Origin of the sequence: Flexithrix dorotheae DSM 6795 (genome assembly GCF_000379765.1) — a bacterium.
GTDB classification, from domain to species: domain Bacteria; phylum Bacteroidota; class Bacteroidia; order Cytophagales; family Flammeovirgaceae; genus Flexithrix; species Flexithrix dorotheae.
On sequence record NZ_KB903498.1, the window covers coordinates 1 to 115343 of the forward strand.

Below are 115343 nucleotides of genomic sequence, written 5' to 3' on the forward strand. Positions count from 1 at the left end.
GGAATCATTAATTTTAGCACCCTCGTCTGAAATGGAGAACTGCACATCATCCCCTTTGAGGGTAGTTGCTACCAACCCATCACTTAGGCTTGAAGNGTAGGTTTTTCCCCCCAGTACATGGTAAAGTAAAATATCAGNGACTTGTTCTTTGGTCAGATCATCCAGACTGGAAACACCTTCCGTAGCTTCAAGAAGTGCCACAAAAGCATCATTAGTTGGGGCGAACACGGTTAAGTCATCATCACCGGAAAGGGCATCTACCAAATCGGCTTTCACCACAGCTTCTACCAAAATGCTGAAGTCAGGATTTCCAGAAGCAATTTCTACAATGTTCATTGGTGGAATTAACACCATATCGATCACGTGAATCACACCGTTTGAGGCAATGATATCCGGAGTAATTACATTACTTTCGTTTACCATCACTCCGGTATCAGTAACTCCAATTTTGACATCATTCCCATTAACGGTGGTAGCGATTTGTCCGTCTGTTAAATCTGTAGAAAGCACTGTGCCTCCCACTACGTGATACAATAAAATTGGTGTTAAAGCTTCTTTGGAAAGGTCTTCAATCCCATTTACACCAAGGCTGGCAAAAAGAGAATCGAAAGCTGCATTATTTGGGGCGAATACAGTAAACGGACCATCACCAGATAAGGTTTCCACCAGCTCTGCTTTCACTACAGCTTCAACTAATGTACTAAAATCATCATTTTCGCTGGCTATTTCAACGATGGTTTTGTCCTGTGCAAGGGATGTCTGGGCAAAAAGGAGCGGAATTGTGAGTGCAAATAAAATTTGCCTCAAAGTTTCAGATAGAGTTTTCTTCATGATAATAAGCGTTAATTTGATCAATGATATTAAACTATCTATCGAACTCCCTTTAAAATAAATTGATGAGACTTTACATAGTGAACTGTTTGAATAAAGGTGTGAATCGTAGGAAAAAAGGAATGGATTGCATCTATCCAGTTGAATTATATGGTTTTTAGTTTCCTTATTTCAATTCTGGCACCACCAGGGAGTAGGAATTTTCTCCCTTTTTAAAAACTGGTAATTAAATAACCACAATTCCCGATTTAGCACATAACCTAAAAAACTTATTTCAAGCCTAAAAAAACTTGTTTCAAGGTATTCTGACTTGATTGAAGCCAACAGAGTAATTAATTTGGAGTCAGACAAAATAATTGATTTGGGTTTTCAATATTTAGTCAACGATTTGTAAAAATTTATCTATTTTTAAAGAGCTTAAGTTTTACTTAAGCTTTCTTTTTTTGAGCATTTCTGATCTTTTGGTTGTATATTCAACTTTAAACAGGCTTTTGGAGCACATGTGAAATTTATAGCTTTCCCTGAAAAGTTAAATTCCAGGCATGCTCAAGGCATATTTTTAAACATCAAATAATGAATTATTCCTAATTCTTATTTTTAAACTAAACATAATGGAATTATCTAGACGATCATTTATTAAGAAAACTGCTGTGGCTGGCTCAGTGGCTGTGGCAGCTCCTACAATTATTCCTTCAAAAGTTTTTGGCGCCAATGACCGGATAAATGCTGCGGTTTTAGGTGTAAATGGAAGGGGAAAAAGTCATATCAAAAGCCTAATGGCTCAGGATAATGTAAACCTGGCTATCTTGTGTGACCCTGATATGAACCTTTTGAAGGAACGCCAAAAGAGCTTTAAAGAAACTTACAATAAGGATGTAGCCCTTGAACAGGATTTAAGAAGGGTTATGGACAACAAAGATATTGATGTAGTCAGTATTGCTTCTCCAAACCACTGGCATGCACTTTCAGTAATTTGGGCCTGCCAGGCAGGAAAGGATGTTTATGTGGAGAAACCCGGATCTCATAATATTTGGGAAGGAAGAAAAATGGTAGAAGCGGCCCAAAAATATGACAGGATTGTGCAACATGGTGTACAATTGAGAAGTTCTCCGGCAGTTCGGGAAGCTATTGGCTTGATAAGAGATGGCTATATTGGAAATGTATATATGGCTCGTGGGCTGGTTTTCAGATGGAGAGGAGATATTGGTGACCAGGGATTTTCACCAGTACCAGATGGTATTGATTATGATTTATGGACAGGACCAGCTCCCAAACGTCCATTTACCAAAAACCTGGTGCATTACAACTGGCACTGGCACTGGGATTATGGGAATGGTGATGTTGGAAACCAGGGTATACATGAAACTGATTTGTGTATGTGGGGACTGGATGTAGGGCTTCCTTCTAAAATTACTTCTATGGGAGGAAAATTTCTTTGGGATGACTGTAAAGAAGTGCCAGAAGTATTGACTTCAGTGTATAAATACCCTGATGAAGGGAAAATCATTCAATTTGAAGTTCGTCCGTGGTGTACCAATACAGAGGATGATGTGACAGTAGGAAATATTTTCTATGGAGATAAGGGAATTTTAGTGGTAGATGGATATGATAAATATAAAACGTATTTAGGCAAAGACAGAACACCAGGAAAATCCGGATCGGATGGGGGAGAGTCAGGAACTGGTATGGACAGAGGAGCAGGAGGAACTGATGGTCACTTTGCCAATTTTATTGAGGCAGTAAGAAAGCATGATAAAACCATATTGAATGGGCCGGTGGAAACAGCTCATTTATCCTCTGGTTTGGCTCACCTTGGCAATATTGCCTACAGGCTTGACAGGGTGTTGACTTTTAATCCAAAATCCGAAACTTTCGTGAACGATCCTGAGGCTGATGCGATGTTAACCAGAAATTATCGCGAGGGATATGAAGTGCCTGAAATAGTTTAAATATAGCATTACCGCTCAGCACTAAAACACTGATTAGATTTAACAATCTGGTCAGTGTTTTTTTATTTATAAATAACCAATCTCAAAAATTCTGGCTTCACATCTTATAATTCCCTATCTTGACAAGAAAATTTTCTCCAATCTAGTTTATGTCTAGTTGGTTTTTTAGGTTATCCTTTCCGCTAAATACTATAATTGTGCTATGACTATCAATTACGAGGTTGAGAGGTAATTCCCTGTGTTCAGTTTTTCGGCAATTACTTCTGTCCCATTTCATCCAGGATTCAGTCAGTGAAAACTGGACATTAACTAAAACATAATATCAATTATTAGTATGAGAAAGATGAAAAAGAATTTAATTTATTGGTTAATTATTTTAGTGGCAGCCGGGTGTAATGCTCCTACACCAAACAAAGGACAAACCAATGAATCGGTGGAAAGTACTTCGGTAGATATTTCGGATGAAAAGCTGGATAAACTGGGCATTACCAACAGGGAATACCTGAGTGCGGCTTCAAAAAGGGCACTGGCCTGGCCGGATATTGGAAATGAATGGTTTATAGAATTTGGGGCTGTACAGCCGCTTAAGGGAGACTTGAAATATGAAGAAGGAGTGGTCAGGAGAGATCCCAGTGCCATGATAAAGGTAAATGGAAAATATTATGTCTGGTACAGCAAAAGTACCGGGCCAACTCAGGGTTTTGGAGGTGATATAGAAACTGAAAAAGTTTTCCCATGGGATAGATGTGATATCTGGTATGCTACTTCTGAAGACGGCTGGACATGGAAAGAAGAAGGAATGGCGGTTCCCCGTGGTGAAAAAGGTGCTTATGATGACAGGTCAGTTTTCACGGTAGAAATCATGGAGCATGAAGGGACTTACTATTTGTGTTACCAAACCGTAAAATCTCCATATAATGTAAGGGTAAAAAATCAGGTTGGGCTGGCCTGGTCCGATTCTCCCGATGGCCCGTGGACTAAAAGTGAGGAGCCTATTCTGAGCCCTGCGGATAATGGAATCTGGAAAGGAGAAGAACAAAACAGGTTTTTAGTCGAAAAGAAAGGGGACTTTGACAGTCATAAAGTTCACGATCCATGTATTATACCTTATAAGGGGAAATTTTACCTTTACTATAAAGGGGAGCAAATGGGCGAAGAAATTACTTTCGGTGGAAGGCAAATCAGACATGGTGTGGCTATTGCCGACAACCCTAAAGGTCCTTACGTGAAATCTCCTTACAATCCTATAAGCAACAGTGGCCATGAAATCTGTGTTTGGCCTTACAATGGAGGGATTGCCTCTTTAATAACCACAGACGGACCGGAGAAAAACACCATTCAATGGGCTCCGGATGGAATCAATTTTGAAATCATGGCGTCTATTAAAGATGCTCCACATGCCATTGGACTGAACAGGGCCAGTGATAATGAAAAAGAACCTACTGAAATCTTAAGATGGGGGCTTACACACATCTATAATAATGGAGATTACCAGAGTATAATGAGGTTTTCCTCCAGGAGAAAAACCGTTCATTTAGCCAAAGGGGTGAAGGTGAAATAAAAGTTTTTGTGGGGATTATTTAATTGGCAATGTATGTAACTGGATTATTCCAGTTCCTGCATTGCCAGTTCTTTTGAAATGGTAAAGTAAAAGGTACTCCCTTTTCCCGTATGGCTTTCCGCCCAAATTTTCCCGCCATGTAGCTCAACAATTTTTTTGCAATAGGCCAGGCCAACCCCTATACCTTCACCTGCAAATTGTTTCCGCGTATTTAATTGTTGGTAAATCAGAAAAATTCGATTTAAATGTTTTTCTGAAATGCCTATACCGTTATCCCTGATCTGAAATTCCCAAAAGTCTTGATTTTGTCTGGTGCTCAGTTCAATTTGTGGAGGTAGATCCGGGTTTCTGAATTTTAGGGCATTAGTGATTAAATGAAGAAATAGTTGCTTAAGTGCGTCATACTGCCCCATCAACTGTGGAAGTTCGTTTGCCTTTATCCTGGCCTTTGTATAGCTGATTTGGGTAGAAAGTTCATCTCTGATTTCGCTTAGGATGGAATTACAATCTACAGTTTTTATTTCCATTCCCGATCCAATTCTACTATATTCCATCAATCCTCTAATCAGAGTACTCATGCGACTGGAAGCTTTATGAATATACAGAAGACTTTTTTGGGTCAATTCATCCAAATGTTGGTTGTTTTTCTTTTGTAGTAATTGAGAAAAATTAGTAATGGTAAGCAGTGGCTCCTGTAGATCGTGTGAGGCAATAAAGGCAAATTGTTCCAGTTCGCTGTTTTTTTGTTCCAGCCTTTTTACGTACTGAGAAGAAAGCATCTCTTCTGCCTTTTTCCGTTCAGTGATATCCTGCCTGATGGCTATAAATTGCTGAATTTCTTCCTTTTCATCCTTCAAAGGAATAATGGCAGTATCCACCCAGTAATAGGAACCTGTCTTGGTTTTGTTTTTTATTTCCCCAACCCAGATTTCCCCCGATTTTATGGTCTGCCACATGGCTTTAAAGAATTCTCTGGAATGAAAACCTGAATTAATAATGGCATGAGTTTTTCCAATGAGCTCCTCCCGTGAATATTTTGAAACTTCACAAAAGTGGTCATTTACTTCCTCAATGACGCCATTTTTATCGGTGATGGCAGTAATTGCGATTTGATCTAACCCATACTTATACTGGAGGAGTTCTTTATTTTTTGCCAACAGGGATTGCTCCAATTCTAGTTTTTTGATTTCAGCTATATTCAATTTTTGGGCTATTATTGAAATATAAATAACACTTAATAAAATAAAAGAAATAGTAAATAAGAGGACTCCGAAATCTGTGGCTACCAGTTTGCGATTGATGGCTAAAAGCAAAAGAAAACCAAGAGCCAGAGAAAGAATGAGGATAAAAGGCAATAATCGTCTCATCATTTTGCTTCCCGGAGATTTCCCCCAAAGCAGTCTGGTGATTTCTGAGTCTGGGCCTTTCTTTAAGGTGAGATAAGTAAGTATTAAAAATAAAAAAGCCGTATGAATAGCCATTGTTTGAAAGAATGGGCTCTTATTTTCTGAAGGAATAAGGAGGATATAGGTAATCGCGGATATAAATGCAATGACTACAATCGCTAAAAAAGATATCGGAAACAGGCTTCTGATCATTTGCTTATCGGAAAAGCTACCCCACAAGCCAATACTGAATAAAGCAAAACAAAAAGCTGTCGCCATGGACATTCTCCCGTGATTAATGCTAGAATAATTATCGGTGACAAACATGTTATCGATATTTTTATCCAGTACATTAAAATACTCGGAGAAGGTGAGCAGGGAAATTAATAATATAATGCCTGCAAAAACCAGGTTGAGTGCCTTAAAAAAGGATTGATTTTTCCCAAGTAAAACCACGCATAATCCCGATAAAAAGAAGAGAAGTGCAGTATTAAATTTCATGGTAGCACTATTGGGAATAATACTCAGGACGGCCTTAAATTGAAATAACCATCCACCCATTACCAATATACTGACCAGTAAAACAATACCCGTTAATATTTCACTTCCCTTAATTGCTAAAAATTTTTTCATTCATTAGCCTTTTACAATTTGTCAGGGAAATAAGTATGGATAATTTCCTTAAGAATTTCCTCAGTTAATGGTTTCTTTTTATAGCCGTGAATCAAATCATATTTTTTGGCTTTTATTTCATCATCAGGGTTTAGAGAAGTGGTGAGCATCATTACAACCACACTTACTTTTTGCTTTTCTTCCAAATGCTGATATGCCTCTAAAAATTCCCATCCGTTCATCCCAGGCATATTGATATCCAGAAAAATCAGGTCTGGTTTGTCCTTGTGGCTAGATTTTAAATATTCCAATGCTTCATTTCCATCCTGCACAGATACTATTTTTTCGGTACAATCAAAATCGGAAATCACCATCTCATGGAGGAAATTAGTAGGTTCGTCATCATCCACTAATAAAATACAGTTTAGTTTTTTTTTCATCGTCCTCAGTTTTAAGTTGTGTTCATTTACAGTCGTTTTTTTTTTCTTGAATTAAGGTTTTTTTTAAAGGTTTAAGGTGAAGAAAAATGAGCTTCCTTCATTCGGAGTAGATTCCAGCCAGATTTTCCCCTTGTGGTGGTTTACAATTTTCCTGCAATGGGCTAACCCGATACCCGATCCTTCATACTTATTTCGGTGGTTTAATCGCTGAAAAATATCAAAAACTTTATCCAGATTTTCCTTTTGAATCCCAATACCATTGTCTTTTATACAAAACTTGTAATGCCCGTTACCATCCATTTTACCTGCGTTTATGGAAATTAAAGGGGCTACATCGGGTTTTTTAAATTTTAAGGCATTGCTGATCAGATTTTGAAAAAGCATTCTTAGCTCGGTTTCATATCCCTCCACTACTGGCAACTTTTCTATTTGAATTTTTGCACCCGATTCCTTAATTCTAATTTCCAGGTCATCGAGTATATTGTTACAGATAATGTTACAATCCACTTTTTTGGTTATGTTTTCCTGGCCTGCTCGGGAATAATCAAGTAAAATTTTGATCAGGTTTTTCATCCTGTCAGCTGCCGCAATTATGAAATTCAGACTTCGTTTTCCTTTTTCATCTAACTGATCCTTGTAATTCTTACCAAGTATGGCAGCAAAACTGCTGATCGTTCTGAGGGGCTCCTGTAGATCGTGAGAAGTGATATAAGCAAATTGTTCCAGTTCTTTATTCTTTTCCTCCAGGGCTTTGTTCTTTAAGATTAATTCTTCCTGCGTTTTTCGGAGTTTGGATACATTTTCTGTCAGCAGAATAACAGTTTTTTTATCAACTGGGATGACTTTAAGGTTAAACACCTGGGTGGCGATTTTGTCATCTCCATAGGTCACATCTCCAATAATTATGATTTCCTGCTTGTCTATGGCTTCCAGATATTTGTCGGGTAAGCCATGTTTATAGGCATCCGGAAAAGATTCTCGAAGTGTCTTTCCTACAAAAGGTTTAAAATCTATACCTACAATTTTTGAATTGGCATCATTGATAAACAGGTTCCGGAATTCTTTGGTTTCCCTCGATTCCAAACCAAGTACATATATTCCAACATTCAGGCTGTTAAGCACTGAATATGGGTTAAGGCTGGATTCCATTTTCATATACAGTCAGGTAAATAGGTGATTTCAGGAGAGCTTTGTTTTAATACCAGGAAAATTGAATAATCAGAAGAAAAACAGCTTAAATTTTAAAGAGTGGAAAAATTCTTTTTTCTAACTCACAAATATCAAAACAAACGCTAAGATAAAATTCAAGTTTTTAACCAAAAACCCTTTCCCTGTGCAATCCTGAGGGAATTTAAACTAATAAATTCTATTATAGTTTGCAATTTTTTTTTAATATTTCGTTCCTGAAAATAAGTCTATAGAGGATTTATTTTTTGTATTCAAATTTCTAATGAGACTTGGATTGAAAACAATCTAAAATTACCAGCAAACCACCGCACTTTTTTTTGAAGTGCAAAAATTATTTCAACCTGCCTGTTTTCAGCTAATCCTTAAGTGCTTAGCCTGAAGCCTTACTTTAATTTTAAAGAAGGTTATTTTTAAGACTGTATTAAACGCTATTTTAAGATGATTTTTCAATCGAAAACAATTATGTTATTCATGTGTATAAGCCTTACATATGTAATCATATTGTGTTTGTTCTACATGTTTTTCACCGGTAAAAAAAATTGGGTATTTTCCACCTTTGTATTATCCAAAATATTCTACTCTCTGGGTTTACTTGCACTGGCTTTTCGTTTTACTATTCCTGAATTCATTTCCCAAAATATTGGGGGAATTCTTTTGTTTTTGGGAATTTCTCTGGAGGTCTTTTGTTTTATTTCCTCCGACAACCAATTTCGAAAAAGGGAATTGAAGGCACTTGCCATCCCTTTTGCCATTTTCTTTATGTTTAATTTAATTCCGCAACAAACCCCTGATTATGTGAAGGGCATTTTTTCGGCTGTGTTGGGTACCTATACTTTAGGATTTGGAGGTATCGTCCTGTTGTTAGCCAAAAACAATTCTAAATTCAGGGCAGTATTTGGTTTTATTTTCTTGCTCTTTGCTTTGGGATGGGCCATTCATGGTATTCACCTTTTTTACCTTCAGGAAGAATTCAGGTTTATGGTAAATGAGTATTTTACCCTGAACATCATTTTTGTGCTTGGGGAAATGGATATTATAGTAGGAAGTTTTGGCTTTTTACTTATCCTCAAAGAAGTGGATGAATTGAAAATTGCAAAGGATAAATTGGAATTAAAAAAGTTAATTCACCAGAAAAATAAATTCTTTTCCATCATTGCGCACGATCTGAGAGGACCTATTGGCACCCTCACCCAATTGGGACAAAATTTACTTAAAAAACACGAAAAAATTTCTCCTAAATTCAGGGAAGAAATAATCAGTTCTATTTACCTGTCTGCTCAAAAAACTTTTACCCTACTGGACAACTTGTTGCAATGGGCCAGGTCTGAATCCGGAACCATTGAAATAAAACCCGTTTTATTTCAGCTAAGGGATTTGATTGAACAAAGTGTGGACTTATTCAAAGATAAAATTGAGGAGAAAAATCTGGAAGTTAAAATTGATATGGAGTATAACCTGAAATGTTTTGCAGATTATAAAATGATGAGTGTGGTATTCAATAACCTGATTTCTAACGCGATTAAATATACGCCTGATGGTGGGTTTATTGGGATTTCAGGTGTAGATCAGGACAGCCAAATTCAAATAGCTATTAAAGATTCGGGTATCGGAATTGATACCAAGGTCCAACAAACCATTTTTGAGATTGATTCAGATTATCTGATGAAAGGGACTAATAATGAAGGTGGATCAGGCCTAGGACTTAAGCTTTGCAAAGGATTTGTAACCAAGAATTCCGGGAAAATTTCCCTTGAAAGCGAACTGAATAATGGAAGTATTTTTTATGTTTCTTTACCCAAAAAACAGGAGAAAAAGACTTTAATAGATGCCTGAAAAGATATTTTTTGATAGATAAAAAAAAGGCTGTCCGCCTCGGACAGCCTTTTCTTAAGCATAAATATTACTGCATTTCCTCAAAAACAGGTTTTATGACAATATCAATCCTTCTGTTTTGGGCTCTGCCTTTGTTGGTTTCATTACTGGCAAGTGGTTTGGTTTCCCCATATCCTTTCGAATGGATGTTTTCTTTCGTTAATCCGGAGTTGTTCACCATATATTCCATCACAGCTTTAGCTCTCCTTTCAGATAAAGTCTGATTTAAGGCATCTCCACCCTTGGAATCGGTATGGCCTTCAATTACGATTTTTACATTGTTAAATTCATCAATTGCTGAAATGGCTTTGTTGAGCAGGGCATAACTTTCCTCGGGAATATAAGATTTTCCTACTTCAAAATTAACCCCTGATAATCGCATTATGATGTCATCTCCTTGTCTGAATACTTTAGCTTCAGTGTTGTCAAAAATTTGCTCTACTTTTTTGTAGGAAGCATCTATCATTTCTCTTCTTTCCATTCTGTTCTTAAGCAGATCCTGCTTTTCCTGAATGACAGCTACTTCACTTTTTAGGTTCTGGACTTTCTCTTCCTCGATAGCTTCTTTTTGCTTCAGCTTCAATTCATAGAACATTTTCTGCTCGGTAATGAACTGTTCAAGGTCAAAAATTTCCTGCTGGCTGGCATATAAATCATAGCTTAAGTTGCCTATTTTTTCCTGGTTTTCGGCAATTTTATTAAGGATATCACTCACAATTACATCATACCCACTATCCAGACTAATATCAGTACCCAGTACATAGCTAATTTTCATCAGGGGTTCTTCCGACATGAGCAGCACATTCTCCATAGTGTAATCCTTATCCTCAAACTCTTTTATATTTTTTGCAAGATAAATGGCATGCCTGGCTTCGAATTCCGATTGTTTGGCCAGTTGCCTGGCATAATCGGTATCTTCTCTATTCGCTTCAATTTCTTTTTCAGCATTTTTATATAATTGTTTAGCCCGGTTGAAAGTAATTGGAGCGTATTTATCAGCTTTCATATCATCAGCTTTTTCAATTAAAGCAGATGCATTATTCAAAAATGTAGTTTTTATAGCAGCCAGCTCGGCTTCACGATAAAGTGCTACTGCTCTCTCTCCTTCTTTTTTGGCAGATTCAAGGTCACCGTTTTCCAGTTCTTCCGCAGCATTTTTAAAACATTCTTCAGCTTCCTCCCATTTTTCCGAAACAGCGCTTGGGGCCATTGTTTCCATAGCATCATTTCTGGCAGCCATAACATTGGAAAATGTGGGTTCTGCAATGTCTACATGATCGATAGCTCTTTTAAAATGCTGTGTGGCTTTTTGGAGTTCTTCCTTTATTTCTTTTAAATCATCTTCATCCTGAAAGTCTTCCTCAGCTTCTTTGTAATGTTCTACTCCTTTTGCATAAGCCTCAGGAGCAAGTAGGTGAGCATCCGCTTTTATTGCTTTATCATAAATTTTATCGGTCAAGTGGAATAATTCCGTTTTTAAATTATCTTTCTTTTGTGCATTTGCTGAAAAAGAAAAGCATATGATAGACAGAAAAGAAAGTATAATTCCTGTTCTGATTTTAAATTTTTTAGGTTGAATTTTGTGTTGTTTTCGCATGATTATAAATATTTAGTCAAAAAAGAATTTCTATTTCAGTACCATTTGGAGTCTGGCATAGAAAAGTTTAAATAGAATTTGGGCTTGGATTTGAAAGGGTATAAAATGCGTAAACTACGCCTGGAAGCCATCCAATAAGCGTAAGTAAAAGGCATAGCCAAAATGCTCCCCCTAATCCCTTATGTAAGGCTACAGGTAGAGGGGGTAATAATATTGTCAGAATAATACTTAGGATTGACATGGTTCTAAAATTTTAGTTTAATGGTTAGTTTTTATACATGGTAAAAAAATGAAGCCATATTCCTAAATGTGGCTTATTTGCTCATTAAGGACGATATTTTGGAAAAAATTTCCCAGCATGTTGTTTCATCACCACAGTATTTGTATATAAAATTTCACACCCTTTTCTGATGAATTTCACTATAAATTAAGAGGCTTTTGCTAACCGCTTCAATATATTTCGCGGGAAATCCATTTTCCTGTTCAGTTTAAATTTTCTTAACTGATCCATTGTGGTGTGGTATCCAATATCGAATACTTCCCTGGCCTTAGCATTATTTAGAAAGCTGTAATCCACCAATTCTCCTGGTTCAATAAGCACATCGCATAATCTTTTCCCTTCTACATTGGACCTGGATACAATCTGAAAAGTTCGGGAAACAATATCCATGATATTATCTACTTTATCAGTTTCATTAACTGGGTTTACATTTACTCCGATCAGATTCTGGCAGTTATTTAACAAGGGAGTGACTGGCATATTATCTACAATTCCTCCGTCAATAAAGCTTTGGCCATCAATAGTAACCGGATTGTAAAGAATGGGAATACTTGCCGAAGCCACCAATGGTTCTAAAAGTTCCCCACTTTTAAAATAATGGATTTGGCCTGTATTTAGATTGGTTGCTCCTATAAAAAGGGGAATTTGAAGAGATTCGAAAGTGGACAGGCAATGGTTTTTCAGGTCTTTCCTCAAACCTGTCATTTCCATGAATCCTTTGAAACCAAAGCTTAAATTTGAGCAATTATAAAATTCCTTTTTGCAAAGCAGGTCATAAATTTCCTCAGGTGATACACCACTGGAATATAGTGCGCCTACCAATGCCCCTGCGCTTACTCCTGAAATTACATCTGGTTTTATTCCGAGTTCTTCTAATGCTTTAAGTGCTCCAATATGGGCAATTCCCCGAGTTCCTCCACCACTTAAAACCAGGCCTGTATTATACTTTTCCATTTTTTTATTGAAATAACTGATTGATTATTTTCTTGATTTTACCAATTGTTGTGATTCAATTTCTGTACAAAACCAGCAATGATCCTCTGGGAACAAATAGGGACTGATTTTGGTGAAAAATGGGTGTGGTTTTGGGGAAAATGATCAACATAAAATGTAGGGAACTTTCCTCTGGTGGTTTATTAGAAGGCACTGGAGGACAATAAAAACAGGTATTGAAAATAAAAAAAGGAAGATAGAACTAATTGAAATTAAATCTATCTTCCTCTGATGAGGGAAATTAAGCACCCGTGCTCCACACCGGGAACTATTATTTCCGAGAAACAATAATCTCTATATCAGACTTTTATGGCAAAATAATACACGATTAATTCTGAATTCTACTTAAGATCAAAAAAAGGGAAAGTTCGTTAATCTCTAGAAATTGGCTATATTATCCTTGCTAAAGAGTTGATCCAGATCTTCTTCTACGTTTTTGAGCGTGTTATTGATATCTTTTCGGAGTTCTTCCCAGTTTTCATCGGTTCGGTTCTGAAACCTTTTAAGATCATATTCTATTTTTTCCTTTTTTCTTTCCAGTTCGGCAATTCGCTCTTTAGTTTCTCTTGAAATTTCTTCTCCTTCCTTTTCCAGGTTGTTATTAAGTTTTTCAATTTCTTGCTCAATGATATTAATTCTCAATTCTGCGGCATCTTCCAAATCCTCCAATTCCTGTTCCACATAATTACCTGTAGCTTTTGGAATATCCCCTAATTCCTTCCCAATATCCTCACTGGTGTATTGGTCATTTACATCATCTATATCAATAAAGACTTCATAAAAAATAAATCCACCAATCAGTATCAATATCACCAACATAAAAGTTTTAAAAAATCCGTTTTTTTTCTTTTTGTGCTTCCTTTTCATGGCTTAGGTTTTTTGGTTTGATAACTATTGGTCAGAAGATTATGCCAGTCTATAAAATAGGTCCTGATTACGTATTATAGCCCTTTTACATTAATTCCATTGGGGAATTTTTCTACATCCTGAAGTGTAAATTGTGAAAAAAATTCCTCCAACAAGGCTGTCCTTCCTCAAAATTATAATGAATTTGAAATCAACAGGTAAAAACCATTTGGGCAAAACCTGCGGGCATATCTTCACTAATGTTTTCAGGAATCTGAATCCGTCAGGGGTACATCAGGGAATTGATTGAGGAAGTTGGAAAAGAGGAGTAATCTTATCGTTTTTTGGAAAGGGAAGGATGTTTTATATTTTTACATAACAGTGCAGAACAGTTTAATTTCATCAATCCGAAAAAATTTGAATTATGGCCTCTAAAATGCAGATTGCCTCCTTATCCTTTGTAGAAAAAAATCATCCGAATGCACAAAAGGTTGCAGTACTTAATGATCCATTTAATATTTCCATGAATTATGCTGAAATCCCTGAACCAGGTGAAGAAGAAATTCGGATTAAGATAAAATATGTAGGTATCTGTGGATCGGATATCGAAACTTACAGAGGCATAAGAAAACCGGAATTTATGACATTTCCTGCCAGACTTGGCCATGAAGTATCTGGCATAATCGATAAAGTTGGCAAAAATGTACACACTTTAAAAAAGGGCATGAAAGTGTCGTGCCGGTATGTATGGGGTGCTTTTGCCGAATATATCGTTTGCTCGCCATTTAATGTGAAAGTAGTGCCCAATGACTTTCCTGATGAAGAAATCAGTTCATTGGAAGTACTTCCGGGAATTTTACATGCAGCCGAATTGTCTGAAGTTCAGGCGAATACTTCTGTGCTAATTACTGGGCAGGGTGTAAGCGGTTTGGTGATGACTCAGGTTATGGCTCTGTTTAGCCCAAAGCATTTGGTGGTTACGGATTTGCATGAAAAAAACCTGGAACTAGCGAAAAAATATGGTGCTACCCATACTTATCTGATACCCACGGAAGAAACTCCCACCATGGAGGTAGTAGGGAAAGATTTTCCCGATGGTTTCGATGTGGTAATTCCCTGTTTGCTGGAGGGCAATGGGATGATCGATGCCCTAAATGCGGTCGCTTTTGGAGGAAAAATTGTGATGTATGGCTGTATTGGTCCTTGTACCGGGGAATTTGATTTCTTTAAAATGCATAAAAAAAGAGTAGATATATTCTCTACAGAGCCCAAAAGAGATATTGATATGCGCAGGTTTTGGCAGGAAGGCCTGCAGCTGGTACAGGACGGATTGGTGAATACGGTGGAAATGGTGACGCATAGATACGACCTGGAAGAAGTGGCAGAGGCTTTCAAATTGAGGGATGATAAAAACAGAGAAAGCGCCATCCATGTGTTGATTGATTGTAGCAAGTAAAAATGATATTGGAGTCCCATTTCCAAGTTGGCGGATAGAATTAAGCACCTGTGCTATTATTTCCGAGGAATAATAATCTCTATATCAGTCTTTTATGGCAAAATAATCCACGATTAATTTTGAATTACTACTTAAGATCCGCATTTGTAATGTAATCATACAAGTTAATTTACATTACAAATGCGGAATTGATTTTCAGGCAAAATTCAACGACTTATTCCCAATCATCGGTTCTGAAGGAAGAAGCTGGAAGTCCATCTGTATTGTATAAATCCCCAACCACAAAATCATCGAAAGCATAGCGAACGGCTACCGGTTTTCCTACCGGGGAAATCAGGGTAATTCCTTCTCTGGTAATAATCGCCTTGGCCGGATAGAATCTTTTATTCTCTCCTGCTACTTTGAAATGACTCAGTTCTTTTCCATATGAAGTCAGTCCGTATTTGGCATGATCAAAAGTCAATTTAATGATATTGCCTTCAATGTTCATGTCCTTCAAAACAGGTCCTGAAAATTCTATTCCCTTTTGTTCATAGGTCTTAGCTAAAGCTAAAAAGGCAAGCCTTTCTCCAGCTGCTTTTTTATTAGCAGGATGAATACAGTCTTTTTCCCCGGCATCCATCACGCAGGCCATTCCTATATTGGGGATAGCTGTGGAAGCTTTCAATTGGGCTTCTCTAAGATAGGCAGAATTCTGTCCATTCATGCCGTAATCGTAAGGAGCAATTTGCACATAATAAAATGGAAATTCCCCAATGCCCCATTCTTTTCTCCAGTTTTCCACTAACCCGGGCATTAGTTTTTCATATCTGCCTGGTTCGTTTCTATTGGCTTCTCCCTGATACCACAAGGCCCCCCTTATGCCATAGCCCACCATGGGGTTGATCATGGCATTGAATAAAACGGTAGGTGTTTGTTGGGAAAATTCTTCTAAATCTTTTTCGGGTAAATCCACCCAGTCGAATTTTTCAAAACCATTTTCACTGATCCAGGGTTCAATTCTGGTCCCCCCCCAGCTCGAACAGATTAAACCTACCGGAACGTCTAGCGCATCCTGAATCATTCTACCGAAAAAATAGGCTGTTGCACTAAATTGAGCCACATTTTCCGGATTGCATTCCTTCCATTCTCCTTTAAAATTGGGCTGTTCTTCCAGCGTTTTTTCCCTTTCTACCGTCATTAGCCGAATGGATGCATTTGATGAGGTGGCAATCGCTTCATTTGCTCCAAGAATTGGCTGATTGAAATAGCCTTTCATAATCATTTGCATATTGGATTGCCCGGAACAAACCCAGACTTCTCCTATCAGCACATCATTTAATTTTAATTCAGTACCATCAGAAATGGTAATGTCATAAGGTCCTCCAGCTTCCGGGGTACTTACTTTGAGTTTCCACTTCCCGTTTTTATCCGAGGAAGTAGTATAACTTTTACCATCCCAGGAAGTGGTGATTTTTACTTCTTTTTTGGGGGAGGCCTTTCCCCAAATGGCAACTTCGGTTTGTTGTTGCAAAACCATGTGATCTCCAAAAATGACCGGAAGTTCGATTTGAGCCCGGGAGATGCCGGATATAAATAATAAGATAAGTAGAATGCTTGTTTGTTTGAATCTTTTCATTTCAGTTTTTTATTTAGGGTATTTGAACCCAAAATGTTAGTGATTTCCTGATTCTAAATCAAACAACTTTCTATAATAATTGAAATAATATGGATGAAAAAGTCCTGAGTGTTTCCAAAATAGAATGGGCTCTTTTCGCATTAGCCTTTTTTGATGAATTTTTTGATTTGAAGTTTCCGGGAAAACCCGTATCTTGTAAAAAGAAGGAATTTAAGGTCTTCTTTAGAAGATACCTTCTGAAATGACTAACACAACCAGTGATTATTTTATTAGATGGAGCTTAATCAGGTTTTTTAACCTATTGAATAACTATTATCCTAAAGTAATTTTTAATCCATTCTAACCAAATGTAATCATGAAAAAAATTCAAAATGAACTAGTCTGCATTTTTTCAATCCTGGCATTTTTTGTATTTGGGTCCATCCTTTTCTCAAGTTGCAATTCTGCTAAGGAATCCTCCACAAAGGAAATGGAGGAACCTGCCGAAGAAATTGTAGATGTAGTGGTGGAAGAAGATATCTGGATCATTGAAGAACATCATTATGACCAGATTCCACTTTCCGCAGAAGCAAAAATGGAAACTCCTGCTATGGAAGAATCCGCCTCTGATGAAACTGTTGTAGAAGAAGCCGGTGTAGAATCTCCACTTGGCAATACAGAAGCTGAAGAACAAATGACTTCAGGCATCGAAATGGAAACCATGAAGGCTTTGGAAGCCAATCTTATGGAAAAAGATTTTGAAATGCTGGAAACTGTGGAGGTCACAGAAATGGCTATTCCTTTAGAAGAAACCCAAACAGTGGTGGCTTACGGGAAAAAAGGGGAAACTCAGGCTACAATACAGGTAATAACCAATCTTCAGACGAATGAAATTGAACAAATTATTTTTGCAGATGACAAACACCAGGATATTTATAATGTGAAAGCCGGGATGAGCGGGAAGGAGGTAAAAAAACTTCGAAAGGAAATAAAACATATGGTCCATAAAGGCCAGGTTTTTTTGTATGATGATCAGTCAAATGTCATGTACCTTATGAGTGCCAGTGATATGGAGGGAAATGAAATCACGGAAGCTGAATTAGAAACTATGGAAGTTCAGTCTATCATTTGGAAAGATAAAAAGCATCACAAAAAAGAAATGGAAGAATAATTTTTCCATTAAAAATTTGAAGCCACAATTGTCAGGAAAAGACAATTGTGGCCAATATAAATAAGTGATTTTTTCAACTTCTTTTTAATAGAACCACCCAGTCTTGCTTTTCATGTGCATCCTCAATTTCCGGAGGATTTCCTATTTGAACAGTTTTTCCTCCTTCAATTGTTTTTAAAGATCCGGTACTTAAATCACCACCTTTTAGCGGATTGAACCAATGCACCTGAAACTCCCCTGAAGTTTCACTGAGGTCGATGGAATAATTTCCCTCTTCAGGTAAATAAATTGCATAGATTTCATCTGTTTTGCGGAAACAAAATGCTCCTTTGGGTTTTACCAGTTCAGGAGCCGGCCACATTTCCCAATAAGGCAGATGAGTATTGAAAAAAGTGACAGCAATATTGGTCAGTTCCCAGAGCCGGTCTCTTCTGCGCCAGTCCTCCGAATTAAGGTCGGTATGTAAATTTCTTGCTCCAAAATACCATTCTACACCAGCCCCACCAGACATCAAAGTTCCCCACAAAACATTTCCTCTTAAAGTCTCATGCTGAGGATCGAGAGAATCGGATTGCGCACCGGTATGCCACATGCCTATTTCGTCCATGGTAATCAGCCATTCATGTCCTGAATTTCGGGCTTTCTCTTTCCATTCCTGAACTACTTCAAATACTTTTTCCCTTTTATCTTGTTGTAAAGAAAGGCCATCTAAATCCTTAAATCCAATGATGGAATCCAGAATTACACTTCGAACCGGATCATGAGAATGAGTGTGTAGTAACACAGGATGCTGGTAAGGATCAGATTCTTTGATAAAACTGGTCATAGCCTTTCGCTGAGCGTCATTTTGCCCAATGGGTGAGAAGGGAGCAGGACCATTTTCCTCTCCTAAATTCCAGACTAAAGCCAGGTGATGGCCGAAACGGGCAATCATTTCCTGTAAATACAATTTTCGAATGGTTCCGGTATCACCATTATCCAGCATGGTTTCGTTTTCAGTTTCCTGTAATACCACATGCATCAAAATACCCTTTTCCTGCATGTGATTAAAAACTATTTCCCATTGGGCCAATTTACTGACATCAAACCGGGTAAAATCATCCGGAGTGTGATAAGGCCAGACATCTTTTCCATCCCCATTGATATTCAGCGTTAAAAAATAAATGGAGTTCATGCCTTTCGAGGCCAAATAATTAATTCCACCGATTAAGGCCTTCCCTTTTCCATTTTGCCAGGTTGGATCTCCATCGTTCCAGTCTTTTAAATGAGGTTTGTATTCATGGATTTCCTTGGGAGCCGCAGCTTCTCCCTTTCTTGCTTCGGCCAGCATGCGGTAAGTGTCGTCAAAATCCTTGAAGGCCAACAGGTTTTCCGGGCTATTGGTACCCCCTTTGAGCCAGTAGTTATTAGAGTCTTTGAATTTGAAAAAACCGTTAGAAGCCTCTATTCTACCGTGTCCTCTAAAATCTTTTCCAGAAATTTCTGAGGAAATAACTTTAAATTTTCCTTCAGCATTTTCCAGTTTTATTGTTTCTTCCTGTTTCAGATTGTCACTCAGGGCTACCTTTTCTCCATGATAAAAGAAAGCTTTATAATTCCAGTTCCCTAGTTGGTCCGGAGTGAATCTCACTTTCCATACTTTTCCTGCTTTTGCGCTGGTTTCAGCAGCATTTCCATCTGCAGCATAAAATCCCCTGACATCGTATTCGGTTCCATCCTGATGTTGGAAAGTTACCTGTAATCTGTAATTCAAAAATGGATTGTCAGGTGCATTTTCAGCAGTTTCAGGTCCATCAAAAGGCAGGGTAATTGTGTGCCATTGCTGATAGGCTTTTACCACTTCTTCCTGTTCAGGAGAACAGCTTACAATTAGAAAAAATATGCCTGAAATGAAAATTAATAATTTCATGGTTAATGTTTTATGGTGAACTTATTTTTTTCTTTGAATCAAAACTACCCAGTCCTTTTCCTGATCATTTGGTGCAGTCCCCACTTCTTTCCAGTCACCACCTTTTAATGATTTTACTGAGCCATCCTGTAATTCTCCTCCGGTTCTTGGATTGTACCATTTCACTTCAAAACTGGATTTCACATCGCTTAGATTTACCCTGGTAGTTCCGCCATTCCGGAGAAAAATAGTATAAACTTCCCCTGCTTTGGCAAAACAGTAATCAGTTGGAGAAGCAATTAATTCATCGGCAGAAACCATTTCCCAAAAAGGGATATATTGGTGAAAAAAATCCAGTGCATACCTAGTTTGTTCCCACATGTGCTCTCTGTTTCGCCAGTCTTCATTGGCCAAATCGGAGGTGGATCCATCGTTTTGCCAGCCAAAATACCATTCTACTCCGGCAGCTCCTGCCATATAACTGGCCCATAAAATATCTTTTCGCTCGTGGTCGTGCCAGTAATCTTCCTGGTCGGTAAGGGTACCTCTGTCTGCAGGTCCAAATTCATCCAGACAAACCATCCAGGGGTGACCCGTTTTGGCAGATTCTTCCCTCCAGATTTTAATCTGATCGTGTGTTCTAATCCAGGGCATCACCTGAAGAGAGGGACCGTGAAAAGTCTGATGGCCGAGCAATGGCCTGAATTTTACTTCCTCCTTATAAATGCCGTTGTGGACTACAATTGGGTGATGATAAGGGTCATATCCAGCGATGTAATCGGAAAATGCCTTAATACTTTCAGCAGAATTATTATTTTCTTCTCCTAAATTCCAGGTGATGGCCAAATGGTGTCCAAACCGGGCAATCAGTTCCCGGAAATATAATTTTCGGGTATCACCTAATTTCCCACCGTCCAGTATATTATCATTTTCAGTTTCTTGAGTAACTATGTGTAACATAATTCCCATTCGCTCCATATGCGAAAAAACGATTTCCCATTGGTCGAGTTTGCTGACATCAAATACATAGTGAGTCCAGGGATCAATCCATGGCCAAACATCATTTCCATCCCCATTTACATTCATGGTAAGGAAATAAACAGAGTTCATTCCTTTTGAACTCAAATAATTGATGGCTCCGATCAAACCTTTTCCTTTGCCATTTTTCCAGGTTGGGTCACCTTCCCGCCAATCATTGATATGAGGTTTATAATAATGCAATCCATTTTCAAGGGCAGGAAGGGGAATTCCTCCCTTATCCCGGGTTCCGTCAAATTCCCCATAGGCTAAAAGTGTTTCAGGGCTGTCTGCTCCGCCCTTAAGAAAATATTTTTGCGAACCAGCAAATTTCAAATAATGCTCACCTACATACTGCAACATGCCCTGAGTCCTGAAGTCAGGAGCCTGTTTATCGCTCGCAGAAATGGTAAATGAGCCGGAAGCTCCATCGAATGCCATAGGTTCTCCAGCCATGGGAAAATCATTTATGGCCACTTTAAATCCTTCCCGAAATGAGGCGGCCCATTTCCATTCGCCAGTTGAGAAAGGGACAAAATGGCATCTCCATTTGTGGCCGGAAGTAGCCCCGGAATGGGCAGCATTTCCATCAGCCGCAAAATAACCTGGCACTGATAAAGTTTGTTTTCCATTAGAAAAAGTAACTATAAGCCGGTAATTTAAAAATGGGCTGAAAGCATCGTCTTCACCGGTTTCCGGGCCATCAAAAGTGAGTGTCACCTTATGCCATTGTTTCAGTTCTCCGGTGATGGCTACTCCTTTTCCGGTTTGAGCACGACCGCTAAAAGCCAAAACCAATAAACTTAAAATGGAAGGAATGAACAGTTTCTTAAATAGTTTAGTTTTTTTCATTTTCTTGAGTTTAATCCTGAATCTTTTTGATGATAAGTTCTCTGGAAAGATTGAGGTGATTTCTGGTATGTATAACCGCTTGATTGGCATCTTTTTTTTCAATTGCTGAAATGATATCCATGTGTTCTGGTAAGGTTTCTTCAGGTGGTCTGATCAGACCAATAATATCAATCAGAAACAGCAAATTTCCTTTCTGAAAAAGCCTGTACAGAAAACTATTTCCACAATTTTGCAGGATGGAATCGTGAAATTCCATGTCAGCCTTTTTATAGGCAGTCACCTCAATTTTTGGAGTTTGGGTTAAAAATGGTTGGAATAGTTTTCGGATTTTTGCTACCTGAGTATGGGAAGCATTTTCTGTAAATAACTTCACAGCGGCTTCTTCCAATGCCATTCTGCAATCGTATATTTCAATCACTTCCTTATCACTATACTTTTTTACCATCATTCCCCGCCTTGGGACCGACTCCACCAGATATTCTGCTTCCAGCATTTGAAGGGCCGACCTCAAAGGCGTACGGCTGATTCCCAGGGATTCTGCAAGTTTGTCCTGAACGATTTTTTGGCCAGGTTGCAGTTTTTTGGACATAATCATGGCTTTAACCTTTTTGTAAGCTTGCTGACTTAATTCATCACTGGATATCTTAGACATTTTTAGACCTTATTTTCGTATACCGTATACGAAATTACTTAAAAAAATCCATTCCTCTATAAAAACATTTTAAAGCGGCATAAACCCTTACCGAAAAGGGAATACAAAATGAAGAATTTGAAGAAATTCTAGGGCCTGGGAAAGTAAAATAAGGATGAGTTTTGAGGAATGAATTTGTTAAAAACCAACTTATTCCAGGGGTTTCTTCAGGTTAAGCCCACTTATTGCTTTAATCTAGGCAACAAGATTTTTTCAACCAAACTGAAAACTATTTTTTAACATGACCAGATTAGCTTATTTTTTCTCGTTTTTAATTATAACATCATGCACAGATGTTTTTATAGAAGATGAAGGTTCGATTAATCCAGACTATCCCAATGTAGAAAAATGGGATGTACTAGAACTCTCTTTTCAGGCTGAGGAACTGGAAGATACCTATTCTACCCCACCGTTGAGTGGAATTTTTACACACAATGGGGAAAGTAGGGAAATAGATGGATTTTACGATGGAAATGGAAATTACAAGCTCAGATTTATGCCTTCTGATAATGGTTTATGGACCTATAAAATAACCAGTGAAATTGATTCCTTAAATGGCAAAGAAGGAGGAATTAATTGTATTGCACCTTCATCGGAAAATCACGGTAAGGTAGAAGTGCAGGATTCGTATCATTTTGTCTACAGCGATGGGGAAAATTATTTCCCGTTTGGTACTACCCTTTATGCCTGGTTTTGGCAGGGGGAGGATTTGGAAGAACAGACTCTGCAAACGCTGTCTGAAAATGCTTTTAATAAAGTGAGAATGTGTGTTTTTCCTAAAAACTATAAATATTGCCAGAATGAACCGCCCATGTATCCTTTTTTAAGAGGTTCGGATGGCCAGTTCGATTATAATAAAATCAATTATGAATATTTCCAGCATTATGACAGAAGAATAGCGCAACTCCTAGAGATGGGCATTGAAGCAGATGTGATTTTATTCCATCCTTACGATTACGTAGGATGGGGTTTTAGTAGAATGGGTGAAGAGGCCAATAAAAAATATCTGAGGTATATAATGGCCAGGTTGGGGGCATATAGAAATATTTGGTGGTCAATGGCAAATGAATACCAGCTAATGGATGATTTTTCTGAGGAAGATTGGGAAGAACTCGGACAGTTTGTAAAAAATAATGATCCTTATCATCATCTGATTTCTATTCATAATGCCAATAGTGGATTTTATGACTTTACCAGACCCTGGATTACGCATGCAAGTATTCAGGTAAAAGATGTGGAACCATTGAATGAATGGCGGGAGGATTATGGAAAACCCATAGTTGCGGATGAGGTTGGTTATGAGGGAAATATTCCGGATGTCTGGGGCAATCTTTCAGCGGAAGAATTAATGTATAAGTTTTGGGTGGCTACAGTAAGAGGTGGATATGTTAGTCATGGGGAAACCTTCCAGCATCCTGAGGATATTCTCTGGTGGGCAAAAGGCGGGACTTTGTATGGAGAAACTCCGGAGAGAATAGCATTTTTAAAAGGTATAGTGGAAGAAATTGGTGCAGGGTTGGAGAGTAAAGATGAGGAGGAGTTTATTGGAGAAAATGGCAGTTATATATTGCATTATCTGGGAGAAGAAAACAATGAGGTATACAATTATAAATTACCCGACAATGCCGCTTATCAGGTGGATCTTATTGATACCTGGAATATGGAAATCCAATCCATAGGGGAATTTACCAATGAGGTAAAAATGGATTTGCCCAGCAAAAAATATTTGGCGGTTCGGATGAGGAGGAAGTAGCCTGACATTGGGAAAATGATAAATTGGGGTAGGTCTGTTCACAGACTTACCCTTTTTTAATTTGTTATTATGCCTGATTTTCGTTAATTCACTTATTGTTTAAAAACAGGATTCCAGAAAATGAAAAAGTTTATTAACGTCTCGCTTGTATTAATTACAAATTTATGCCTCTTATTAAGTGCGTGCAATGCCCCAAAATCTGAGGAAAGTACAAAGGAAATTTCCAAAGTAGTAGATCAATCCACCGTTGACCGAATAGATTCTACGCTGAAAAGCTTTGTGGATGCTGGTCAGCTTGCCGGAGTGTCGGCTTTGGTTTATGAGAAAGGGGAAGAGGTTTACTTTAATACCTTTGGTTATTCCGATCGTGAAGCCGGAACACCCATGTCCAGAAATACAATTGTGCTGATCTACTCCATGACCAAACCGCTCACCGGTACGGCATTGATGACACTTTATGAAGATGGAGCTTTTCAATTGGATGATCCTGTGTCTAAATATCTTCCCGAATTTTCCGATATGCAGGTATATTCAGGGGTGGATTCTTCCGGAAATATAATGGTGGAGCCACTTGATCGCCCGATTACGGTTAGAGATTTGACCCGCCACACTACCGGGATCATCAATAGAACTGATGTTCCCGGGCTTGGCGAAAAGTATGGAAAATTGGACATTTATAATAGAGAAGGAAATCTGACCGAAATGGCGGAAAAACTTTCCAGTATTCCACTTTGGTTTCAACCGGGCACACAATGGGAATATGGAACCAGTGTAGATATGCAGGCACTGATTGTAGAAAGGATTTCTGGAAAACCATTCCATGAATATTTAAAGGAAAATGTTTTAGATCCCCTTGGTATGAAGGAAACCAGGTATTTTGTTCCTGAAATGGATAGAGACAGGCTGGCGGCTAATTACAGGCTGGGAAATGACACATTGAATAGGATACCCGATGAACAGGCTCTTTCATTTAATACCAAACAATGGCCGTTGAAACTTGGTGGATGGGGATTAACTTCCACGCTGGATGATTATATGCAATTTGCCCAAATGCTGGTGAATGAAGGCCAACATGGAGAAACAAAAATCCTTGAACCTGAAACCGTGAAATTAATGGCTACAGACCACCTGACAGATAGTGTAAAAATACGGTCATTTTTGGAAAATAAAGGACAAGTTGGATTTGGAATAGACTTCGCAGTGCGCTTAAGCCCCCCGGCAAGCCCTGAAGAAAATAATGGGGAAGTAGGAGAATTTTTTTGGGATGGGGCTGCAAGTACTTTGTTTTGGGTAGATCCGAAAAATGAATTAACAGCAGTTTTGTTTGTACAGTTGTTTCCTTACGATCAGATTGGTTTACACAAGAATTTTCGGGATGCAGTTTATGGACATTATCCATTTCCCAATTAGACACCAAATTTTTTCTAATTCTGGTTTGAGGCTTCATGTCATAATTTAATATAATCACCATTATTAGCTATAATTTTTTGGCTATTGATAGGGATTGATTTTCCTGTAGAGGAAACGTAATTTTGAAATTAATTATAATTAGTCTAAATAAAAATAAAATTAATTATCCATTAATTTCATCCCAAATTATGAACAATTGTAACCCAAGAATATTGGTAGAGGAAAAATATCTGACTGTTTTACAATGTAAATCATGCAAAAGGGTAGGCCTTAGTTTCCATAATATTTTGATAGGTTTTAGCCCAAGAGGTTTTAATACTTTCTCCAAATCGGTCATTGCGCTGGACTTTGATAAGGTTTGTATCAGAGAGGGAAGTCTTACCCCTTTTGTTATCCTAAATTCTTGTCATGAAGACATTCAGTTCAATTTTTCCAGAGAGGAGTTTCTACAATTAAAATCAGGCCTTGCAAAAGCTCAATTGCTATTAGAGGCAGTCAATATTCTTAACCAGTAAAAATCCAATCCACATGGAGAAGAGCAAAAATTACATTTACCACCAGAACGAATTTTGTTTTACAGCAAAAGGCCCTTCCAAAGATCATGTCCATATAGTTTTCGGAAATGTAGCACTTTATTTATCAATAGATTCCTTCGTTTTATTTTCCAGGGAAATATCCGAAACCAATGAGTCTCTGGCAATGAGATGTTGTAAAGCCAATAAGGATTTTGTGGTTAAGACTTCCTTCAACAATATGGCTTTTGTATTTTCCAACTCGGAACTGGAGCAACTTAAAGAAGCGGTAGATCAGACATTTTTAATGATAGAGATACAAAACCTTATTTGCAGGGAGTAAATTAATCTATTTTTAATTTGATGGTTAATTTTCTCTTAAGGGCAGTTACAATTACATTTTGGGCTACATACAATTCTATCTTTTAATGAGGTTTGTTAATATTGTATATTATCTTGATTTTTAGATAATCTTCCCTGCTCATGGGAATGACAACAAACTAAATTGAAAATGAAAAAAGAATTGATACTGGTGAACCTGGTTCTCATGTTGTTCACCATTAGTGCCTACCCTAAACCTGATCTTGAAATTGTCCGCCAGCGTGTGATTGAAGTAGCTATGGATGCTGGAGTCAAGGATGAAATAATTAAACAAAGACTTAATGATATTACTTCTGATGGCAGCTGGGATTATATTAATTATGAAGATGTTTCCCGCACCGGATTTGAGAATAGAAATCATTTAAGCAATATGGTTTTAATGGCCAGAGCTTATAAAAGTAAAAAATCATCATATTATAAAAGTAAAAAACTAAAAGCAGCGATTGAATCGGCCCTGAATTTCTGGGTAAAAAAAGATTTTATATGTGACAATTGGTGGCATAATCAGATTGGTACACCTACTAATCTGGTCACCTTACTCTTGATTATGGATGGCGATTTACCAGGGGATTTGGTGGAAAAAACCCAGCCAATTATTGGAAGAGCACATCTCAATGCTTCCGGGGCAAGACCAAGTGGTGACAGGATTAAAATAGCTGGAATTTTGGCTAAAAACCTTTTGTATAATAAGGATGGGGACGGGTTTGATGAAGTAATTGAAGTGATTGAAGGCGAAATAAAATTTGCAACTGGCAGAGGAATGCAATATGATTACAGTTTTCACCACCGGAAGGACAGAGTTAACAATACCCTTTCCTATGGCTTGGGATATGCCTATGCTTTTGCCGAATGGGCCGCCTATGTAGCCGGAACCAAATATGCTTTTTCCAATGAGAAAATAAACCAGTTGACAGATTATTATCTGGATGGCATCTGCAAACATATGGTTTACGCAAAATTTCCGGATCCTGCTGCTAAAAACAGAAGCATCACAAGGGAAGGAACACTAAAACCCCAAAATGCAAGCACTGCAATAAAATTACTAAAGGCTTCTACTTACAGAAAAAATGAGATAGAAGAGATAATCGCCATTTGTTTGGAAGGGGAAAAAGCGACTACCTCACACGCTACCTTTTTCTGGCAATCCGAACATTTTACATTCCAGCGACCTGATTTTTTTACTTCAGTAAGAATGTATTCCACCAGAAATAATAACATGGAAGTACCTTACAATGGGGAGGGTCTGTATAATCATTATCGGGGAGATGGTGTAAATCATATTTCCATTACCGGAAGAGAATTATATGACATTTGGCCGGTTTATGACTGGCAGAAAATTCCAGGAGCCACTATTCTTCAAAAACCATCGCTTATCCCCGAGGAGGGTATTCAAAAAGATGGGTTAACCGATTTTGTAGGGGCCATAACTAATGGAAATTATGGTGCAGCTGCTTTTGATTTTATAAGTCCGCACGATCTGGTTAAAGCCAGGAAGTCCTGGTTCTTTTTTGATGATATTTATGTTTGCCTTGGGGCCGGGATTTCTTCCAGATCGGAATATCCGGTGGCCACTACCTTAAATCAATGTTTACTAAATGGAGAAGTTTCTGTTTGGGAAAATGGGGAAAAGAAATTATTGGAGAAAGGAGAACGAGAATTGAAAGAGGTAACAAAAATTTATCATGATGGAGTAGGCTATATTTTTCCCGAACCTACCATTGTAAATTTACAAAATGATCAGGTTTCAGGTAGTTGGTTTAAAATTAACCGACAATCAGACTCTCCAAAAGAGGAAGTAAAACTGGATGCTTTTAAATTATGGCTGGATCATGGAAGTCACCCAAATGAGTCTGCCTATGAATATTATGTAGTGCCTGCTACTTCAGCAGAGGGGATGGAAAACCATCCTGAAAATAGGGTGGAAGTTTTAGAAAATTCGAAAAATCTTCAGGCAGTAACACATAAAGGATTGAATTTATATCAAATTGTGTTTTATAAAAGTGGAGAAATTCAATTGAATGATGACCTGATCTTATCTGCTGAGAGTCCGGGCCTGGTGATGATCAGGACGGATGGAAATGAGGTAAAGGAAATTTCGGTTTCAGATCCTGGTAGAAAATTGTCAAATCTCTATTTTTCAATTACTTCAAAGCTGAAATCCGGAGCTGAAAATATACAAATCAGGTGGAATGAAAAAAGTGGAAAAAGTGAAATAAGTGTACTTTTACCCGAAGGTGTAATGGCTGGTAAAAGTATGACATTCCTTTTCTAGAAAATGTACTTTTGAAATTGAATGGAATGGCCAGCCATCGAATATACCAATTCAGCGAATGAAAGGCGCAAAATATCGGTAAAATTCTTGGAAATCTGGCAAAACTCAATTTACTTCAAGAGCTAAAATTACCTATTAAATCACTTAGAACCAGAATACTGCCGTTGGATAAAATTGATAAATATACTAGTGGAAAGCCGCTCATTATTGGTGCGATAGTTTTTTCGTGTCTCTTAATAGCACTGGCTTTTATACCTTTAAGTGAGGAGGACGTGCATTGGGCACTGGCATTTTTAGGCCAGTTTCATCCCCTTTTGGTTCATTTGCCCATCGGAATTTTATTAGGGCTATTTGCCTTAGAAGTTTTTAGTTTTGTCCGCCCTTCTTTACAGCTCCAGCCTGCATGTGGAGCTTTATTGTGGCTGGCTGTTTTCTCTGCCATTCCTACTGTAATAGCAGGGACACTGCTGGCGGCCTCTGGAGAATATGGAAGTAATGTTTTTCAACTTCACAAGTGGTTGGGGCTGGCTACTGCTGTTTTGAGTATTTGGCTAATTGTCATCAGACAAAATGTGTCAAAATCGGAAAACAAAAAGTTTAACTCCTATCATTTTGCCCTGTTTGTAAATGTCATTATCCTGAGTATAACTGGTCATTATGGAGGCTCACTTACACACGGATCTAATTTCTTAACTAAGAATTTACCAGAAGAAGTAAGGGCATTCTTTGGAGATGATCCCTACGCAGTAGATGGATTGGCTGCCATGGAGTCCAGCCTGATTGATGAAACGCTGGAAAATATTGAATATGTAAAAGACATCAGTCCAATTACCCAAAAATATTGTATCGAGTGCCATGGGGAAGATGAACAAAAAGGGGGCTTAAGATTAGATAAAATAGACCCTGATTTGGTGCATGGGCAGGATGCAGAAACCTGGCGCCATATGCTGAATATGGTGAATAGTGGCGAAATGCCACCAGAGGATGAGAAACAATTAAATGATGATGAAAGAAGGGTTTTAGTAGACTGGATTACAGCCTCAATTCACTATGCAGTAGAAATCAGGAAATCGGAGCAAAAAGCAGTTATCAGACGACTTACCAAAAATCAGTATACCAATTCCCTGAATAAGTTATTGAATGTTCCCGTAAAGTTTGGTGAAGTTTTACCTGACGATGCCAAATCGGAAATGGGATTTAGCAATAACGGCCAGGTATTGCAGGTTTCGCCACTGCATATTGATTATTACAAACAAATAGCCAGAGAAGCTCTGGACAAAGCCATTGCTCCTGCAGAGAAACCACCAGTTACACATTATAAGGTTACTTTTGGAAAGGGCATAGGTAAAGATTTGCCTGCTGGAAGAATAGGAGGCTATCAAAGTGCACCTATTAATCCTGATGATTTTGTGGTGGAGATATTAGATGAAAACGGTAAGCCTAAAAAAGGACTGAATAGTGAAGAAGAGGCTCAACTTACCGAAATAAAGAAAAATATTGGTGTAGGTATGAGGGGTTCCGATGCTGATCGGTATGAAGTGGTGGATGAGGGTATTATTTTATATTCTGCACTTCCACACAAAGAAGTTACTCCAAAATCATGGCAGGGCCCATCCCCTAATTTGAAATTACTTTTCAGAAATTATTTCCCAATGAAAGGTGATTTTGAATTTAGGGTAAAAGCATCCAAAGGCTATCAGTGGTATTCTCAAAAAGAAGGATTTATCAGTTTGAGGGACAAGAAAATTGCTGAAGGAATTGAGGGAGCCATTTATCTTACTCCAAAAGAGGCCAAGGAAAAAGCTAATCTGGTATTAAAAAATAACCAGCTTATTCCCAAAGAGGTAACAGAAGAAAGCCGGGCTGTTTTTAAATTTAATGCCCCAAAAGAAGGTTATTATCAAATTGATTTTGGCCATCCTTTTGTACCAGCTGATGCCATGCCTTCCATGCAGTTGAAAGTGGATAATCATAAGCTGCAGGAAAGACTTCATCTGGATCAGGCAATGGAAAATGAAGCGGAGATCAAAACACCCATTACCCTGGCTTACTTAAAGGAAGGAGAACATACGCTGACAATTGGGGGCAATTTTTTTGTAGGTTTCAGCAGGGTAGTAGTCACTCCGTTTCCGGAAGATCATCCTATTACCTTAGAGTTGAAATCTGAAGCAGAAAAAAGTAAAGCCAAATATGACAATGAAATTCCTTCTATCAGAACTTTTGCCGGAGCAAGAACAGATGATGGGATGGACTATAAAACATTTGATACATTCAAATACGTAAAAGCCAAACTTGGAGAACCAGAGACTTACACTTTTAAGGGAAGATTAGAAAACCTGCCTATTCCAATGATTGATACGGTAGAAACAGAAATCCTGGCCAACATCATGATTGTGGGATTATGGAATGATTATCTGGTGAAAGATAATAAGGATTCCGGACCTCCATTGTTGATTAAAGAAATAGAATTTGAGGCTCCCTTTTACCCCACATGGCCTCCGGAAAGTCATACAAAAATCTTTTTCCCTTCAGATGAAAAGGACAATGAAGAGGCATATACCCGTGAAATCCTGACAAGGTTTATTGAGGATGCTTACCGTAGGCCTTTGGAGAAAGGAGAACTTGATCCCTATATGAAATTCTGGCGAAATACCAGAAGCGATTTCGATCGTTATGAGGATAGCATTAAAGAAGTACTAATTGCAGTTTTGTGCTCGCCTAAGTTTATCTATCTGGCAGAACCGGAAAAAGATGCCTCGGAAGAAGACAAAGAATTTTACCTGGCCTCCCGGCTATCTTATTTTCTCTGGAATGCTCCTCCAGATGAGGAGTTGCTCGAACTGGCAGAAGATGGCGATCTTCATGATAAAAGTGATCTGAAAGAACAGGTAAGGAGGATGTTACAGGATGACAGAGCCTGGGATATGATCCGGAGATTTTCGAATGAATGGCTAAGGGTGGACCGGCATGAAAGCATGAGCACCAATGTGAATGAATACAGAGATTTCACCAGGTTTGTGAAAGCTGATATGTCGGAAGAGACTTACCACTTTATCCATTATGTGCTGAAGGAAGACTTGAGTATACTGAATCTGATAGAATCCGATTTTGCTATGCTCAATCAGAACCTTGCTGAATTTTACGGAATTGAGGGAGTAAAAGGAAATGAATTCCGGGCAGTACCGGTAAGTAAGGATTTGCACAGAGGCGGTTTGCTTTCTCAGGGTGCATTCTTAAGTGGGCATTCTGATGGTACTCAGGCCCACGCCATAAAACGGGCGGTTTGGTTAAGGTCCAAAATATTGGGGGACAGGCCTCCGGATCCACCGCCAAATGTACCGGAACTCGATCCTGAAACCCCGGGATTCGAAAAACTGACTCTAAAAGAGCAGCTGTTTTTACATAGGGATAAGGCTTCCTGTATGGATTGCCATAAAAAAATTGATCCCTATGGAATTGTGTTTGAAAATTACAATGCAGTGGGTATATTCCAGACAGTAGCCAAAGATAAACCTATTGATGTAAAAGCTGAATTGCCTGATGGAGCAGCAGTAAATGGAATTGATGAAATAAAATCGTATATTTTAAACATGAAAAGTGACGAATTTACCCGGTCGTTGGTGAAACATTTGTTTTCCTATGCCCTTGGTAGAGATGTGACTTTCGTGGATGAGCAGGAAATTGAGGCGATTGTGAAAGCAGTTCGTAAAGATGATTACCGCTTTCAATCCGTTTTTGAACATATTGTAACCAGCCCTTCATTCAGAGGGGAATTTTAACCAATAAAAAAATGGGAAAAAAATCCTGGAAATTAGACAGAAGAACATTTCTAAAAGGTCTTGGGGTAACTTGTATGTTACCTTATCTTGAGGCCATGGGCGATCCGTTTATGGGAAGTAGCACTTCCAGTGAAGTACCAAAGCGTCTTTGTTTTGTGTACTTTCCTAATGGTTGTGGTTTACCCCCCGAAGAAAATCCGGATCACAAGAACTGGAGTTGGTTTCCAATCGGAGAAGGTCGGGATTACAAATTGACCAAAACCTTATCTCCTCTTGCTCCTTTTAGAGATGAAATGTCTATCATTAAGGGATTGAGCCATCCCAGAAGCCGAAACCTGCTTGGTCACCTGGCGGGGGATACCTGGCTTACCGGAGGAGATTTAAGAGGAAATGAATACAAAAACAATATTTCCGTAGATCAGGTAGTGGCGCAACATTATAGTAAATACACCCGGTATCCCTATCTGGCCTTATCTACTGATGGCGGTGTGGGTTACAAATCCAGGGTTTCCACACTTTCCTTTGATCACACTGGAAAACCACTTCCTTCAGAACACAGACAAAGACAAATTTTTGAAAGATATTTCGCCCAGGGAGGTAGTGGGGAAACTTCGGCTGCCAGAAAGAAAAGTCTTCAACAAGATAAAAAAATTGTAGATCTGGTGCTGGAAGACAGCAAAAATTTACAGAAAAGGCTGGGAAAATCAGATCAGCAGAAAATGGATGAATACCTGACTTCTCTGAATTCGGTAGAAACACAAATCAAAAGGAATGAAGAATGGCTGGACATTCCCATGAAAGATTTTAATGCAGATCACCTGAATTTGAATGTGAATGCCACAGTTGATCCTCAGGGTTATATCCGATCTACATTTGATTTAATGGTTTTGGCCATGCAGGTGGACTTAACAAGAGTAATGACTTATATGATGGCCAGGGAAGATGGAATGGGATTTGGTGAAAATTTCCCAAAAATTGCACTTGGATTGCAGAGAGGTCACCATGCCATTAGCCATGATAAATCGGCAAATCACTGGCAGGAGTGGGGAAGATACGACCAATGGCTGGCCAAACAATATGCCTACTTCCTGGATCGAATGAAAAATACCCATGACGAATATGGTTCATTACTGGAAAATACAATGGTGCTTTATGGAAGTGCATGTAGTACCACGCATGATGCCATCAATTATCCACTGGTTTTGGCTGGTGGTTCTAAAATGGGTGTGAAGCATGGAAAATATATAAAATATGAAGATCAGATGCCGATGTCCAATCTGTTTGTAAGTATGCTGAACACCATGGGTATAGAAACTGAAAGTTTCTCAGACAGTACTGGTAAACTGGATACGGATATTTTTGGATAAAAAATAAGTAGTACAAAGGCTCTTCGGAACTTGAAATTCCGAAGCATTATCGTAGGATTTTTAATTCGATTTTTATTGGATTCGAATTAAAAATCCTTTTTTATTGATTCAGCTTTATACAATTTTTGGTGCAAGCTCAAATATTTGGATATTGCCCACTTTCTTATTTTCATTTGGCCAGTTTGTCTTATTTTTAGCCCTATTTGGAAAAACACAGAGACAAGCCTTTTTTGTGGGAGGAATTTAGTGTTTGTTGGAATCGGGGTTTTGATTTTAATAGGGTCAGGAAATTACCATTCTGCTATTCCCACATACTTTACTTCCCTTCCTTTTGCATTTCTTGTTTTTAAAGTGATGGTTAACAATGCTTTTAAGTAATAATTCAAAATTAACTGTGTATTATTTTGCTATAAAAGGCTGATAGAGAGATTACTTTTTCTCGGAAATAATAGTTCCCGGTGTGGAGCACCCGGTGTGGAACACTGTTGCTTAAATAAGGTTCTTATTAATTACAGGAAGCTCATAACGGTTTATTTGAATAGCTGGTAATCAGCACAAGGAAAGCTTACGCCTGCTTTATATTCTATAAAATATAGATTATAAATTATATAATATAAAATATATTTTATTGAAGTTTAGGCTTTTACTCAATTCCATCATAAATAAAAAAAGACCAGCACATGATACTGGTCCTTTTATTCTAATTAATATGAAAATAAAACATCTAACAAGTGGAGATTTTTATTCATTTCTCCTTTGTCAAATAATAGGTTCGCATTAATAAATTGTTGGCGCTTTTTATATATGCTATTGATATTCTATATTTTGTTTTAAGTTTCCATTATTATCTATTTCAGATTGTGGAATAGGCTTGATCAAATGTTTGGGTTCCCAGTTTTGCTGAGCAAGTGTATTTCCAAAATCAATATCTGTTTTAATGTTTATCAGATTGGCCCGGTGCCATCTTACCAAATCATCATATCGATGACATTCCAAAGCAAGTTCTACTCTTCTTTCGTGCATCAACCACTGGAACATCTGGTTTTGATCTACCGCAGCAGATCTTGCTGGTAATAAATCAGCCGGAGCAGGATCACCATTCACAATTTCATAATTATTTCTGGCTCTTTCTCTCACCATATTGATGAGCTCTGCGGCTCTGGCTACATTTCCATTGCCAAGCAACTCCGCTTCCGCAAGCATTAATAATACATCTGCATATCGGATTACCCTTTCATTATTTCCACTCCAGTTGGGAGGAAACTGTCCGGTTACGAATGGTCTCAAATATTTGGCTGGAGAAGCTCCTGTAATTGACCAGGCAGGATCATATGGTGCACCTGCATAATCTTCTCCTTCCTGATAAAAAGTATGGAAAATTCTGGGGTCACCATCTTCAAATTCATTTTGGAGAGAACTGGTAATATGCACCTGGCCATAACCATCACTATTAGCACCGGGGGCGCAATTTCCATTATGACAGGAAGTCCCCATAAATACTTTTCTACCTGTACCGGCTGCTCCAACATTTTGGTTTTGAGGAAGACCAAAATCTGTAGGCAACCAGGGATTAAAATCTCCTCTTGTCATCTGAATCTCAAATACAGACTCTGCATTATTTTCAGAATTTTCAGAGAAATTTGCTCCAAAATCTTCCATCAGACTAAATTTTCCTACCAGCTTGTTTAGCTCTGTAGCCGCTTCTGCATACTTAGCCGCATTTCCTTCCCACTGTGCCCGGAATAATTTTACTTTTCCAAGTAAGGCGGTTGCTGCAAGGGAAGTAGCCCTGCCTACATTGTCGGCATCCCAGGATTCTGGAAGATTTTCCTGCCCAACTTTTAAATCTGATTCAATAAAATCCCATAATTCTGCGAATGTGGCATTGCCAATTTTCGAATCTTCAATGCTTGTCACCACTTCAGATACTAAGGGAACTTCACCATAATTTCTTACCAACACGAAGTAAAAATAGGCCCTTAGGAATTTGGCTTCTCCTTCAAATCGAGCTTTATTTCCCTCGTCAGAGAAACCATCAGCAAGAGGTAATCGATCCATGATTACGTTTGCTCTCATAATCCCTTTGTAAGATTCATTCCACAAATAATTGAATTCACCATCGTTGGGTAACCATCGAAATTCTTCCTGTGCATTGCTGCCTTGGGGGTTTCTTACATCATCTCCAGGATACAAAATTCCTTTAAACCATCCCCTTCCATTTTGATCGAAGTATAAATTAAGGAGCGTAGAGTATGGAGCCAGAGAGGCAGCCTCAAAATCTTTTTCAGTATTGTAAAAAGTTTGAGAGTTCAATTCTCCAAGTGGAGAAAGGTCCAGTCTTTTTTCACATTCGCTAAAAACAAGCAAACAGCTGAGTAGTAAAAAACTATATTTTATTTTTCTTTTCATATCTATTTTAATTTTTAAGAATTCATGTTTTTGAATTCTATGTTATCTCTTTTTATTCCAGTTATGAATGCTTTACCTTCTACCTTTTTAGAAACCAACTTGTAGTCCTAATTGCAGGGTTCTGGTCTGGGGAATATTTCCCTGATCTGTTCCTGCTCCCAGTTGGTTTGATATTGCTCTATAAGTAAAGACTTCGGGATCTGGTCCTGAATAATTGGTAATTGTCAACAGGTTAGAACCTGAAACATAAACCCTAACATTTTGGATAGAATTGGTTTTATCCAATAGAGATTTGGGTAAAGAGTATCCAAGCTGCAAGTTTTTCATCCTAAAATACCCGGCATCCTCTACAAACCTGTCAGAAAATCTGTTGTTGTCGTTGGGATCGGTAGCGATTGCTCTTGGCATGGTGTTACTTGTTCCAGGACCAGTCCATCGATTTGCAGTAGTACTCATTACATTTCGTCCACTTCCAGTAAGCCTTTCCCCATCTCTTCTGAATTCATTGTATAACTGTACTCCGGAAACACCCTGAAAGAAAATACTAAGGTCGAATCCCTTATAGTTGGCTCCTACATTTATTCCGTAATAGAAATCAGGAATGGTTTTTCCCAAATAGGTCCGGTCGTTAAAATTGATTTCTCCATCAGGTTCACCTGAGAATTGCTGTCCATCAGGAGCACCCTCTGGAGCGGGACCGTTATTGTCTACAAAAATCACATCCCCTGCTCTTGCACCCTGAGAATTGGCATCAGGAAGGGCATTAGCTGCTTCCGCATCGGTTTGGTAAATTCCCGCAGTCTGGTAACCATAGAAATAACCGATGGGTTGCCCGATTCCGGTTCTGTAAATTTCATTGGAAGAAAATTCTTCAATTCCCGGAGCCAATGCAGTTAATTCATTCTTTACAGTGGTAAGGTTAGTAGCAATGTCAAGATTAAACTCTCCAAAGTTTTGATGGTAGCCTAATTCCAACTCTATACCCGAGTTCACTACTTCACCTACGTTTGCGGGTGTATTTTCAAACCCGGTAATTCTTGGTAATGGCAGAGAGATTAAAAAATCCTTGGTGGTTCTTTTGTAATAAGTCATTAAAAGATCGAATTTGTTATCCAGAAAAGTCATATCAAAGCCCACATCAAATGTTTCGTTTGTCTCCCATATCACTTCCTTGTTTACAAAGTTTACCGGGGCCGGGGCCTGTACAGAAGTAGAGCCTGCCAATCCATAATCTGGAGTTGGAGAAACTCTAAACACATGCGGGAAAGCAGTGGTCTGATCATTACCCAATTGTCCCCAGCTACCTCTTATTTTAAGTTCGGAAATGGCATTTATTCCATTAAAGAAATCCTCCTCACTTACTCTCCAGGCTGCAGATACGGATGGAAAGGTTCCCCATCTTCTATCATCTTCCGGAGAGAAGCTTGAAGTTCCGTCTCTTCTTACCGTAGCGGTTACCAAATATTTTTTCATGTAATCGTAACTAAACCTTCCTATATATCCCACATAAGCGCCTTCCCCGGCTCCACCTCCAATCAGTAAATTTTCTGAGGCATTTTTCACATTAATATAAAAGTCAGGATCTGCAGAAAGGAAATTTTCTCCTCTCCCTGAAAGCGAAGTAGATCTTAATTTTTGATATTCTAATCCGGCTAAAACATTGAAGTTATGGTCGCCAAAATTTTTATCGTAATTTAAGGTGTTGGTGAATACCTGTGTATAACCCTCACTTCTACTATCTGTTCTTTCCTGGTTTGGTCTGTTCAACCCCATCTCAGCAGCAGTATAACCAGGATTCCAGGAATCATTTCTGCCCCAATTCATATCAATAGAGGCCATTGATTTAAATTTTAAACCATTGATAATTTCCAATTCACCATAGATACTACCCAGCATTCTGGTACTTCTGTCATAATTATCTCTGATCTGGTTGATCCCATTTTGGTTTCCGATAATTAATCCATTTACATCCTCATTGCCATTGTAGCCATATCTGTTTCCCGGAATTTCATTTCTATAATCATAGATTTCAAAAAATGGAGGCATGGTGGCTGCATTGGCCAGCAAAAATCCATCTCCTCCTCCATTCACACCTCTAAATACTTCCTGATAGGACATTGTAAAAGTATTTCCAAACTTAAACCTTTTGCCTACCTTATAGTCCGCATTTGCCCGGAATGTATACCGGTCAAGTTCCCATTTGTTCAATACTGCATCCTGGTTAAAATATCCTGCAGAAACGAAATAGTTTGCATTGTCATTTGCTCCGGAAACCGAGAGGTTATAATTCTGAATGGGTGCATTATTATTTTTTACATCACCCGCCCAGTCTTCATTAATACTTCTGTAAGGTGAACCTGGCTGTAGGTCTGGATGCAAAATTAAGTAACTTGGGTCGTCAGGAGAAAGCTCATTTTGAATATTAAAGTTGTTGTAAGCTTCCTCGGTAAGGGCAATATACTGATCTGTATTATTCATATCCCACATACTCGGAAGTTTTTGTACCCCATAATATCCGTCAAAATTGATTTGCGGCTTACCCTGTTTTCCTCTTTTGGTTGTAATGATTACTACTCCATTGGCAGCCCTTACACCATATACAGCTGCAGCGGAGGCATCTTTGAGCACCGATATACTTTCAATATCAGAAGGATTTAGTGTAGAAAGCGGGTTGGTAATAGGCCCATTTGGATTACCCCCTGTGTTTTTCCCAACCGGAACCCCATCAATTACGAATAATGGTTGTGCGTTTCCTACCGTACCCACACCCCTGATTCTGATGGCTGTTGGAGCTCCCGGAGTACCATCCATTGGGGTAACCTGAACACCGGAAATTCTACCCTGTAAGGCCTGATCGGCACTGGATATGGGTAATTTTTGAATTTCTTCTGAATCCATTGTTCCTATAGATTCGGTGAGCAAAGTCCTGCTTTTCTCTCCATAACCAATTACGACTACCTCTTCCAATTGTGCTAAGTCAGTTTTAAGGGAAACATCAATCACAGACTGTGCACCTACTTCTAATTCCTGAGTAACATAGCCAATATAACTAAATTGTAGAGTAGAACCTTCTGTTACACTGAGTGAATAATTTCCATCAAAATCGGTAGTCGTTCCTGATGAAGTTCCTTTAATTAAAATACTTACCCCTGGAAGTGGCTCATTGGTGTCATCTGTTACTTTTCCACTTATTTTCACTTGCTGGAATTCCGTAACACTTTCTTTTAAGTTGGGGAATTTATTGGTGTTTTTAGAAATGTGTATATTGTTATTTATCCTGGTAAAACGCAATCCAGTTTGCTTGGAGATGGTATATAACAATTCAGCAACGCTACTGTTTCCACCAATTATTTTAACTTTTTCATTTTCATTGAGTGTGGCATCGGTGAAGGTAAAACTAAAATTTGTTTTTCTTTCCAACTCAGCGATAGCCTTCTTAAGCGATACGTTCTTGGAAGAGACATGAACCTCAATATCATGAATACTTCCTTTCTCTTTCTGGGCATTACCTTCATTGGCCAGCAAAAAACTGCAGAAGAATGACTGGACAAAAATGCCAAATACCAAAAGCTTAGACATAATAATAATTTGTCTTAGTAATTTCAATTTCATATTTTAGACTCGGTTTTAAGTAAAAAAAATTGCTTGATACTGTCTGGCTCTGCTATTGCACAATTTGGCGCCAACTAAATGGGGCAATAAAAGAGCTTTAAAGCTGGGGTTTTCCTAATGAGGTCATTAATTTCATCAGGAACGTTCCAGCTTTTTTTGATTAGGAACTATTAAAAAAAGTGCATTTTTTCATTTATTTTCATGAGTTAGTGTTACAATTTTCCCATCAATTTTATATTTAAAATTGAATGATATTTTCATTCCTTTCAGCACATTTTCCAGTGATTCATCCTGAAAACGGCCCGTGAATTTTTCTTTAAAAGACAGCCCCGGTTTTAGAATAAAGGTGACTCCATACCACCTCTCCAGCTTGTTTAGTATAGTTCGAAAATCGTCTTCCTGAAATAAAATCGTTCCATTTTTCCAGGCCACCACTTCTTTAGGATCAAACTTATCTTTTACCACTTCACCAGTTTTTTTATAGGTAATTCGGTCATTTGGTTTTAGAATAAAACTATTTCCTTCCTGATTTGAAACTTTGAGCTTTCCGGTTACCAGGGAAATTTCAACTCCTTCGTATGAATTAATGTTGAAAGAAGTCCCTAATACTTTTGCCTCAATATCATTAACTACCACAATAAATGGTTTGGCAGGATTTTCAGTGACGTCAAAAAAGGCTTCACCAGTGAGAAAAACCTTTCTGGTTTCTCCTTCAAAGAACCGGGAAAATTTCAACGAACTTTCTGCATTTAATTTTACCGTAGTCCCATCACCTAAGGTAAGTGTACTTTTCATCCCTTTGGGGGTACTTTTTTCCAGAAGCTCCGTGGCTGTGATTTTTTCTTTTCCTAAATTTTCAAAATTTTCAACAATAAGATAGGCACCAGCAAAGGCTAATAAAAGGGGTAAAAGAACAGCTGCAATTTTTTTATAATTTTGAAGAAAGCTTTTCTCCTGTTCCTCTTCAAATGCTATAGTGTGAGAGTGATCCTCCTTAAATATCTTCTCGAACATTTCAAGGTAATCTTCTTCCTGAAGTTCTGGAGTATAAGCCAATTCCAGATTCTGAACAATATGTTTTGCCTGTAATATGTCCTTTCGCTTGGCCGGATTATTCTGAATCCATTTTTCCCAAAACTCACCTGATTCATGGTCAGCATTCTTGGCCCACTTCACAAAAAGGTCGTCTTTTATAAAATCCTCTATGGTATAATCCTTATAATTCATTTAAGTACCCGTACAATTAAAAATTTTGCAAATTCACCTGATATTATCCAGTGAATTATCTGGTATTACCTTCAATCTAATACCCTTTACCTTAATAGAGGGAAGAAATGAAAAGTTGGGACATTTTTGAGGAAAAATTTTTTTAAAATTTTAAAGTAATTGGAAAATACCTTTTTGAGAAGGTTTCTAACCAATTAACATCAGGAGGATTAGGGGAAAAAGGAGGTATTTTATAGCCGAAATTTTTTCTTTCAGGCTTTCAATTCCTCTGTATATAAGTTTTCTGGCAGAATCTTTATTTTTCAAACCCATGATATAGGCAATTTCTTCATGAGAAAATCCCTCATAATAATAATGTACGATAGCCTGTCTTTGCTTTTTTGAGAGCTTGTTTAATTCCTTTGTTAAAAATTGAAGTCTTTCCTGATAGGTTTCTCCTTCAATGAGCTCTACTTCGGCATTTATTTTTATGGAAAAACCTCCAGCATTCAGATTTTGATTTCCATCATAAATAACAAAATCATTCTTCTTTGATTTTTCCAGCAGCATTCTCCACAAACTTTTGTACAGGTAAGCCTTAATGGAAACTACCTCACCCAAAGATTTTCGCTTCATTTTTAAATGAATAAACAAATCCTGGATTTTATCTTTAATTCTATCTTTATCTCTGGTGATCTGGTGACCAAAAATGAATAATTTTTCTACATAGGTGTTATAAATATGGCATAAGGCATCATCGTCACCATTCTTAAATAGCAACCAGATTTCCGGGTCAGATTTTCCCGGGAAACCCTGCTGATCAAATTGCACTGTTTTGGGTACAGCTTTTTTCGCTGGAGATGGGATAAATGATTTTTGCCCGATCTTCATAAAATTAATAGAAAAGTAAAATTTTGATCCCTTTTACCTTTTGGGTTAAAAAGCGTACTAAATATAAACCCAAGGTAGGAAAAATGCATCAATAAGGTGTCAGAATTCTTTTAAGGTACGAATATTCCATTTATGTACTATCCTGTACTATGGGGTAAGTGAAAAAATGGAATTATTTTTCCTCTAAAAAAATATAAATTCAATTACTTATCTTCTGATTAATTTCGAATTAATAATTTTTTCTACTACCTCATCTTTATAAGATCTGCTGATGGGAATTTTGTCTTTTCCTATCACTAGTTGATTACCCTCCAGGGCTTTAATTGCCTTCAGATTAATGATAAATGATTTATGAACCTGAATAAATTGAGTTTCCGGAAGTTGTTCCAAAAAACTTTTAAGGGTAATATGCACGATATGTTTTTCCTGAAGACAATTTAATTTCAGGTAATTTTGAAAACCCTCGATATATTGAATATCCTCATAAAAAATCTTCTCTGTCCTTTTATCAGTCTTGATGAAAAAACTATCGGGAGGGTCCTCCTTTAAATCTTTTTTTACCTTTTCACATGCTTTCAAGAAACGATTGAAAGAAATGGGTTTCATGAGATAATCTACAATATCCAATTCATATCCCTCCAGTGCATAATTATCATAGGCTGTGGTAAATACTACTTTTGGCGGTTTTTTTAATGACTTCAAAAAATCTATCCCGGTGAGGTAAGGCATTTGAATATCCAGAAAAAGCAACTCAGGGTTAATCTGATCTATTTTTTCCAATAAATCCAAAGCTGAAGAAAATTCCCCCACACATTCCAGATAAGGAATTTTTTCTACATAGCCTCTCAACCCCTCTAAAGCAATTGGTTCATCATCCACTATGGCACATTTTATTTTTTTCATATCCTTATTTCTAAGTGGGCTTTAAATGATTTATCATCTATAAATGTAGAAAATTTATGTTGGTTAGGATAGAGGATTTCCAGCCTTCTTTTCAGATTTTTAAGCCCTATTCCATTTGATCTATTCTGATTAACCTGGCGAATCGTATTTTCTATTTCAAAGCTTACTTTACCCTCCTTTTCCTCCAAAATCATTGAAATTTCTGGAGTTGTTCCTCCCACATATTTAAAGGCATTTTCTACCAAAGGGATCAGTAGATGAGGGTAGATTTCCTTTTCAGAAGTCGATAAATTTTCCTTTACATCTAAATCTTTACTCCTTCGGGATTTATGAACCTGCCCATATAAATGTATAAACTTACTTTCTTTCGAGATGGGAACCAGTTTTTGTTGCTCCTGATATAAATTATACCGAAGCAGTTCTGATAGCTTTTCAATACTCGTTTTGGCTTCAGGAATACTTTTATCCATCTGAAAGTATATGTTATTTAAGCCATTAAAAAGAAAATGTGGACTGAACTGGCTTTTCAGAAATGACAATTCAGTTTTAAGCCTTTCATTTTCCAGTTTTTGCAATTTCACCCGACTGGCTATAAATTCATGTAAATAAAAATTACCCCTACGAACCAAAAAATAGATCTGAACAAAAAGTGTAGGTAACAGATTAATCTGAACAAAATCACTGAGGGTAAGGCCATCATCAGTAAGAGCCACCATTGGGAGAATAGTCAGGTTAATGATGATGATGGTGAAAAAAGTAAGCAGAGATAATTCCTTAATTATCTTTTTAGTTGAAAAATCATTTTTAAAGTCTGAGTCAAATTTGGACTCTAATCGCCTGATGAGAAAATCAAAAATATAGGCGACTAAAATTGTAGTTACCACCTCAATTGCAGTGATATAAAAAGGCCTTTCCCAAAATCTGAAGCCACTGCTCATGGTATCATTTACGATCCGAACGGTACTATAAATGAGTAATCCGAAAATTCCGGGGAATATATATTTCCAGAAAAATTTCATTTCAAAATCAATTTTAGACAGGTTGGGCTACCTTATCGTTTTCATTATGGTAATATCCCTTGTTTACGGAGGACTTCTTTTTATTTACAATATTTGATTTCACCCCAAAAAGAAAACGAATTAGTCCAAATGGTCTAATTAAATATTCGTAAAAAGCTACACTCAAAACAAGGCTTAATGTACTAATAAACAGATATTTAGCCAAAATACTTTCATCCACTAAAGTCACCACATAGAACCCAATAATCACAATTGCAGTTTGATGTAAAATATAAAAGGGATAAATAGCCTGGTTGGCATAATTTAAAATCGGATGAGGTTGGTTCAGGTATTGTTTCCCTAAAGCCAGGATGGCTAATAACCACATCCAGGCATTTAATGGCATCAATAAAGAAATCAAAGCATCTGTCTCCTGAGTGGTTTCCATTCGGTTCCATCGAAAGAAATTGATCAAAACAATGGAAAAAACCGCCATCCCCAACAAGTTTCTTTTTTGTGCAGTTATAAAATTGATAAAATGTGGCACAACACCAACCAGATAGCCTGTTGCAAAGAACAAAAACCAATACGAATGCCAGCACCAATCATCAATAAAAGCATTAGTTCTGTTGGATTCACTGGTGATGAAAAAATAGCAAAGAGTGGTAGGCAACACCAAAATAAGATAAATCGACCATGGATTGGATATGATGAAAGCATTAAACTTTTGTTTTATTTCAGGCTTTCTCAGGTATAAAAATAATGGTAATCCAATTACCGAATAAAAGAAAAGGTACAAAACAAACCACATGTGGTGCCAGGAAAAGTTCCCTTCCGGATAGGGCACAAAATCTAAAACTGAAGGATAAAAATTGAGGAATGATGCTTCTATCTCTTCATTGAATAATCGCTCAAAATAGAGTTGGGGAGGAACTATAAAAAACATGGCAAAAATTACGGGAAGCATTAGGCGGTTATGTCTTTCTTTTATGTAAACCCATGGTGTTCTTTTTTTCAATGCCCAGCATGTTCCCATTCCGGAAATGAAAAATAACAGCGGCATTCGGAACTGACTCAGCCAAAAGTTGAATTCCAGCCAGATATAACTGAGCTGATCATTCTTGATATGCCAATCCCATTCTTCTGTAAAGATCATAGCCGTGTGAAAATAGAGCACCAATAGTATGGCAATGATTCTCAACCAATCGATATAATAATTTCTTTCCATAAGTCAATTTTTAAGTGTTCACTAAGATGAGTTGAATCATCTTTTTGGTGAAATACTTTTGATGAATGGAAAGAAAACAGGGATGTTTAACCATTGTGAATGGTTAGCATTTCCCCGATACTATATGGTTTAGGAAACTATTCAGTTTTAAATGAAATGGTTCCCAGGTTTGAAAATTCTACTTTCACTTCGGCAGCATCATCAATAGTTGGATTTGCATAAAGTGAACCCGTAATGACCAAATCTCCTGCTTTGAGATATTGCCCGTATTTTGGAAGCAAATTGGCTAATTCATATAAGGCATTGAGAGGATTTCCATAAATATTGGATGCCACTCCCTTCGCTGCAAGTTTTCCATTTATAAAACATTTCGCGGTTTCATTTTCGAAGTCAAAATCAGAAGCCGGAATTTTAACTGTGCCTACAATGGTACCTGCCTGACCCATTCCAGTGGCCAAAACATGAGCAGGGTTTACCTGAGTTCCATTCGAAGTGGTGGCAATTGATTTTGCAAACTCTATGGCACCCACCACATATTCAATACAGGATTTGGCATCATCCATAGAGGAAAGGCCTTCTTTTAGGTCATTTTTTATGATAAATCCTACCTCTGCTTCCACCATGGCACCACCTCCGGGAAAGGTTTCCATTGGGACAGAGGAATTGGGTGCAATCATATTTGTATTAAGGATATATCCAAAAACAGGATCAAATTGAGCCGGATCGGAAGTGGCCGTACCACCCATTTTCCAGCCAATTTTAGTTTTTCCCTTGGCTAATTCTTTTTCCAATACCCTCAATTGAATTTTTGAGGCCAGCTCCCTTTCCAGGTCGGGGTTTTCTCTTGATAATAAATCGGTAATAATGGCATTTTCCCGGTAAAACTGAAGGGAATCTACCAATTGCTCCTCAGACATTTTCATACTTTTGGCTGCAGGTGGCGGAGTTTCTTCTGTTTGCTTCTTTTCAGGAGAAGAACAGGAAGCCAAATAAATGAGCAATAAGGAAAAACTGAAAATTTGGAAAGGTGAAAAGGTTTTCATGAGAGTGAGTTTAAGATTAGTAATCAGGGAGAAAGTTATTCTTGCTTAGAAAAAATCTTTTAAGGCTAAAAAACCTATATAGGAAATGATACAGGAGAAAATAAACGCGGCAATCAGGCCTAAATTTAGCATAATTCCCGCTTTGTGTTCCTGCATAATTTTTTCCTGGTTAATGATGTAAAAAATCCCGCCAATGGCCAAAGGAAGTACAAAAACATTGGCTACCTGGGTGGCAATCTGGGCAATAATCGGATTGGCTCCCATGATAGGCACCGAAAGACCAACCACACAGGCCACAGCCGTTAATACTTTAAAAAGCTTTGATTTCACATCCAGTTTGCCATTTTTGTAATCCGCCACCAGCAATGGGGCTACCATAAGAATGGGGAAAACGGACGACAATCCTGCACTGAGTGCACCGGTCATGAAGAGGGCTACCGCAAATTTTCCGGCCACAGGTTCAAGGGTATTCACCATATCAATGACTCTATTGATACTTAGACCCTGATAATACATGGCTCCCATGGCTGTAATCATGATGGATCCGCTGATGACAAACATCAAAAGCGCAGAGGAAAAAGCATCTTTTGATTGGTTTTTAACTTCATTTATTCCCCAGCCTTTTCCCTGCATCAGCAGGGGTCGAACCACAAAAGTAGGAGCTGCCATTGTGGTGCCTACAAATGCCGCAACCATTAAATTTCCTCCGGGAGCATCTGGAATGGTGGGGAGAAAACCCAGGGCTATTTCTGAAGGAGCAGGGAAAACAATAAACATAGATATGATAAAGGAAATCCCCATAATGGTGACAAATACAATGAGGACTTTCTCAAAAAATGAATAATTTCCCTGGATTAAAAGCAGGTAAAGGATGAACAGAATGCCGATGGCAATACCCAGAACTGCCCAATAACTTTCGGTGGGTAAAGTAGGTAAGAACAGCCGGGAAATTTCATAAAGTGCACTTGAAGAAAGGCCCACAATTCCGGAAAGGGAATTCCACTGCCCTATTACTATCCCAACCATGAGTAGAATAGCCAGTACTTTTCCATATTTTAGTTCTGTTTTAAAACTATTGACTGTGGTCCTTCCGGTAACCACAGCATATCTTCCATAGGCTTCCATCAGTGTCCAGGAAAAAAGACAACTTAAAATCAAAACCCATAATAATTGAGATCCGAACTGGCTGCCTGCCTTGGCCATTGCAGTTACGCTTCCGGTACCTACCGTATAACCAATGCAAAAAATTCCCGGGCCAATAGAGAGTAAAAAGGCTACGACTTTTTTCATGTTAATTTATTAAAGTAGTTAAGATAAGGTGTAGTCGTTTTGAGTGTGAGATGCTTCACTCCTGGTGATTTAATGAAATCAGGTAGAGAAAAAAATCCTCACCTTAATAGCCGGTAATCTCCTTTAGTTTATTAAAAAAGCTTTTTTTCCGATCGGAATTGATACTCCAGTCCACCGGAACGCTTTGGAAGCCATCTTCAAATCCTTCCCCATCCATTCTAAAATCAAAATATCCCCAGGAAGCATAGGCTTTTATAGCATTTACCATGTTGTTTTCTTCCTTATCGAAATCAAAATGGTCATCTTCATTGAACAGGATCGGTTTAGGAGTATACCCTTCCACTTTTCTGGTATCTTCTACCAGCTTAGTCACTTTTTTCGGGTCTTTAATTCCATTGCCATGAATCAAAATAAAATCTGCAGATTTTACCACATTGGGTAAAGGCAAAAATCCTCCTCCATAGCTAGTGCTCACCAATAAACTAAATTCTTTTTTCTTCTTTTTCTGCACACGTTCAATCAGTTCATGGACCCTTTCCGGTTGCAAAATAGGGTGATCATATCGGACATTGGATTCGTTGTTAATTTCTACGATTATATTCTTATAACCTTTATCCAAGATCCATTTAGTGATATTATCTACAGCATTTATTACTGCTTTTTCATCTTTCAGGTATTGATCCTGCCCAAAATAAAAATAACCCAGAATTACCACCATACCCAATTCATCGGCTTTATTGAGAATTTTCTCTAACCGGGCCATGTAATCTGATCGGAGTGCTCCCTCATCATCGAATGTTGAATTTCTCCAACCCTTATTGCCATAACCCATGGGGCTTCCTCCCTGCAAATTGAGTGTAAAAGCCAGCAAACCGTGCTTTTTCCATTCTTCCATTCCCAGAATAAATTCATCTGTATTCCTATCAGCATCCCATTTTTGGGTATCGGGATATTTAAACCTGTCTCTGGTTTCCGGATTTAAATCATCGAAAATTCCCTGAACCATTCTCGAATTCATTAAAAGCCCTTCAATTTTATGCCCATTCCATTCCCGTCCTTTGTAGGTCAGTTCTCCGTTGATATAAAACTGATTCCCCTTAATGGAAACAATGGTTTTGTTTTTTTTCGCAGAAAAGGAAATAGCGAAGAAAACTGCAATAGATAGTAGAAGTAGTTTAATAAATTTCATGTTTTTCATTTTCAATTTGTCTCCTTAAAAATACAGGATTAATAGTCTAAAAACTCACCACAAACCTTATCCTGATACCATTTATCATCTGTTTGTTTGAGTAAAAATTCCAATTCCTTTATCAGTTTTTTTCCTACAGACGCTTCTATTTTTTCAAAAGGAATTCTATTCAACTGGTTAGGATCAGCTTCGTTATCATAACAAAATACTTCATCGGCTTTTCCGTCTTTCTGGTTGACCACAAACATGTATTTTCCTGTGTAAACTCCTCTGGAATTACCATTCATGAAAAGTGCAGAGGCAGGTTTTTCCAAATCGTCCCCGGATGATTTTTTTAAAATGGAAGCGTAATTTTTTCCTTGCACTTCATCAGGAATCTTATCTTCCATACCCGCCAGAGAAAGTAGGGTAGGCATCACATCTGGAACACTTAAGATTAAATCCTCTATTCTGGGTTTTAATTTATCCCCCCATTTAATTATAAATGGGATGTTATAAGCTTCTATTTCAGGTGTGTTTTTCCCAGTTTTGCCATGGCTTCCCAACATTTCTCCATGATCGGAGGAAAATACAATTATGGTATTTTCCGAAAGCCCCAGTTTGGCCAAATGGTCCAGTACTTTCCCTATGAAATGATCTACTGCACTCACATTGGCATAATAGTATGGAGCATAGTGTCCCACAGCAGTATCAGCATTTTCATGGGTAAGGAGTTGATCAATATGGATATTCCCGGAATCTGTGTATTGATCAAAAAATTCCATATAAGTACTTTTTTCTGTCCATGGATTATGAGGCGGATTAAGCGACCACATCAGGAAAAAAGGTTTTTGGGGATCACGCTGGCCATGGGTATTGGACAAATAATCAATAATTTTTTCAGATTCCAGTTCTGCAGAAAATTTTCCGGGTTTATAAGGTTCCCCGTCCTTTTTGCCTTCAATCGCTTTTGGATCATTGGAATATACCAAAGGATTAAAATGGTCATCTTTTAAGGCCTGGAAGAAATAATCAATACTGTGTCGGTCAGGTCCTGGCGGAACATAGGTATCATAGCGGTTGATAAAATGTCCTCCCGGAGCCTCTTTTGAACCCACAAAAGTCCCGTTCTCATCAAATAAAGGTTCGGTTTTCTGCCAGTGGCACTTCCCAAAATAGGCTACATTGTAATCCGCCTGTGCAAAAACATCGGTTATACAAATGGCATCTGTTCTCAGTTGCACATCCCTGTCTGCCCTGCAATTATTGGTAATACCATTTTGATACGGATACATTCCGGAGAGAAGCATACCCCTGTATGGACTGCATAATGGGAAATTGCTTACGGCCCGGCTGAATACAATTCCGCCTTCTGCCAGCTTATCCAAAGCGGGAGTAGACACAGGATCGGGATTGCCCTGTAAAAACTCCTTGTTCCCAGGCTTTGACCAAAAGCCCAGGCTGTAGTTTCGGTATTGATCAGGGCAAATAAAAATAATGTTTGGAGCAGCTTCTTCTATGGCCTCATCTTTAGAGTTACAGGCGACCAATAGGATAATTTGAATTAAAATGAACCAATTAAAGTGCTTCATTATCGATCTAGTTTTTTAATTTTTCCATCGCTTCTTTATACAAAGTTGTGTACTTGTGAAATCCAATTTCCTTTCCATTCAACATTTCCAGATAAGCTTCCGGATGTTTGTATTTTACCCAGTCTAAGATGTCAACTGCGGTTGGATAAACCGGATGAAAGGCATCGGATGAGGCGGTCATATCTTTTTCTGTTGCTTTCAGTTTAATCCGAAACTGATTCAGAATATCTTTATAATTATCATCACCAGCCAGGTTTTTTAATTCATGAGGGTCATTTTCAAGATCATACAATTCTTCAACAGGTTTGGTAGGAGAGAAAAAGTAAGCTTCATCAGCATTTAATTTTCCTTCAAATTTTAGCTTTCGCATGGCATGCACTGCCGGCCGGTAAAATTCCAGATAAGCCTGGTGTGCATCCCAGGAAACCTCCGGCATATAATTTTTAATATATTTATATTTTTTTGAGGTCAGACTTCTGGATTTTTCCATTACTTCATCCCATAAATCCCTTGCACCATAGGAATATTCTCTTGAAAAATTATCATCCATAAATGAACTGCCAGTCATATATTCAGGAACCTCAATGCCTGCCAAATCAAGAATTGTAGCTGTGATATCTGTGGCACTTACAATTTCATCTCTTACTGCTCCGGTTTTTATTCCTTCCGGCCAGCTCACAATTAGCGGTATATGCAGGCCAGGATCAAAAAGATAGCCTTTTCCCCGGATATTACAGCGGCCATTATCTCCAATAAAAATAATCACTGTATTTTCATAAAGTCCTTTTTCTTTTAAATCCTGAATGATAATACCAATTTCATGATCCATGTATTCCATCTGATCCAGGTATTTGGCCCAGTCAAGCCTTACTACAGGGTCATCAGCCATGTACGGAGGTAATTTTACTTTATCCGGATCAACAGGATGGTCAGACTTTTCACGGATTTCATCCCACCAGTCGCCTCTGTGGGTTACTTTTAACTGAATTTGGGCAAAAAATGGCGTTTCATCTTTTGGGATGATATCGTACTGATCAAATAGGCCAAATTTGTTTTTTCCATCCCATTCCCCAATAGCTTCATGTTTAAAGTTCACATCTATTTTCCGGCCCTTTCCCATGACATATTCATTTCCTAAAATGCAGGTATATCCTGCTTTGCGGAGTAAATAAGTGAATGGTTTATATGGTTCTGCTAATGGCAGCTCCCTGTTACTTCTATGATGCTGGGCGTTTATTTTGTTTTGCATCACCCCGGTCATCATTGCAGACCTGCTTGGTGAACAGATAGGATTGGTGACGAAACAATTGTTGAACTTTAAGCCATTTTCTGCCAATTTATTCAATACCGGAGTTTTTACAGCTTCCATTCCATAGCATTCTATATCCGGTCCAATATCTTCTGCCATGAGCCAGATAATATTTGGTCTTTCTTGGGAAATGGCTGTTAGGGAAATAAACATTCCCAGGGTAAATAAAAAGTAGACTTTGTTGGTTAGTTTTTTCATAATTACTAGTACTTTACGAAATTCTTTTTTTTACTAAACTGTATGGGAATGAGTCAGTAAATCACTTCTTTTTTGTTCCATAACCAAGTGCCTTACCCACAAGTAAGCAAACATTGGAATTTGGAAGTTTCAATAAATTAAAAATGCTGGTTACCAGCAGATGACTGTTATTTTATTCAATAGGTTATACAGTTACTTATTTAGAAAAATAGTCAGACCTTTCCTTTTTTAAGCCTGACTATTTCTCTTCATAAGCGTTATTTCAATTCCAGTTTTTCTGTTTCTTTATATTCTATTCCCCGAATGCTTTCAAATTCTGCAATCATTTCTTCCAGTTTTTCTGGATTGCTTTCAGCCAGGTTATTTTGTTCGCCAATATCTTCCTTGAGGTTATACAATTGAAATTCATTGGCATTACCTATTTCTATATTAACCGTCTTTATCACAGCAGGTCCTTTGTAAGGAGGGATCATTGCCCAGTCTCCTTTTCGGAAAGCGGTACGGCTGGTGGCTTCCAAAACTAAATTGTCTCGGCCTTTTTCACTTTTACCTTTAAAAACATCCAGCAGATTCTGGCTGTCTCCTACCTGTACATCACTGTCAGTTAAGGCAGCCAAAGATGCCAGAAAATCGATTTGGGAAACTAGTGCATCAGATACTCCTGGTTGAATTTCCCCTTCCCAGTATGTGATAAAGGGTACTCTTGTTCCCGCTTCAAACAAACTGTATTTCCCCCCTCTTAATGGACCTGCCGGGGTATGTTTGCCTAATTTTTCCACTGCATCATCATAATAACCATCATTCAGTACCGGGCCATTATCACTGGATAAAATGATCAGGGTGTTTTCCAATAAACCTTCTGTTTCCAGGGTTTTGATGAATTCACCGATGCACCAATCCGCTTCCACAATTACATCTCCTCTTGGTCCCATTCCTGATTTACCCACAAATCTTGGATGAGGTGTACGAGGAACGTGTGGTTGCTGTAAAGCATAATAGAGGAAGAATGGTTCATCTTTGTGTCCTTTGATGTATTCCTGTGCTTTGCCCAGAAAATGATCGGCCATATCTTCATCAACCCATTTGGCAGATTCTCCTCCTTTCATAAACCCAATTCTGGGAATGCCATTTACAATACTATTGTTGTGACCGTGATGCCATTTCATTTTCAACAATTCAGGGTTGTCTTTTCCGGTAGGTTCTCCCTCAAAGTTTTTGCTGTAATCAATTTCAATGGGATCGTTCGGGTCAAGATTTACCACTTTCCCATTTTCAATATAGACGGTAGGCACTCTGTCCTGAGTAGCCGCCATAATGTAGGCATAATCGAAACCTACCTCATTTGGTCCCGGAGAAATATGCTGGTTCCAATCTACTTGTCCGTCACCCAGACCCAAATGCCATTTCCCCACAATTCCGGTATGGTATCCGCTTTGTTTCAACATTTTGGGGATAGTCATTTGTTGGGTACTGATTAGTAATGGAGCCGTTCCCGGAAGAATTTTGGCATTTTTGTTTCTCCATGGATACTGGCCGGTAAGCAAGGCATATCTACTGGGTGAACAAGTTGCAGAAGAGGCATAACCATTGGTAAACCTCATCCCTCCATTTGCCAGCCGATCAATATTTGGAGTTTTCAATTCAGTAGAACCATAGGCTCCAACATCTCCATAACCCAGATCATCAGCATAAATGATAATGACGTTTGGGGCTTTCTGCTCGACTACCTCCTTATTCTGCTCTGGTGCATTACAGGATAATAATATGGCTTGTAAAATTAGGATCTTTATTATTCCTTTAACTTTCATGTTTTTCGTTTGATAATACTTTTTGTTTCTAATAATTCCCGAATTTAGTCAATCGAATTGAATCTTCAATTTTTACTGTACTAATCTCAGTTTTTCTCCATTGAAGTGTGCTCTTTTTTAACTGAAATAATTTTTTAGTGACTCAAAAACAGGAAAAATGAAGTTGAGGAATCCAACAGATTTGGCCAATTACCAATCCACTACCGAACCATCAGACTCCAGATATGATTCTCTGTTCCGCCATTCATGCCCTAATTTATCGGCAATGGCATCTTCATCTAATTGGATGCCGAGACCAGGGTCGGTAGGAATGTCTACATGGCCATTTTTGACTACAAATGGTTTTTTGATATATCCTTCACCAAGCGTAACCTGTTCCTGACATAAAAAATTGGGGATAGATGCCGCCAGTTGAAGTCCACTTGCCAGGGAAATTGGCCCAAGAGGATTGTGTGGTGCTATGGAAGCATAATGAGCTTCTGCCATTCCGGCAATTAATCTTCCTTCAAAAATACCTCCGGCATGGCACAGGTCTGGTTGAAGTATGCTGGCAGCTTGTTTTTCCAGAATTTCTCTAAATCCCCATTTTGTGAAAATCCGTTCTCCTGTAGCAATTGGCAGATGGGTTTCTTTGGCTAATCTTGCCATAATATCCACATTTTGACAATTGACAGGTTCTTCAATAAAAAATGGCTGGTGGGGTTCCAGGGCATGAATGAGTAAAGCGGCATTTTGAGGACTGATAGCCCCATGAAAATCAATACCTACATCCCCGTCTTTACCAGCTGCAGCTTTTAATTCTGCAAAAGCCTGTGTGGCCTCTTCTATAAATTGTTGCGAAGCAATGATCCCCGACTGTGTAGCATTTTTCACACTGGTTTTAAAGGCTGTAAAACCCTCAGCCTTAGCTTTTTTTACAGTCTCTACCGATCTGGCATGGGCATAAACTCTTATTCGGTCTCTAGTTGGTCCTCCGAGAAGTTCATAAATTGGGACGCCTAGTGCTTTGCCTTTTATATCCCAGAGGGCCTGGTCTAGTCCACTTAAGGCGCTGGTGAGAATTGGGCCACCCCGGTAAAAGGAATGTCTGTATAGAGCCTGCCAGTGATGCACGATTTTCCTGGCGTCTTTTCCGAGCAGGTAGGGTTCCATTTCCTTGATGGCCATGGCACAGGTATCGGCCCGACCTTCTGTAATGGGTTCTCCCAGGCCAATTATTCCCGCATCAGTATGGACTTTCAAGAAGAGAAATCTGGGTTTTACTTTAAAGGTTTCTAATTGGGTAATTCTTATGGCTTCGCGTTCCCCATTTAAAGAAACCTGTGAGGAATCTTTAGCCTGAAGACTATAAGCACCCGTGGTACTGATGGCTATGGAAGCAAAAGCATTTCTGAAGAATTTCCTTCTGGAACGTGAACTGTTTTCATTTACAATTGTCATGGGAGGATAGGTTTAAAAAATAAGTGTTTAAATTGAGGTGAAATTTCCAATTTACGCTAGATAAGAAAATTGGCCTTATTTGCAAGTAAAGACTTACCTCAATCATCTTAAACAGGCCAAAATGGTCTTAGGAGTTGCTGAATTAATAAAGTAGTTGTCTTAAGCCATTTCCAGGGACTGTCATTAGCCAGTATGGATAACATATTTTTAATCATATTGCTGAGGATTGAGCTGATCTTTAGTTCTCGAAAATGAAACCTTCCGGTGAGAAGGGAAGCATCGAAAGACAAATCTTTGTTAGATGGTGAGGAATAATAATATTTTCTTTTTAACTTAAGGAATCATCCAGGAGCCTATCATTATCGTGAAGTAGGCGGGAAGTGACTGACTAAAAAGTATGCAAAATTTTAGGAGTATTTGGAGGAAAAGCTGAGCCCGGAAGGTAAAATAGAAGGTATAAATAATTGATGGTAGGGAAAGGAATAGGAGTCAATTAATTCAAATTTAGCCAAAAGACCTCTTTGATATGGAAATTTCAAGAAGAAAATTTATTAAAGGAACTGTTGCCATTGGTGTAACCTTAGCGAATTCCCAGCTGCTGTCGGGTTGCGGGACCTACAATTCTCATGACCTGGCCACAATGGAACTGGGAAAAACCGGGGTGAAACTGCCAAGAATTGCCCTCGGACTTGGTAGTAGATTTTGTGCAATCGAAAAGGAAGACGAAGCGCTGGATGTTTTGACCTATGCCCTGGATAATGGTCTATATTATTGGGATACAGCCAACAACTACCAAAATAATAAACTGGGTGTGATTAGTGAGGAAAGGATAGGGAAAATATTGAAAGACAGAAGATCAGAAGTTTTTATCAGCACTAAGATTTCCGCCAGGGAACCTGACCAGGCAATGAAACAAATTGAAGAAAGTTTGGACAGGATGCAGATCACACAATTCGACATGCTCAAAATTCATGGGGTGAAAGATGTTGAGGATGTGGATGCAATAGAGAAAAAGGATGGAGTCCTGGAAATTGTCCATAAAATGAAAGAAGAAGGAGTTACCCGGTTTATTGGATTCAGTGGTCATACCGACCCAGTGGCATTGAAACATTTTGCTGAAAATTACAATTTTGACAGTATGTTGATGGCACTCAATCATTACAATCCGCAAAATGGGTACAAACGTCAGGAGGAAGTATTACCAGTGGCCCATGCAAAAGGAATGGGAGTGATGCTCATGAAAGTGATTCGGCCAAGAGAAAAAGATGCTTCATTGCAGCCGAAGGATTTGATCAGGTACGCTTTGTCCATTAAAGAAGCTGATGGGATAGTTTTAGGTACAGATTCCAAGGAAGTGGTAAAAAGTAATTTGGAAATCCTCAAAAACTTTAAGCCAATGGAAGCTGCAGAGATGGATAAATTAAGCATGAGGCTTTCTCCATTTTATCAGCATGATGGATTACCATGGATGGAAAACAAATATCAGGATGGTAATTGGGCTTAAAAATGATTATTGAATCTGTTAAATAAAACAACTGCTTCCTTTCGGAAGCAGTTACAAATTCTGATAGAAATTAATTAGGCTGTGGGACCGGGGGATTCCAAACACCTGTTTTTACCGTTTCCCGAATATATTTCCTGAAATCTGTTGGTTTTCTGCCCAGCACCCTTTCAATATCATGGGAAATGACATTATTGCCTTTGGCATCCAGCACGTTACTGAACAGGTAATTAATCAGCCAGATGTAATCGGTAGGGACCTGGTGTTCTCCCAACATTTTGATATATTCCTCTAATGAAATTGGGGTAAATTGAATTTCCCTTCCTGAGGCTGCTGAAATTTCGGTTATTACTTCTTCAAAAGTCCAGAGTTCAGGACCAGTCAGTGCATAAATTTGCCCATTATGCTTATCATTTAATAATACTTCCACAGCCACATCGGCAATGTCATTTGTATCTACATAAGGAACCTTTGCATCAGGTTTTGGAAGTGCGACATGGCCGGCCAGAATTGGGTCAAGGAAAAAGGTTTCACTAAAATTTTGGCTAAACCAACTGGCCCGAATAATCGTGTAATCCAAACCAGACTGCATAACCACTTCTTCACACAATTCGGCTTCTCTTTCTCCTTTGCCGGAAAGTAATACGAGTTTCTTTACGCCACTTTTTAATGCCTGTTCGGTTAAGGATTTGATGGCTTCCAAGGCACCAGGAACAGCAAGGTCTGGTTGGAAAGTGATGTAAACTTTCTCTATTCCTTCCAAGGCATTTTCCCAGGTTGAGGGCTTTTCCCAATCAAAAGAGGGAGTAGCCTTCCTTGACCCGATTCTGACAGGGTGGTTCATGTGCTGCAGTTTTTCTACCACTTTTCTACCGGTTTTACCAGTGCCTCCAATTACAAGAATGTTATTTTTCATAATATGATTTATTTAAAGATTTAGAATGATTACAAGAATTTAAGTAGTAATTAAAAATTAATCGTGTATTATTCTGCCATAAAAGACAGATAGAGAGATTACTTTTTCTCAGAAATAATAGTACCCGGTGTGGAGTACCCGGTGTGGATCACTGGTACTTAATTTTGGTGAAAGCTGCCAGCAAGGCAAAAAGAAAAGAGCTGACAGCTGCAATGGTTCTTATCAGATGAAACCTGTTCCATCGGATTTCATAGTGTTGCCTGAACTGTGCGAGCTGATCTGTAGCCAGCTCATTCAAATTCAGCTTATCCAGGGCATTATTTAAGGGTACATTCCCCAATCCCGTTATGCCAAAAGTCCCGACCAGATAGATAATGGAAGCTATAAGTAAAAACCAAAAGGTTAATTCGGTCCGTCCCCACTCCTGAATGACACAGCCTGCCAGCATAATCATACTTCCGAAAAAGATCAGGAAAAAAGCCGGATTTAAAATGGCTCTGTTGATGGACTGCATGGCCTCCAAATAGTAGAGATCAGTCAGTTTTTTAGTGCCGGGAATAACCGAGACCGACCAGGCATAAAAAAGTCCTGCAGAAAGTCCTGTCAATAGAATAGCTATAAAAAGGGAAATAGTTTTAACAGATATGTACATGGCTAAAATATATTTTCGGTGGCAAGCCAATTTTTTAAGATGCGATATTCTTCTTCAGTTAATTTAATTTCTTCACCTTTCGGCATTCTTTTCAGTACAAATACCTGTTGGTAGATTTTTTGTGCATGCTTTCCCATATTTTTGGGAGAGAATACCTTAAAGGGATTTTTTTTACGATGACACACATTGCATTTTGTATTGAGTACTGTAAAAGCCGCTTCCTTAGGATCTGAATAGATGGCATTACCCGTTTTCTGTGTAAGAAATTTTGCTTCAGTGATGGATTTTTCTATTCCAAAACAGATGAGCAATGCGATTAGAATTGTTATTTTTCTCATCCTTTTTTTGTTAATTGATCTTCATGCTAAACCTGGCATAAAACACGATAACCAGCAAATATTCGAGTGCGATTAACCAGAATGCCGGAGCAATAAAAAAGCTTTGATAAGTTCCTCCATTGGGAATGATGAGTAGTGGAACCGTAATTATCCCATCAAGCAAAATTGCGGTACAAACCATGATCAGCCCGGCTTGTAAACCCATTGTATTAGGCGTTTTTTTAAAGTAAAAGCGAGCGCCAAGCCAGGCGATTGGGATTAGGAAAATGGCCAGAAAAATATTAGCCTGCAGTTCTGAATCTTCCAGAATGGGGATGAAAAAGGAGCAGGTGTAAACTACAACTCCCAGCATCCAGATGAAGGCTCCAACCAAAATTGTTTTAATTATCTTCATGTCATTTTTGTTATTGTGATGACACAAAGTTGTGGGGGATTCAACAGAATACTTTGTTCCAAAAGGAGCAAGGTTTGTTCGAAAAGGATTTTCGCTTTATTTTACCAGGATCGGTGTGTTTTTCAGTCAGGTTAGACTGGAAAATAAGTATACTCATCTGTTGAGATGCCTTTAGCGATTATATTAAGGCTGGATTTTAGGTAGTAGTACAAGGGCGACTAGCAGAGCGCCTGTCCTTACGAAATAAGTGAGGTCTATCATTGCTTAACAAGTTGATTATCAAGACCAAACTCCAGTTGTTTATTTAAAGCCTGTGGCACTAGGACGAAAACCAAATTTTTTGGTAAAGGCATTGGAAAAAGAACTCAAACTATCATATCCCACATGCCAGGCCGCTTCCTGAATGGTGGCTTCTTTATTTCTGATAAGTTCATGCGCCTTATTCAGTCGCTCATGCTGAAGGTATTTGAACACGGGCACTCCAAAAAGGGCTTTAAAGTTCTTTTTTAATTTAAAAGTATTCAGTCCAATTTGCCTGGAAAGTTCTGATAGGGAAGGTGGGGAATCCATATTCATGGTGAGAATTTCCTTTGCTTCTAATAACTTATTCCGTTCATCCTCAGGAATTTGTTCCGAAGACATCATTGAAAGCTGACCAAAGAAATGCGCCAGAAGAGAAGTTATCTGACTTCTGAAAAACATCATTTTGGCTTTTCCTTCATATTTTGTGTGGAAAATCTGGTCTACTATGGATTGCATTTCCGGTGTCATAAAAAAACTCGGCCCCTCCACATAGTGATCCTCAGGATGAACCAATTGATGCAACATTTCTCCAAACAATTCTCCTTCAATAATTGGGAGTTTATCCAAGTTTTTGATTGTAGTTGCGATTACAATACATTCCAGGGGTTTTGTAGCCGAGACTGTATGCTGAAATTCTACTTTTTCATCGGCATAAAAGGAAAGCGCTAATCCTTTAGTATGACTGAAAGATTTTTGATTTTCTTCGAAATTAACCTGAAGGTCTACATTTCCCGAACCATAAAAAGCAACAGCTATCACAGGTTCATCAAACAGGCAGGTATCTACTGTGGGAAAATCCGCATTTGCCTCTTCCACAAGAACGGTAAAATCATTTATGTCGATAATATCTCTGGTCATGGGAATTTAATTTGCCGATGTTCAAATTTTCATTTGAACCGAGGTTCCTAAAATGGGCATTTGCAGCGAAATACCTGAAATTTAAACATACTCTAACACTACCAAATGGTTTAGAAAAGAATTGTAACAGTTGAATTTAGAGTTTGCCAAACAAGAAAACAAATTTTTACTTTTAAAACACTCGGTACTAAGACTAATGGAAAGAGATTCTCCCATTAAGTAAAGAAATTAAAACTATAACAAGGCATAGGTTACCTGTTCTTTTCTGAAGCTCCACTGTACAAAAATTTTCACTAACTTTAGGCCAGATAAAAATAGCAATGGGAAGCCTGTTGGTTTTTCAGTTAAAACAAAAAAATAGAAAATGAAAAGTATCTGGATAGTATATTTAATAGCCATTTTGGCTGCTTGCAACAGTGTGGATAACCAGAAAACGGAACAATCTAAACTGAAAGCATTAATTCTAGATGGTCAAAATAACCATTATATCTGGCCGAAATCTACCATGATGATGAAAAGTTACCTGGAGGAAACCGGTCTTTTTGAGGTGGAAATAAATCGGGCAGATTCAATCTGGCTGGGCATCAAATATAACCAAAGCAGAGAAGTGCCATTGGAGGGATATCTTGAGAAATACCCTGTAGAACCAGCCCCTAAAGGAATATCAAAAACAGATCCGGTTAAAATTTCAGATTTCAGTATGGACTTTAGCCCTTATGATTTGATTATTTCCAACCTTGGGGAAAACTCGGCTTACTGGCCGGAAGCCACCAGGAAAAAATTTGAACAATACATGAATGATGGAGGAGGTTTGGTAGTGGTTCACGCTGCTGATAATGCCTGGGGAGACTGGGATGAATTCAACAAAATGATTGGATTAGGTGCCTGGGGAGGACGTGATAGTCTGACAGGGCCTTATGTTTATATGGATGATGAAGGTCAAATTCAGAAAGATCCTAAGGAAGGCCATTGTGCCACCCATGGGCTCGAACATCAATATGTGGTTACCACAAGAGCGCCTGAACATCCAATTATGAAAGGTTTACCTGCCGATTGGCTGCATACTCAGGATGAACTTTACGACCGAATGAGAGGACCGTTTGAAAATGCCACCATTCTGGCCACAGCGTATTCCGATGTAGAGAAAAATGAACAACCCTGGGAACCTTCTTTTAAAGGTACTGGATGGAATGTAGCCACTCTTATGGCGATTAATTATGGAAAGGGCCGTGTTTTTCATTCCACATTGGGGCACTTCGATTATTCCATGGAATGTGTAGGATTTAAAACGACCTTCCAACGAGGAGCAGAATGGGCCGCAACCGGAAAAGTAACCCAGGAGGTTCCGGATAATTTCCCCACAAAAGACAAAGCAGTTGCTGTTAAATTTGAATAGTATCCAAAAAAGAAAATACCATAATATAGGATTAAACTAATAATTGAAAAACTAATGAACAAAGATTGCCTTAAACTAGTAAAAAATGGATGCTGGTTAATTGTGCTTTTTTTGATTTCCTGCAGTGCACAGGAAGAAATTATAGAAGCTCAGCAAACTGATGATATTTTATGGTATGCACAGCCTGCTGCCGATTGGAATGAAGCCTTACCGCTAGGCAATGGGAAGTTGGGGGTAATGGTTTTTGGCAATACCTCTAATGAGCGTATTCAGTTAAATGATGACTCCATGTGGCCTGCGGATGTGGAGGCTTGGGATGAACCTGAGGGAAATAAGGCTGATTTGGACAGGATCAGGCAATTACTTTTTGAGGGAAATAACCAGGAAGCCGATAAATTATTTGTAGAAAAGTTTTCCAGAAAAGGTGTGGTGAGATCTCACCAGACTATGGGAGACTTATTTATAGATTTCAACCATGAAAACATTTCCGATTACCGGAGGGAATTAAATATTTCCAAAGCTATTTCTACTGTTTCTTACCAATCGAACGGAAAACTGGTTACTGAAAAAGTATTGGTTTCTCATCCCCATAAAGCGATCGTTATTGAGCTGACTACTGAGGCAGAGGATGGGCTTAATGGCAAATTAAGATTGAGCAGACCGGCAGATCAGGGTTCACCAACAGCCAAAACCTTTACCACTCCTGAAAACCTACTGGTGATGCAGGGAGAGGTTACCCAACGTGATGGACAATTCAATTCGGAACCTTTTCCTATTTTGGAGGGCGTGAAATTTGAGACTTGTCTGAAAATTAATCATGAAGGGGGAAGTATTGAAAAGGGAGAAGATTATCTGGAACTGAAAAATGCAAAAAAAGCTACAATCTACCTTGTTTCTAATTCTTCTTACTATTTTGAAGATTTCAGCGGGCAAAATCAAAATGATCTGGAAACTATTGCTACCAAAAGTTTTGATGATTTGGCCGAGAATCATGTTGAAGATTATCAAAGTTTGTATTCCAGATTAAATCTTAAATTGAGTGAGAATGCGCTGGATTCCCTGCCAACTGACCAGAGGATCGAAAATATTAAAAATGGGGCTTTAGATGTGGGACTTGAAGCATTGTTGTATCAATATGGCCGCTACTTGTTGATTTCATCTTCCAGGGTGGGTACAAATCCGGCAAACCTGCAAGGTTTGTGGAATGAACATATCACCGCTCCCTGGAATGCAGATTACCACCTTAATATTAATTTGCAGATGAATTACTGGCTGGCTGATATGGCAAATCTTAGCGAGTTAAATAATCCATTGTTTGATTATATAGACAAACTGGTTGAAAACGGAAAAGTAACTGCAAGGAGAAACTTTGGCTGCAGTGGTACTTTTATTCCCCATGCCACTGATTTATGGGCAGTTACCTGGTTACGAGCGCCTACGGCCTATTGGGGATGCTCGCTTGGAGGTGGAGGCTGGCTTATGCAGCATTATTGGGATCATTTTGAATTTACCAGAGATACTACCTTCTTGAAAAACAGGGCTTTTCCCGCTATTCAGGAAGTGGCCAGGTTTTACAGCGACTGGATTATAGAAGATCCCCGGGATGGCTCATTAATTTCAGCGCCTTCAACTTCTCCGGAAAATCGTTTTATTAATGACAAAGGGCAGCATGTAGCCACTTGTTTGGGAAGTGCCATGGACCAGCAGGTCATCTTTGAAGTGTTTGATCATTACCTGAAAGGAGCAGAGATTTTAGATATAAATAATGATTTTGTAGAAAAAATTAAACAGCAAAAAGAAAAATTACGGCCTGGTTTTGTGATTGGGGAAGATGGAAGAATTCTGGAATGGGACAGGGCATATGAAGAGCCTGAGCCGGGTCACAGACACATGTCTCATTTGTACGGATTTCATCCGGGCACAGATGTGACCAAAGACAAAAATCCCGATGTATTTGTAGCGGTGAAGAAGACCCTGGATCACCGCTTGGACAATGGTGGAGCAGGCACAGGATGGAGTAGAGCCTGGTTAATCAATTGCAGTGCCAGGTTAATGGATGGGGAAATGGCACATGAACACATTCAACTGTTGTTTAAAAAATCAATGTCCAAAAACCTGTTTGATATGCATCCCCCTTTCCAGATAGATGGCAACTTTGGTTATACTGCAGGCGTATCGGAAATGCTGATGCAATCCCATGAGGAAGGTATTATCCGAATTTTACCAGCCTTACCAAAGCAGTGGGAAAACGGACATATCAAAGGAATAAAAGGCAGAGGAGGTTTAACTTTTGATATTTTCTGGGAAAATAATTTGCTAACCAAAGTGGTGATCAAATCAGAAATTCCCAACCAATTCAATCTGGTTTATAAGGATAAAAAAGAGCCTGTGAGAATTAAAGCAGGTGAGACATACATTTATGAACCTGTTAATTGAAAAAGTTTAAACACATTATAGTTTTCCAGTTTTGAATAACCCGATACCTATTATATAAATATGAAAAGCAATTTTTTAATTCTGTTTCTCCTTGTTTTTGGGGAAGTAATCGCACAATCTGGTTCCGAAACATATCCAGCTGACCCTGCTTCTAAAGTTCAGGAAGGAGTACCTCAGGGGGAAATATTAGAATTTACTTTTGATCAGTCCGAAATATTTCCAGGTACTACCCGGGAAATAAGTGTGTACATTCCCAGCCAATACAAGGCTGATAAACCAGCTTGTGTTCATGTAAATCAGGATGGAATAAAATGGAATGCACCTACCGTTTTTGATAACCTCATTCACCAAAAAGAAATGCCGGTTACCATTGGGGTTTTTATTACTCCTGGAAAAGTTTTAGCTCAAAATGGAGATGGAATTGCAGTAGACCGGTTCAACAGAAGTTTTGAATATGATGGGCTTGGCGATCGGTATGCACGGTTTCTATTGGAGGAAGTTTTTCCTTTTGTAGAAAGCCAGAAAACCAATGATGGCAGACCTATAATTTTATCGAAGAACGGAAATGATCGATCCATAGCCGGCTCCAGTAGTGGCGCAGTTTGTGCATTTACGGCAGCTTGGGAACGTCCGGAAGAATTTTCCAGAGTTTATAGTGCTATTGGGACTTATGTAGGACTGAGGGGGGCGGACCGGTATGAAATTTTAGTTCGAAAGCATGAACCTAAACCCATACGGATTTTCATGCAGGATGGCTCCAACGATCTCAACATTTATGCAGGGGATTGGTGGAAAGCAAATGAAGCCATGCAAAGGTCGTTGGTTTTTTCCGGATATGATGTGAAACACGTTTGGGGTGAAGGGGGACATAATAATAAACATGGAGAAGCTGTTTTCCCCGATGCCATGCGCTGGTTGTGGAGAGATTATCCCCAGCCAATTACCACAGGTGAAACACAAAACAAGTTTCTGAATGCCATATTAGCCGAAAATGAAGGATGGGAATTAGTGGGGGAAGATTATGGTTTCACCGAGGGTATTGCGGTTAATCAGAAGGGAGAGGTATTTTTTCAGGATATTCCCAATGCAAAAACTTACAAAATAGGACTTGATGGAAAATTAGAATTATATATTTCTGATTCTAAAAAAGCCAGCGGTACTACTTTCTCCAAATCAGGGGAAATGATCACTATTACTGGTGGCTGGTCTAATCCACCTACCAAAGAGGTCCATCTTTATAAAACCCCTGATGCCTATGAAGTTGTGGCAGAAGAAACCCCGGGAAATGATATTTCTGTGGCTCATAATGGAAATATTTATATCACTTCTCCAAACGGAAAGGAACGTCCAAGTAAATTGATTTTAGTGAAACCCGATGGAGAAAAAAGCATAGTAGACGAAGGATTAAAATTTGCCAATGGGTTGTGTCTTTCTCCAGATCAAACACAACTATATGTAACTGAATCTGCTACCCACTGGGTTTGGGTATATCAGATTCAGGCAGATGGTTCATTGGCCCACAAGCAAAAATTTGGCTGGTTACATGTGAGAGATGTGGATGAAGATGCATGGAGTGATGGATTAAAATGTGATAGAGATGGCAGAATTTATGTCACCAGCAAAAGTGGTATTCAGGTAATGGATCAACTGGGAAGAGTTCATGCCATTATCCCTACCCCAAAAACCAAAGGCCAGGTTTCCAACCTGTGTTTCGGAGGTCCCAACTTCGATATCCTGTACGTGACTTGTCATGACAAAGTGTATAAAAGAAAAGTAAAGGTGAAAGGAGCGAATAATTTTGAAAAACCGGTTAAACCGATGAAAGCGAGACTTTAAAATATTTTGTATTTACAGGGATGAATAAAAAAAGAAATTAAAAATTAAAAGTATTTTACTTTTTTTGAAACTTATTATTTAATTTATACGAATATTTATTAAGACCTAATATTTGGAATCCAGATTTTTTACTAACTAATAAATCTACTTTTTATCCAAAAACCCATTTTTCAGTGATGAAAAAAATACTACTTTTTTCACTTCTGGCAATTTCTATTGTCTTGAAATCTTATGCTCAAATAGTAAATATTCCTGACTCTAATTTTAAAGCCATTCTGATAAGTAATCCTGACATAAATACGAATGGAGATACAGAAATTCAAGTAAGCGAAGCAAAAACATATACTGGATCCATTGAGGTTAGGACCAGTTTTGAAAACAAGGTTAAGGATCTTACAGGAATAGAAGCATTTTCTGCCTTAACAAAATTAGATTGTTCTATTAATGAACTCAAGAGTATTGATCTTTCAAAAAATGAAGCATTAGAAATATTAGACTGTTCTTTTAATCATCTTGAAAGTCTTGATATCTCAAAAAATCAGGCTCTAAAAGAATTAACATGCCATTATAATTTGATTTCAAGTTTAGACTTATCAAATAATTTAGCTTTAGAATATCTGGAATGTGCTATTAATGGTTTGAGTGATTTAGATATATCTAAAAACCCGAAGCTAAAAGTTTTAAGTTGTTTCGGAAATGGTTTTTCCTCTATAAATTTAGCTAATGGTAACAATAAGAACTTTACTTCAGTAGTTGCAACCAGGTGTTTCAAATTAACCTGCATACAAGTTGATAATGGGTTTATTCCTTCTCCAGAAATTTGGAAAATAGATACTTTAGCGAGATATAGTTACGATTGTGGAGTTTACAATACGCCTGTCTGGTATGCCGACAAGGATGGAGATGGGTATGGAAACACTACGGATAGTCTGATTTCCGCTGCACAACCTGTTGATTTTGTTTCAGATAATACCGATTGTGATGATACTAACAAAGATATTCATCCAGGAGCAACTGATATAGTAGGCAATGGGATAGATGAAAATTGTGATGGAGTTGATGAAAAAGTCTGGTATGCTGATAAGGATGGAGATGGGTATGGCAATCAAGCTGATAGTTTAGTAGCAGGTATTCAGCCTGATAATTATGTATTAGATAATACCGATTGTGATGATGCAAATAAAGATATTTATCCAGGTGCTCCAAAAATAGTTGGGAATGGGATAGATGAAAATTGTGATGGAGTTGATGAAAAAGTCTGGTATGCTGANAAGGATGGAGATGGGTATGGCAATCAAGCTGATAGTTTNGTAGCAGGTATTCAGCCTGATAATTATGTATTAGATAATACNGATTGTGATGATGCAAATAAAGATATTTATCCAGGTGCTCCAAAAATAGTTGGGAATGGGATAGATGAAAATTGTGATGGAGTTGATGAAAAAGTCTGGTATGCTGATAAGGATGGAGATGGGTATGGCAATCAAGCTGATAGTTTGGTAGCAGGTATTCAGCCTGATAATTATGTATTAGATAATACAGATTGTGATGATGCAAATAAAGATATTTATCCAGGTGCTCCAAAAATAGTTGGGAATGGGATAGATGAAAATTGTGATGGAATAATTGAACAAAAAAGAGTTGCTCTGAAAATTGAAGTAAAAACTTTTAATAAACAACCAATTACAAAAACTAAAATTATTCTATATAAATCCCAAAGCGATGAAAATTTATTACTAAAAGAAAAGCAACTGAATGAAACTGGTGATTTGGTATTTGATAGTCTAGAAACAGGAACATATTTTATTAAAGTTATCCCAGACTTTGGAAATTATCCTAATCTTTTAACTACCTATTCTGGTGATTCGCCTTTACAATCTGAGGCAGAAATCATCACTCTGGATAGTAGTTTAACTTATTCAATAAATCTTATTGAGATAGCCGATGACTTAAATGGTAGTGGTAAAATTGAAGGATTAGCCTTATTAAAAGAGGGTAACTCAGGTGGAAGAATCATTACCAATACAGAAGAAAAAGGTACTCCAATCCCCAATGTCCCAGTATTTTTATTTCCCATTAATTCTAAAAAAGTAATAGGCTTTTCTACCACAGATGATGATGGCAAATTTTTATTCAAGGGATTATTAGATAATAAGTATTATTTGAAAGCTGATTATAAAGGCATACCAGTTGATTTATTAAATTCTGAGGTAGAGATTTCCAAAGAAAATTCTCTCCAAGTATCCTTATTAGTTGGAGAAAAAATTAGAATTGAAATTAATGCAGTTACAGGATTAAAAAATATAGATTTCGCTGGAATTGTTGAAGTCTACCCCAATCCAATAAAAAATAAAGTCAACATAAACTTTGAAGAGGGAACTCAAATTTTAAGCTTTCAGGTTTTTGATCTATTAGGTCGTTTATTAAAACATGGAGAATTTAGTAATTTTAGTGAAACTAATGTCCAATTGGATTTTTCAGACCTTTCTTGTGGAATTTACCAATTTTTTTTAAATACAAATCAAGGATCTGTACTATGGAAAGTGCTTAAAGAATAATAGTTCAAATAAAGCGGTTTCTATTATAAATTTACCTTATAGTTAAATAATAATTATAGATAACAACTATACAAATAAAATTGTAAATTAGACTCTGAAACAATAAACAATTAAAATCTATTAATTATGGCAGGTAATAACAATTCGGACACGAAGGTATTTGATATGAACAGTGAGGGTAAATGCCCTTTCCATCACGGTACTTATAATCAAAGCGCAGGTGGAGGCACCAGAAATCGGGACTGGTGGCCAAATCAATTGAACCTGAATATTCTTCGTCAACATTCCTCTTTAGTCAACCCGATGGGTGAAGATTTTAACTATGCGGAAGAATTCAAGAAGTTGGACCTGAAAGCTGTAAAAAAAGATCTTTTTGAACTGATGACCAAATCCCAGGATTGGTGGCCTGCCGATTACGGACATTATGGACCTTTCTTTATCCGGATGGCATGGCACAGTGCCGGTACTTACAGGATTGCCGATGGAAGAGGAGGGGGAGGATCAGGCACTCAAAGATTTGCCCCTTTGAATAGTTGGCCTGACAATGCCAATCTGGATAAAGCCAGATTACTGCTATGGCCGGTAAAACAAAAATATGGAAAGAAACTTTCCTGGGCTGATCTCATGATTCTTGCCGGAAACTGTGCTCTGGAGTCCATGGGTTTTAAAACTTATGGATTTGCCGGAGGGCGAGAAGATGTTTGGGAGCCGGAAGAGGATATTTACTGGGGTTCAGAAGGAGAATGGTTAGGAGATAAGGAGAGATATAGTGGAGAAAGAGAGTTGGAAAATCCTCTTGGGGCATCACATATGGGATTAATTTATGTGAACCCTGAAGGTCCAAAAGGACAACCTGATCCTTTGGGTGCAGCAAAGGACATCAGAGAAACCTTTGGACGAATGGCCATGAATGATTACGAAACAGTAGCTTTAATTGCTGGTGGTCATACATTTGGTAAAACCCATGGTGCAGCAGACCCTGTGAAGTATGTAGCTGCTGAACCTGCAGGAGCTGGTATTGAAGAACAAAGTTTAGGTTGGAAAAATACATATGGAAGTGGAAATGCCGGTGACACAATCACAAGTGGTCTGGAAGGGGCATGGACTTCTACCCCAACCAAATGGAGCAATAGCTTTTTTGAGAATTTATTTAAATATGACTGGGAATTGACTAAAAGCCCTGCAGGAGCACATCAGTGGAAACCTAAAAATGGGGAAGGAGCTGGGACTATTCCCGATGCTTTTGATTCCTCAAAAAGCCATGCCCCTTTCATGCTTACTACTGACCTTGCTTTAAGGATGGATCCTGTTTACGAACCCATCTCAAGACATTTTTACGAAAATCCTGATGAATTTGCAGATGCATTTGCCAAAGCCTGGTATAAATTAACTCACAGAGATATGGGACCAGCCTCACTTTTCCTTGGTCCTGAGGTTCCCGAAGAAGAATTAATCTGGCAGGATCCTATTCCTAAAGTTACTCATGAATTGATCAATGATCAGGATGTTGCCACACTAAAATCAAAAATTTTGGATTCTGGTTTATCTGTATCTGAACTGGTGGGTACAGCCTGGGCTTCTGCTTCTACTTTCCGGGGCTCTGACAAACGAGGTGGTGCAAATGGAAGCCGAATTAGGCTTGCTCCACAAAAAGATTGGGAGGTAAATAATCCTGCCCAGTTGGAGAAAGTATTGCAAATCCTGGAGGGCATTCAAAAAGACTTTGGAAAGGAAGTTTCCATGGCCGACTTAATCGTTCTGGCTGGTTGCGCAGGAGTAGAAAAGGCAGCTGAAAATGCTGGTCAAAAGGTAACAGTTCCTTTCACGCCTGGTCGTGCAGATGCTACTCAGGAACAAACTGATGTGGAATCTTTTGGTGCATTGGAACCTGCAGCGGATGGTTTTAGAAATTATTTTCAACCGAAACACCGGGCATCGGCTGAGGAAATGTTGGTAGACAAAGCTCAATTATTAACCCTTACTGCACCAGAAATGACTGTTCTTCTTGGGGGAATGCGCGTATTGAATACGAATTATGACAAATCGGAACACGGAGTATTTACCCAAAAACCGGAATCACTGACCAATGATTTTTTCCTAAATATTCTTGATTTGGGTATAACCTGGTCAGCGAATTCAGATGCACAGAATGTATTTGAAGGAAGAGACAGGAGAACCGGGGAAGTGAAATGGACCGGAACCAGGGTAGATTTGATTTTTGGTTCAAATTCAGAGCTGAGGGCTTTAGCTGAGGTTTACGGTTGTTCAGATGGACAGGAAAAGTTTGTAAAAGACTTTGTGGCTGCCTGGGCTAAAGTAATGGAACTTGACCGGTTTGATCTTTAATAAATGGTTTGGAGATGAATTGATCCTAAATAAATTTATGACAATAAAAAAGGCAACTCCTCAGCGGGGTTGTCTTTTTTTTGTGTTGGAGTTTTAATTTCCATTTTGGGCAAATTGTACTGTCTTAAGTCATTTTAATTTGTAAATTGAAAGGTTGTAAGGCTTTTCTAAATCTCTAATGAAAGGCACAATTGAGTACATTTAATTATGACCAACTACTTAACTGACTGAAACAAGTAAATGAAAAAAGCGAGAAGAAACTTTATTAAACAAACAAGCCTGGTAGCCACCGCATTTACTTTTCCCCAGGGATATTATTTAGCAAATGGCTTCTCCAATAAAAATAGTAAACCAGAGATACTCCAAAAACTCTCTGAGCTAAATGATAAACACATAGAGCATTTATTAGAAATGCAAATAAATGATCCGAACAGTCCCTGGCATGGAGGTTTGAGCAATGCCTACGACATACCAAATGCACATTCTACTTATGGTTTAATTGTTCGGCTGGGGAATTCATATGCATCTCCCTATTCGGATTACTTCCAGGATAAAAGACTGGAAAAGCCACTGGAAATGGCTGCCAAATGCCTGTGTAATGTGCAATATGAAGATGGTACAATTGATTTGTATAGTACCAATTTTCATTCTACCCCAGACACCGCATTTGTGGTGAATTACCTAAGTCCAATTTATAAGGTGCTTAAAGAGATGGACCAAGCTGGTCTGGCAGGTTTTCTGGAAAATATGAGTGTCTTTTTAGGAAATACTGCAAAGTGCCTGGCAATAGGTGGAATTCATACCCCAAATCACCGGTGGGTGGTTTGTTCGGCTCTTGCCTGGGTAAATTCATTTTTTCCAGATCCAAAATTGCTTTCCAGAATTGATGAATGGTTGAGTGAAGGGATTGACCAGGATCCAGACGGGCAATATACTGAGCAAAGTGTAAGTATTTATTCCCCGGTTTGTGATGATATGTTCCTGACTTTGGGCAAATTATTGAACAGACCGGACTTGTTGGAGGTTGTACGGAAAAACCTGGATATGACCCTTTATTATATTCAGCCTGGAGGGGAAGTCCTGACAGATGCCTCCAATAGGCAGGACAATGCAAAAATAGGTTATGTGAGTAATTATTATTATGCTTACAGGTACTTTGCATTAATGGATAAAAATCCCACCTATGCAGCTGTCTGCGCCTTAATTGAACAGGAAATGCCTGAGAAAATCACACGGTACATTTCGGAACTTTTGGAAGACCCGATTTTTGAAAATGAACTGGTGACTGCTTCAAAAATTCCAGATCAGTATTTCAAGCGATTTAAACATTCAGGAGTTTTCAGAATAAGGAATGGTATAACAGATCTCTCCGTGATTGAAGGAAACCCTACATTCATGACAATGATGGTAGGAAGTGCTGTTTTGCAATCCATCAGAATTGCTGCGGCATTTTTTGGATGGAGGGGCCAATTTACTTCTCAGGAAGCAAAAACGGAAGGCAATAAAATTATTCTTACCATGTCACAAGTACATGGTTATTTTCAACCCTATCCTGAAGGGGAGATTCCTGATGCTGATATGGATATGGATGGCAGACCCCAGCGGAAAATGAGTGAAGTTCAGAAAATGAATTATAAAATAGAGATCAGTGAAAAGGTTGGTCAGGCTATAGTAGATATCCAGATTGATGGAACCAAAAATGTTCCGGTTTCCATGGAGCTCAGTTTCAGAGATGGAGGGGAGCTAAAAGGAGTCACAACAATTCCCGGATCGCCCAATGCTTATTTCCTGGAAAGCGGTTTTGGGAAATATACACATGGAAATCACTCCATCAACTTTGGCCCTGGAAAAGCGGAACATAAATGGGCACAGATCAGAGGAATGTTGCCCAAGCAGAAAGGAGAAAGTGTTTACATTACCGGCTATACTCCATTTAATTACATATTGCAATTAAACTGAATTTTTTTGATTTGATAAAATAGGGTAAAATAAAAATATGTAGAAAGGGTAACTGAAATATTCGGTTAATATAGTTAAATAAAATTATCTCTCAGGTGGTTTATTCGTAAGAAATTATCAAAGGATTTTTTGATCTGCATCTTTAGTTTTTATGAATACTTTGGAATACCATGCCTCCTTTCCCTGAGGAAATAGTGAATAATCAAAATCAGGTAAAAACCTTCTGCCATTGATTTGGTTGAATCTTTGTGATAATTAATAAAGGAATCCGGAGAAAGGCCCCAAAACAATGGCAAATGAGCTTATTTTTTGAACTGGTAAAGGATTTAAATTCCCTGATTCTAATATTTTAAAAGGGATTTTTCCAGCTGCCTTTAAATTGTTAAAATTTTTTCACATTAAATTCTCCAGATCCCATAAAAACTAACTTACAATCCCTGATTTTTGAAAATTTCCTGATCGAATTTCCAAATTGGTGGTCATTATCCGCAATTTGGGGAAATTTTCTACACATTGGGAGTGTGGAATCAATAAAATGAGGTAGCAAACGAACTGATTTCTAATTTATTATGGCTATTAAATAACATTAAGAAAATTGGCATCAATTTTCCTAGTGGGTTGGCAGATAAATACAACTCGTTAAACTATAATTTCCAAATGAAAAACTACCCATTTTTTAAGGAGCTTAGAATTAAAACCCAATTTTTATTTTGTTCCGCACTTATACTGGCTATAAGTTGTAAGGAAAAAGTACAAGAAGATACCGGCCTGGCACTCCCTGTAAAAACCCTGAAAGGAGAGTTAGCAGCCAATACCTTCCAATATTTAGGTTCTGTGGAAGGGATAGAAGACGTTGAAATACGTCCTCAGGTTGATGGAATTCTGGAAGAAATTTATGTAGATGAAGGAGACTTTGTTCAAAAAGGACAGCCTTTATTTAAGATTAATTCCCAGCCTTATTTGGAAGATTTAAAAAATGCCCGGGCTAATGTAGCTTTGGAAAGGGCAAAACTCAAAAAAACCAAAACAGAGTTAGAACGCTTACAACCGCTTATCGATAATGAAGTAATTTCGGATGTAAAGCAAAAAACGGCTCAGGCAGATTATGAAATTGCAGAGGCCTCACTTGCCAGGGCACAGGCTCTTGAAGCCAACATGGAAATTAAGCTGGGCTTCACTACCATAAATGCACCGGTAAGCGGATTTATTGGTCGAATTCCAAAATCTGAAGGAAATGTGATTAAAAACACAAATTCAGAACCGTTAACCATACTATCGAATGTAAGTAAAGTATATGTATACTTTTCCATGAGTGAATCTGATCATTTATATTATGAGCGAATGAAAAAAGATTCCACTTCTAAAAGAATAAGCCCTGATGTTAAGCTTGTTCTTGCTGATGGATATGTTTATGATCACCATGGCAGAATTGATGCTAATTCAGGTCAGATCAATAGAAATACGGGTTCTATAACACTGCGTGCGGTGTTTGACAATCCCGACACTTTGCTCCGATCCGGAAATACCGGGAAAATCCTTATGGAGCAAATCTACCCCAATGCCATCCTTATACCACAAAGTGCTGCTATTTCCATTCAGGATAAAAAGTTTGTTTTCGTATTGGATGAAAACAACAAAACGGTCCGAAAGGAAATTGAAATCGAAGGCAGATCGGGAAAAGATTACATTATCAACAGCGAGAGTTTGTCAGCAAATGACAGAATTGTTGTTTCTGGTGTGAACAAGTTAGCTGATGGTATTTTAATCAATCCTATACAGAGCGGCAGACTATTAACAGGGAACTAATAAACCCTTCAATTCCCAAAAAGGCAGTTTTTAATATTCAGTTAAAAGCTGTCTTTTTTGTAGTACTGATGATAACAAGGAATTATTTATGTTAGAAAATATAATATCAAGGCCAGTTTTTACACTGGTAATCTCCATTTTACTGGTATTGGCAGGAGCTGTAAGTATTTCGACTTTACCAGTAGAGCGTTTTCCCGAAATTGCACCACCTAGTGTCAGTGTGCAGGTATATTATCCGGGAGCAAATGCTGAAACAGTTGCGAAATCTGTTTTGTTACCTATTGAGGAGGCGATTAACGGTACAGAAAATATGACTTATGCCAACTCCACGGCTACCAACTCTGGTCGTGGCAGGGTAACAGTGTATTTTAAGCCGGGTGCAGATCCCAATAGTGCGGCTGTAGAAATTCAAAACCGTATTTCTGGTGTAACCCAAAAAATTCCGCAGGAGGTAAACGAAGCAGGAATACAGGTAATGAAAAGGATGAAGGGTAGTATAATGACCATCAATATTTTTAGTGAAACAGGCGTATACAATGAAACCTTCCTCAATGCCTATACCCGAATTAATATTAGAAGGGAATTGAAAAGGATAGAAGGGCTGGCAGAAGCAAGTATATTGCGTTCGAGAGATTATGCCATGAGGATTTGGCTCGATCCTAATAAACTCGCACTTTATGAACTTACTCCCAAAGACGTTTACCAGCAAATATTAGATCAAAACTTTGAGGCTGCTCCAGGACAATTTGGTGAAAATTCTGATGAACTTTTTGAAATTGTATTGAAGCACGAAGGACGTTTTGACGAAGAAGAAGAATATGGAAATTTGGTGGTAAAGGCAGATAAAACAGGTTCTCTATTACATCTTCGGGATATTTCCAGAATTGAATTTGGTGCAGATAACTATACCAGTGAAAACAGACTGGATGGCAAGCCTGCGGTTACCATAGATATTGTTCAGCTGAGTGGAGCTAATGCTGTAGAAATTGATAATAAAGTACGGGAAATATTAGAAGACCAAGCTAAAATATTTCCTGATGGTATTGATTATGAGATCACCTATAGTGTGAGAGATCAGATTGACCAATCCATGAGCCAGGTGGTACAAACCCTCATAGAAGCTTTCCTTTTAGTATTTCTGGTAGTTTTTATTTTCCTACAGGATTTTAGAATTACGCTTATTACCGCTATCTCTATTCCAATTTCTCTGGTGGGTACCTTCTTTTTCCTAAGTCTGGTAGGGGTTTCTATGAATGTACTGAGTATGTTTTCACTAGTGCTTTCCATTGGAATTGTGGTGGATAATGCCATTGTGGTAATGGAAGCCATTCATGAGAAAATGACTCACCATGGTATGGGTGCAAAAGAAGCTGTCAATGCGGCAATGAGCGAAATTACAGGTGCTATTATTTCAATTACTATCGTAATTGCAGCTGTATTTCTTCCTATTGGCTTTATGAAAGGTCCTGTTGGAATTTTTTACAGAGAGTTTGCCTACACTATTATTTTTGCTGTAATTATTTCAGCAGTAAATGCCCTAACCCTTGGGCCTGTGCTCACTCGTCTACTTTTCAAAAACAGGACTGAAACACCTAAAACCAGTAAAGGACTTAAAGAAAAAATTCGACAGCATAAAACTATACAAAAAGTAAGTACCGCAAAAGAAAAAAGTCTGAAAAAATTTGACAGCTTTTTCGACCGCTTTACCAAAAATTACATTAGTGTAATCAAATTGGCAATACGCCATAAATGGCTCTCTATTCTAGGTTTGGTGCTGGTTTTTGTATCAACAGTATTGTTAATGAAGTCAACCCCAAGCGGGTTTATTCCTACCGAAGATGATAATTTCCTGATTATGTCTTTAAGAATGCCCGAGGGTTCATCACTGCATAGAACCAACGAGGCCTTAAGAAGTGCCGATTCACTGCTCCAAATCCAAAGTGCAGTAGCCTCTATAAATACGGTATCAGGAGTGAATGTGGTAGATAACTCTAACAGCCCTTCATCTGGTATGGCATATATCAAATTAAAAGATGGACCTGATAGAGGAGATATTCATAAAATGGATGATGTAGTGAAACATTTATCTGAAGTGCTTGGAGAAATAGATGGGGCAAGTGTGAATGTTTATCCAAGACCTACGGTTCAGGGTTTTGGTGATTTTGATGGTGTGCAGGTGATGTTGCAGGACCGTACTGGTGGTGATTTGGGTGAATTTGGGCTAATGGTGAACGAGTTTATTGCTCAGCTCTCTCAATATCCAGAAGTTCAAAATGCTTTTACCTCATTTAACCCTAATTTTCCTCAGGCAAAGCTCGTGATTGATTATGAGAAAGCTAAAAGTCTTGGGGTAAGTATCAAAGATATGATGTTTACTATCAAATCTTATTTCGGGCAAACACAAGCTGGTGACTTTAACCGATTTAGTCGCCAATATGGGGTTTTTATGCAAGCAGATATTCAGTTTAGGGAAAATCCAAAAGAGTTTAATAATATTTTCGTGAAAAATAAAGATGGGGAAATGGTTCCCATTAATACTATTGTAAAATTAGACCAGGCTTTTGGCCCTGAAACTGTCAATCGTTACAACCTGTATAACGCTGCTAAAATTAATGTCACCCCTGCAAAAGGTTATAGTACGGGAGATGTCATGAATGTCATAGAAGCGTTAGCTGCGAATAAGCTTCCAGCCAGTTTGAGTTACGAGTGGACAAGTATGAGTTTAGAGGAGAAAAACTCCAGTGGTGAGTCAACCATTATCTTCATCATGAGTATTGTTCTTGTTTATTTTATTCTGGCAGCCCAGTACGAGAGTTTTTGGTTACCTTGGGCGGTAATTCTTTCCATACCCACAGGTATTGTAGGGGTATTTATGGCAATTCAATTGGCTGGGATTGACAATAACACTTATGTACAGGTAGGGATCATTATGCTTATTGGGTTACTGGCAAAAAATGCCATTCTGATTGTGGAGTTTGCAGCACAAAAGAGAAAAGCAGGTCTTTCTGCACTTGATGCCGTGTTAGAAGCCAGTGCTCTGCGACTCAGATCAATTATTATGACTTCCCTGGCTTTCACAGTAGGTTTAATTCCGCTAATGTTTGCCGAAGGTGCCTCTGCCCAGGGAAATAAATCTGTAAGTATCGGAACAGCAGGAGGGATGTTGTCGGGAATTATCCTGGGGATATTAATCATCCCGGTTTTAGCTTACCTTTTCCAAAATTTACATGATCGATTTAATTTGAAATTTGAAGATGAGAATTAAAGATATGACATTGATTAAAAATCTGGTGATATTATTTCTTCTGGTATTCACAGGATGTAAAATACATGAACCCTATCAAAGACCTGAATTTAAAGAACCAGAAAAGTTTTATGGTTCTGGTAATATCATGGAAAGCGATACGGTAAATATGGCCAATTTGAACTGGAAAGAGTTTTTTGATGACCCGGTTTTAATTTCCCTGATTGATTCTGCGCTGGTCAATAGTATTGATGTGCAGATTGCAAATGAATATGTGGAAATGGGTTTATCGAGATTAAAGCAATCCAAGGCGAACTTTTTTCCTTCTGTTTCTGCTGCCCCATTTAAGGCAAGAAGAGATTATTTTTCAGAAAATTATAATAACTATGGCTCCAACCGGTCCAGAAGAATCTATGGGGAGGAAAAACCACCAACCAGTTTTTACACAGAGCGGTTGGAATATGAATCATCTGTAGACCTAAGCTGGGAGCTTGATTTGTGGGGGAAACTTAGGGCTCAGAAAAAGGCCAGTCTTCATGCTTACATGAAATCCATGGAGTTCCAAAAAGCTGTGAGGACTTCCCTGATTGCGGAAATAGCCATAACTTATTCAAATCTACTTTTATTACAGTCCCAACTGGAAGTTTTTAGGCGAAACCTGCAACTAAATGACAGTACCATGCAAATGGTAAAATTGCAATATGATGCGGGTGAGGTTACCTCTTTGGCGGTTAAACAAACACAATCTCAAAGTTTGCGTGCCCAAACTTTAATTCCCCAGCTTGAACGGGAATACATTCTGCAGGAAAACCGGTTGAACAGATTAATTGGGCGTTTTCCGGAACCAATTGAGACTGAAGAACTGGAATGGGATATGCTTGATGATGATTATGTAGTGGGGATGCCTCTGGCACTGTTAAGAAACAGACCGGATGTAGCTGCCGCAGAATACAATTTACAGGAAAGTTATGAAAAAGTGGGTGTGGCTAATGCCATGAGATATCCATCCATCAATATTGGGGCAAGTGTAGGCTTAAACTCCTTTCAATTTGATAAATTATTAAATCCGGCAGGTTCTGGATTTTTGCTTCTAAACGGACTGGTTTTCCAGCCTATTTTTCAAAAAAGAAGGTTGAAAACTAATTATGAAGTTGCTCTTTCCCAAAAGAAAGTTGCCGAACTGGAATTCAGAGATAAATTTCTGCTGGCAATGGGTGAAGTTTCCAATGCGATGGTGGCTATTGAAAAATTGAAAGAAGAATATGAAATAGCCCAAAACAGGGTGGAGACGGCCAGTAAAGCTGTAAAAGATGCATTCTTGTTATTCCAAAGTGGTATGGCCAGTTATCTGGAAGTAATAACAGCACAAAGTGAAGCTTTAGATAGTGAGTTGAATTTGGAGAGTGTGAAAATGCAATTATTCGCAGCCAATGTAGAGCTTTACAGAAGTTTGGGAGGAGGCTGGAAATAAATGGGGAAGCCTCCTGATTTCGATTTGGAAAAGATCAGTATAAAAATGGATGAAAGCTGGTCTTTTTCAAATTGTGCTATTAGTTTTCAGATTGATTTACTTTCTACTAAAAAATGTTGAAATGAAAAATTGGTCTGTTCACTTTAAATTACTTCTTTTATTAGCTGTTTATCACCTTTCTATCTTTACCGGATTTAGTCAGGATAATCCTCCAAATGTAATTATCATTTACACCGATGACCAGGGTTCCATAGATGTCAATTGTTATGGAGCAAAGGACCTCCATACTCCAAATATGGATAAGATTGCCCAAACAGGAGTGAGGTTTACCCAGTTTTATGCCGCTGCTCCGGTCTGTTCTCCTTCAAGAGCTGCATTAATGACCGGAAAAACACCATTGGCTGCAGGGCTGCCTGGTAATGCTTCTTCTCATAAAGGTAAAGAAGGATTACCCTCCAGCCAGGTCACTATTGCAGAAAAAATGAAGGAAAATGGTTATGTCACCGGTCATGTGGGAAAATGGCACCTGGGCTATACGGAAGCCACCATGCCCAACGGACAGGGGTTTGATTATTCCTTTGGGCATATGGGAGGATGTATTGATAATTACTCCCACTTTTTCTACTGGAATGGCCCAAACCGACATGATCTTTGGGAAAACAATCAGGAAATCTGGCGGGATGGAGAATTTTTTCAGGATTTAATGGCAGAAAAAGCCAATAAATTTATTGAAGAAAATAAGGTTACCCCTTTTTTCCTGTATTATGCGATAAACCTTCCGCATTATCCTTTGCAGGGTACAAACAAATGGAGAACGCATTACAAGGATTTAGAAAGCCCCAGAAATATGTATGCTGCAGCAGTTTCTACTGTGGATGAACGCATTGGAGTTTTATTGAAAAAACTGGAGGAGCTTGGCATTAGGGACAATACTATTCTCATTTTTCAGTCCGATCACGGGCATTCCATGGAAGAGCGAACTTTTGGAGCTGGTGGAAGTGCCGGAATTTACAGAGGAGCCAAATTCTCTCTTTTTGAAGGTGGAATTCGGGTACCAGCCATGATTTCCTGGCCAAAAGGGCTCCCCCAAAATGAAGTACGAGATCAAATGGGTATCAATACAGACTGGTTTCCCACCATTCTGGAACTTTGTGGAATAACCTATAATGAAAATGAATTTGAAGGAAAAAGCCTGGTTCAAACCCTAAAAGAAAGTAAACCGTCTCCCCATGAGAAATTTTGGTGGTACAGTAATAAAAATATCTGGGCAGTAAGAAAAGGTGATTGGAAATTATTAAAAAACCCGAGAGATCCATCTCAAAAAACGGAACTGGCAGAAAAGGATTCACTGTTTTTGGTGAATATTAAAACCCATCCTGAGGAATTGGAAAATCAGGTAGAAAAACATCCTGAAAAAGTGCAAGAACTGATGGCTGAATATGAATTGTGGTATGATAGGGTGAAGTAAGAAATAGAAAAATGGTTTTAATCGGAAGATAGGGTAACCCTATCTTCTTTTAATTCTGGCATAATTTCGTAGAAATTATCATGGCTTCTTTTCAACTAATAGTTTGAAATTTGTAAGTATTCATTTGATTTGAGTTAAGACAGGGGGAAATTAAAAGCGTCCTTTGTACTATGCATCACATCATAAATGACAGTACAAATGAGGACTTTCTATCGATTAATATTTATTCTCCTAATCCTTTTTCCCGTAAGTCGGGTATTTTCCCAGGAATCAGATACACTTAAAAAATATCACTTTAATGGAAATGTCAGCATCACTAACAATGGGTTTTCCTTTATTCCTACCTTTAGTTTGGGAAAACCTGCTACCATAGCCACTCTTTCCATTGGTGATGAAAAATTTAGTTTCGATCCACAATTTCGTTTTGATTTGAATGGACTGAAACCATGGTCATTTATTTTTATCTGGCGGTACAATCTCGTGAAAAATGATCGCTGGTTGATCAGACCGGGGGTTCACCTGCCAGCTATTGCTTTCCGCACACGTGAAATTGAGCGGAATGGTGAAATCCTGGAAGAGCTATATGCCCAGCGATTTCTCACACCAGAATTAACAATCTCCTATCAATTAACTAAAAAGTTTGCTGTTGGCACTTATTACATTTACGGAATTGGATTAGAAAAAACCGGACAGGCTAGAAATACTCATTTCATATCCCTAAGGTTTGGAATCCAAAATATCAGGCTTGCAGAAAATTTAAATCTCCACTGGAACCCGGAAGTTTATTATATGAATATAGATGGGAAAGAAGGGGTATATTTTGCCCAGGCGCTCACACTTAGTCACAAAAAATTTCCGATTTCGATTTCCTCCATAGCAAATAAGGGAATTAAAACAGAGATAAATTCAGGAGAATTGGACTGGAATATCAGTTTGGTTTATTCTTTTAAAAATTCATTCACAAAAAAATAATTCAAAAAATTCCTCATGACCCTAAAATGGAAAGGAGGAACATTTGAATTATTTTGAATATTGAAGCTAGTCTGGATTTCCAGGCCCCTTGATTATATTTTTTGAAGAATTTACTCTTCTAGTTTTGTAAAAAAACTTTTTTCAGGTTGATCTTTGGTAAGGGTGATATCAGCAAATTTCTTACGATATCTTTCCTCTCCCAAAGTGTTATTCTCCCATTTGTAGCCAATCATTTCCTGAGGCAATTTTAAACCACCAACTTCTTTCCAATTTTGGTAGACAATCGCATTATAATTTTCTGCTTTATTTTCATCGTAATAGGTTACAGAATAATTGATCAGAGCCAGCATATTATTGGTCTGGTTGAACCATAAAATATATTGATCTTTGGGCGCATCCCCCACACCTTCCCCAAAGGTAACTTTCACTCGGTTGTAAGTTATACCATTGAGTTCCTGAGGGGGTAATTCCTCCTGAAAAGCACCATTATCTGCGGTTACAAAAGGAATAGAAAAAAAGTAGAACCTCAGGTTGTGGAAAAACTTTGGATCTTTTCCCGGAAAACTGTCTTTATTGGGGAAAATGATGATTGAATCCTGAAAGTAACTGATTTTATACGCTCCGAATTTCTCGATCAATTCATCTCGCGTTTTCAGGTCAATAGTATATTGGGTAGTATCTGTTTCATTTACCTCACTGAAAGTTAGCGTACCATAGGAGTCCCAGGTTTCTAGCCCTCCGTGAGCCTCAAGACCATTTTTAAAAATATCGGGAAAGATTCTTTTTGGTGTATCTGAAGTTTGTTTTTCAGGGGCACAACTAATAAATAAAACGAACAGTATAATTACCGCATTAAAATGAGATTTCATTACTGGAATTAAATTATTTGAAAAATGATAACTTTGAAAATTTTACTAGTGTCATGCCAAGCTTTAGTTGACCGAAAGCTTAAGTTTGACTCAAGTCTAGTAATGCCAAAGCTACCATTTTAATTCCATTGCGTGAAAGTTTATACCGTTTCAAACAGCATTTCTTCGGGTTTCCTCACTTTTGGAAAGTTTTGGGTACTGTCATTTTCATGCCGAAAACCAATTGTAGCAATAACACAGGCATTTAGTCCTTTTGATTCAAGGTCTAAAATTGCGTTATACTTTTCTGGTTCAAATCCTTCCATAGGGCAGGCATCAATTTTCAGGGCAGCACAAGCCATTAGTAAGTTACTCATGGCCAGGTATGGTTGTTTTTCCAGCCATTGGGTCAACTCCAAATCTGACTTTTCCCCGAGTTTCGATTTCATAAAATTCCCATATCCATCCAATTGATTCAGCCCGACTTCCCTGGTTTCAGATGTCAATTGTAAATAGGCATCAATATCTTCAGGTTGCACTTTGGTGTAATTACAAAATACAAACAAATGGGAAGCATCCGTGATTTGCTCCTGGTTCCAGGAAGCTTTTTTCAATTCTGCTCTCAAGGCGGGGTTTTCTATAATCAGAACTTTATACAATTGTAATCCATATGAAGACACAGATAATTGAATCGCCTTCTTCAGTTTTTCAAGGTCTTCTGAGTTAACTTTTTTATTGGGATCGAATTTTTTTGTGGCATATCGCCATTCCAGGTTTTTAATTAATTCCATAGCTGTTATTTTTTTAATGAATAATTTCTCATGATGAATTCAGTAGTGAATCCTAGTTTTTCGTACATAGTTCTGGCCATTTCCGAAGCCTGAAGGGCGACCAGCTTAACCCCCTGATTGTAAAAAAGATTCAGTGCCATATGCATAGCCGATTTGGCATATCCTTTTCCCCTCTTTTCAGGGATTACACCTAGACTATGAATTCCGGAAACTTCCCCAGTTTGGTATAATATGATGGTTCCTACTATGCCATCTGCAGTTTCAATCAGAAAATAATCGATTTTGTTCAGGCTGCTTTCTACTGTTTCAGGATCAATTTGATAACCGAATGCTTTTTCAAATGACTGGCACCATAAAGTGATTTCATCCCTTTTTTTAACCTGAAGAAAGTTTAAATCCGATGACGTATCCAATAATTGATGAGGCTTGAGAGACATCCCATACTGGATAAAGTTTTCGGTAAACCCATCACCAAGAATCAATTCCACGGCATCCGAATTTCCTTCATCAAAATAGGAAAAAGTCAAATGCTCGGGGCTTTGATTGATGGTTTCCATAATTGAATTCAGGATTTCAATGGTGAGTTTTTGCTTTGTCCAAATTCTGTTAGGCCATTGGGAATTTTTAATGTAGCAGTATCCAAAGCCTTCCCCTTCAGAATAGGTTTGAAACGGTACTGTAGCACTTTTCCAAAGTGAGGTTAAATTATTGATATTTGATTTTATGCTATCCATTTTTTTAGTTATTGATTAAAATTATTCCTAAGATCATGGCAAAGGTTCCTAATAGTTTTTTGCTTGTTAATGGCTCTACTGGCAGATTGAGCCAGCCAAAATTTCCCGCCACCATGGAAAAAATCAGTTGGCCGCAAAGCCCCATGGCAATCATTTTTGAAATCCCCAGTCTGGGAATCGTGTAGAAATAAAGGGAAATACCAAGCACACTAAAAAGTCCTCCAATTCCCCACAAATACCATGGGATCAGACGAGCCTCATGCATATTTGGAATTTGTTTTCCGGTAATGATTATAAAAAGCGAAGCAAATGCAACACTAAAAACAGAAGTAGAAATAGCCGCCAGAACAGGTTGTTTTAGATGTCCGCTTAATTGGGTGTTGAAACCTGCCTGAATAGCCAGGAAAACCCCACCAGAAAATGCAAGTATTTGAAGAATTAATGTTTTCATAAGACAAAACTCGGGCGGGAATCCGGGTTTTGCCTTTACATATGTTGAGAGGCAAATTATTTTTTTACTTTTTTTCGAATTCTACTCAATTGAGTAGGAGTGATACCCAAATGAGAAGCGATATGGACCAGGGGAATTCTTTCATCCAGATCGGGATGTTTTTCTAATAATTCCAGGTACCTGGAGCCCGCATCTTTCATTACAATATCAATTTCTCTTTTCTCCTTTTCAAAAATCCAGTTATTCTCCAAATAAGCAATGTAGAAATTTTTCATTTCATCGTGATCGAAAATGAGTTTTCGGTATTGTGAAAAATTAATACTGATAATTTCGCATTCTTCAATGGCTTCTAATGCAAACTTGGAAGGAGAATTGGTGAGGCTGGAAACCGTAGAACCTGCTAAGTCACCTTCCAGGAAAATGTTTTTATTATAGGTATTCCCTTCATTGTCCAGGAAGTAGGCAATTATGGCTCCTGAATACACCATATAAATTTCCTTAGCGATCCTTCCCACCGGCAAAAGGATCTCATTTTTCTTTAGTTTTCTAACTGCGGCAATTGAAATCAGTTGCTCAAGTAGCCTTTCATTAACAGGGTAATACCCTAAAATAACTTCCTTTATAAATTGATGATGTGTTTCTTTTAATGACATGGAAAATGATTTGAATTAAATCATAATTCGTTCTTTATTTCTCAAATCTAACAAAGTTAAGTGTGACTACTAGTTATTTTTAATGGCAATTGAACTAGCGTTAAGTCAACCTTAAGCTTTCGGTAATCCGAGTAGTCTTATGACGGAATCTCTTCGACTAGTTGTCTACGTTGAAAAAAGACTCATACAGCACGGATATGCTCATTTTTTGCGCCTCGACCTACCTCAAAATCCTTGCTCGCCTTACCCGTAGTTCAAGGTTTGACTTCACACTAGTAGAAAATGAAATGGGCAGCGTAAAATCATTCTTTATTACCCTGAGTGATGAAAAAGTAAGATTTATTTTTAACTTGAAGAATTATCTTTAAAGTGATAGCATTGTACCTTTCTTTTGAAAGACAAATATCAGGAGGGAGAAAGGAACAATAAAAAGTTATATTATTTAAACTGACAAATATTGAAAATGAATAAGTTACCTCAGGTTACCTCAATCTGTTTTACTTTTTTAATAGGAATTTTTACCTCTTGTAATCAGGTTGAACATCAGAATGAAAATTCAGCTAAACCCAATGTATTGATCATTCTGGCGGATGACCTTGGCTACGGAGACCTGGAGTGTTATTCAGAAAAATCCCTTATTCCCACACCACATCTCAATAAACTGGCTGCTTCAGGCCTTCGTTTTACCAATGCTTATTGTCCGGTATCAGTATGTTCGCCTACACGATATGCCTTAATGACAGGAAACTATCCCTGGAGAAGCTGGAAAAAAAAGGGAGTAATGTCCAATTATGAACCTTCTATGATTGATTCAGCACTAACTACTTTACCAGAATTAATGAAGAAGGCGGGTTATCATACAGCGGGTTTTGGAAAATGGCATCTAGGTACAAGCTTTTCCACGCTTGATGGGAATCAGCCTGCTGGATATGGTAAGTTTTATGCAGCAAATAATGGGGAAAATCTGGATTTGTCTCAACCAGTTTCAGATGGCCCAAATGATCACGGTTTTGATCAGTGGATGGGTTTTAGTTGTGCGAGTGAATGCTGGGTATTTGAAAATACCAAAATATATGGTGCATTGCAACATGAAAAATATACTACAGAAGCAGCCCCTAATCAGGAACATATTCAGAAGATTCCATTGGAGGAATATCTGGAGGTAGTCACGAATAAAACTATCCAGTATTTAAAAAATCTAAGTGGTGAAACCCCATTTTTTCTTTATTACGCGCCATATGTACCACACATTCCTCTATCTGTTAGTCAGGAGTTTCGAGGCAAAACCAAAGCAGGATTATATGGAGATTATGTCCATGAACTAGATCATTACATTGGCAAAGTTTTAAGTGAGCTTGATAAAAGCGGTTTGAGTGAAAATACCATTGTGTTATTTGCAAGCGATAATGGTTCGCAATTTAAAGTGACTAATTCGCAGATGGAACTTGAAAAAGCTGGAAATAGCCCCCGGGATTCCCTGGTAGTAGTAATTGATGAAGATACCCATCAGCCAAATGCCAATTTAAGAGGGACTAAATGGACTGCCTGGGAAGGTGGTGTCCGTACTCCGTTCATTATTCGCTGGCCGGGGAAAACTCCTGAAGGAAAAGTTAGTGAGCAATTATTTGCACTGAATGATATCATCAGTTCTTTGGCCGGCATTATCCGAGCAAAAGTACCAGAAAACTCTGCAGTTGATAGCTATAATATGGCTCCAGTATGGAGAGGTAAGGAGGAAGCAGTTCGGGAGGAGGTAATTATCCAATCAAGTGGAAACCGATTTGGCATTCGCAGGGGAAATTGGAAATACATTTGTTCGGTAAATTTTGAAAGTTATACACTAGACGATACTAAAGCGGAATTGTATAATCTTGAAACAGATGTTTCAGAACAGGAAAATTTGATTGGAATTCAACTGGATGTGGGGAATGAGTTGAAATCGATTATGCTCAGGAAAATGAATTTGAAGGCCGCAACCAATTGATAGTTAAATCCAATAAAACTAATAACCCCTGTGAAAGAAAGTCTTTTCCGGGGTTTTTAGTTTTATATTTCATCTCATTAAAAATGTAATTTCATTCCTTCATGAGAAGCTACAAATCCCAGCTTTTCATAAAAACGCAAGGCTTCAGGTCGCTTTTTATCTGTGGTTAACTGAATTAAATGTGCACCTTTTTGTTTTGCGCGTTCAATTGCCCACTCAAACATTATTTTTCCTAATCCCACACCCCGGTGATCTTTCCGTATCCGTACTGCTTCGATTTGAGCCCGAATTCCTCCCTGATAGGTGAGATATTGGATGAATGATAGTTGCATGGTCCCAATGATTTCAGCATTTTCTTTTTCAACTACCATCAATTCCTGATGGGGGTCGGCATCGATAATCTTAAAAGCCTGAGAATAGGCAGAGGGAAGCGGATTTTGGTAGTTTTCTCTTTGACTGCCCAATTTATCATCTGCAAGCATGGCAATTATGGCCTGAAGGTCATGTTCAATAGCTGTTCTAATTTTCATATGGAGTTTTAAATTTCTTGATTCAATAAACCACTTGTTCTCAATTCAAGATAATAAAAAAATAGTTTTTGTTTGAAAGCGCTTCAAAATTATCAATAAGGTCATCATTGCCATTGGTATCGAGCACATCAATTCATAAACCAATGATTTACGGAAAATAACTCACAAATTCCGGATGCTTTTCCAGCATTTTAATTTAAATTTTGATAAGCACATAATTATAAGTACTTTTTACAGCCTAAACCTATGCCGTTGACTTTATATGATTGAAAAGGAAGAAAAAATTAACTTTAATCGGTTAAAGACCGATATTTTAAGCTTATCTGAAATTGGGAAAAATAAAAAGGATAGAGGGATCTACAGAATGGCTTTTAGCGAACATGATATGCAGGCGAGGGGATGGCTAAGGGAACAAATACTCAATGCTGATTTGAAATTTCAAATTGATGGGGCTGCAAATATTTCTGCAATTTTAGAGGGACAGGAAAACAAACCAAAGATCATTGTAGGATCACACATTGATACTGTTCCCTGTGCAGGTGCTCTGGATGGCACATTGGGCGTATTGATTGGTCTGGAATGTTTGAGAAGATTTAAGGAGTTAGGCATAAAACCAGTGCATGGAATCGAGTTGGTAAGTTTTACTGATGAAGAAGGCCGGTTTGGTGGAATGTTTGGTTCACAGTCATTTTGTGGGAGAACCACTCCTGAAACCCTTCATTCTTCCAGAGATTTAAATGGAATTTCACTTTCAGAAGCTTTGAAGGCAAATGGATTTGAACCGATAAAGGCACTGGAAGCAGCCAGAAATCCCACTACTATCAAGAATTATCTGGAATTGCATATTGAGCAGGGCCCTGTGTTGGATAACCTCAACAAACAGATAGGAGTAGTAACGGAAATTACGGGGCTTTTTAAATGGTCTGTCAAATTATTGGGTGTAGCTAATCACGCAGGTACTACCCCAATGGAGATGCGAAAAGATGCTTTTATGGGATTGGCAGAATTTGCCAATGAAATTCCAAGAATAATTGAGGAAAATGGCAGTGAAAAAAGCCGTGCTACAATTGGAAAGGTTGATTTACATCCCGGAGCGGCCAACTCAGTACCGGGAATGGTGGAGTTTTCTCTTGATGTGAGAGACACTTCGGTGGAAATATTAAACGAATTGCAGGAAGCTTTCCGGAAAGCCATTTCAGCTATTGCCAGGCGAAGGGAATTGATGTTTGAGTTTGAAACATTAAGCTGGATAAATCCTGTAAAATGTGCTGAAGATGTCATGAAAGTAATTGAGGGAAATGCTAAAAAGCTAGCCCTGGATTATTTATTATTGCCTAGTGGAGCGGCTCACGATGCCCAAATTTTAGGGGAATTTGTGCCAAGTGCCATGATATTTGTGCCCAGTAAAAATGGATTAAGCCACTCACCTTCGGAATGGACTGCGTGGAGTGATATTGAGGCAGGAGCCAATTTAATGTTTCACACTATCCTGGAGCTTTCTCGTTAAACAAACCGGTAGACCGGTTCATCTTAATTAATTAACTATGACAAAAGAATTAAATAAAAATCAGGACCCATTAAAGGAATTTTACAAAGGTTCAGTTGCTGATACCAGGGAAAGAATAGGTTTTATTAAAAATAAGGATATTGCCCTGCTTGTAATTGACATGCAATATTTAGATGCTGCGGAAGGCTATGGTGTTTTTCAGGATATAACCTCCAGCGGGGTACCATACGAAGCACAACAGTATTATTTTAATTCACTAAAAGGCCATGTAATTCCCAATATTCAGAAATTACAAAACATATTCAGAGATTTGGAACTGGAAGTTATTCATACCAGAATTCAGGCCTTAACTAAAAATGGAAGAGACAGAAGTAATGGGCACAAAAGACTCAGTATTTTAGCGCCTCCTGGTTCAAAAGAAGCAGAATTTTTACCAGAAATTGCCCCGGTAGGAGATGAAATAGTCATCAATAAAACTTCAAGTGGTGTTTTTGCTTCTACTAATATGAACTATGTGTTGACAAATATTGGTATTAATGAATTATATGTAGTCGGGGTTTATACCAATGAATGTGTGGAAACTACAGTTAGAGATGCCTGCGATTTGGGCTATTTGGTTACCGTAATCGATGATGGTTGTACTACAGTAAATCCAAAATTACATGAAGCTACCATTACCACTTTAAAAGACAGGTATGCTAAAATTATGACAACCGAAGAGGCTATTAAAGAGATAAAGACTTATTGTTCGTAAAAATAATTTCCCCCTCCTATTTTTATAATCAAATTAAATAGGAGGGGGAAGAAATTATGCAGTTATAGCATCTTCAACTTTAAGATCCTGCTTTATAAACTGCCTGTATAAAATATGTAAACCTAAAATATGGTTTACCAGAGCATCTTTTCTCACCAATAATACCGGATCAGTATCATTTTTATAATCTTCTAGGAATTGGGTGAGACGTTTTACATCAAAAATGCCTACTTCTCTAATTCGCTCTTCACTCATAAATTCGTCCATTAATTTCTGGAAAGCTTTTTTCTTACTTTCTCCGGTGTGGCTTGGAGGAGCCATAAAGGCGAATTTTTCCCGCTTGTAAAGCACTTCAGGCAATATATTTTTCATGGCTTCTCTCAAAACCCACTTTTCAATATTACCTTTTATCCTGATATGCGGTGGGATTTCTCTGGCAAACTCTGCTACATGGTGATCCAAAAAGGCAGGTCTCGATTCCATGGAATTGGCCATATCCACCCGATCACCACCCCAATTCAGAATCTGGCACTCCAGCATGGTTTTAATCCAGGTGTACTGCGCTTTATCCAACACATGTCTCTCTTCAATCTGGGATTGATCAAAAGATTCCGCTATGGTGCCTATCGGATCGTAATCTTTTAATTCCGCCTGCAATTCATCCGTAAGAAGTGGTTTGGCTATTTCCAGGGTTTTCATCCATGGCTGAATCCATGAAGGAGTAAAACCACATAATTTTTCAAAAGTAGGATGGGAAATAATGTCCTCTGAAAGAATTGCTCCTTTAAAAATATTGTTATTTTTATCCATCAATTCACCAAAAGATTTGGCTTCCTCGGCAGTCATTTTCGATTTGTCATAGCCATAGCGCAACATATCCCTTTTAAATGCAGGATATCCTCCAAATAACTCATCGGCACCTTCTCCGGTCACTACCACTCTGTACCCCGATTCATTTACCCTTTTACTCATCCCCCATTTGGCCACTCCAAGCGTATTATAGAAAGTTCTTTCGGCATGCCATAAGGTTTTGATGTAATTTTCACCATAAAGTTCATCGGCAGACAAGTTCAAAATTTCATGGTCTGCATTCACCCTTTCAGCCATTTCAATGGCAATTTTAGATTCGTCATAAGCATCGTGATCGAAACTAATGGTATAGGCTTTTACCGGAGATTGTTGCATGGCAGAAGCCAGTCCCAGCATAGAACAGCTATCAATTCCACCTGATAAGTAACAACCAACAGGAACATCAGCCTCTAATCGCAGGCTAACAGCTTCAAGTAACTTTTCTTTTACACCATCGATGTAATAATTATCATCTTTAATTTCTCTCTCATTTTCCTTGGGAAAGTCCATATCCCAGTAACATTTTTCAGTCATTTCAAAGCTGTCTCCATTTCTTTGAATGATCATCATATGTCCTGGTTTTAGGGCGTGAACGTCCTTGTAAGGAGAACTCCCGGGTACCATAGTATGAATAAGCTGGTGTAAAACAGCCTGCTTATCAAATTCCCTCGGTACAAGCGGATGCGCAAAGAGTGATTTAATTTCCGAACCATAAACAAAAGCCTCTTTACCCAGACTTTTGTGGTGATGGTAGAAGAACGGTCTGATTCCAAATCTGTCCCTTACCACAATTAACCGGTCTTTTTTTCCATCGTAAAGAGCAAAAGCAAACTCCCCTCTCAGGTGATGAACAAAGTCAAGTCCGTGTTTTTCATAAAGGTATAAGGCTATTTCACTATCTGATTTTGTTCTGAAATTAAACCCTTCCAGATTTAATTCACTTCGTATTTTTTTATAGCCATAAAACTCACCATTTACGGTAAGTACATTTTCCTTATCCTCATTGTAAAGGGGCTGTGAACCCGTTTCCAAGTCAATAATAGACAAACGGGCATGGCCCATCATCAGGCCTTTTTCTTTATTGTAATGAAAAGATGATCCGTCTGGCCCACGGTGAGAAATGATGTTTACCATTTCTTTAGCGGGTACGGCATCATCATTACTCATATTATTGGAAACCCAAATTCCTGCTATTCCACACATTTTTTCTAAATATTTATTTTTTATTGATTAAAATCTAAATTGTAGGAACTAATAATTTAGCACATATTTGTAATATGCTTAAAATCAATGGATTACGGGAATATTCTCTGGTAACCTATTGAACCTGTTAAGCATAGAGATAAATAAAGCCTGCCTGATAAAAACAGCTCCGTGTGCTTGTGTAAAATAAAGGTTGTGATTGGTATTATCCAACACAGGACTAAGTTCCTCCAGCCTGGCCAACGGATGTAATACCACAGCATCCTTTTTCAATTCACTTTCAGCATTGAGTTTAAATCTGCTGTCAAGGGCTTTATAACTGTCTCCTAAAAATGCAATTGAATTCATGTAAATCACATCAAGATCTGACAGGACTTCATTGATATCATTGGTGATCACAAAGTCCAATTCCGAATCAGCGATATCTTGTGCTAGTTCTTCTCCCAGAGGATCAGCCAATTCTGAAATAATGGATACTTTCTTAATCACATCTTTGAAAAGTAAAGACATTTTCAAAAAACTTTTTACCGCTCTCATACTTCCAGGAGTCCCCAGAATACCCAGGTGAATTTTATCTTCATCTTTTACTTCACCTTTGAGTTCAGGTTTCCATTTTAGGATAGCAAACCAGTCGGCTAAAGCTTGTGTAGGATGTTCTCCAGAGCCATTACCCGCATTTATTAGGGGAATTCGTAGGTTTTGCATTATTTCCTCAATGGCATTGGTTTTGGTATGCCGGACAATCACCAAATCCCCATAAGCATTAAACATCTCACCGATATCAGAAAGCGATTCTCCTTTGGCCTGCCCGGTACTTTTTCCGTCAGCAATACTGATGATTTTACCATCCAGTCTCAATACTGCACTTTCAAAGGAAAGCCGGGTTCTTGTGCTGGCTTCAAAAAATGCAGTAATGGCAATTTTTCCATCCAGTGGATGACTTTCTGCAATTTCTGTGGCTTCCAGTAAAGCGGCAAACTTGCAAATTTCAAGTACCAGTTCCTTATCGAACTGATTGACAGAAATAATTGACTGACCAACCAATTTCTTAAGAATTTCCAGCTTTATCTTATCGTGATAATATAATTTTTCCGGGTCAGGATGTAACCCCTGAGAATTTAATGGGTCCTCTTGAATTTCATTAGCACTAGAACTGTTTAATTTTTCTACTACCATACCTTTTTGTTTTTATAATCTGAAATTAACATTATTAGCAAAGCAATAGTGGCCAGGGAAGTCATTACCAAGGCACCAACTATAAGAATAAATAAGAATGATTTTGAGAAAAAAATCATATTTAACTGCGTTGTGATTTATTTTAATATTTATATCAACTTATATTTTAAAAGCCATTTGAAGTTGAATGTTCAACTTCAGGGTGTGGTTGATTTTTCTGGAGCAGGTTCCAAAACCACATCCGATTCATCCAATTCTTTCCAGTTGAAATCGCCAGGTTTGATTACCGTAACCAATACCACTACAATCATGGAAACAGCTGCTCCTATTAAAGAAGCGGTGTACCAGCCCCATATAAAATAGGCCCCTAAACCAAGAACAGAACCTGAAATCATCCCAAGCATCGCACCGGAAGCATTTGCTTTTTTCCAAAATAGTCCTGTGGCAATCGGCCAGATAGTACTTCCAACAAGTGGTCCTGCAAAAAATAAAACAGTAGCAAGGGTGCCAATTCGGGGCAGGCAAACAACCCAGGCGAATACGCCAAGCCCAATAATAATTAGTTTGGAAATGAGCTGATGTTGTTTTTCCGAAGCTCCCGGATTAATCATTTTTTTGAAAATATCTTCAGAGATTAAATCAGATGTAGCGGCAAGTAAACTATCGATACTGGAGGCCAGAGAACAGAAGAAAACTGCGAAAACTACTATGGCACCTACTTTGCCCAAAACATGTGCTGCCACAAGAGGCCCCACCATATCCGGGCTGGTTATATTAATGCCCAATGCCCCTGTGGAAAGCGCGATAAATCCTGCTGCAATGGGTACGGGAAACCAAAACAAACCTGATAATAAATAGGCCTTCTGTCCAATTTTTTTTCGCATGGAAAATGCCCGGCTCCACCATACATTACTATGGAAAATTTCTCCAATTCCAAATAACAGGTTATTGAAAACAGCCATGATGGAAACAGGCAATAACATGTTGATAAGCATGGGTTTATCCTCCTTTACATTATTATATACCGTTTCGAAATCCACATAATTTAATACGCTAAACCCCACTACTACTAAACCAATGAGAATAATGATACTTTGGATAAAATCGGTTCCAATTACCGCATACATCCCACCTACCAGGGTGTATAATACGCACACAATTAGAATGGAGGTCATGCCAATGTGATAGGGGATATTAGCAAGTGCCTGCATCAGAATTCCACCGGCCATACCCATACTGATCAACCAGGTGATGCCATAAAAAATGGAGATGACAAGAAATACAATCCATGTAGGTTTTCCGTACCTCAAGCGAATAAAATCTCCACTGGTGAATCCATTGGGCATTAATTGTCGGATTCTATTGGCTAACGGAGCAAAAAGGAAAAGTCCGAAAGATGCGGTAGAATAGGCGATCATCCCCCAAACGCCAAGCTCCAGTGCAAATTGAGGAGCCAGCATGGTCGTATTTGAAGTAATCCAGGTGGCCATTGCTGTGGCTGTTCCCAATGCCAGGCCTACATTTCTGCCAGCTAACATAAATCCTTCAGCACTGGTCACTTTTTTACCCCAATAAATTCCAAGACCAATCCAAAATAAGCTTAAAGAAATTAAAAGAATAAAACCGGTCTGCTCACTTATGATAGCAGATTGAAAATTCATTTTTATTAAAAATTTAGTATTATGAAAAATTTGTAGTGCGAACCCCGACAACTATTACAGCAACGGTGAGTAAAAAAACCAAAGCCCCCATGGCACAGAGTGTGAGGGCAAATTCCAATGAAAAATGTTCTACCCGAGCCTGAAGGTGGGAAGACCATTGACTTTCTTTTTGATTGTGCTGTTCAATTATTTTTACCCGGTAATAGAAGGTTCCATCGGGTAATCCTGAAATATAGGTGGCTAAATCAGGACCTTTATAAATGTTTTTTATCTGGCTAAAGTTTTTATCAGAGGATTGTTCCAGCAGAAAGGTATAGCCTTCAGGCAATTCAAATCCTTGAGCCATTCTCCATTCCAATTTAAAAAAGCCTGAATTCGATGTGAGTTCTGTCTGTTGCACGAATTCAGGAGGTTGCAGTTCCATAGTTGAATGAGCAATCACAAAAGGTGATGAAAAATAAATAGCAAGAAAAAAGAAACCAGCATAAATTAGTTTAGAGGCTTCTCGGGCAGGGTTGAGTAGAAAAAGTGGATTAGGGCTACTCAAAAAATTAAAAAAATGGGCGATTTGTTCCTTTAAGCAAAAGATGATGCAAAGGTAAAAAGGCTAAAATATTTAATCAAATTAAATTCAAATTTTAAGAATAATCTAAAATAACAGTGAAATAGGACGGATTTTAATCCCGGTTTCTAAAGGATTTACTTAGTTTCAGGTAATTTTTATGTTTATATTAATTTTCTTTTTGCTGGGAAAAAATGGAAATGTCATAAATGTTTCTGGTTTTAATGATTTATTCAAACAGCTCAGAAAACTATGCAAAATTGCCTGGTGGTAGTTTTTATTACCCAAAACCCAACTTAATCCAGGATTGAATAAAATTCAATATTGATGGGGAAAAACAAAAATATTTCAGAAATCATCCTTACCTTTAATTGCCTTAAAATGACAAAAAATGAAAAATTATTCACTTCTTCTCCTTATTTTATTTATCTCTGGTTTTTCCAATCCACACTTTCAGCTTGAAAGGGCAGGGAAGATTATTTCTCCCACTACCCCCGAATCTTTAGGGATTTCTTCACAGGCAATTCTCAACTTTGTGGAGGCTGCAGAAAAAATGCGACCTAATGATTTACACAGTTTTATGATTCTAAGACATGGACAAGAAGCTGCTGCAGGATGGTGGTCTCCTTATGATGCTGAAAGCCCACATATGCTATATTCACTTAGCAAAAGTTTTACTTCTACCGCAATTGGCCTTGCACAAAATGAAGGTTTACTTTCCATAGATGATCCGGTTATCGGTTTTTTTCCGGATGAAACTCCTGAAAATCCCTCTGAAAACCTGAAAGCCATGCGTATCCGGGATTTGTTGAAGATGAATTCAGGGCATAATGAAGATGCTACTCAGAGAATGGTTGGAAATGCTGAAAGTTGGGTAAAAGGATTTTTGGCGTTGGAAGTCGAACATAAACCAGGTACTCATTTTGTTTATAATACGGCTGCGACTTTTATGCTTTCTGCCATTATTCAAAAAGTTTCTGGTAAAACTCTGGAAGAATACCTTACTCCAAGAATTTTTGAACCGCTTGACATTACCACTCATAAATGGGATCAAAACATGAACGGAATTAATGTAGGAGGATGGGGCTTGAATATTCGCACAAAAGATATTGCCAATTTCGGACAGCTTTATTTGCAAAAGGGAAAATGGAAAGGCAAGCAGTTAATTCCTGAAAATTGGGTGGTAGAAGCCACTTCTTACCAAACCTCAAATGGCAGCAATCCGGAAAGTGATTGGGAACAGGGTTATGGATATCAGTTTTGGCAATGCAGACATGGATTATACAGAGGAGATGGGGCATTTGGCCAGTTTTGTATTGTATTGCCGGAGCAGGATGCTGTGATTGCCATTACTTCAGGAAGCAAGGATATGCAGGCAATTATGAATCTGGTCTGGGATCATCTGCTGCCGGCATTTAAGGATGAACCTTTAGAAGAAAATTTACAAGCTCAACGTGCACTTTCAGAGAAATTATCTAATTTAAAATTAAGTCCTGTGCAGGGTGAAAATACTGCCAAATTAGCCAGAAAAATTTCAGGTAAAGCATATATGCTTGAAGAAAATGAATGGGATATAGAAGAGATGCTCTTTAATTTAAAGGGTAAGGAAAATACGTTAATTTTAAAAGGTAAAAACGGGGAATTTTCTTTACCAATTGGAATTGGGGAATTTAAAGAAAGCAAGTTTAATTTTCCTCAAATTGGGCAACAGTCGGTTGCTATCTCAGGAGCATGGACTGAAGAAGATACCTTTAAATTGCTTATGTATCTGGATGAGACACCATATGCTTATACCTGTAGCATTTCTTTTGAAGGAAATAATATGACAATGGAACGGGAATTAAATGTGAATTTTGGAAATACCAAACGACCGGCTATTCAAGGTAAAATTGCAGAAAAGGGGAAATAGCCCATTCACGATTACCTCTTTAACTTTTGGAAATGCTGAATGGTGAAAAGATAACCAAATGAGAAAGTAAGCGTTCGGGTTTGAAATTTAATTGAATGAGTTTCGAAGGGTTCGAGAATTTGTTCAAATTCTCCGGATTCACTGGAAAATGTAACTTCCTGGGGAATTACGGATTGTTGCCAACGACCTTCCAGGAATAAAATTCCTCCATCATTTATTTTATACCTGAACCCTGCACCTGCCATATAATTTATATTAAACAGGGTTTTGTGTTCAGCATCTCGTGATTCGGCCAGAATGAATGGGTTTTCATAAGGGTAGGTAGCATTGAGTTCCCCATTGTTATTGTTTTCATCATAAGAAATTTCCCAAAGATAAATCTCCCCCTTTCCAAAAGAATTTTCTATTAAATAATTAATGGCTAAACCTCCTGAAATAAAAATTTGCAAACGCTTGTTTGAAATAAAATTCCATTGCAATCCTGAAGCAAGTTCCAGAAAGGAAGGGTAAGTATCTCCCGCTAAATGGTAAATGGCTTGAGGATAATCTTTTGCATCAACATTATACAAATCGGCTAATGCAGGGTCTATGTTGGTCTGTCCTACGTAAGTTCCGGGAATTTTATATTTCCCGGTTTTACCATTTATGGTTTGATGCCTCTCTGCATAGATCAAATTCTTAAAAAAAATGAATTTGTGGTTGATGTATTGGTTATGCACAAAAGCTATACTAAATCCTTTATTATTTCTAGAGGCCGGTGTTTTGGCAATGTGGAGGTTTTGTCCGACCATCAATCCGATTTCCCTTGGCTTTGATCTGAACTTTTGGTAAAAGTAACGGAATTTCTCATCCTCATTTTTTGGGTCAATTCCAGGATTTTCCCGCAATAATTTTTGCATGGAAAGAAAAGCCATGCTATCCTGTAGGGTTTGTACATAACTATTAAAGAGCAGGTAATAGGCATCATCTTTCAAATAGTTTGGTAGATGAGGCACACTTTTTTCCAATTCAATTACCTTATAAACTTTTCCATTTTGGTAATCAAATTGAGCCTGCTCGTAAGTATGTATATAATCCTGTTGTTGTTGGGCTAATACATTAATTCCCGAAATCAAAATTGAGGTGGCAACCACCAATAAGGTCCTTTTCAAATTTACTTTATTCACAAATTTTGATTGATTCATAGTCTAAAATCTTTAATCCAAATTTTTCCCATTCATCCTCAGTGAAAGCTTTTCTATCCAGCTGTTCGCATAGATTTTCCGCCATCATGTCCATATCCACAGGATATGCCCTTATTTTAGATTCACTGCTTACTAAAAGGTATTTGCTATCCGGGTTGAAAGCAATGGCATGAGCAAAGTTGAAATCGTCATGCATTTCTCTTGGTTTATTATCAAGAGAGGCCAGGTGGCGCAGAAGGACTTTTCCATCCAGACTTACAGAAGCTAAAAACTGTCCATCTCCCGAAAAAGTAATATCTTTTACAACTCCCTGATGTCCATACAGATAGCTGACATAATTTTTGGACTTTTTAAGATCTAGTAAAACAATTTTTCCACTTGCAAAACCAGCGGCAATTAAGGTCCCTTTTGGATTAACTGTGAGGCTTGTTCCAATATCGGCTACCAAATCGGAATAGAGTAATTGCGGTTTTTTGTTTCCGTTTGAAGGTTTGGCATACAATTTCCCTTTTACATCAAGGAAAATCACATCTCCATTGGGTAAGGTTCCGATAGCCTGAATGCCTTCTTGGTGGGCATAATGTAATTTTTTAGACTTGCTGTTAACCTCCCATTCGTATATTTTTCCACCAAGTGATGCGGAATAAAGCTTTTCGTTATTAAAAGAAAATGCGATACTGCTAATTTTTGCAGAATGGGCTTCCAACTTTGTTTCTTGTTTGGAAGAGACATGATATAAGTAAACATTGTTGCCGTCCTCATTGGCGAATGCTGCCCATTCCTTATTGGCAGAAACATTTAGTGCTTCATTAAAAAACTTTTGTGTCACCCGAATGTTTTGAGCTTTTCCTTTAAATAAAACCGGTCGGGTGTAAATGGTTTTTTCGTTTTTCCCCAGCACATTCTGGGTGGTATCCCATCCCCAAATGCCCATACTGCCATTATATCCAGTGATAAAGCATTGATTACCAAGTGTTTTTAACCCTGATATTGTAGTACGGTCATCAAAAACCGGGAATGAATTATATTCTAATTTGTTGACGGCTTTTGTGGCTTCGTAAAGAGCATTGTAGATATCAGGGTCAAACTGAGGCCCCTGGTAATCCTGATGAATTTTTCTGGCATGAAGGGCTATTAAACTTTTAGTAGTAGGATCATCTACCGACAAACTTTTCTCTGCCATATAGGTAACAAGTGAAAGTGCTTCCGAAACTTTTTTTAGTCGTTCGGAATAGTCCTTAGCCTCTTTGGCATTTTTTTCAGCCAATTTTCGCTGTTCATTTGCTTCTTTGCTTTTTAAATTGGCCCTGTCTTTTTGCTGTTCTGCTTCCTGTCTTTTATTTTCAGCTACCAACCTCAGGGAATCTGATTGCTCTTTTTGGTATTCTGCAATCATAAATTGTTGAAGAGCCAGGTCCAAAGCAGAATCCACTTTTACTTTTTGTCTTTCAGTTTCCCGTCTTTGCCTGTCTGCTTCCAATCTTTGTTTTTCTGCTTCCGCTCTTTGTTTCTCTGCTTCTTCTTTTTGTATTCTTGCTTCAATAGCTGCTTTCTCTGCTATTTCGGCTTCTCTGGCTGCCTCTTTACTTTTAAAATAGGCTAAAATACTTAGGCCTACTGTAGCCAGAAAAAGAAACAGGAGCAAATAAATCATCCTCCTTTGTTTTCGGGAGGCTTTTTCTTTTTCAAGCCGTTTAATCTCCTCCTCTCTTTTCTCCTGGAGAATTTTCTCCATTTCCTTTTTCCGCTCTTCTTCTTTCTTCAACAGCAGTAACCGGGCATCTTCACTGGCATGGATATAATGCTGATGTAAACTAGTGGGAAGGGGTTGCTTTTGTTCTTCCAGTGCGGACTCCAGCCATGACCGTGCAACTTCTAATTCTTTCCCTCTTAAAAGTAAATCATCACTTTTATCCCGATCCATCCACTCAACTGACCTCCTTTGCCATTTGGTATGACTCTGAACATATTCTCTGTCTGTATCCAGGGTAAATACCAGTTTACCAAAAGTGGCGTCAAAATCCTTTCCTTCAAAATCAATCCACTGAACCTTTTTCAGTGCCTCAGGAATGGCTGATTCGTTGGTTTTCCTATAGATAATGGGAATGAATCTCTTGTTAAGTTCTGAAGCAAAAATTACTTCCTTTTCACAATATTCAGAATCGATAGAATCGGGTGAAATTATAAACAGGAAGTTGTCCGAGCTTTCTATTCCTTTTAGAATTTCTTTAGCAAAGTCAGAGCCTTCAGCTATGCTCTCCTGATCGAACCAGGTAGTTTTGCCATAAACCTGAAGCTTATTATTTAACTTTCGGGCAAAATCAGCATCTTTCCTGGAATACGAAATGAAAACCTCTGTTTTAAGTTGTCCAATTTTGGCCTTACTGGCAGTAATAAAATCCTGATGTAATTGTACAGGAAGATTTTCCCGCCTTTTTAATCCGGCCTTCAGCCATCCTTCTGCTTCCTCCAGATTAAAACCTCTTAATAATATACTGTCACTTCTGTCAAGACTTTCCCACCGAAGGGCCTGAACCAAAAACTGTTTGTGCTTATGAATATAGTTTTCATCCTCCCGAAGTTGGATAATCAACTCATCTATATCCTTTTCATAATCAGATTTGTCTTTTTTTGACTTTAATTCCCGATTTTCATTATTATCCGTAAAATCTACATGCTGTATATGCCGGATACTTTGAGGGATATCTTCCTCCTCAACCTTATCTACCATTAATGGAATAATCCGCTTATTTAATGAAAGCGCATGTTTTAATTCCTTTAGACAAAATTCAGATTTTACTGATTTAGGGGATAGTAAAAATATAAGATTATTAGCCTGCTCAATCCCCTCAAAAATGGCTTCTTGATAAGAGTCTCCAACTTTTATATCCGACTGATCTACCCATGTGGTAAATCCATGTCTCATGAGGGAATGATTGATTTTCTTACGGTATTTCTGATCCTTATTGTCATACGCAATAAACACATCCGTCATCATGTTTTCCCCGTTTTTTCGGGTTTCGGAAATGTATTCGCAATGTAAGGGAGAAGGCTGGCAGGGTACATCTTCCCTTAATGTGGAAAGTAACCATTTTTCAACTTTTTCCCTTTCTTTCCCCACTGGCAGGTATTGCGGACTCCTTTGGTGCTTTTCCCATGACAATGCCTGATTGAGCAACCGGGTATGTTCCTTAATGAAGGACTTTCCCCTTTCCATAAGCCCGCAAAGCTGCTCAGTTCCTTGTCCAAAATCATCAATAGCCTTCCAGTCTTCCAGATGAATGGAATGATTCTCCTCCTCCCGCATATAAAGCCAGTTTAGCTCTGCAATTTTAGGGTGAAGCGCCTCAAGATTTCGCTCCACATGTAAAATTGGAATGATCCGCTTACTGTAATGCAGGGCTAATTCAATTTCTTTTCGGCAGTATTGAGATTTATTGGAATGGGGAGCAATAATATAGATAAAGTTATGGGATTGCGCGATACCTTCATCAATTCTTTTTTGAAAATCAACCCCAAGTTCTATATCGTCCTGATCTAACCAGACCCGGTAATTTTTCTTTTCCAGCTCTTTTTTCAGGCGAATGGCCATTGCCTTACTCTCATTTCTACCGTAGGAGATAAAGGCATCATAAATGTCAATTGCCAGGGTGGTATTCATTTATTGATGATTGTGTTATTTGATTTTATTTGTTACGCTTCCCTTACTTTTAATTATTACCTAATAGTAACATTCTATTCACAAATCTATTGTTAGCTAAAATCATAAGAACAGCCTGAAATGTATTTGCACTCCAACTCTTTTTGGTAGATTTGCACTCCTAAAAAAAATGAACTATGATTTCAGTTGATAATTTGGCCGTAGAATTTAGCGGTTCCACCCTGTTTAGTGAAGTATCATTCGTGATTAATCCTACCGATAAGATTGCCTTGATGGGCAAAAATGGAGCGGGAAAATCTACTATGATGAAGATTGTGGCTGGTGTTCAGAAAGCTACACGAGGACATGTGAGGGCTCCTAAAGATGCCGTAATTGCCTATCTGCCACAGCATTTATTTACTGAAGATAATTGCACCGTATTTGAAGAAGCAGCCAAAGCCTTTAAACATGTATTTGAAATGCGTGACCAAATGGCTGAACTCAACCATGCCCTGGAAACTCGCACTGATTATGAAAGTGAGGAGTATATGGGTATTATTCAAAAAGTTACCGAACTGGGGGAAAAATACTACTTGTTAGAAGATGTAAACTACGATGCAGAGGTTGAAAAAGCTTTAAAAGGACTGGGATTTAAGCAGGAGGACTTTACCAGACAAACTAAAGAATTTAGTGGGGGCTGGAGAATGCGGATTGAACTTGCTAAAATTTTATTACAAAAACCAGATCTGATTTTACTGGACGAACCGACTAACCATATCGATATAGAATCCGTGATATGGCTGGAGGATTTTCTGGTGAATAAAGCAAATGCCGTAATGGTTATTTCTCACGACCGGGCTTTTATTGATAATATTACCAACCGAACCATTGAAGTGACAATGGGTAGAATTTATGACTACAAAGCCAATTATTCCCATTACCTGCAACTTAGAGAAGAGCGAAGAGCACATCAGATAAAAGCGTATAAAGAGCAACAAAAGTTTATTGCTGATAATATGGCTTTTATTGAGCGATTTAAAGGGACATATTCCAAAACCAACCAGGTAAATTCAAGGGAAAGAATGCTCGAAAAACTCGAGATAATTGAAATTGACGAGGTGGATAATTCTGCCCTGAAATTGCGTTTTCCCCCTTCTCCAAGATCAGGGGATCATCCTGTAACTGTGAAAGATGTGTCCAAATCCTATGGAGAAAAAGTGGTATTTAAGAATGCCAACTTGTCTATATTCAGAGGGGAAAAAGTTTCATTTGTAGGACGAAACGGAGAGGGAAAGTCCACCATGGTGAAAGCCATAATGGGAGAAATCGAAGTGGAGGGGCAATGCCAATTGGGACACAATGTGAAGGTGGGTTATTTTGCTCAAAATCAGGCCTCTTTATTGGATCTGGAATTAACCATATTTCAAACAGTGGACGAAATAGCTCAGGGGGAAATTCGTAATCAGATCCGGAATATACTTGGCAGTTTTATGTTTAGTGGGGATGATATTGAGAAAAAAGTCAGTGTATTATCAGGAGGGGAAAAAACCAGACTGGCCATGGTGAAATTATTGTTAGAGCCCGTAAATCTGCTCATTCTCGATGAACCTACCAACCACCTTGACCTAAAATCGAAAGATGTGCTGAAAGAAGCTTTATCCAATTATGACGGAACTTTAATTCTGGTATCTCATGACAGGGATTTTCTTCAGGGACTTTCTCAAAAAGTATTTGAATTTAAAGACCAGCGGGTAATTGAACATTTTGAGACGATTGATGCATTTTTAGAACGCAACAGGATTAAAAATATAGCAGAAATTAATTTGATGAAGTAGGTTAAAATCCCTGTGGTTTTCATTTTTCCAATTTCGGACCTTTGTTCATTTCAAAACGATGAAATTTATTTTTATCTTAGGGAAGGGGTGAATTTCAATTTTTTGCAAAGTGTTATTTTGTCTCTTACGGACTTTATACCTGATGCAAAAAATGTTTTCAAGAGTGATTAAAATTATTCGGAATTTAAAAAAGGGAAAAAATGAAATTAGGTGCATTTTCAATTAGTTTAGCTGTAAAAGATTTAAAAAAATCACAGGAATTTTATGAATCACTGGGTTTTAAGGTTTTCGGAGGAGACCTTGAAATGAATTATCTGATCATGAAAAATGAGGACACATTAATAGGCCTTTTCCAGGGTATGTTTGATCAAAACATCCTAACCTTTAATCCTGGATGGAACCAGAATGCAGAAGCACTCAAAACCTATGATGATGTACGGACCATTCAAAAGGAATTAAAAGCAAAGAATATAGAATTGAGCAAGGAAGTTGATGAAAAAACATCAGGCCCTGCCAATATTATCCTGGTTGATCCGGATGGAAATCAAATTTTGATTGATCAACATATATAGTACGGTCCCTCAGGAGTTAACAAACCTAATTGGTTTAGTATTTATTAAAATCCATTTTTGATCCTGAAATAAGTCTGGAATTGACATTCAGATAGGGTATTTTTTTTATTCTCAATCATCTGCCTAATTTTTCTAATCGATAGCTTAGTTTTGCATTTCTCTGTATAAGAAGTTAATGATTAGAAAATATTTATATATTTTTTTCCTGTGTATCCTGAATTTTCCTTTCCTTGTTTTGGGGCAAAACCACAACCAATTTGCCAAATTAACTACCGAGGATGGCTTATCTTCTGTGTCTGTATTCTCCATTTCACAGGACTACCAGGGTTTTATGTGGTTCGGCACCAGGGATGGACTGAATAAATATGATGGCAATTCATTCACCATTTACCGAAATGATCCATCCGATAAGTTTAGTATTTCCGGTAATTACATTAGGACAACATTAGAAGATTCAAATCGGAATTTCTGGGTGGGTACTTCAAATGGTTTGTGCCTGTATGATAGAGAAAAGGATGCTTTTATCCGTGTGAAACGAGATAGTTTAAATTTACAGAATCAGAATGAATTGGGAATTTTGAGTCTGGCGGAGGATAATCAGGGGAATCTGTGGGTGGGATCCGGGGTTGGTTTATATCAGATTCCCAGAGATAATTTCAGGAAATTGATCCACTTTAATGAATTGGTTAGAAATGGTGAAAAAAAACCAGAAAACATTGCCATTAACCATATCTTCACTGAAAAAAATGGCTTCATTTGGATTGGGTCTTCCCAAGGACTTTATCGAATTAATTTGGATGCTTTCGGTAAATATAAAGTCAGGAAATATCCAATTTCCCAGGAACCAGGGAATGAAAAACCTGATCATCTCAATCAGATTTCTTCCATAGTTCGCGATGCAAAAGGAAGACTGATTGTGACAACCCGGGGGGGATACGGTGTAAATGTGTTAAATGAAAAAACAGGTATTTTTAGGCATTATATTAACCATCCGAATGATTTACAAATAAAAAATACAGATTTCAGAACCGTATTTTTGGATAAAGATGGAGTTTTATGGCTGGGAAGTTTTAAAGGACTAAGTTACTATGATGAGGCATCTGCCAAACTGGTGACCTTCAACCATCATCCCGATTTGCCCCATTCCCTTGGGGACAATTCGGTTCGTCCGATTTATCAGGATAATAAAGGATCCATCTGGATAGGAACTTACTTTGGAGGAATTAGTTTGCTGGACCAACACCAGTTTCGGTTTAAAAATTACCAGCCTCCAGCATATAGTAATTCAATCAGTTACAGCGCAGTCAGTGGAATGGAGGAGGATAATAAAGGAAATATCTGGATTGGAACTGAAGGTGGAGGGCTCAATTATTTTAATCCTGATGCCGAAACCTTCAAATTATTTTCTAAAGCAAAAAATAACCTGAATCATGACAATATCAAGGATTTATGTTATGACAGCAGGGGGAATTTATGGGTGGGAATGTATAATGGTGGCATAAATTTGCGGAGAAAAGGCAGTGAAAATTTTGAAAATTTTATATTGGACTCTTCCGCTAATATCGCTGAAAAAAGGGATGTTTATACTATAGAAGAAGATTTGGAAGGAAAGATATGGTTTGGCACCATGTCTGGGGAATTGTTCAGTTATGATTACCAGGAAAATCAGTTGGTAAAGCATCCTAAAAACTTTCCTCCTATCCGAAAAATTATTTCGGATAAAAAAGGGAACATCTGGGTTGGGAGTAAAAATAATCTGTGGTTTAAAAGCATAAACTCCAATCAATGGGATTTAATCTTAGGAAAAGCAAATGATTTAAATTTTGAAATCTATAGCCTGTTAGAGGATACGGAGGATAATATCTGGATTGGTACTTTTGGCGGTGGGATGATAAGGTATAATCCCGGGACAAAATCCTGTAAGCATTTTACCACTAAAGAAGGATTATTGGGAAATAGTGTTTTTGGTATTTTGGAAGACGATAGCCGCAATTTATGGATCAGTACAGATAAAGGGATATCCAAGTTTTCTAATAAAGATTCTCTATTTCATCATTTTGATAACCGGGATGGCTTACCCAAAGACTTTTTTAATTACAATGCCTATTTGAAATCGGGTAAAGGGGAAATGTATTTTGGAAGCGTGAATGGTTTTACGAGATTTTTCCCCGATAGCATTCAGTTGAATGATTTTGTATCACCAATAATAATTACAGGATTGCGATTATTTAACCAGCCTGTAAAAATTGGAGGAGAAGATGGGATATTGAATCAAAATATCAGCCTTTCCCGGGAATTGGTATTCAATTACCAACAAAACATTTTCACTCTTGAATTTGCTAATCTGAATTTTATTCTTCCACAGAAAAATACATATGCTTACAAGTTGAAAGGCCTTGAATCTGAGTGGAACTATGTTTCTACGCCATTTGCTACTTATACAAACCTGAGTCCGGGAACTTATACTTTTATGGTAAAAGGTGCCAATAATGATGGTATCTGGAACGAAAAGCCAACTGAATTAAGGATAAAAATTTTACCGCCACCCTGGAAAACCTGGTGGGCTTTTTCCATTTATATTATATTGATGACTTTTGGGCTTTACATGCTGGTCAGGTTTACCAAAATTAAGGCCCGTTTACAACATCAACTTGAATTGGAATCAATAAACCAGGCCAGGCAGGAAGAAATCCATCAGGAAAAGCTCCGGTTCTTCACCAATATTTCTCATGAATTTCGTACCCCTTTAACGCTAATTTCGGGTCCCTTGGAAAACCTTTTCCGGCAGAAAACCGGAGATAAAGGTATTCAGAAAGATTTGCTGTTAATTAAAAAAAATACAGACAGGCTGCTTAGAATGGTGAATCAGCTTTTGGAATTCAGGAGATATGAAACAGGCAATATGAACCTGAAAGTTGCGGAAGGAAACCTGGTGAAATTTACAAAAGAAATTGTATTGGCCTTCGGACAATTGGCAGAAGAAAAGGAAATTGAACTGAGTTTTATTCCAGCCCAGCCGGAAATTAAGGTTTATTTTGATCGAGACCAGATGGAGAAAGTCTGGTTTAACCTCTTATCCAATGCCATTAAATTTACCCCTGAAGGTGGAAAAATTCAGGTAGTTTTAAAAATGAACGATGGTTATGCTGATTTGCCAAAAGGTGGAATCATAGCGATGGTTGAAAATACAGGAGTGCCCATTCCATCAGGAGACCTGCGCAGAATATTTGAAAGATTTTACCAGTCGGATAAACAGCATACCGGAAAGGGGGGAAGTGGAATTGGTCTGGCGCTTTCAAAAAGTATTGTGCAGGGGCATGGGGGAGAAATTCTGGCGGAGAGTTTTGCCGAATCTGGTGAAATGGGAAAAAACCGATTTATTTTTCAATTACCCCTCGGTAGGGAGCATTTTACAGCCACACAAATAATAAGTAATTTTAAAGACAGTGAGTCCAATGTACATTATGCTTTTGGTAAAGTACCTCTAAATGGTGAAATTTCACCCGCTAAGCCGCAAGAACCTGCTGGTTTCAAAAAAGAAGCTCCTTTGGTTTTAGTGGTGGAAGACAATACAGATGTCCGGGATTTTATCAAATCAATTCTTGCCAATGACTATCAGATTATAGAGGCAGATTCTGGTGTTACGGGTCTGAAAAAGGCAAAATCCAGTATCCCTGATTTGATTGTGAGTGATGTGATGATGCCTGAAATGGATGGGATAGAATTTTGTAAACAAATTAAAAATGATATTTCCACTTGCCATATCCCTGTAATTCTGCTTACTGCCAGAACTTCTTTAATTTATAAAGTACAGGGTTTTGAAAATGGAGCGGATGATTATGTGACCAAACCTTTCAGCATGGAATTGCTGTCTACCCGGGTAGCAAATTTAATTGCTTCCAGAAAGATGCTTAGACAAAAGTTTAGCCGTGAGGTGGTTTTGCAGCCAACCAACATTGCCATTACACCACCCGATGAAGTTTTTCTGGAAAAAGCTTTAAAAATAATTGAAGAAAATATGGCAAATGAAAACTTCAATGTGGCAGAATTTAGTAAGGAAATGGGAATGAGTCGTCCTGTGTTGTATAGAAAAATTAAGGCCCTTACCGATTTATCAATTATTGATTTTATCAAATCAGTGCGGTTGAAAAAAGCAGCTCTTTTATTGGGGCAAAAAGAGCTAAGCATTACAGATATTGCTATAAAAACAGGATTCTCTGATGCCCGGTATTTCCGAAAATGCTTTAAAGCAGAATTTGGAGTTTCTCCTTCCAGTTTTAGAGAAACCGATACCATGAACATAAAATAGAACGATAATTACCCACGATTTGAACAAAAATTATCCCCTAGAACATTTTTTACCCCTTCTAAAAGCAATCTTACCCCCCTCTGCTTTAGGCTATTTTCCAAGTTTTGTTAGGCTTTAGCTAAAGTGATTCATGAAACAATTGTAGCCGCATGGTGTGGCTCAAATAAAAAAATGCTGGTGTTCCAACTTAGCTTAGTCGATTTGATGATTTTCAAAATGTATGTCAAGGTTAAAAAATAAGAAGCAATTGACATTGGCAGAATTAGGAACGGGTGTTCTGATAATTCTCCTCACTTTGTTAATTGTATATCTGCTTTAAACAAATTCTAAATAAATTTTCTAATTAACATTCCAAAAAATATGAGAATGATTTACTTTAAACCAATGGCCCGACAGGTGCTGTTATTCATTTTTTGCTGGGTAAGTTTCCAGGGCTTATTTGCCCAATCTACCATTTCCGGAAAGGTGACTTCATCCGAAGATTCCCAGCCAATTCCCGGAGTTAATATTCTGATAAAAGGAACAAGTAATGGTACCACCACCAATTTTGATGGGGAGTTTAAACTTTCGGCAAATCCTGGTGAAACACTTATATTTAGTTATATCGGATATATCAACCAGGAGATTGAAATTTCCAGTCAAACTCAACTTGATATAGTGCTTGAACCTGATATGCAACAACTGGAAGAAGTTGTGGTAGTAGGATATGGTACACAGAAAAAAGCGGATCTTACAGGTTCAGTTTCTTCTATCAGTGGAGATGAAATTAGTAAAATGTCTTCTCCTAGAATTGAGCAGGCACTTATGGGTAAAACTGCAGGGGTGCAGATTTCAGCGGTAGATGCTTCTCCCGGAGCAGGATTGAGTATAAAAATCAGGGGAGATAACTCTATAAATGCCAATAATGAGCCTCTTGTAGTAATCGATGGATTTATCGGTGGTGATTTAAGAAGTTTGAACACAAACGATGTAGAGTCAATTGAAGTTTTAAAGGATGCCTCAGCAACAGCTATTTACGGTTCAAGGGGATCGAACGGGGTAATTATTGTAACTACGAAAAGTGGAAAGTCTGGAAAAACTGAAGTTTCACTTACTGCAGAATATGGTTTCCAGAAATTAAACAAAAAATTAGATCTGATGAATGGCACAGAATACTGGGCATTAAGAAGATTGAATTCTGCAGATTTGGATCCTACGGCATGGGAAGTTACCAATATCGATACTTTGGGGGCAGGAACAGACTGGCAGGATGAAATTATTCAGGATGCCCCAATAAAAAGATACAATGCCAGAATAACTGGTGGAAATGAAAAAACGAGATACGCTGCATTTATTGATTATATTGATCAGGCAGGTATTGTTAAAAACTCCGATTATTCAAAAGGTTCTGTAAGATTAAACCTTGATCATGATATTTCTGATAAAGCCAGGTTTGGAGCAAGGATTTCTTATTATAAATCAACCGAAAATGGTGCGAGAATTAATGGGAACTATGGTTCAAGAGGTGGACCAATTACCTTAAATGCGACTATTTTCCCTTCTATTATTCCGGTATATGCCGAAGATGGCTCTTACAATCCTTTATTTGATAGCTCTTCTCAAAGAGATAATCCTGTTCATACTGCTGATAAAACCATAGATGAAACTTTCAGAAACTATCTACAGGGAAGTGGTTTTTTCGAGTATGACATCATTGATGGATTGACTTACAAACTAAATATGGGATATTTATTCCAAACCAGAGAGCAAAGGAGGTACGTGTCCAAAACTTTGCAGGCGGCTTTAAATGAAGGTAGTGCCGATCTTGATAATGTGTACAGTAACAGATGGTTGATCGAAAACACGCTTAACTACAGAAAAAGTTTTAATGATCACGATTTGAATATTCTGGCTGGTTTTACTTCCCAGGTGGATAATACAAACAGAAACGATATTTCCACAACAGGATTTGCAACCGAAGTACTTAATCTGAATGATATTGGATTAGCTGAGAATGTTGTAAATAAAGGTTCTTCTTATAGTCAGGTAAATCAGGCTTCATTTTTAGGTAGAATTAATTATGGTTATAAGGGAAAATACCTGGTGACTTTAACAGGCCGGTCAGATGGTTCTTCAGTTTTTGCTAAAAACAATAAGTGGGCATTTTTCCCATCAGCCTCTTTTGGATGGAGAATTAGCGAAGAAAGTTTCATGAATACTTCCAATACATTTAGCAACTTGAAATTGAGGTTGAGTTACGGTAAAAGTGGAAACCAGGCCATTAGCCCTTACCAGTCATTGGCCAGTTATAACACAGGGGTAATTTATACCATAGATGGAAGTACTCAATTGACTAACGGTGTAGTACCTGGAAGAATTTCAAATGCAGATTTGAGATGGGAAACCACTGCACAAACCAACGTTGGTTTGGATATGGGATTTTTGCAGGATAGATTGGGCTTTACGGTTGATGTGTACAGAAAGCTGACAAATGACTTATTATATAATGCCAGGCTGGCTCCTAATTCAGGATTCTCAAGCCAGTTGCAAAACATTGGAGAAGTGGAAAACAGAGGGGTTGAATTGAGTGTAAATGCACAAGTGGTAAAATCAGGAGACTTTACATTTGATGTTTCTGGAAATATTTCTTTTGTAGACAACAAAGTGCTATCACTAGGAGAAGATTCTGTTGTTTACCTGAATACTTCAGGAGGTTCAATGGGTTCTGGATATTCTACAACTGGTGTATTGGAAATCGGACAGCCAATGGGTAATTTCTTCGGATATGTATTTGACGGAATCTATCAAAATGAGCAGGAAGTGGCCGCTCTTCCATTCCCGGGAGCTATTCCAGGTGCAGCTAAATATAGAGACATTAATGGAGATGGGGAAATCAATGAAGATGATAGAACAACAATTGGAAATGCACTGCCAAATGTTTACTACGGATTTACCACTAATTTTGCATACAAGGGACTTGATCTGAATATTGTTTTCCAGGGCGTGAAAGGTGCTGAAATGGCCTATTTAGGGAAAGTAAATCTATTGAGACCGGGTTCACAAAACAATGGTTTTAAAGAAGTTCAGGATTACTGGACTCCGGAAAATGGTTCTAATACCATGGTGGGTATTGGTGAGACCTGGGATGAAATGTCTTCAAGATTTGTGGAATCAGCAGATTTCCTCAGAGTAAGGAATATTTCTCTGGGATATACCCTTCCCAAAACTGTTAGCCAGAAAATTGGGGCTAAAAACCTAAGAGTTTACGCCAATGCCATTAACTGGTTCACATTTACAAATTACAGTGGTTTCGATCCTGAAGTTAACTCAAGACACAATGGAAGTGATTTCCAGCAAAATGTGCAGAGAGGAGTTGATAATGGAGGTTATCCTTCAGCTAAGCAATTCCTGATGGGTATAAACTTAACTTTCTAATCCTGTAAAATTTTATTCAGTAAAAAATCATAATTTAATCCCGCATGAGTTCTGCTTAATTGCTTGATAACGAGACTTATATGATTTAAAAAAGAAATCATGCGGGTATTTAAAACTTTATAATATGAAAAGGAATTTATTGATATTGTTGTTGTTGATCTCCTTCACAAGTTGTGAAGAGTTCCTCACAGAAGAGCCAAAAAGCTTGCTTTCGCCATCCAACTTTCCCTCATCGGCTCAAGATGCTAACCTGATGTTAGGTGGAATGATGCAAAGGCTGGATGATTATTACCAAAGAGATTTTTACCTCTCTGTGGAAATTACCAGTGATGAAGCTGAGGTAAGGTACAATAGCGGTGACCGATATGATATGGATTACTTTACCTATACCACTGGAAACCAATATTTCAGGGATGTATGGGGTGATTCCTATGAAATTATCAGTGAAGCAAATTTTATGATTGCAGCCATTCCCGAAGAAAGTGAATGGGGAGCACCATACATTGCTGCAGCTAAATTTTACAGAGCTTTTCACTACTTCCACTTAACCAGATTGTGGGGTAAAGTGCCTTTAAGGTTAGAGCCTGTGGAAACTTTTAACCAGGCTAAAGATGCTACAAAAGCTTCTGAAGAGGAAATTTATACCCAAATTTTGGAAGATCTTGCCTATGCGGAAAGTAATTTGCCCGACTTCTGGACTGGAGGAAATGATGATGGAAGACCAACTTTGGGAGCTGCCAAAACTTTAATGGCAAAAGTTTACCTTACAATGGCTGGATGGCCTTTAAAGCAAACAGATAAATATGCATTGGCCGCTCAAAAAGCGGGTGAGGTAGTGAATTCAGGAAACTATGCCTTACTCAATAACTTTGCTGATGTATTTAAGATAGCCAATGAAAATAGTTCAGAGCATATCTGGTCTGTGCAGTATTCGGATCCAAGCAGTGGAGGTACCATGATGACGGTTCAGTCCAGACCAAGTGGTGGTGGAATTAAAGACGGAGGCTGGTATTTCTGGAACACTTCAGAGCAGTTTATGAGTAAATTTGAGGATATAGATACCAGAAAAGCAGGGACTTTTTTAACTGACCTTGTTGAAGTGGTGAATGGAGATACAGTGATTACAAACTATACTTCATTTAGCGGTGGAAATGAACTTGGAGCAAAACCTTGTATGCAGAAGTGGCAGGATTACGGTTCTGGCAGACAATTTACTGATGAAGCCAGAAGAACAGGATTAAACTTTCCGATATTCAGACTTTCAGAAGCTTATTTAATATTGGCTGAGGCAGAGAACGAAGCAAATGGCCCGACACAGGTAGCCTTAAATGCATTGAACACCGTGAGAGAAAGAGCAAATTTGGAAGCTGTAGGAAGTGTTGGACAAGGCGAATTAAGAGACATCATCAGAAATGAATGGAGTCTGGAGCTGGCTCACGAAGCTAAAAGAAGATTTAACCTGGTAAGGTGGGAATTATTCGACCAGACTATGGCTAATGATATTCATGCAGCTGCAAATTACCAGCCCCATATGAAATTATTACCTGTCCCACAAAATGAAGTGGATGTTTCCGGTTTGGCACAGAATGATGGTTATTAAAAATGAAATAAAAAAAAGGCATGCACCAATTGGTGCATGCCTTTTTTTATGGGTAATTTGATGAATCTCACCTTTTGATTTAAACTTTTCAGATTGATCGAAACCATATAAATATTTACTATTGGGAGGATGATGATATGAATTATCAGATTCCTTGCTTTTAACAAAGTACTGATGCTATTACTACTTGAAATTATGACTAAAATTACAGTTCATTTATCCTTTATCAGAAAAATCATCCTATTCTGCTGTGCTCTTTTGGCTACCCACCAGATTTCAGCCCAACATGAGCAGCGACTCAATAAAAACTGGGAATTTCTAAAAAGTGATTTGGGTGGCATTTGGGAAGCCATTCGGCCTGTAAAAGCCGGACGTCCTGAAACAGTACCTTTGTGGACTGAAGTGGAGTTGCCGCATAGTTTTAATGCAGAAGATGCGGTAAACCCGGATGTCAATTACTATCAGGGTCCCGGATGGTACAGGACTTTACTTTCGGTGAGTAATCCTTATTTGGATGGAAGAGTTATCCTGCATTTTGAGGGCGCAGGCCAGAAAACCGAAGTTTATATTTATGATCAAAAAGTGGGCAGCCATGTAGGTGGTTATGATGAATGGTCCGTAGATATTACCGATGCATTGGAGGGATTTTTCAATTCTGAAAAAAGCGATTCCTATGAAGGAAAAGTGCCACTTTCCATTCGGTGTGATAATAGCCGTGACTTACAAATGATTCCTTCGGATTTATCAGATTTCAATGTTTATGGGGGGCTATACCGATATGTAAACCTGATTTATAAACCAGCAGTTTTTCTAGAAAATGTAAAGCTTACCCCTGTAGTGGATTCCAAAGGAAAAAAGGGAGTGCTTAAGATAAATCCACAGATAAATAATGCCATTCATGATATGCAAGGAAATATTGATTTTCAACTCATATCCCCTGATGGAAAAACTGTAAAGCAGGAAAAGTATTCAATAGAAGAAATTCCTGAAAACCTGGAGTTTGAAATTTCAAAACCAGCCTTGTGGTCTCCGGAAAACCCTCAGCTTTATTCCTTCAAAACAACTATTTCCTCTGCTTCTGGTAAAGATATTTCTACGGAAAAAATAGGCTTTCGACATTTTGAATTTTTGGATAAAGGCCCGTTTCATTTGAATGGTGAAAGGCTTTTGTTAAGAGGAACGCACAGACATGAAGACCATGCAGGTACAGGTCCTGCCATGACTGAAGCAATGCTCCGAAAAGAAATGGTGATGATGAAAGAAATTGGGATTAACTTCATCAGGTTGGGGCATTATCAGCAATCGTCCATAGTACTCGATTTGTGTGATAGCCTGGGTATTTTGGTGTGGGAAGAAATTCCATGGTGTAGAGGCGGATTGGGCAATGAAGTGTATAAAACACAGGCAAAACGTATGTTGAAAAATATGATTCGCCAGCATGGAAATCATCCTTCCGTGATTATTTGGGGATTAGGTAACGAAAATGACTGGCCGGGAGACTTTCCCGAATTTGATAAGGAAAAGATCAGGGAATTTATGAAAATCCTGAATGACCTTTCGCATAAGGAAGATCCAACCCGGAAAACTGCCATTAGAAGATGTGATTTTTGTAAGGATATTGTAGATGTGTATTCTCCATCAATTTGGGCTGGCTGGTACAGAGGCAAATTTACCGATTACCAAAAAGTTTCCAGAAATGAAATGGAGGAAGTGAAACATTTCCTGCATGTAGAATGGGGAGCCAGCAGCCATGCAAGAAGGCACTCGGAAGATCCGGATAAGGGAATTGCCAATGTACAATCCGGGCAGAGAGCTGATGAAAGATCGGGAGATGCTTCTCTGGTGGGTGGTGCAGCCCGGGTTTCTAAAGATGGGGACTGGAGCGAAACTTATGCCTGCAACCTGATAGACTGGCACTTAAAAGAACA

Annotated in this window: 77 protein-coding genes (1 of these 77 running past the window's edge); 34 read left to right on the forward strand and 43 right to left on the reverse strand. The window is 38.2% G+C overall.

From position 1 onward, the window contains the following. Positions 1-831, reverse strand: an 831-nt coding sequence (locus tag A3EM_RS44705; protein ID WP_020533059.1) for a fasciclin domain-containing protein, incomplete at its 3' end; no start/stop codon positions are given. A 611-nt stretch (positions 832-1442) separates the two neighbouring features. Here A3EM_RS44705 and A3EM_RS0135805 point away from each other — a divergent pair. Together A3EM_RS0135805 and A3EM_RS0135810 are read left to right on the forward strand one after the other, a co-directional pair. Further along, the gene (locus A3EM_RS0135805; protein WP_020533061.1) at positions 1443-2780 is read left to right on the forward strand and encodes a Gfo/Idh/MocA family protein; all 1338 of its coding nucleotides are present in this window, start codon (positions 1443-1445) and stop codon (positions 2778-2780) included. 343 nt (positions 2781-3123) lie between these two features. Then, a complete protein-coding gene (locus tag A3EM_RS0135810; RefSeq protein WP_020533062.1) occupies positions 3124-4341 on the forward strand; it encodes a glycoside hydrolase family 117 protein in 1218 nt (405 codons plus the stop codon). Positions 4342-4385: 44 nt separating this feature from the next. On the opposite strand, the gene A3EM_RS46655 is transcribed toward A3EM_RS0135810, so the two are convergent. The 3 genes from A3EM_RS46655 to A3EM_RS44715 all read right to left on the reverse strand — a co-directional run bounded on the left by A3EM_RS46655 (position 4386) and on the right by A3EM_RS44715 (position 7927). Further along, on the reverse strand, positions 4386-6359 hold the full coding sequence (locus A3EM_RS46655; protein ID WP_020533063.1) for a sensor histidine kinase: 1974 nt from the start codon (positions 6357-6359) through the stop codon (positions 4386-4388). Positions 6360-6370: 11 nt separating this feature from the next. Then, the gene (locus A3EM_RS0135820) at positions 6371-6778 is read right to left on the reverse strand and encodes a response regulator (protein ID WP_020533064.1); all 408 of its coding nucleotides are present in this window, start codon (positions 6776-6778) and stop codon (positions 6371-6373) included. Positions 6779-6841: 63 nt separating this feature from the next. Beyond that, complete coding sequence (locus A3EM_RS44715) at positions 6842-7927, reverse strand: PAS domain-containing sensor histidine kinase (protein WP_169513457.1); 1086 nt, start codon at positions 7925-7927, stop codon at positions 6842-6844. A gap of 510 nt (positions 7928-8437) precedes the next feature. Here A3EM_RS44715 and A3EM_RS46660 point away from each other — a divergent pair. Further along, complete coding sequence (locus A3EM_RS46660; protein ID WP_157638249.1) at positions 8438-9799, forward strand: sensor histidine kinase; 1362 nt, start codon at positions 8438-8440, stop codon at positions 9797-9799. A 67-nt stretch (positions 9800-9866) separates the two neighbouring features. Here the strand turns inward: A3EM_RS46660 and A3EM_RS46665 are convergent, their stop codons facing one another. From A3EM_RS46665 to A3EM_RS0135850, 4 genes are all read right to left on the reverse strand, one after another. Beyond that, positions 9867-11435: an OmpA family protein gene (locus A3EM_RS46665; RefSeq protein ID WP_020533067.1), complete on the reverse strand. Its 1569-nt coding sequence runs from the start codon at positions 11433-11435 to the stop codon at positions 9867-9869. Between the two features lie 67 nt (positions 11436-11502). Next, positions 11503-11676 carry a YqaE/Pmp3 family membrane protein gene (locus tag A3EM_RS47270; RefSeq protein WP_083925371.1) on the reverse strand — a complete coding sequence of 58 codons (174 nt, stop codon included), beginning with the start codon at positions 11674-11676 and terminating at the stop codon, positions 11503-11505. Between the two features lie 186 nt (positions 11677-11862). Beyond that, on the reverse strand, positions 11863-12669 hold the full coding sequence (locus A3EM_RS44730; protein ID WP_020533068.1) for a patatin-like phospholipase family protein: 807 nt from the start codon (positions 12667-12669) through the stop codon (positions 11863-11865). A gap of 417 nt (positions 12670-13086) precedes the next feature. Continuing rightward, on the reverse strand, positions 13087-13575 hold the full coding sequence (locus tag A3EM_RS0135850) for a sll1863 family stress response protein (RefSeq protein WP_020533069.1): 489 nt from the start codon (positions 13573-13575) through the stop codon (positions 13087-13089). A 403-nt stretch (positions 13576-13978) separates the two neighbouring features. On the opposite strand from A3EM_RS0135850, the gene A3EM_RS0135860 reads away from it, so the two are divergent. Continuing rightward, complete coding sequence (locus A3EM_RS0135860; protein ID WP_020533071.1) at positions 13979-15010, forward strand: zinc-dependent alcohol dehydrogenase; 1032 nt, start codon at positions 13979-13981, stop codon at positions 15008-15010. A gap of 214 nt (positions 15011-15224) precedes the next feature. On the opposite strand, the gene A3EM_RS0135865 is transcribed toward A3EM_RS0135860, so the two are convergent. Beyond that, positions 15225-16628: a sialate O-acetylesterase gene (locus A3EM_RS0135865; RefSeq protein WP_020533072.1), complete on the reverse strand. Its 1404-nt coding sequence runs from the start codon at positions 16626-16628 to the stop codon at positions 15225-15227. Positions 16629-16983: 355 nt separating this feature from the next. On the opposite strand from A3EM_RS0135865, the gene A3EM_RS0135875 reads away from it, so the two are divergent. Then, a complete protein-coding gene (locus A3EM_RS0135875) occupies positions 16984-17778 on the forward strand; it encodes a hypothetical protein (RefSeq protein WP_020533074.1) in 795 nt (264 codons plus the stop codon). 73 nt (positions 17779-17851) lie between these two features. Here A3EM_RS0135875 and A3EM_RS0135880 read toward each other — a convergent pair whose 3' ends face one another. Genes A3EM_RS0135880 through A3EM_RS0135890 form a run of 3 tightly spaced genes read right to left on the reverse strand, consistent with a single transcriptional unit; the run spans position 17852 to position 22187 of the window. Continuing rightward, a complete protein-coding gene (locus tag A3EM_RS0135880; RefSeq protein ID WP_020533075.1) occupies positions 17852-19687 on the reverse strand; it encodes a DUF5060 domain-containing protein in 1836 nt (611 codons plus the stop codon). A gap of 21 nt (positions 19688-19708) precedes the next feature. Further along, positions 19709-21535 carry a DUF5060 domain-containing protein gene (locus A3EM_RS0135885; RefSeq protein ID WP_020533076.1) on the reverse strand — a complete coding sequence of 609 codons (1827 nt, stop codon included), beginning with the start codon at positions 21533-21535 and terminating at the stop codon, positions 19709-19711. Between the two features lie 10 nt (positions 21536-21545). Next, positions 21546-22187, reverse strand: coding sequence for a GntR family transcriptional regulator (locus A3EM_RS0135890; protein WP_020533077.1), 642 nt, complete (start codon positions 22185-22187; stop codon positions 21546-21548). Positions 22188-22467: 280 nt separating this feature from the next. On the opposite strand from A3EM_RS0135890, the gene A3EM_RS0135895 reads away from it, so the two are divergent. The 7 genes from A3EM_RS0135895 (at position 22468) to A3EM_RS0135925 (ending at position 33700) form a co-directional block, all read left to right on the forward strand. After that, positions 22468-23979, forward strand: coding sequence for a DUF5605 domain-containing protein (locus tag A3EM_RS0135895; RefSeq protein ID WP_020533078.1), 1512 nt, complete (start codon positions 22468-22470; stop codon positions 23977-23979). 120 nt (positions 23980-24099) lie between these two features. Beyond that, on the forward strand, positions 24100-25389 hold the full coding sequence (locus A3EM_RS0135900; RefSeq protein WP_020533079.1) for a serine hydrolase domain-containing protein: 1290 nt from the start codon (positions 24100-24102) through the stop codon (positions 25387-25389). A 188-nt stretch (positions 25390-25577) separates the two neighbouring features. Next, positions 25578-25904 carry a DUF6686 family protein gene (locus A3EM_RS0135905; protein WP_157638250.1) on the forward strand — a complete coding sequence of 109 codons (327 nt, stop codon included), beginning with the start codon at positions 25578-25580 and terminating at the stop codon, positions 25902-25904. Between the two features lie 13 nt (positions 25905-25917). Beyond that, entirely contained in the window at positions 25918-26244 is a 327-nt protein-coding gene (locus A3EM_RS0135910) for a hypothetical protein (RefSeq protein ID WP_020533081.1), read from the forward strand. A 168-nt stretch (positions 26245-26412) separates the two neighbouring features. After that, a complete protein-coding gene (locus A3EM_RS0135915) occupies positions 26413-28554 on the forward strand; it encodes a polysaccharide lyase family 8 super-sandwich domain-containing protein (protein ID WP_020533082.1) in 2142 nt (713 codons plus the stop codon). Between the two features lie 164 nt (positions 28555-28718). Next, the gene (locus tag A3EM_RS0135920; protein WP_044240847.1) at positions 28719-32333 is read left to right on the forward strand and encodes a DUF1592 domain-containing protein; all 3615 of its coding nucleotides are present in this window, start codon (positions 28719-28721) and stop codon (positions 32331-32333) included. 11 nt (positions 32334-32344) lie between these two features. Further along, entirely contained in the window at positions 32345-33700 is a 1356-nt protein-coding gene (locus A3EM_RS0135925) for a DUF1552 domain-containing protein (protein WP_020533084.1), read from the forward strand. A gap of 807 nt (positions 33701-34507) precedes the next feature. Here A3EM_RS0135925 and A3EM_RS0135940 read toward each other — a convergent pair. The 14 genes from A3EM_RS0135940 to dgoD form a co-directional block, all read right to left on the reverse strand. Next, positions 34508-36109: a RagB/SusD family nutrient uptake outer membrane protein gene (locus A3EM_RS0135940; RefSeq protein ID WP_020533087.1), complete on the reverse strand. Its 1602-nt coding sequence runs from the start codon at positions 36107-36109 to the stop codon at positions 34508-34510. A gap of 87 nt (positions 36110-36196) precedes the next feature. Then, complete coding sequence (locus A3EM_RS0135945; protein ID WP_020533088.1) at positions 36197-39721, reverse strand: SusC/RagA family TonB-linked outer membrane protein; 3525 nt, start codon at positions 39719-39721, stop codon at positions 36197-36199. Between the two features lie 189 nt (positions 39722-39910). Then, positions 39911-40948 (reverse strand): FecR family protein, encoded by a 1038-nt coding sequence (locus A3EM_RS0135950; protein ID WP_020533089.1) that lies wholly within the window; start codon positions 40946-40948, stop codon positions 39911-39913. Between the two features lie 186 nt (positions 40949-41134). Beyond that, the gene (locus A3EM_RS44735) at positions 41135-41818 is read right to left on the reverse strand and encodes an RNA polymerase sigma factor (protein ID WP_020533090.1); all 684 of its coding nucleotides are present in this window, start codon (positions 41816-41818) and stop codon (positions 41135-41137) included. A 207-nt stretch (positions 41819-42025) separates the two neighbouring features. Beyond that, positions 42026-42721, reverse strand: a complete 696-nt coding sequence (locus tag A3EM_RS0135960; protein WP_020533091.1) for a LytR/AlgR family response regulator transcription factor — start codon at positions 42719-42721, stop codon at positions 42026-42028. Further along, the gene (locus tag A3EM_RS46670) at positions 42718-43740 is read right to left on the reverse strand and encodes a sensor histidine kinase (RefSeq protein WP_020533092.1); all 1023 of its coding nucleotides are present in this window, start codon (positions 43738-43740) and stop codon (positions 42718-42720) included. Before A3EM_RS46670 ends, A3EM_RS0135960 begins: the two co-directional genes overlap by 4 nt. A 13-nt stretch (positions 43741-43753) precedes the next feature. After that, positions 43754-44947: an acyltransferase family protein gene (locus tag A3EM_RS44745; RefSeq protein WP_052323408.1), complete on the reverse strand. Its 1194-nt coding sequence runs from the start codon at positions 44945-44947 to the stop codon at positions 43754-43756. A gap of 137 nt (positions 44948-45084) precedes the next feature. Continuing rightward, positions 45085-45990 (reverse strand): 2-keto-4-pentenoate hydratase, encoded by a 906-nt coding sequence (locus tag A3EM_RS0135975; RefSeq protein ID WP_020533094.1) that lies wholly within the window; start codon positions 45988-45990, stop codon positions 45085-45087. A gap of 45 nt (positions 45991-46035) precedes the next feature. Beyond that, positions 46036-47280 (reverse strand): Nramp family divalent metal transporter, encoded by a 1245-nt coding sequence (locus A3EM_RS0135980; protein ID WP_020533095.1) that lies wholly within the window; start codon positions 47278-47280, stop codon positions 46036-46038. 103 nt (positions 47281-47383) lie between these two features. Continuing rightward, positions 47384-48478 (reverse strand): hypothetical protein, encoded by a 1095-nt coding sequence (locus tag A3EM_RS0135985; protein ID WP_020533096.1) that lies wholly within the window; start codon positions 48476-48478, stop codon positions 47384-47386. Between the two features lie 29 nt (positions 48479-48507). Next, positions 48508-50040 (reverse strand): sulfatase family protein, encoded by a 1533-nt coding sequence (locus A3EM_RS0135990; protein WP_020533097.1) that lies wholly within the window; start codon positions 50038-50040, stop codon positions 48508-48510. A 7-nt stretch (positions 50041-50047) separates the two neighbouring features. Then, complete coding sequence (locus A3EM_RS0135995) at positions 50048-51547, reverse strand: sulfatase family protein (protein ID WP_020533098.1); 1500 nt, start codon at positions 51545-51547, stop codon at positions 50048-50050. Between the two features lie 257 nt (positions 51548-51804). Continuing rightward, positions 51805-53355, reverse strand: a complete 1551-nt coding sequence (locus A3EM_RS0136000) for a sulfatase family protein (protein ID WP_020533099.1) — start codon at positions 53353-53355, stop codon at positions 51805-51807. A 189-nt stretch (positions 53356-53544) separates the two neighbouring features. After that, complete coding sequence (dgoD, locus tag A3EM_RS0136005) at positions 53545-54795, reverse strand: galactonate dehydratase (RefSeq protein ID WP_020533100.1); 1251 nt, start codon at positions 54793-54795, stop codon at positions 53545-53547. A 526-nt stretch (positions 54796-55321) separates the two neighbouring features. On the opposite strand from dgoD, the gene A3EM_RS0136015 reads away from it, so the two are divergent. Then, entirely contained in the window at positions 55322-56299 is a 978-nt protein-coding gene (locus A3EM_RS0136015) for an aldo/keto reductase (protein ID WP_020533102.1), read from the forward strand. 70 nt (positions 56300-56369) lie between these two features. Here A3EM_RS0136015 and A3EM_RS0136020 read toward each other — a convergent pair whose 3' ends face one another. The 5 genes from A3EM_RS0136020 to A3EM_RS0136040 all read right to left on the reverse strand — a co-directional run bounded on the left by A3EM_RS0136020 (position 56370) and on the right by A3EM_RS0136040 (position 59757). Beyond that, complete coding sequence (locus tag A3EM_RS0136020) at positions 56370-57212, reverse strand: NmrA family NAD(P)-binding protein (protein ID WP_020533103.1); 843 nt, start codon at positions 57210-57212, stop codon at positions 56370-56372. A 148-nt stretch (positions 57213-57360) separates the two neighbouring features. Beyond that, the gene (locus A3EM_RS0136025; RefSeq protein ID WP_020533104.1) at positions 57361-57864 is read right to left on the reverse strand and encodes an anthrone oxygenase family protein; all 504 of its coding nucleotides are present in this window, start codon (positions 57862-57864) and stop codon (positions 57361-57363) included. A 2-nt stretch (positions 57865-57866) separates the two neighbouring features. After that, positions 57867-58202, reverse strand: a complete 336-nt coding sequence (locus A3EM_RS0136030; RefSeq protein WP_020533105.1) for a hypothetical protein — start codon at positions 58200-58202, stop codon at positions 57867-57869. 10 nt (positions 58203-58212) lie between these two features. After that, on the reverse strand, positions 58213-58596 hold the full coding sequence (locus tag A3EM_RS0136035; RefSeq protein ID WP_020533106.1) for a DUF5367 family protein: 384 nt from the start codon (positions 58594-58596) through the stop codon (positions 58213-58215). 300 nt (positions 58597-58896) lie between these two features. Then, positions 58897-59757 (reverse strand): helix-turn-helix domain-containing protein, encoded by an 861-nt coding sequence (locus tag A3EM_RS0136040; RefSeq protein WP_020533107.1) that lies wholly within the window; start codon positions 59755-59757, stop codon positions 58897-58899. A gap of 364 nt (positions 59758-60121) precedes the next feature. Here A3EM_RS0136040 and A3EM_RS0136050 point away from each other — a divergent pair, with 364 nt between their 5' ends. From A3EM_RS0136050 to A3EM_RS0136115, 11 genes are all read left to right on the forward strand, one after another. Continuing rightward, positions 60122-61153, forward strand: coding sequence for a ThuA domain-containing protein (locus A3EM_RS0136050; RefSeq protein WP_020533109.1), 1032 nt, complete (start codon positions 60122-60124; stop codon positions 61151-61153). A gap of 54 nt (positions 61154-61207) precedes the next feature. Further along, complete coding sequence (locus tag A3EM_RS0136055) at positions 61208-63589, forward strand: glycoside hydrolase family 95 protein (RefSeq protein ID WP_020533110.1); 2382 nt, start codon at positions 61208-61210, stop codon at positions 63587-63589. Positions 63590-63649: 60 nt separating this feature from the next. Next, the gene (locus A3EM_RS0136060) at positions 63650-65425 is read left to right on the forward strand and encodes an SMP-30/gluconolactonase/LRE family protein (protein ID WP_020533111.1); all 1776 of its coding nucleotides are present in this window, start codon (positions 63650-63652) and stop codon (positions 65423-65425) included. Positions 65426-65601: 176 nt separating this feature from the next. Beyond that, positions 65602-67983 (forward strand): MopE-related protein, encoded by a 2382-nt coding sequence (locus tag A3EM_RS0136065; protein ID WP_020533112.1) that lies wholly within the window; start codon positions 65602-65604, stop codon positions 67981-67983. 126 nt (positions 67984-68109) lie between these two features. After that, positions 68110-70329 (forward strand): catalase/peroxidase HPI, encoded by a 2220-nt coding sequence (katG, locus tag A3EM_RS0136070; protein ID WP_020533113.1) that lies wholly within the window; start codon positions 68110-68112, stop codon positions 70327-70329. A 240-nt stretch (positions 70330-70569) separates the two neighbouring features. Continuing rightward, the gene (locus A3EM_RS0136075; RefSeq protein ID WP_020533114.1) at positions 70570-72288 is read left to right on the forward strand and encodes a hypothetical protein; all 1719 of its coding nucleotides are present in this window, start codon (positions 70570-70572) and stop codon (positions 72286-72288) included. Positions 72289-72945: 657 nt separating this feature from the next. Then, the gene (locus A3EM_RS0136090; protein WP_020533117.1) at positions 72946-74094 is read left to right on the forward strand and encodes an efflux RND transporter periplasmic adaptor subunit; all 1149 of its coding nucleotides are present in this window, start codon (positions 72946-72948) and stop codon (positions 74092-74094) included. 88 nt (positions 74095-74182) lie between these two features. Next, complete coding sequence (locus tag A3EM_RS0136095; protein WP_020533118.1) at positions 74183-77359, forward strand: efflux RND transporter permease subunit; 3177 nt, start codon at positions 74183-74185, stop codon at positions 77357-77359. 4 nt (positions 77360-77363) lie between these two features. Continuing rightward, on the forward strand, positions 77364-78809 hold the full coding sequence (locus A3EM_RS0136100; protein ID WP_157638251.1) for an efflux transporter outer membrane subunit: 1446 nt from the start codon (positions 77364-77366) through the stop codon (positions 78807-78809). Positions 78810-78930: 121 nt separating this feature from the next. After that, positions 78931-80277 (forward strand): sulfatase-like hydrolase/transferase, encoded by a 1347-nt coding sequence (locus A3EM_RS0136110; protein WP_020533121.1) that lies wholly within the window; start codon positions 78931-78933, stop codon positions 80275-80277. Positions 80278-80475: 198 nt separating this feature from the next. Next, positions 80476-81249, forward strand: coding sequence for a hypothetical protein (locus A3EM_RS0136115; protein WP_157638252.1), 774 nt, complete (start codon positions 80476-80478; stop codon positions 81247-81249). Between the two features lie 110 nt (positions 81250-81359). On the opposite strand, the gene A3EM_RS0136120 is transcribed toward A3EM_RS0136115, so the two are convergent. The 5 genes from A3EM_RS0136120 to A3EM_RS0136140 all read right to left on the reverse strand — a co-directional run bounded on the left by A3EM_RS0136120 (position 81360) and on the right by A3EM_RS0136140 (position 84726). Beyond that, entirely contained in the window at positions 81360-82118 is a 759-nt protein-coding gene (locus tag A3EM_RS0136120; RefSeq protein ID WP_020533123.1) for a hypothetical protein, read from the reverse strand. 140 nt (positions 82119-82258) lie between these two features. Beyond that, positions 82259-82888, reverse strand: coding sequence for an NAD(P)H-dependent oxidoreductase (locus A3EM_RS0136125; RefSeq protein WP_020533124.1), 630 nt, complete (start codon positions 82886-82888; stop codon positions 82259-82261). 5 nt (positions 82889-82893) lie between these two features. Continuing rightward, positions 82894-83622: a GNAT family N-acetyltransferase gene (locus tag A3EM_RS0136130; RefSeq protein WP_020533125.1), complete on the reverse strand. Its 729-nt coding sequence runs from the start codon at positions 83620-83622 to the stop codon at positions 82894-82896. Between the two features lie 4 nt (positions 83623-83626). Next, positions 83627-84073 carry a DMT family transporter gene (locus tag A3EM_RS0136135; protein ID WP_020533126.1) on the reverse strand — a complete coding sequence of 149 codons (447 nt, stop codon included), beginning with the start codon at positions 84071-84073 and terminating at the stop codon, positions 83627-83629. Between the two features lie 56 nt (positions 84074-84129). Then, on the reverse strand, positions 84130-84726 hold the full coding sequence (locus tag A3EM_RS0136140) for a Crp/Fnr family transcriptional regulator (protein WP_020533127.1): 597 nt from the start codon (positions 84724-84726) through the stop codon (positions 84130-84132). Positions 84727-85189: 463 nt separating this feature from the next. On the opposite strand from A3EM_RS0136140, the gene A3EM_RS0136145 reads away from it, so the two are divergent. Beyond that, on the forward strand, positions 85190-86710 hold the full coding sequence (locus A3EM_RS0136145) for a sulfatase family protein (protein WP_020533128.1): 1521 nt from the start codon (positions 85190-85192) through the stop codon (positions 86708-86710). 77 nt (positions 86711-86787) lie between these two features. Here the strand turns inward: A3EM_RS0136145 and A3EM_RS0136150 are convergent, their stop codons facing one another. Next, on the reverse strand, positions 86788-87240 hold the full coding sequence (locus tag A3EM_RS0136150; RefSeq protein ID WP_020533129.1) for a GNAT family N-acetyltransferase: 453 nt from the start codon (positions 87238-87240) through the stop codon (positions 86788-86790). A 262-nt stretch (positions 87241-87502) separates the two neighbouring features. On the opposite strand from A3EM_RS0136150, the gene A3EM_RS0136155 reads away from it, so the two are divergent. Both A3EM_RS0136155 and A3EM_RS0136160 read left to right on the forward strand, forming a co-directional pair. Beyond that, positions 87503-88747 (forward strand): Zn-dependent hydrolase, encoded by a 1245-nt coding sequence (locus tag A3EM_RS0136155; protein WP_020533130.1) that lies wholly within the window; start codon positions 87503-87505, stop codon positions 88745-88747. Between the two features lie 37 nt (positions 88748-88784). After that, positions 88785-89501, forward strand: a complete 717-nt coding sequence (locus A3EM_RS0136160) for a cysteine hydrolase family protein (protein WP_020533131.1) — start codon at positions 88785-88787, stop codon at positions 89499-89501. Positions 89502-89555: 54 nt separating this feature from the next. Here A3EM_RS0136160 and asnB read toward each other — a convergent pair whose 3' ends face one another. The 4 genes from asnB to A3EM_RS44750 form a co-directional block, all read right to left on the reverse strand. Beyond that, positions 89556-91553, reverse strand: coding sequence for an asparagine synthase (glutamine-hydrolyzing) (asnB, locus tag A3EM_RS0136165; RefSeq protein ID WP_020533132.1), 1998 nt, complete (start codon positions 91551-91553; stop codon positions 89556-89558). Positions 91554-91637: 84 nt separating this feature from the next. Further along, positions 91638-92729, reverse strand: a complete 1092-nt coding sequence (locus A3EM_RS0136170; RefSeq protein WP_020533133.1) for an aspartate/ornithine carbamoyltransferase family protein — start codon at positions 92727-92729, stop codon at positions 91638-91640. A gap of 197 nt (positions 92730-92926) precedes the next feature. After that, positions 92927-94390 (reverse strand): sodium:solute symporter family protein, encoded by a 1464-nt coding sequence (locus A3EM_RS0136180; protein ID WP_020533135.1) that lies wholly within the window; start codon positions 94388-94390, stop codon positions 92927-92929. A gap of 19 nt (positions 94391-94409) precedes the next feature. Next, positions 94410-94814 carry a hypothetical protein gene (locus A3EM_RS44750; RefSeq protein ID WP_157638253.1) on the reverse strand — a complete coding sequence of 135 codons (405 nt, stop codon included), beginning with the start codon at positions 94812-94814 and terminating at the stop codon, positions 94410-94412. A 529-nt stretch (positions 94815-95343) separates the two neighbouring features. Between A3EM_RS44750 and A3EM_RS0136195 the strand changes: the two genes are divergently transcribed. Continuing rightward, positions 95344-96861: a serine hydrolase domain-containing protein gene (locus A3EM_RS0136195; protein WP_020533138.1), complete on the forward strand. Its 1518-nt coding sequence runs from the start codon at positions 95344-95346 to the stop codon at positions 96859-96861. Between the two features lie 11 nt (positions 96862-96872). On the opposite strand, the gene A3EM_RS0136200 is transcribed toward A3EM_RS0136195, so the two are convergent. Together A3EM_RS0136200 and A3EM_RS46675 are read right to left on the reverse strand one after the other, a co-directional pair. Then, positions 96873-98045 (reverse strand): hypothetical protein, encoded by a 1173-nt coding sequence (locus tag A3EM_RS0136200; RefSeq protein ID WP_020533139.1) that lies wholly within the window; start codon positions 98043-98045, stop codon positions 96873-96875. Beyond that, entirely contained in the window at positions 98020-101706 is a 3687-nt protein-coding gene (locus A3EM_RS46675; protein WP_020533140.1) for a TIR domain-containing protein, read from the reverse strand. The genes A3EM_RS0136200 and A3EM_RS46675 overlap by 26 nt, the downstream gene beginning before the upstream one ends. A gap of 176 nt (positions 101707-101882) precedes the next feature. Here A3EM_RS46675 and A3EM_RS0136210 point away from each other — a divergent pair, with 176 nt between their 5' ends. From A3EM_RS0136210 to A3EM_RS0136250, 6 genes are all read left to right on the forward strand, one after another. Further along, positions 101883-103520: an ABC-F family ATP-binding cassette domain-containing protein gene (locus tag A3EM_RS0136210; RefSeq protein WP_020533141.1), complete on the forward strand. Its 1638-nt coding sequence runs from the start codon at positions 101883-101885 to the stop codon at positions 103518-103520. A gap of 200 nt (positions 103521-103720) precedes the next feature. Then, on the forward strand, positions 103721-104092 hold the full coding sequence (locus A3EM_RS0136220; RefSeq protein ID WP_020533143.1) for a VOC family protein: 372 nt from the start codon (positions 103721-103723) through the stop codon (positions 104090-104092). A gap of 175 nt (positions 104093-104267) precedes the next feature. Further along, a complete protein-coding gene (locus A3EM_RS0136225) occupies positions 104268-108401 on the forward strand; it encodes a hybrid sensor histidine kinase/response regulator transcription factor (protein WP_020533144.1) in 4134 nt (1377 codons plus the stop codon). 366 nt (positions 108402-108767) lie between these two features. Then, a complete protein-coding gene (locus tag A3EM_RS44760) occupies positions 108768-111815 on the forward strand; it encodes a SusC/RagA family TonB-linked outer membrane protein (RefSeq protein ID WP_169513460.1) in 3048 nt (1015 codons plus the stop codon). A gap of 124 nt (positions 111816-111939) precedes the next feature. Further along, positions 111940-113415, forward strand: coding sequence for a RagB/SusD family nutrient uptake outer membrane protein (locus A3EM_RS0136240; RefSeq protein WP_020533147.1), 1476 nt, complete (start codon positions 111940-111942; stop codon positions 113413-113415). Positions 113416-113610: 195 nt separating this feature from the next. Continuing rightward, positions 113611-115343 carry the 5' portion of a glycoside hydrolase family 2 TIM barrel-domain containing protein gene (locus A3EM_RS0136250; RefSeq protein ID WP_020533149.1) on the forward strand. The gene runs 748 nt beyond the window's last position, so the window shows 1733 of its 2481 coding nt (coding positions 1-1733); its start codon is at positions 113611-113613; its stop codon lies off the right edge, out of view.

What these genes read in the sequence shown, in the direction of transcription:
- A3EM_RS0135960 (WP_020533091.1), bottom strand. Translation starts at nt 42,721, where the DNA reads ATGAAAAAAATAAAATGTGCCATAGTGGATGATGAACCAATTGCTTTA.
- A3EM_RS0135905 (WP_157638250.1), top strand. Translation starts at nt 25,578, where the DNA reads ATGAACAATTGTAACCCAAGAATATTGGTAGAGGAAAAATATCTGACT.
- A3EM_RS46655 (WP_020533063.1), bottom strand. Translation starts at nt 6,359, where the DNA reads ATGAAAAAATTTTTAGCAATTAAGGGAAGTGAAATATTAACGGGTATT.
- A3EM_RS0136125 (WP_020533124.1), bottom strand. Translation starts at nt 82,888, where the DNA reads ATGGAATTAATTAAAAACCTGGAATGGCGATATGCCACAAAAAAATTC.
- A3EM_RS0136155 (WP_020533130.1), top strand. Translation starts at nt 87,503, where the DNA reads ATGATTGAAAAGGAAGAAAAAATTAACTTTAATCGGTTAAAGACCGAT.
- A3EM_RS44730 (WP_020533068.1), bottom strand. Translation starts at nt 12,669, where the DNA reads ATGGAAAAGTATAATACAGGCCTGGTTTTAAGTGGTGGAGGAACTCGG.
- A3EM_RS0136110 (WP_020533121.1), top strand. Translation starts at nt 78,931, where the DNA reads ATGAAAAATTGGTCTGTTCACTTTAAATTACTTCTTTTATTAGCTGTT.
- A3EM_RS44715 (WP_169513457.1), bottom strand. Translation starts at nt 7,927, where the DNA reads ATGGAATCCAGCCTTAACCCATATTCAGTGCTTAACAGCCTGAATGTT.
- A3EM_RS0136160 (WP_020533131.1), top strand. Translation starts at nt 88,785, where the DNA reads ATGACAAAAGAATTAAATAAAAATCAGGACCCATTAAAGGAATTTTAC.
- A3EM_RS0136225 (WP_020533144.1), top strand. Translation starts at nt 104,268, where the DNA reads ATGATTAGAAAATATTTATATATTTTTTTCCTGTGTATCCTGAATTTT.
- A3EM_RS0135925 (WP_020533084.1), top strand. Translation starts at nt 32,345, where the DNA reads ATGGGAAAAAAATCCTGGAAATTAGACAGAAGAACATTTCTAAAAGGT.
- A3EM_RS0136025 (WP_020533104.1), bottom strand. Translation starts at nt 57,864, where the DNA reads ATGTACATATCTGTTAAAACTATTTCCCTTTTTATAGCTATTCTATTG.
- A3EM_RS0136095 (WP_020533118.1), top strand. Translation starts at nt 74,183, where the DNA reads ATGTTAGAAAATATAATATCAAGGCCAGTTTTTACACTGGTAATCTCC.
- A3EM_RS0136075 (WP_020533114.1), top strand. Translation starts at nt 70,570, where the DNA reads ATGAAAAAAGCGAGAAGAAACTTTATTAAACAAACAAGCCTGGTAGCC.
- A3EM_RS44745 (WP_052323408.1), bottom strand. Translation starts at nt 44,947, where the DNA reads ATGGAAAGAAATTATTATATCGATTGGTTGAGAATCATTGCCATACTA.
- A3EM_RS0136020 (WP_020533103.1), bottom strand. Translation starts at nt 57,212, where the DNA reads ATGAAAAATAACATTCTTGTAATTGGAGGCACTGGTAAAACCGGTAGA.
- A3EM_RS0135945 (WP_020533088.1), bottom strand. Translation starts at nt 39,721, where the DNA reads ATGAAATTGAAATTACTAAGACAAATTATTATTATGTCTAAGCTTTTG.
- A3EM_RS0135850 (WP_020533069.1), bottom strand. Translation starts at nt 13,575, where the DNA reads ATGAAAAGGAAGCACAAAAAGAAAAAAAACGGATTTTTTAAAACTTTT.
- A3EM_RS0136130 (WP_020533125.1), bottom strand. Translation starts at nt 83,622, where the DNA reads ATGGATAGCATAAAATCAAATATCAATAATTTAACCTCACTTTGGAAA.
- A3EM_RS0135820 (WP_020533064.1), bottom strand. Translation starts at nt 6,778, where the DNA reads ATGAAAAAAAAACTAAACTGTATTTTATTAGTGGATGATGACGAACCT.
- A3EM_RS0135990 (WP_020533097.1), bottom strand. Translation starts at nt 50,040, where the DNA reads ATGAAGCACTTTAATTGGTTCATTTTAATTCAAATTATCCTATTGGTC.
- A3EM_RS0136150 (WP_020533129.1), bottom strand. Translation starts at nt 87,240, where the DNA reads ATGAAAATTAGAACAGCTATTGAACATGACCTTCAGGCCATAATTGCC.
- A3EM_RS46675 (WP_020533140.1), bottom strand. Translation starts at nt 101,706, where the DNA reads ATGAATACCACCCTGGCAATTGACATTTATGATGCCTTTATCTCCTAC.
- A3EM_RS0135995 (WP_020533098.1), bottom strand. Translation starts at nt 51,547, where the DNA reads ATGAAAAAACTAACCAACAAAGTCTACTTTTTATTTACCCTGGGAATG.
- A3EM_RS44750 (WP_157638253.1), bottom strand. Translation starts at nt 94,814, where the DNA reads ATGGAACTGCAACCTCCTGAATTCGTGCAACAGACAGAACTCACATCG.
- A3EM_RS0136035 (WP_020533106.1), bottom strand. Translation starts at nt 58,596, where the DNA reads ATGAAGATAATTAAAACAATTTTGGTTGGAGCCTTCATCTGGATGCTG.
- dgoD (WP_020533100.1), bottom strand. Translation starts at nt 54,795, where the DNA reads ATGACAATTGTAAATGAAAACAGTTCACGTTCCAGAAGGAAATTCTTC.
- A3EM_RS0136115 (WP_157638252.1), top strand. Translation starts at nt 80,476, where the DNA reads ATGAGGACTTTCTATCGATTAATATTTATTCTCCTAATCCTTTTTCCC.
- A3EM_RS0136200 (WP_020533139.1), bottom strand. Translation starts at nt 98,045, where the DNA reads ATGAATCAATCAAAATTTGTGAATAAAGTAAATTTGAAAAGGACCTTA.
- A3EM_RS0136170 (WP_020533133.1), bottom strand. Translation starts at nt 92,729, where the DNA reads ATGGTAGTAGAAAAATTAAACAGTTCTAGTGCTAATGAAATTCAAGAG.
- A3EM_RS0136135 (WP_020533126.1), bottom strand. Translation starts at nt 84,073, where the DNA reads ATGAAAACATTAATTCTTCAAATACTTGCATTTTCTGGTGGGGTTTTC.
- A3EM_RS0136055 (WP_020533110.1), top strand. Translation starts at nt 61,208, where the DNA reads ATGAACAAAGATTGCCTTAAACTAGTAAAAAATGGATGCTGGTTAATT.
- A3EM_RS44760 (WP_169513460.1), top strand. Translation starts at nt 108,768, where the DNA reads ATGATTTACTTTAAACCAATGGCCCGACAGGTGCTGTTATTCATTTTT.
- A3EM_RS0136015 (WP_020533102.1), top strand. Translation starts at nt 55,322, where the DNA reads ATGGAAATTTCAAGAAGAAAATTTATTAAAGGAACTGTTGCCATTGGT.
- A3EM_RS0135890 (WP_020533077.1), bottom strand. Translation starts at nt 22,187, where the DNA reads ATGTCTAAGATATCCAGTGATGAATTAAGTCAGCAAGCTTACAAAAAG.
- A3EM_RS0135985 (WP_020533096.1), bottom strand. Translation starts at nt 48,478, where the DNA reads ATGAAAAACATGAAATTTATTAAACTACTTCTACTATCTATTGCAGTT.
- A3EM_RS46665 (WP_020533067.1), bottom strand. Translation starts at nt 11,435, where the DNA reads ATGCGAAAACAACACAAAATTCAACCTAAAAAATTTAAAATCAGAACA.
- A3EM_RS0135860 (WP_020533071.1), top strand. Translation starts at nt 13,979, where the DNA reads ATGGCCTCTAAAATGCAGATTGCCTCCTTATCCTTTGTAGAAAAAAAT.
- A3EM_RS0135975 (WP_020533094.1), bottom strand. Translation starts at nt 45,990, where the DNA reads ATGAAAACCTTTTCACCTTTCCAAATTTTCAGTTTTTCCTTATTGCTC.
- asnB (WP_020533132.1), bottom strand. Translation starts at nt 91,553, where the DNA reads ATGTGTGGAATAGCAGGAATTTGGGTTTCCAATAATATGAGTAATGAT.
- katG (WP_020533113.1), top strand. Translation starts at nt 68,110, where the DNA reads ATGGCAGGTAATAACAATTCGGACACGAAGGTATTTGATATGAACAGT.
- A3EM_RS0136000 (WP_020533099.1), bottom strand. Translation starts at nt 53,355, where the DNA reads ATGAAAGTTAAAGGAATAATAAAGATCCTAATTTTACAAGCCATATTA.
- A3EM_RS0136030 (WP_020533105.1), bottom strand. Translation starts at nt 58,202, where the DNA reads ATGAGAAAAATAACAATTCTAATCGCATTGCTCATCTGTTTTGGAATA.
- A3EM_RS0135865 (WP_020533072.1), bottom strand. Translation starts at nt 16,628, where the DNA reads ATGAAAAGATTCAAACAAACAAGCATTCTACTTATCTTATTATTTATA.
- A3EM_RS0136210 (WP_020533141.1), top strand. Translation starts at nt 101,883, where the DNA reads ATGATTTCAGTTGATAATTTGGCCGTAGAATTTAGCGGTTCCACCCTG.
- A3EM_RS0136240 (WP_020533147.1), top strand. Translation starts at nt 111,940, where the DNA reads ATGAAAAGGAATTTATTGATATTGTTGTTGTTGATCTCCTTCACAAGT.
- A3EM_RS0136120 (WP_020533123.1), bottom strand. Translation starts at nt 82,118, where the DNA reads ATGAAATCTCATTTTAATGCGGTAATTATACTGTTCGTTTTATTTATT.
- A3EM_RS0135875 (WP_020533074.1), top strand. Translation starts at nt 16,984, where the DNA reads ATGAAAAAAATTCAAAATGAACTAGTCTGCATTTTTTCAATCCTGGCA.
- A3EM_RS0135895 (WP_020533078.1), top strand. Translation starts at nt 22,468, where the DNA reads ATGACCAGATTAGCTTATTTTTTCTCGTTTTTAATTATAACATCATGC.
- A3EM_RS0135885 (WP_020533076.1), bottom strand. Translation starts at nt 21,535, where the DNA reads ATGAAAAAAACTAAACTATTTAAGAAACTGTTCATTCCTTCCATTTTA.
- A3EM_RS44735 (WP_020533090.1), bottom strand. Translation starts at nt 41,818, where the DNA reads ATGAAGATCGGGCAAAAATCATTTATCCCATCTCCAGCGAAAAAAGCT.
- A3EM_RS0135915 (WP_020533082.1), top strand. Translation starts at nt 26,413, where the DNA reads ATGAAAAAAGAATTGATACTGGTGAACCTGGTTCTCATGTTGTTCACC.
- A3EM_RS0136040 (WP_020533107.1), bottom strand. Translation starts at nt 59,757, where the DNA reads ATGACCAGAGATATTATCGACATAAATGATTTTACCGTTCTTGTGGAA.
- A3EM_RS0136100 (WP_157638251.1), top strand. Translation starts at nt 77,364, where the DNA reads ATGACATTGATTAAAAATCTGGTGATATTATTTCTTCTGGTATTCACA.
- A3EM_RS0135900 (WP_020533079.1), top strand. Translation starts at nt 24,100, where the DNA reads ATGAAAAAGTTTATTAACGTCTCGCTTGTATTAATTACAAATTTATGC.
- A3EM_RS0136145 (WP_020533128.1), top strand. Translation starts at nt 85,190, where the DNA reads ATGAATAAGTTACCTCAGGTTACCTCAATCTGTTTTACTTTTTTAATA.
- A3EM_RS0135810 (WP_020533062.1), top strand. Translation starts at nt 3,124, where the DNA reads ATGAAAAAGAATTTAATTTATTGGTTAATTATTTTAGTGGCAGCCGGG.
- A3EM_RS0136220 (WP_020533143.1), top strand. Translation starts at nt 103,721, where the DNA reads ATGAAATTAGGTGCATTTTCAATTAGTTTAGCTGTAAAAGATTTAAAA.
- A3EM_RS0136090 (WP_020533117.1), top strand. Translation starts at nt 72,946, where the DNA reads ATGAAAAACTACCCATTTTTTAAGGAGCTTAGAATTAAAACCCAATTT.
- A3EM_RS0136050 (WP_020533109.1), top strand. Translation starts at nt 60,122, where the DNA reads ATGAAAAGTATCTGGATAGTATATTTAATAGCCATTTTGGCTGCTTGC.
- A3EM_RS0135950 (WP_020533089.1), bottom strand. Translation starts at nt 40,948, where the DNA reads ATGAATTATAAGGATTATACCATAGAGGATTTTATAAAAGACGACCTT.
- A3EM_RS0135880 (WP_020533075.1), bottom strand. Translation starts at nt 19,687, where the DNA reads ATGAAATTATTAATTTTCATTTCAGGCATATTTTTTCTAATTGTAAGC.
- A3EM_RS0136180 (WP_020533135.1), bottom strand. Translation starts at nt 94,390, where the DNA reads ATGAATTTTCAATCTGCTATCATAAGTGAGCAGACCGGTTTTATTCTT.
- A3EM_RS0135910 (WP_020533081.1), top strand. Translation starts at nt 25,918, where the DNA reads ATGGAGAAGAGCAAAAATTACATTTACCACCAGAACGAATTTTGTTTT.
- A3EM_RS0135805 (WP_020533061.1), top strand. Translation starts at nt 1,443, where the DNA reads ATGGAATTATCTAGACGATCATTTATTAAGAAAACTGCTGTGGCTGGC.
- A3EM_RS47270 (WP_083925371.1), bottom strand. Translation starts at nt 11,676, where the DNA reads ATGTCAATCCTAAGTATTATTCTGACAATATTATTACCCCCTCTACCT.
- A3EM_RS0135980 (WP_020533095.1), bottom strand. Translation starts at nt 47,280, where the DNA reads ATGAAAAAAGTCGTAGCCTTTTTACTCTCTATTGGCCCGGGAATTTTT.
- A3EM_RS0136195 (WP_020533138.1), top strand. Translation starts at nt 95,344, where the DNA reads ATGAAAAATTATTCACTTCTTCTCCTTATTTTATTTATCTCTGGTTTT.
- A3EM_RS46660 (WP_157638249.1), top strand. Translation starts at nt 8,438, where the DNA reads ATGTGTATAAGCCTTACATATGTAATCATATTGTGTTTGTTCTACATG.
- A3EM_RS46670 (WP_020533092.1), bottom strand. Translation starts at nt 43,740, where the DNA reads ATGAAATTTTTCTGGAAATATATATTCCCCGGAATTTTCGGATTACTC.
- A3EM_RS0135940 (WP_020533087.1), bottom strand. Translation starts at nt 36,109, where the DNA reads ATGAAAAGAAAAATAAAATATAGTTTTTTACTACTCAGCTGTTTGCTT.
- A3EM_RS0136060 (WP_020533111.1), top strand. Translation starts at nt 63,650, where the DNA reads ATGAAAAGCAATTTTTTAATTCTGTTTCTCCTTGTTTTTGGGGAAGTA.
- A3EM_RS0136140 (WP_020533127.1), bottom strand. Translation starts at nt 84,726, where the DNA reads ATGTCATTAAAAGAAACACATCATCAATTTATAAAGGAAGTTATTTTA.